This window comes from Bradyrhizobium sp. S3.3.6 (assembly GCF_040546905.1).
GTDB classification, from domain to species: Bacteria; Pseudomonadota; Alphaproteobacteria; order Rhizobiales; family Xanthobacteraceae; genus Bradyrhizobium; species Bradyrhizobium cytisi.
On record NZ_JBEPOT010000003.1, the window covers coordinates 115343 to 228448 of the forward strand.

Here is a 113106-nt window from a genome sequence, read left to right on the forward strand (position 1 = left end):
CGTCAGGTCACGCCTCGGGGAAACCCCGTAGGAGGTACGATCGCACGGCGCCCAAAAGGCCGTTGAGGATCAACCCTAGCAGCGAGATCGTGATCAGCGGCACGAACATGTCGACAGCCTGGAAGGTTCGGGCCGCGGTCACGAGCACGTGTCCCAAGCCGTCCGTCGACGTGATCATCTCGGCCAGAAACACCACGATGCAGCAAATGACAAGACCGATCCGGCACCCGGTCAGGATCGACGGCATTGCCGCCGGCAAGACCACCTTGAACAGGATTTCATAGCGCCGCGTTCCCGCTGCCATGGCCGACCAGATCAGCTTTTGCTCCACCGTCGAAGCACCGTAATAGGTCGACAGGAGAATAGGGAAGAGCGCGTCCGCCGCCACCAGCGTGATCTTCGACCCATGTCCAAAGCCGAGCAGCAACAACAGGGCCGGATAGAGCGCAACCTTCGGCAGCGGCGCCAGCACCCGTACGATCGGCCGAACTACGGCGTTGATCGCCGGACTGGCAGCGGCCGCGATGCCGATACTGACGCCGAGGACGACCGCAATTGCGAAGCCGGCAAAGAGCCGGATCAGGGTCGCCGCGATCTCCTGTTGAAACGTCCATGTCACGAGTTGCTTGAGCAGCCGGCCGAAGACGACGCCCGGCGGCGGCAGCAAAACCACGGGCGCGAAGCCGAATGACACCAGGCCCTGCCATACCGCGATCACCAGTACGATTGGCGCGAGCCCAAAGATGACGTTTGCTGAAAGAGAACGCGGCATCATGAGAAGCTCAACGGCATGTCAAACTGAGGCTCGGACCAGCGTACCAGTCTCGCACGGACGCGCTCGAAGACCGCATCGAGACAGATGCCCATCGCGCCGACGATGATGATCATCGCGTACACCGTGTCGTATTGGCCCATATCGAGCGCGTTGAACAGGATATTCCCCGCTCCCGATTGCCGCGCGATCATCTCGCTGGTGATCATCGTGATCAGCGCCAGCACCAGGCCGGTGCGGCACCCGGTCAGGATCTCCGGGAGCGCAGCAGGCAACACAATGCGGACCAGGCGCTGCAAGGGCGAAAGTCCCATCGCTGCGCCTGACCACAGCATCTTCTCCTCGACGGCCTTGGCGCCTTCAAAACTGTGATAGATCACCGGAAGGCTGACGCCGAGGAAGATCACCAGCGTCTTGGTGATGTCGCCCACGCCGAGCCACAGCATGATGATCGGCATCAACGCCGCTTTCGGTACCGGATAGATCACCATCAGCAGCGGATTGAAGAAAGCTGCGACTGCCCGGCTACGGCCCATCAACAGGCCCAGCGGAATCGAAACCAGCACCGCTATGCCGAACCCGATCGCCATGCGGCGGAGCGAGGCCAGGATGTTGATCAGAGATTCCTTGTCGCCGAGGATATCCGGGATCGCGCGGATCGCCTCGATAGCCGTTGGAAAGCTGTCGTTCTTCAGCGCAAGCGACGCGACCTGCCATACCGCAAGCAACCCGATGCAGGCGAACATCGGGGCAGCACGTCTGGCCAAGGCCGACGGCGAGGTCATGACACTGATCCTGTCTCGTCGACCTCGTCAAACATACGCTCGATGTCGACGACGTATTTCTGGTACCGCGGATCGAGCAACAGCTCGTTGCGGCGCCGCGGCCGCGGCAGATCGATATCGATGACCTCCCGGATGCGGCCGGGAGATTTCGACATCATCACGACCTTGTCCGAAAGGAAGACGGCTTCGTCGACCGAGTGGGTGACGAACAGCACCGTCTTGCGGTCACGCTCCCAGATGTTCAGAAGATCGTTCTGCAAGCGCGTCCGGGTATGCGCATCGAGCGCACCGAATGGCTCGTCCATCAACAGGACTTCGGGATGGTAGGCGAGCGTCCGGGCCAGCGCGACGCGCTGCTTCATGCCACCCGACAACTCTTTCGGGTAGAAGCTCTCGTAGCCCTTGAGGCCGACCATTTCGATGAGAGCACGGCTCTGTGCTTCCGCCTCTGCTACTCGCACACCCTGCTGGCGCGGGCCATACATCACGTTGCCCAGCACGGTCTTCCACGGGAACAGCGCGAACTCCTGGAACACCGGCCCGCGATCCGGACCCGGTCCCGTGATCGCCTGTCCTTTCATCTTTGCAGCGCCGCTGGTCGGATTGACGAAGCCACCGACAATGTAAAGCAACGTCGACTTGCCACAGCCGGACGGACCGAGGATCGAGACGAATGCCCCCTCTTCGACCGTTAGCGAGATGTTAGACAGCGCAAGATGATCCTTGCGCGCCGAGGTCTGGAAAACCTGCGAGACGCGATCGATCTCGATGATCGCAGAAGCCGGCTTTTGTGACGTCACCGGTCTCACCCATTCGCTCGATCTCGAAGGCACCACCTTCATCCCGTCTCTCGCTTCACTCATGCGCGAACGTCACGTAACCGACCTGCTGAATGTCCTCCATCAGCGGAACGAGCTTAGCAAGAAACTTGCCAGACGGATCGCTATTTCGCACGTGCGCGATTTTTCAGTCGAACCACGGCCACTCCGCCGGTCCCTCATGAGTGACCGCTCCACCCGGTGCCTGGCCGACCAGACGCGCATATTTCGCCAACGCTCCGGCGCGATGACGCGGCGGGCGTTGCTTCCAATCGCGTCGGCGTGCAGCGAGTTCCTGCTCGTCGACCAGCAAGTCCATGCGGCGGCCGGCAGCATCAATCCGGATCTTGTCGCCATCGCGGACAAGCGCCAGCGGGCCTCCGACGAACGCTTCGGGCGATACATAGCCGATGCACATGCCGCGCGTGGCACCCGAGAACCGGCCATCCGTGATCAGGGCCACCTTCTCACCCATGCCCTGGCCGTAGATCAGCGCGGTGACACCGAGCATCTCGCGCATGCCAGGACCACCGACCGGCCCTTCATTGCGGATCACCAAAACCTCGCCAGCCTTGTAGCTGCGGTCACGAACGGCCGCGACGCAGGCCTCTTCATCCTCGAAGACGCGCGCCACGCCCTCGAAGGACTGGCTCTTCAAGCCCGCGACCTTGATGACGGCGCCATCAGGACAGAGATTGCCCTTCAGAACCGCTACGCCGCCATCAGGCATGATCGGCGCGCGGGCCGCGTAAACCACCTCGCCATCGGGCGCGTTGGCCGCGCCGTACTCTTCCGCGAGCGTACGGCCCGTGATGGTCAGGCAGCTGCCATCGACATGCCCGCTCTCGATCAACTCGTGGATCACGACGGCCGCACCGCCGATGTCGTAAACATCCTTTGCCGTGTACTTGCCGCCCGGCCGCAGGTTTCCGATCAGCGGCGTCCTGGCAAAGACCTCGCCGACATCATCGATCGTGAACGCAATGCCGGCCTCGTTCGCAATCGCCGGCAGATGTAGTGCGGCGTTGGTTGACCCGCCCGTGGCGGCAACAATCGCAGCTCCATTTTCAAGAGACTTCAGCGTCACGACGTCACGCGGAAGCGGCCCGCCTCGTTCGAGCATCTCCATGATCAATCGCCCTGCGCGGCGCGATATCTGCGCGCGCTCGGCATAGACGCCGGGCACCATTGACACATTGGGAATGGTCAGGCCCATCGCCTCCGATACCATCCCCATGGTGTTCGCAGTGAACTGACCGGCGCAGGCGCCAATGGTCGGCAGGCAGACGCGCTCGATCCGCTCGAGCGCCGCGGCGTCGATCTCACCGGTCATGAAGCTGCCGACGGCCTCGTAGGAGTCGAGGACGGTCAGCGTGCGTCCATCCACGCGGCCCGGCAGCGAGCTACCGCCATAGATGAAGATGGAAGGCACGTTGCAACGAACCATGCCCATCATCACGCCCGGAAGCGTCTTGTCGCATCCGCCGTATCCGATCAACGCGTCATATGCGAGGCCGTGGACGACGGCCTCGATGGAGTCGGCGATCAGCTCACGCGAGAACAGAGAGAACTTCATTCCCTCGTGATTCATGCTGATGCCATCGGACACCGAGATGGTTGAGAATTCGCGCGGCGTGCCGCCGGCCTCCTCTACCCCTGTCTTGGCCGCAGCCACCTGAAAGTCGTGGGTCATATTGCAGGGCGTCTGCTCGCCCTTCATGCTGACGATGCCCACCATCGGCTTGGCAATGGCCGCGTCATCCAGTCCCATGGCACGCATGAAGGCACGGTGCGGCGCCCGGTCGAGGCCGTCAGTCGTTATCCGTGATCGCAACTTCTTCATGCCTGCATCATCTTCATGCAATGTCCCGCACACGACGGGACATTGCGACCTCATTGGTCCAGCGAACAGCCCGATCGCCTATTGCAGCGGCGCGACGATCGTCGGATGCTTGAACTGCGCGACATCCAGTTTCGGCAGCATTCCGGTTTCCGCATAGATGTCGAGCATCTTCTGGATCGCCGGGAAATTCGGCGCTGCACCGGGATCGCGCCCGAAATCGTTGTCCTTGAGCAGATAAGTCTCGAGCACCGGGATGGGCGCTTTCAAGACTTCGTTGACCACCTTCAAGGTCTCTTCGCGGTTCGCCAGCGCCTTCTTCATTCCCGACGTAATATCGCGGACGTAGGTTTTCACCAATTCCGGGTTCTTGTCGACGAAATCGGCACGGCAGGCTTCCAGGATGTGCACGATGTTCGGCATGGCCTGCGACAGCGAGAACAGTTTTCTTGTGCCGCCCTTGGCCTCAGCTCGCGCCGCAAACGGCTGGTTCATGTTGACCGCATCGACCCGGCCCTGACGCAGGGCATCCTCGGAGACGGCAAAACCAACCTCAACCAGCTTGATGTCCTTGGCCGGATCGACGCCGTTCTCCTTCAGCAGCAGGTTGAACGGGCCTTGCGTGCCGCCGCCGATCACGGAAATGCCGACCGTCTTGCCCTTGAGATCTGCAATGGTCTTGATCGGCGAGTCATCCATGACCGCCCAGTAGACCGAGAAGCCACCGGGCTTCTCGAAGACGTGCTGCGCCACGATGTAGGCCTTGAGATTGCCGCCGACCACGCCGTTTGCAAGCGAGAGTGGCGCCTGCGTCGCGCAATCCAGTGCGCCGGCCGCCAAGGCCTGCGTCATCGGCGCGGTGCCCTGAAACTGAGTCCATTCGATGTTGTAGCTCTTGCCGATATCGGGAAATTCGGCCGGCCTGCGCATCATCCAGTATTTGGATTCCTCGGCCGGGATGGTCCAGCCCACGCGGATCGTCTGCTGCGCCCGTGAGGGGCTTGCGCCCGCGATCATGGCCGCCACGGCCCCTATTGCCAGCATCCACGTCGAAACAGCCCGCATCGTGCCCACTCCGTTGCTCCGGGCGCCGACCGGCGCCACCCAACCCAACCGGCCCGAATGTTTCATGGTTCAAACAATCAGGCAAGCCATGCAAGCCGGCCGGTTTCGCCGCGGGATGCGTTATGTATGGTGCGCAGCGGTCGCGCGGCGTTGCGACGCTACAGATGGAGGCAACCTATGGCTGATGCGAGCATGACAAACCCGCAAGGCGTCGAGAAGCTCGGCTATCTCGGCCTGGGACTGATGGGGACACCGATGACCCGGCGCTTGCTCAAGGCCGGCTATCACGTCAGCGTCTGGAACCGTTCGGAAGGCAAGGTCGCACCGCTCGTCGACGCCGGCGTCAAGCGCGCGGACACGCCTCGCGACCTGCTGGCGAACTCCGACATCATCTTCATGTGCGTGACGGATGCCGCTGCCGTCGAAGAGGTGATCTTCGGGCCGGAAGGTCTTGCAGTGGCTCCCGGCGCAGGCAAGCTCGTGGTCGATTTTTCATCGATCCATCCCGACGCCGCGCGCGAGCTTGCAGCGCAATTGAAGTCTGCGAACGGTGCAAGCTGGATCGATGCACCGGTGTCCGGCGGCACCAAGGGCGCTGAAGAGGGCACGCTTGCCATCATGGCCGGCGGAGAGGCCTCCGACATCGAGCGGGCCCGGCCCTATGTGCTGGCCATGGCGCGCAGGTTCACCCACATGGGTCCGATCGGCGCTGGCCAGACCACAAAGCTTTGCAACCAAGTGATCGTCGGATGCGCAATGGCCGTGCTCGCAGAGGCAACGCGCCTTGCCTCGAATGCCGGAATTGACGCAAGCCGATTGCCTGAAGCGCTCGCCGGCGGCTTTGCGGATTCGATCCCGCTTCAGCTCTTCGTGCCGCGCATGGTCCAGGGCATTCATTCGCCGCCGCTCGGCCACATCGCGACGATGCTGAAGGACCTCGACACTGTGGCCGATGTCGCCCAGGCAACGTCAACGCCGGTGCCCATGGCAACGCTCGCGGGACAGATCTTCAGGCTGGCCAAGGCTGCACGCGGCGCAGACGCGGACGCCCTGGAAATCTACACGCTCTCGGCTACGGACCGTTGAACCGACGAGCGTCCCTGGATCGCCCTACGGCGATTTCTTACGCTCGTCGTCAGGCAGGAACCGGCCATACGTCCCCCGCGCAAACAGCAGCGCCTCTTTTGCATTGTAGGCATAGGCCTCGACCGCACCGAGAAAGATCACGTGATCGCCGCCGTAATAGCGATTGACTGACCGGCACTGAAAATTGGCAACGCTCTCGGCAAGAACCGGCGCGTTACCGAGGCCTGGCATCCAATCCACGCCGGCGAACTTGTCCTCGGACGGCTTTGCGAATTTATTTGCAAGCGCCTGCTGTGAGGTTCCTAACACGTGGACGGTGAAATGGCTGGCGTTCTGAAACACGCTCAGGCTCGAGGAATAAACTCCGAGGCTCCAGAGCACCAGGGGAGGATTCAAGGAGACCGACGCAAACGAGTTGCAGGTGATGCCATACGGCTTTCCATCAGCGGCCGTGGCTGTGATGATCGTTACGCCTGTTCCGTAGGTGCCGAGCGCGCTGCGGAAATCACGCGGATCAATCTGCGACTTGTCGCTCGCGAACTCGTTGGCCGGATCAGGAACGGCCGGCTGCTTTGGCAGATCATTCATCAGCCGGCCTCACAAGGTGAGATTCTCGGACGGCAGGCCGAGCGCCACACGTCCATAATTGGTTCCGGCCGCATCGAAATTGAACGCGAGGTGCGAGTTGATCGCGTGCGCATCGCGGAACTGCCGCTGCAATACGCCGGTCGTGAACAGGCCGCGCGCGCCGCTCGCCGCGAACAGCATCGAGACGGCATCCGTGCACAAATTGACCGAGAACGCGCCGTCGCGCCGATACCTGGTCTTGATCGCCGTGTCGGGTGTGTGCTTGCTTCGTGCGTGCTCCATCGCCTCGATACAGGCCGAGCGCATGATGAGGCGTGCAGCATCGATCTTCGCGGAAGCCTCCGCGATCTTGATTTGTGTGCTTTGGAAGTCGCTCAGCTTGGCACGGTTGTATGTCGATATGCGGTGACGCGCGACTTCCGTGTAGTCGTCCAGGCAGGCCTGAGCATTCCCGAGCGCGACGCCGGAGAGAACATAAGGAAATAGCGAGAACACCGGCAGCGCATAGAGCGGATTGGGGTTCACCTTGCTTCCGGGCGTTGCGCCTCCTGTCAGATCACCGACAGCGACCGTCATATGCTCGGGCACAAAGGCGTCGCTGACTTCGACATCCGACGACCCGGTGCCGCGCAATCCGGCGACGTTCCAGGTGTCGAGGATCTTGTAGTCGGCCTTGGGCAACAGAAAGATGCGGTATTCGATACCGTCAGCCTCGTCGTCCGACGAAACGACGCTTGCGAGCATGTTCCACGCGCAGGAGCCGACACCCGACGAGAACGGCCAGCTTCCGTGCAACCGGTACCCGCCCTCAACCTTCCTGGCGCGGCCGGCGGGGAAGATGAAGGATGACGCGATCAGCACGTCCGGGTCCCGGCCCCAAACCAGATCCTGCGCGCGCTGCTCGAACATGGCGAGCATCCAGTGGTGGCTCGCTAGATTGGCAAAATTCCACGCCACCGATGCATCGGCCTGTCCGAGCAACTCGGCGCAATCGATAAGGGCGACGTAATCGAACTCGGCGCCGCCAACGCGCTTCGGCTGAAGCATCCGGAACAGACCAGCATCGTGCAGGTCTTGCTCGGTTTCGGGTGGCAGGTGCCGCAGCTCCTCGGTGCGGGCCGCGCGCTCCCGCAATTGCGGCACGAGCGACCGGGCCTTGGCAATCATCGTCGCATAGGCTCGTGCGCCGGAGTCTGTCACCACCGACTGACCCATGCTCGGCTCTTGACCAGGCGCCATTCGTGTCCCTCGCTCACATGCATTTATGCGGCCGGAACCCTGCCAAATCAAGCCGGAGCAGCGTTCAGTCCGACGTCGTGGCCTTGGGCAGCCCAAAGGCCCCTTTTTCCGCCAAAGCCGCAATCCGCTCTTTGTCGTAACCAAGCATCTCGCGCATGACGCCCTCGGTATGCTCGCCCAGCAGGGGCGCAGCCACGGGATCAATCGCCGCAGTCAGGCTCATCTTGATCGGCGGCTCGATGTTCGGCACCCATTGCGCTGTGCGATGCGGGATTCGATTCAGACGCGCGCGTTCGCGTGCTTCGGGCGCATTGAACCCTTCCTCGACGGTCCGGAGATAGCCGACGGGGATATTGGCCAGCTTCATCTTCGCCATCCAGTTCTCGAGCGTGTCGCTCGCGAACACCTCCGCGATCGCTGCGCGCAATAGCTCCTTGTTCTCGGACCGCGCCTTCCGCGTCGCGAACTGTGGCTCGTTGATGAGATCCGGGCGGTTCATCACCTCGATCACCAGCCGTCGATACAACCGGTCATTGGCGCAGGCCATGTAGAGCGGACCGTCGGATGCCTCGTAGACGCCGACGGTGGGAGACCCGTTCGGCGAATTTCCGAACCGTCCGGGGTTCTTGCCGTTGATCAGATAGGCCATCCCATAGAAGCCGGTCATTCCCATGGCGACGTCGAACAGGGCGACCTCGACATGCTGTCCGCGGCCGAGCCGATCCCGCGCCAGTAGCGCCAGCAGGATGGCATTGCAGGCGGACATCCCCGTCGCCATGTCGACAATCGGCGGGCCGGTCCGAACCGGCGGACCATCGGCGAACCCGTTGAGCGACATGAAGCCGCTCTCGGCTTGCGTGATCGGATCGAAGCCGGGGCGCGAGGCGAACGGTCCGTTGCGTCCGTAGGCCGAGATCGAACAATAGACCAGCCGCGGGTTGAGCGGCGCGACAGCCTCGTAATCGAGGCCGAACTTCTTCATGACCCCGCTGGAAAAATTCTCAACGACCACGTCAGCCTGGCGGATGAGATCCAGCGCGACCTCGCGCGCCTCCGGCACCGCGAGATCGAGCGCGATGCCGCTCTTGTTGCGGTTCAGGCTGAGATAAGCCGCGCTTTCGCCGCCAATCTCGGCGTGCTCATACGCGCGCGTGTCGTCGCCACCATCGGGGTTCTCGATCTTGATGACGCGGGCGCCGAAATCGGCAAGCGTCTGTGTGCAGGCGGGACCCGCGACCACCCGCGTGAAATCGACGACCAGCAGACCATCAAGTGCGGTTGGCCCTCCCGCCGCCCGCGACGGACGTTCCGGCAATTGAGGCTTGGTGGACATCCTTGTGGCTCCCCTACATCGGCTTGTGCTCGCCGAATTTCCTGCAAGCGAACTTAAAGCCCGGCGAGGTCGCCTGCGCAAGTGCTTCGGCAGCAACGCTTCAATACGCAAAAAGGACCCGGCAGCGGTCAAGCTGACGGGTCCTCAAGCATTCCAGGCGAGCGCGCGCCGTTTTGACGTTGCGAAAGCCAGCTTCCGTATCACGGGAAACCTGGCTCAACGAAGCGACCTTCGCCAATAGAGCGTATGCGACCAGGCCCAGGGCACCACGGGTTGGTAGAGCCGATAGCCCGCCCGGATGAAATTATTCGCGGAGAAACGATTGTCCGTTGTATCCGAAACGATACTGTCCCATCCGATGCGCCGGCCCCGCGCCTCGACGGCCCGCATCAACCTGCGCTGAAGTCCCCTGCCCCAGTGTCGCTGCAAGACCTGCAGCCCGCGAAAGATGATCAGCCCGTCGCCGGGCGTCTCGATCTTGTCGCTATAGAACTTGAAACCGTGGCCGAGCCCGAGGCTTGCGATCTTGCCCTCGATCAGCCGTTTCGACGATTGCGCCAGCGTCCGCTGCGCCTCGCGGATGCAGACCGCCAGCGTCCCGCGCTCGGCCTGGCAGGTCTCGACCAGCAGCTCGCCGAAGAAATCCGATTTGCCCGAGTCGCGTCCGCCGTACACGCCCTTGTAGCGCGCAGGCTTGAGCAGCGGCGCAAAGATCTTGGCCGTTGGGATTTTCAGGATGGACATCAGGCGCGCGGAGGCACACGGCTTAAAATTCGGATCTGCGAGCGATCGACACGCTCCGGTTTGCTCTCACCGTCTGCCTTGATTGCCGTATCAACGCGCGGCGGAAGCGAAAGCGCATCTTTCATCCAACGAGACCACTCGGGTGCTGCAGGCTCCTGGCTTGTCAAGGATGTCGATTTGGCTGGAATAGTCGGCCTATTGTTGATCATGGCGATTTATTCCCCTCGGTTGTCGCTGGTGAGGTGTTCAAGAGTGCTGCGTCATCGATCCGTTCGGCAGCCTGCCTGGAGAAGTTATCCGGATGCACGATGACGCGCTCGATCCGATGAATCAGCTCAATCGACCCTTCGGCATCGTGTGGCTGCACCGGCTTTCCCCAACCGCGATCGAGGATCGCAATTGCCGCAGCGACGCGCGCCGCTGGCGCAACTTCCTTGCTCGACATGAGGTGAACGAGCACGTCGATCGCGCCCTTGGTAAAGCTTCTCGCCAATGATCGCAGCTCGGTCATCGTTCTTTGCCTGAACTGCCTTTTGGCGACAACGCCGCAAGGGGTTGCGTCGCCCTCTTGCTTCACTTCCATCCAGAGATTCCTTCCCACAACGCGATTGCAACAAGGCCCGCGACCGCGAGCGATATCAGATAGGCGGTCATGCTCTCTCCACAGCAAACAAAATGCGCGGCAGACCGCGTGACGACGCGATCGTTTCGGGCGCGAACCCTATCTCCGTTTGTCCGGAGGCCGCAGCGGCGCGAGCGAACAGCGCTCACACCTCGGGCCGGCACGTTCGCGCGTGCACGGCCAAAATGGTTCGGACGGCGGCGCGCCGATCGGCGCTCCATGAACGCGTTTCAACGAGGGCGAGGCCGCGATGCGCGGGACGCCGTCCGATCTCGAAATCGAAACGAAAAACCCGCGGCGGATGCTTCCGGCGCGGGCGAACCAAACTCGTTTCGATGATGTCATTCTGCCGGTGTTTTGCCCGACGTGTCAAAGCCTATGTTGAAATGAAAAGGCCCGCAGCGGGTGCACCCTGCGAGCCAACTTCGGATTTTCGATGATGCCATTCTGCCAGTGTTTTGCCCGACGTGTCAAATCAGAATAGACCCGACTGTCCGCTTTACTCGAAAGGCGAGGTAGGGTGCCGACCGGATCTATGTCGGCCTTGAGCCACCAGCGGAATTGTCGGCGCCGGATGCAAGCGGGCCCGCCAACTGAGGCGGCCTTACTCCTCGCGGAGTTGGTCCGATTCATTCGTCTTCTCAGGCGCAGGAACCAAATCCTCCACTCGCTTCAGCCCAGCGGCTTTAAAGAGACCGAGAGTAACGACGATCATCATCACTACGGTTCCAGCCAGTACCAACAGCGTCAACATGGCATTTCTCCATGTCTGCCCGCATACAAACTCAAGCAGTCAGGTTGCCGTTCCTAAACGACGGGAACGCTTTGCCGAGTAGTAGGTTTCCCGATGCCCTTCCCCAAGGGCGACCCCGAATGGGCCCCAGCTCCATCGTCCCCCCATTGCCTGGAGCTGGGGTCATTTTCAGATCAAGCCATCGCCAAATTCAAACTAGGCCATCGCGCTCGGAAACAGGTCACTACCCCACGCCGGATGGAAACAGACCAGCGACCTGAACGCATGCGAACGAAGCTCGCGTCGACTCTGGGTCACAAGCGGCGGTAGACGCCAAGCTGGATCGGCGTCCGGTCCGCCTCTGAGAGCCGAAATGACACGTCTTCAAGCGAACTTCGGCTTAGGTCCATATGCACCAGCGGGTTAAGCAATCCGCTGTAGCAGCGCCGATTGAACGTCGTTGCCCCACGAAGCAGCTGTTGTTTCACCCCGGCGTCATACCTTTGCTCTTGATCACCGATATGGCGTCCGGCGTTTTCAGGTAGTCGACGAGCGCCTTCGCGGCTGCGGCTTCCTTCGTACCCGCACCGAGCGCGGCCGTGAATACGACATCCTGCTGCAAGTCAGCAGGGAACGGGCCAACCACATCGAGGCCCGGCACCGTCAAGACGTTCATCAGGAAGAGCGCGAGTTCAGCCTCGCCCTTGGCAACCACAGCGACGACCTCTGCCGGCGTCGGCTGCGCTTTCATCTTGGCTTTCATCTGCTCGGTGATGCCGAGGCGCTCGAATACCCTCGCTATTGAATAGCCGGTTGCGCTTTCCGGAATCGAGGCGACCGATTCCGCCTGGAGCAAGGCAGCTTTTAACGTGTCGGGCGTGGAGATGTTGGGCTTCGGCGCACCGGCGCGAACCGCGACACCGAGGCCGACACGAGCTATGTCCAGCGTCGGCCCAGCTGCGAAATGTGATCGCGCGCCAGCGTCCCTCATCACCTCGACCGGCACGACGCCGACATCAAACGGCTTGCCGGAGGTCGCTTCCTTGATCAGGTTCGGAGTGGTGCCGAAGAAGATATCAAGCTTGTGGCCTGAGGTTTGTTCGAACTTCGGCTTGAGGCCCGCCCACACTGCTGTCATGGCGCCACCGGCCAGAACCCTCAACTCAGCTGCGGTCGCAGTCGATGACAGCATCATCACGGCCAAGATACCCCCTGCCGCTAGAGAAAACGTCCTCATGTGACCCCCACAAGTTAATATAAACTGAGCGTTGATCGCACCTCGACGCTGCGCCATTCTAGGTTAAATGCCTAAAGTCTCAGATGGGCCAAGATCAGAAGTGATCAGCGCATTCGGTCTCGGCGTAGATTCGATGATGCGAGGGCTCTGCGTGCCATCCTCTAACGCAACCGCCAGCTCTACGCGCTAGGCAGCAGATGAGCGATATTTGCGCAGGGTCATTTGGAGGCAACGATATCCTTGAACAGTTCAACCTCGCCGCACGTGTTGTCCGTCACCGCAAAAACCTCGTACAAATCTATCTGCGGTTTCATGCCGTAGCGCTGGATAATGCCCTCGAGCCAAGGCCCGGTGTAGAACGCCTTGGCGTCCTCGATGCGCTCCCACTGGTACACGCCGCCCGCCCAGCCGATTTCGGACCAGATGAAGTGCTTGCTGATCAGCCCGGTCACCTCGCGGAAGTTGGGTGCGATCTTGTGAAAGTGCTCGCGACACGCGGCGTAGTCGATCTGCGGCGGCAGCTTGTATCGTACAACGGCGGTAATCATGCGACCTCCCTGCAAGGATGCTCCGGCGCAACATTGATGGCATTGCCGCGATCAAGCAAGCAAAGCGGGAAGCCGATATGGGAAGGCGCAAAGCTTAAGCAGTAGCTTCCGTTCTGCTGCGACGAGCCGACGACTATTCCAGAGCATGCTGGACTTAGCGTTGGCAGTTAAGCCTTATCCTGCATGATCCCGGGTATAGGCGTCTTTCAATTCGCGCAATGCAAGCTTTATGTAGCTGTGTGCGCACGACCGAAATAGCGATCATCCACCCGCGCTGATCTTGATCAAATGCGACAGACGCTGCCGTGAGTAGGTCAATACGATTGACAAGAGCCTTAATCGCCGCACCAGCTATCTCTTTCCAATTTTTTGCGTTAACGTGAACCGCTTCACACTTGCGTAGCAGACGGGCTCAGATGAAGCCCAATGAGAGAGAGAGGCGAGCAAAGGCTACGCAAAGCGCCACCTGTTCTATTCCATTCACACGCGAGTTTGGGAGCGACACATGGAAAAGCGCGAAATTGGCAACAGCTTTACGGAAGGTCTGTCCGAAGCGAAACGAGGCGCCTTCTCCCGACGCTCGGTGCTGACGTTGGTTTGCACCCTCGGCGCCGCGGCGCCGTTTGGAATGTTTGGAGCGGCTCGCGCGCTGACGGCATCCGGGACTGGATCGCTGTCTTATATTCCTGGCGAGCCTTTTATTTGCCGCGCCGCAACGAACAGTGAAGAGTTGCAGGGCCCACCTCGCCAACTAAAAATCGCCTGGAACGCGAACGCGGCGTGCACGGTCGCTGCAGCAGTCGCAAAGGAACGGGGTATTTTCGCCAAGCACAACCTCGATGTCGATTTCGTCAATTTCGGCGGTTCGACGGACCAGTTGTTGGAGGCGATTGCGACTGGCAAGGCGGATGCCGGTTTGGGATTGGCCCTGCGCTGGCTCAAACCGCTGGAGCAGGGTTTCGATGTTCGGATCACCGCCGGTGTGCACGGCGGCTGCATCCGGCTCCTCGGCTCCAAGGCTGCGAATATTGACAGCCTGGAGTCCCTGCGCGGCAAGGCTATCGCGATTAGCGATCAAGCGAGCCCAGCGAAGAACTTCTTTTCGATCTACCTCGCCAAAAAGGGCATCGATCCGGCCCAAGAGGTAGAGTGGCGCCAGTACCCGGCCAATCTGCTCGCGCTTGCCGTCGACAAGGGCGAAGTGCAGGCGCTGGCCGAGATAGATCCGCTTCCCTATCTTTGGCTCAAGGAAGGCAAACTTAACGAGATCGCGACGAACTTAACGGGTGAATTCGCCGACCGCACTTGCTGCGTTCTCGCGATACGTGGCAGCCTCGCCCGAAGCGAAATGCCGGTGGCAGCCGCTCTGACACGATCGATACTGGAAGCGGCAGACCGAGTTGCCAACGATCCCGCCGATGCCGCAGCAATCTATTCGGGCTACGGCGGGAGAGGGTCCCTAGAGGATCTCGCAACTATGTATCGCAGCCATACTCACCACAGGCATCCCGTTGGGGCGGAGCTCAAGAAGCAACTTCTACTCTACACCGATGAACTCAGGGCAGTGAACGTCATCAAGCGAAGCACTGATCCGGCCAAGTTCGCCGACCGGATTTATCTTGACGTTCTAAGCTGAGCCGATTGGGAATATCCGCAGTGAGCTCGGTCATCGATGAAGTGCCGAGGCCATCAGAGAAATCGGGTTTCGGCTTTTTTGAAAGTTCGACCATTCGATCGTTGATCGGCGGACTGTCTGTTGCCGTGGCATGGTCTATGGTCGCCGCGCTCACTGCGTTCTGGCCGGATAGGCCCGAGAGCGATTGGGCCTACACGGACGGCTTGGCCATTGCCTGCGGCGCATTGGCGCTTGCCCTTGCCTTGGCGGTCTTTGCCGCCGTTCGTTTTGTTGCTTTTCGGAGTTTCCAACGACTTTCTCCGTGGCTATTCGCGCTCGCGTTGTTTTTGGCTGCTTGGGAGGCTGTCACAGCAAAGCTTGGATTGCTGCCGTTGCCGTTTTTCCCGCCGCCGCAGGCCATTGTCGAAGTCGCAATCGACGATTGGGGACGGCTGGCTGAAGGCGTTTTCGCCTCAGCTCGTCTGCTCGCGACCGGCTATTTTCTCGGTGCCGCGATAGGGTTCGTAACCGGGGTGGCGATCGGCTGGTCGCAGCGCGCCGGCTATTGGATCCACCCAGTTTTGCGGTTCATCGGGCCGTTGCCCGCGACAGCTTGGCTGCCGCTCGCATTTTTCGTTTTCCCGTCGAGCTTCAGCGCCAGCATTTTCCTGATTGCGCTCGCCACTGGCTTTCCGGTCACCGTGCTCACCTGGTCGGGCGTCGCCGGCGTGAAGAGCGCCTACTACGATATTGCGCGGACATTGGGAGCAACCCAGCGCTTCCTCGTGTTCAAGGTGGCCATTCCGGCGGCAATGCCACATGTTTTCGTTGGCCTGTTTATGGGTCTCGGCAACTCGTTTGCGGTTCTTGTCGTAGCCGAAATGCTGGGCGTGAAGGCGGGGCTCGGCTGGTATCTGCAATGGGCGCAGGGTTGGGCGGCCTATGCCAACATGTACGCCGCGCTGCTGCTCATGGCGTTTTTGTGCTCCGGTCTGATCACGCTGCTCTTCCGCTTGCGGGACCGCCTGCTATCCTGGCAGAAAGGTCTCGTGCGATGGTAGCGGCGATCGCAAGGGATGACGCGGTCCGTGGATCGACGCTAACGCTCCGCGAAGTGAGCCATCGTTTCGATCTCGAAGGGCAGCCCCTGCCGGTATTGGACCGCATCAGCTTGCAGGTCGGCCGCGGCGAATTTGTTGCTCTCCTGGGGCCGAGTGGGTGCGGAAAATCGACCTTGCTGCGGCTGGTTGCGGGGCTCGACACTCCAACAGCCGGCGCCCTGCTAACGGAGGGAAGGGAGATCGAAGCACCCGATCCGTCGCGCGTCGTCGTTTTTCAAGACCCCACGCTTTATCCATGGCGGACGGTATGGAGCAACGTTGCGCTCGGTCTGGAAGCCCGCGGGTTGCTTCGCACCCATCGCGGACGTATCGAAGACGCGCTGCGCTTGGTGGGACTCACGGGCTTCGCCAATGCCTACCCGCACCAGCTTTCCGGCGGCATGGCGCAACGAGCGGCTCTGGCGCGCGCGCTTGTCAACGACCCGAAGCTGCTCATTCTTGACGAACCTTTGGGGCAACTCGACTCGCTGACTCGTATCGCGATGCAGGCGGAACTTGTATCACTTTGGCAGCGCTCGAGCTTCACGGCGCTGCTGGTCACGCACGATGTCGAGGAGGCGCTCTTGCTCGCCGGCCGCGTCATCGTGCTGAGCGACCGACCTGCACGGATCAAGGCCGAAGTCGTCAACAGCCAGCCCTATCCTCGCCACCGGGGCAATCCGCACTTCGTTGAGCTTCGTCGCGAGCTGTTCGAGCATCTCGGCCTCGATGAGGCATGGTAACCGTCAAAAGGAGCTCGCCGTGATAGATCTTCTTATACGTATCATAAAGCAGCCGCACGGCGTGCTCGCCGCGATTGCAATGCGATTGCTTTAGCGGCTTGGTCACCCCGTTGAGGTCTAAGAATTTGGAGCGCATGGAGACTTCGATGACCTCGGAATTGAACGTCCACGACGCCGCGGGCTATGAGCAGCTCATGGGCCGCTGGAGCCGAAGACTCGCCCGGCTATTCATCGACTTCACAGGGATTGCCTACGGCGAAAGGATTCTCGACGTCGGCTGCGGTACCGGGAGCTTGACCTTCGCGCTCGCTGAAGCCGCCGACCTCGCCGAGATCGCCGCGGTCGACTATTCACCAGTCTTTGTCGAGGAGGCGATCGGCGCAACACAAACCCGCGAATAAAGGTCCGACAGGCGGATGCCTGCGCGTTGCCCTTCGAGGGCGGCACGTTCAACCGCGCTATGGCGCTTCTCGTGCTCCACTTCGTTCCCGAAGCGGGCAACGCAGTAGGCGAGATGCGCCGCGTCGTTCGGTCGGGCGGCGTGGTCGCGGCAGCAGTGTGGGATCATCTCGGCGGCATGCCCGGCATGCGCATGATGGTCGACACGGTGGCGGCACTCGGTGAAAGCGGGCGCCAGCTGCGCAGTCGCTATTGCTTTCAACCGATGATGCAGCCGGGCGAACTGAGACGGACTTTTGCCGAACAGCGTCTGGTGGATATTGCGGAAATGGAGCTGACGATCCGCATGGACTACCAAAGCTTTGCTGACTATTGGGCGCCGATTGCCGCTGGCGAAGAGCCGCTCGGCAAGTATGTGGTAGCCCTCGACGCTGCGGAGCGAGCGCGCACCGACGCCGCCGTGCGCGATGCCTACGAGGCCGGCCGGCCCGATGGCCCGAGGTCCTTTGCAAACGTCGCGTGGGCCTGCCGAGGCATCGTTCCCTAACTCGACGGTCGGAGCCGTCGCTTCCGAGGTCCTGAACCCGAAATCGTTCACCCAACCGCGCAGCGGTCTTCTGGGCGAGGTCAGCTCCGGGTCAACAGGCGACATAAAAGCTTTGGACGAATAAAAGCCCGCGGCGGATTGCTCCGCGCGGGCCGAACCGAACACCTTTTCGATGATGCCATTCTGGCAGTGTTTTGCCCGACGGGTCAAGCTCTTTATGAGGATAAACCGAATCGACTCCGGCGCGCGACGGGGGGACTCGCGCGCCAGAGCCGCCATTACAGCCGGCTATCGGCAGACGCGCCGTTCCGCATCCGCGGTGAAGATAGTCGACTTCGTACTTTTGCCCACCCGCCACGCGCGCGCGGTCTTGATCGCGACCGCGAGCGGTCTGCTTCTTTGCTGCCAGGTCGGCTCTTCTTCGCTCCCCGATTTTTTCCACAGCCACCAAACCGAGTACGACCTTCGCGGCCGACACCACTAGGGATCGATAATTTGCCAAGGCCTCGCGGCTTGGCTTTGATGCCGTATGTCCACGAAATCGCGCCATTATCTCTACGGAACCCAGATCAAGATGTCGGCTGAACAAGCCGCGAGCGCGCGCAAGGAAGCCGATAAGCTCGCCTGCGTTGCGTGGAATTACTGGATGCTCGGCTACAGGGGTCCAGCTCAGCCATCACCCACGATCGGCGACGCCATCAACGCCGGCTTCCTCTATCTTGAGATTCGATGCCTCGGATGCGATACCAATCAGACTGTGGCCCTCGATATTATTCGACGTCCAAAGACAACGCCCGTTCACGAGCTTGAACGCTATATGCGGTGCAAGGACTGCTCGCAGGTGCGGCGCTACCCGTACAAGCGAAGCGCGCTGGTGGCGCTAAGGCCTACGAAGATTTCAGCCGATCATCCGGCGTCATATTGGTGGCCCGGCGAGCGTTAGGGACTGATTTGCAACATGTGCAATCTCTATTCGATCACCACCAACCAGGCGGCGATCGCCGATCTCTTCCGCGTTGTCCGGCGCTATGAAGGCAACCTCGCGCCGATGCCGGGCGTTTTTCCGGATTATCCGGCGCCGGTCATCCGCGATGCCGGCAACGGCGAACGCGAGATGGTGATGATGCGCTGGGGCATGCCGCCTCCGCCGCGCACCGGCGGCCCGCCCGTGACCAACATTCGCAATACCTCCTCCCCGCACTGGCGCGCCTGCCTCAAGCCGGAGCACCGCTGCCTCGTGCCGGTCAACAGCTTTGCCGAATACGCGCCGGAGCCGAACCCGGAGACGAAGAAGAAAGATGTTGTGTGGTTCGCGCTCGCGGAGTCACGACCGCTGTTCGCGTTTGCCGGCATCTGGACTACCTTCAATGGTGATCGCGGTACGAAGTCAAAGCCCGTTCCGGGGCCGCATCAGGTCTATGGATTTCTCACGACGACGCCGAATGCGGTCGTCGAGCCGATTCATCCGAAGGCCATGCCGGTGATACTGACGACGGCGGAAGAGGGAGACAGGTGGCTGCGAGCGCCGTGGGATGAGGCGAAAATCCTTCAACGGCCTTTACCGGATGAGCAACTCAAGATCGTAGCTCGCGGAGCCGAAAAGGAAGATCGGCAGCCGCAAGGCTAGAGCGCAAAAGACTTCTGGCGCTTGACTTTGAAACGGTCGAAAATCTCTTTCGAGATTATTCCCTCCAACCGCGAACCCCCGGAGTACCATCATGCGCGCGCTTCCCACTCTCCTCCTGGTCGGGATCACAATGGCTGTGGCCACTCCGGCCTCAGCTCAACGGTTCGCCGGAAATGCTCCGGTGTGCATGCAGAAATGGCAGTGGGGTGGCTCCAGCTATATCACCTGCCAGTTTGCTTCGTGGGACGAATGCAGAGCGACCGCTGCGGGCCTTTCCGCCATGTGCCTGTCGAACCCCTATGTGCAACGGCCGGCTCATCCGGACCGCAGTCCGCGATTCAGATAGGGCTGCGGCGGCCCCCAGGCAAATTCCGGCGGATACGGACACTCACGATGGGTTTCGCGAACCTGAGGAAGCATAGGTGCAAGAAACCGGGTTCCTTTGGAACGCTGCATCACGGCAATCATTGAGCCGGCGGGGCGAAACTCCCTCAGGAAAAAGGCGATGCGTTCGATTCTGGCCTTGAGCGTTTTGATAAGCCTGTGCGGGGTCGCGAACGCGGCAAGTGTGCATCATGGGCACCGGCACGCGGTGCTTCGTCCCCATCACCACATGTACCCATCAGGTCGAGCCTCGGGCTTTGCCTATGCGCCGCGTCAATACGACCGGTCCGCCGACCCCTGTAGCAGGCCGGAAGCGTATTACGGCTCCTGTCAGGGTTATGCGCCTGGCGAAAAGGAGCAATTTCTCGAGAGTGTGCTCAACCCTTATTAGTTGGAAAGCGCACAACCGGGAGCCCTGGTAGGGCCGCCGTCTCCAAGGGCCATTTCCGCGGAGGATCGGCCATGACACAAAAACCCATGACACAATAAAACCTCGCGCAATCTGCCGGAGCCCGAGCCGCGCAAGGACAGCGAACGCGACACGCGAGAGGCGATCATCGCCGACGCCGACAAGACCAAGGCAGAGACCTTCGTTCACGGCGACGGCGGCACGCTCGACATGCCGACGAAGCGCGGCGATCTGTCGGGAGATGATTGAGGGCGGCGCGGTCTGCCGGCGAACCAAGACGGGAAAGCCCGCTGCGGATTGCTCCGCGTGGGCTGAACCGGACTTTTCCGATGATGCCATTCTGCCAGTGTTTTGCCCGACGCGTCAAACGCCTTAGCGATTGCTAAGCGACCAAACCGCCATCACGGCCTCGTTCAATCCGGCACGGTGATCCACCACGGCCCCCTCTCCCTTGGCGGTGAGCTCGCAGGTGTCGCCGACCTTTTGCACGTAGCCGGCGGTGATGAGCTCGAGCAGCTCTTCCCTGTTCTCATCGCTGAAGGCGATGGACTGGCCGATGTCGCAGAGCAGTGCGATCTGCGCTTCTGTCAGCATGGACTCCTCCGACCGTACAAGTGCCTGGGCCCCAGGCTGTTCCTCCGGGACGCCATGTCAGGCTGCCCGCCGGAATCAAGAAAGCCCGCCGCGGATCGCTCCGCGCGGGCTGAACCAAACTTTTTGATGATGCCATCATGTCGGTGTTTTGCCCGACGTGTCAAATACGGAAAACGGCCCCGGCGCTGACGGGGGGCTTGGGCGCCGGAGCCGCCATTCCAGGCCGGTCAATCGGCGGCGAGACCGGCCACCCGCTCAATTCGGGGTCGGACCCGGAAGTTCCTAACGGAGCCACCATGGTCGTGCGGCCGCCGGCGTAAGCCGCCTCGCGGGGACGGATCGCGGACGCGCGGCGGGGATATCCGGTCGCTTTCGTTCGACTTGAAGGACGCGAAAGTCGCTCACGCAGCGCGCGACAATTCGGCCGCGCGCGCCTCGCGCCCCTGCAGCATGGCGATCGAGGCCCGCAGATTGTCCCTGCGCGACCGCAAGGCCAGAGCCAGCATCGAATAGGTGGGACTGCCGGGGTCAGCATTGCCGGCCTTGCGCTCCTCCTCGGCAATGTCGCTGTCCAGCATCTGGATTCGCCAGCGCAGGTCGGAGATCAGAGCGCGGAGCGCGTTCGCTTCGTAACGGGACGTTGTCTGCATGTGATCGCCTCAATCTGAAACGGCCCGATTGGCCGGGCCGGGATCAAGACCTCATGCAGCAAGAGCGATGCCAGCGTTTGGCGGGAACCGGAGCCAGAGCCTCTCACTCCTCCGCCAGCTTCCGCTCGATATAAGCGTCCACCGTCTCGGCAAACGAGCGCTGCACGCCGACCGACGTGACATGCAGCTCGAGCGCATCCTGCTGGAGCACGCGCAGGCCGCGGCTGCGTGCGCTGACCGGCGCCATCGCCAGATAATCGTCGATGGCGCCCGTCGCCAGCGCGATGCCTTTCGGATCTCCTCTCGCGATCAGCAAACGCAGAAAGCTCAGGCAATCGGCCAGACCCGGCATGGGTTCGCGTGGAATTATCTGCTGCGCTCCGGGCGGATCGACAACAACCTTCAGTCGGCGGTGAGGCTCAAAGATGGCGGCTGACCAGATCGTTCGGGGCCGATACGAACATGGTCGAACCAGAGGAGTGGGTACGTGGCTAAAGATCCAATCAATGACCGCGAGCCAGAACTCTGGACATCCAGCGCGAGCAGCTCGGACCCCGCGGCGTGCCGGGCAGGGAAAATCCGACCAAAATGACGCCGCAACGAGAGAAGAAAACGCCGAAGAACGTTGACCCTGGCCACACAGGATAACGCAATCCTGCATCGAGGAACCGGCAGGCTTCAGCGTTTCGGTGTCATGATCAAACGCATCCTCAGCATTTTTCGCCCTCAGCCGACGCCGGAGCAGATCGCACAAGAGATCCTGCAGGACCTTCTCCGTGATCTCAATCGGCTGAGGTGAGGCGCTTCACAGCCGGCAATTCCGGATGCCTCGCCCAAGGTCCGCCGACCAGGTTTTCCTCTGTGGCACGAGGCGCACGAGTCCCGTTCACGCTGCAAAGCCGCACATGCTCAGGATCGCGGCTGCGAAAGCATCTGGTGCTTCACGCGGTACGAAGTGGCCGACGCCCGTGAGCACGCGACGTTCGTAGCGGTTCTTGAAATATCGCTCCTTGTGATCGGAGGTGATTGGCAGATTATCGCGGTCATCGGCGCCCTGAAGCATGATGGTCGGCACACCTATTGCGGGCGGCTCGGCCAGACGGAGCTCGACGTCTTCGTGCGCGCCTGCGCCCGGCGCGTCGTGCCAGCGTTGGCGATAGGCATGGATGCTGATCGCAGTCCAGTCGGGATTGTCGAGCGAGCCTGCCATGGCTTCAAACTCGGAGTCTCGGCCTGGCCACCCCGGGGGACCAGGTCTCCCAAAGATAGCGGCAAAGCCTTCTGCGGTCTTCGTGGTAGGCCTTCTCGCCTTGCGACGTCGCAACATACCATTCGTACCAACAAGACTTCGCAAGCTCGTACGGCATGTTGCGCGGCGGAATGGCGGTTGCGTAACCTGCCGCCGCGGTCACAAGAGCGGCCAGTCTTTGCGGAAACAGCGCGGCCACTCCGTATGCGGCACGTGCTCCCCAGTCATAGTCGGCGAGCACGACGTCGTTCAGATTCAACGTCCAGGAATTGCGACAGGTCGAGCGTGAGGGCCGCAATTGCGCCGCTGCGCATGATGGAGTCGTGCAGGAATCGGTCGGCCCCGATCCACGAAGGTAGGGTGCGTAGATACAGAACTTGTGCCCGCCGAGCCTCGCGATCGTCTTGTCCCAGCATCGAACGTTGTCCGGTCAGCCATGCACAAGAACAAGCGGTCGGCCGTCGATCGGCCCCGTCCTCTCATAGGCAATGTCCAGCTCGTTGGTTCGGCAAACGAGCTGCTCGGGCTCCAGCACGCGCCCGGATGTGGGAGGACCAGGCTGTCGCCGACCGTGCAGCTTCGCAATGTTGTCGAGACCCGCTTTCAAAAAATTTCTGACATTCTCGACCGTCCTTGCCTCGTCCGACGTTGGCTCGAATTCCGCTGACCATACGACGGTGCTGGAGCCGTCGTGGTTATCGTTCGCCCGCAATTCGGCGGTGTAGTCGCGAACCGGCATGGCCGTCTTTTCCATTCGGTAGCGGTAAGAATGCCGTGCCGGCGTAGCCTCGAGCAGACGCTCGATCTGTCGATCTCCGTCCGTGCCTTCGGCCGTGCGGAGAGCACCCGCACGTTCGTCCTCACTCTCGACCTTGGACAATAATGGGTGCCATTGCCCGACGGCGCCGAACCTGCCGATATCCGTCCAAAGCGCATCCGGCCTTTCGGTAATCCGCGTGGTCTCAACGACCCTGGTCATCGCGCGCTCCTCCCTATTTCAATATGACGGTTCGAGATCAATCATGCTGGTCCGTCTGTGCTCCCAGGCGCTCGCCGCTGCCGTGATCGCGCAAAAAGGCGAGAAGTTGCCGTGAAAGATAGTCGGGATTTTCATCGGGCAACAATGTCCTGTCTTCGGCGCAACACCGCCATGCACGTCCTGCGCGACCTCCTTCGCCATCGCGGTTTCCGTCCAACCATTGCTCTTCTCTGAGAAAAGTCAGGCCGTCGACGGTTAGCCGGTCCTCGCTGGTCTCGCCGTCCGCGACGAGGCCTTCCAGGTAAATCTCAAGTTCCGGCAGTCTTTGCTCGAAATCCGGACCAAGACCCACCAGATCGCAGGCTCTCATTCCTCCGCATAACACAGTCGGCTCGATCGTGAGCACATAGAACCGCGCCATTGTGCCATTGTTGCGAGCCCGATCTCCGCGTTCGAGGATGCGACCCTGAAGGTGCGGCTGTTCGGCGGCTGGGATTTGCGTCCCGACCTGCTGAACCAGAAGGACTGGGTCAAGGCCGCCTACGCCAACGGCGTACCGATGGGGGGCGACCTGCCCCCGCCGAAGGGCAACGCGCCGAGCTTCATCGTCTGGGCGGTCAAGGACCCTGACGGGGCCAACCTGGACCGCATCCAGATGGTCAAGGGATGGATCAGGAGCGGCCAGATCTTCGAGAAGATCTATGACGTCGCGTGGTCCGGAAATCGGGTGCTCACGCGCACGCCGATTCAGAATGTCCTCTATGGCGGCAACGACATGAAACTGCCTCCGGTCGGCGATACCGTGGACGTCAAGAACGCCAGCTACACCAACACGATCGGCGGCGTGGAATTGGAGACCGTATGGATGGACCCGGACTTCGATCCGAGCCTGCACGCCTTCTACTACGCGCGGGTGCTGGAGATTCCGACGCCGCGCTGGACCACGTTCGACGCCAAGACCTTGGGCGTATCGCCGCCTAGCGACGTGCCGACGAGCCTTCAGGAGCGCGCCTGGACCTCCCCTATCTGGTACGCGCCGACCGCGGACATGCACGCCAAGGCGCTTCACAGCCCGACGGTGGCCGATCTCAGGCAGCGGGGCGCGACAGCACTCGACGACACGCAACTGCGCGATCTCGTTGTGGGCAAGACCGTCTCGGTCCACAACACGGCAACCGATCAGCGGTTCGAGATCACCTACGGCGTCGATGGCCGGCGCATGATCTCGAGCATCGACGGCAAGATGCCGGATTCGGAGCAGATCGGCGACCTGCTGCACCCCGGTGGCGCCGCCGGCGCGCAGTACGACATCCGCGACGGCCGCCTCATCACCACCATCGAGGGGTCCCCCTTCGAGGTGACGGTCTATCGTCACGGCGACAAGCTCATCGCCGCGCGGAGCAACGAGTTCGGCTATGCGAACTATGAGGTGGAAGCGGTGAAGCCGTGAGTCGGTCGCCGGGGCGCCGCGATGAGCTTGGATGAGCGACAGTCGCCTCTCGGGCGTTGGCTGCATGAGCCCCTGCTGCACGTGCTGGCGATCGGAGCGGCGCTGTTCGCCGTCTACAGGGTGTTCCATCCCGCCGCGGGCGAACTCCAGAATCCAAATCGCATCGCCATCACGGCGGACGACATGGCCCAGATCCGGATCGCCTGGATGGCGCAGTGGCATCGGCCGCCCACGCCAGAGGAGACGCAGAACCTCCTGGACGGCAAGATCCGCGAGGAGGTTCTCTCCCGCGAGGCGCTGGCCCTCGGGCTGGACAAGGACGACACCATCATCAAGCGCCGCCTGGCGCAGAAGATGGAGTTCGTCATGGAGGACGCATCCTCGCTGCGCGAGCCGGCGGGAGACGAGTTGAGGCGCTGGTTCGCGCAGAATGCGCAGCGCTTTGCCACGCCGAGCCCCGTCACGTTCCGCCACCTCTATTTCTCGCCCGACGGGCGCGCCGCCCACGCCCGCGACGATGCCGCCGACGCGCTACGGAAGCTCGCTGGAAAGCCGGAAGCGACGCCAGAGTGTCAATCGGCTTGCAAATTTGACCCCCGCATTGCCTCACCCAGAATGTTACTGGACAACTTCTCGCCGATGAATGCAGCGGCGCCACCAAATTGGTTCGGTGGCCTCCATGGCGGGAAAGATCAGCATGGGCGCGCGGCGCGAGGTGGTGTCGGCGGTGATGGAACGTTACCGATCGGCCAAACGAGCGGAGAAGGGGCGGATCCTTGACGAGCTGTGCGCGACGACGGGCTGGCATCGCAAGCATGCGCTGCGCGCACTCCGGCGACGCGCAACGGTTGGGCCCGGCGCAGTTGAGGCACCGCGAGAGCGCAAGCGTAGATATGGTGCGACGATCAACGACGCGATGACGGCGCTGTGGGAGGCGTCGGATCGGGTGTGCGGCAAGCGGCTCAAGGTGATGATCCCGACCTTGCTGCCGGCCCTCGAGCAACATGGCCGATTGCGACTTGGCCAGGCGGATCGTGACTGTGTTCTCTCGATCAGCCCCGCAACCATCGACCGCCTGCTCGTGGACGTGAAGGTCGCGGCGAGCGGTGGCAGGCGACGCCGTGCCGGATTTTATTCGGCAATCCGGCGCGAGGTCCCGATCCGCACGTTCAATGACTGGAACAGCCCGCCACCTGGCTTCTGCGAGGTCGACATGGTCGCCCATGGCGGCACGTCGGTGGCAGGTTCGTTCATCCAGACCCTGACGATGGTCGATGTCGCCACGGGCTGGACGGAGTGCCTGCCGTTGGTGACGCGGGAAGGTTCGCTGGTCGTCGAGGCGATCAACCGCGCACAGAGCCTGTTCCCCTGGCTGTTGCGCGGTGTGGACTTCGACAACGACAGCGCCTTCATGAACGATGTCGTAGTGCCATGGTGTCGCGAACAGAAGCTCGAAGTCACACGCTCGCGCGCCTACAAGAAGAACGATCAGGCGTTCGTCGAGCAGAAGAATGGTGCCGTCGTCCGCCGCCTCATGGGTTATGGCCGCTTCGATGGCGTCGAGACGGCGCGCGTGATGGGTCGCCTCTATGCGGCGGCAAGGCTCTACGTCAACTTCTTCCAGCCGTCATTCAAGCTGAAGGAGAAGCGCCGCGAAGGGGCTAAAGTGATCAAGCGCTATCATCTCCCATCAACACCCTATGAGCGTGCATTGGCGCATCCCAAGGTCACCGCAGCCGTAAAGAAGCGGCTGCGCGACCAGTATCGCTCGCTCGATCCGGTCGGGCTGTTGGCCGAGATTCGCGCGACCCAGGACGAACTCGGCAATCGCGTCGATCGTCGTGCCGGACAAGTGCGCGGCCTGCAAGCCGCCAGCACGAGCACCGCGCCAGCCACCACAGCCACCTTTGCGAAGACGCTCGGCAAGACGACGACCTCCGGCGAGCCACGTGCCACACACCGGCGCACCCGTCGGCCCTATAAAACCAGGGTTCGCATGCCGTCCAAGCTCGATCCGCATATTGCTGTGATCGAGGGTTGGCTCGCCGAGCAGCCGCAGCTAACTGCGCTCGCCATTGTCTGCCGGCTGAGCGAGAAATACCCCGAGGATTTCGGGCCGACGCAGCATTCTATTGTGCAGCGTCTGCTGAGGGTGCTTCGACGGAAGACTGTTAAGCAGTTGCTCGCGAAGGAGCCGCTTGCGGACGTCACGACCGCAGCCCCATTGCCCGGGGTTGTGGACGGCTCGGGCTATGTAGGGCCCGACCCGCCCACAGCCCCTCTCATCGAGCAAGCCGGGAAAGCTACCTGGCGCGACCCATCAGGCGACCTCGGATCGTCATCGGCCACGGCGCCGCCAGGGTAACATCTGCAAGTGAGGCAATACGGGGGGTCAATATTGCAGGCCGAATGACAGCAAAAATCCCGGATACTCATGAGTATGGGCGTGGAGTGTGAACGTTCAGTTCGCTTGATTAAAAATGAGGCCCGCCGGTTCACGCTGGCGGGCTTTCCCTATCCGATCAGCTTCAGCGACGTCACTGAAAAAACGCCATGTTCTTGTTTCCATGGCGGCTTGTCCTGAACGAACCAGTCGCACCAAGCGCTCTGGTAATCATCGGAGATGCTGGTCAGCTCGTGCTTCAGCAAAAGTGCACCGCGACCAATCAAGTGGCCCAGATACCTGCGGCTGCTTCGGCATTCCGTGCCGAGACGGCTAGCCGGAGCACCGCGGGACACGCCCAAGCACTTGCGTTCGCCCTCCGGTTGCGGTTGGATCATGGTTTAGGACTATTGATCCAATGGCCATCCATTTGATTGTGGCGAAGATTCTCAGAGACGAGCTTGCTTTGCTGGGCATTCGATCCTTGACCGCGGAAGAGTCGGAGGCGATTGCTGCTCGCATCTTTGAGCGGATCACTGAGCTCGAGCTGGAGCTTGCAGCGAGAGATTTCAATATTCCTGCGAGCGGCGACGACGGAACGACGTGACGAGCCGGCCGTTACGTCCGGTTGCGATCCACTGCGAGCGAGGCTGGACAACGTACGGAGCGCCTTACGCGGCTCGCGGCATCTCGCCCCGCTGCTGCCCGTGGTCCGTTCAAGTCCTCCTCGTCTCTAATCAGGCGAAGAGATTCACGCCACTGAATCGCCTGCACGCACACGCGATGTTGACGCTGCTTCGCAGTGCTTCAGGCTCTAGCACTGCTCGCCGATCCTCGTGATGCGTTGCAGCGGGCTATCTGCTTGTTGCACTGCCTCTACGTTCCGCCATGCAACACATTCAAGCAACATCGGTATTAAATCACCTCTTTACGAATGAATCCCGGATGTGCCGGAACGCGCCTTATGAGTTTGCATTGTTTCTCTGTTTTGTGATTTGTAGTGAGATCGATCATGCGTCCGCTTTCTGGAATGATCGTGATTGCAGTGGTCTCAATTTGGACGGGGCTTCACGCGACCCCTGCTGTTGGGCAAACATTCAATGACAGATGGTCCATCGTTCCAGATGCTCACGCGGAGCCCGCTCCTGAAGGACTCGATCAGACAAAGAAGGAAGAGCCGCAAGCGCAGCCTCCGAACGGACAAGAGCCCTTGAAAGATCGTTCAGACGCTCAATCTTTCAATCGAGTTATTTCCGGAAAAGCCTCCTACTATTCGTATGCCAAAGGGAAGACAGCGAGCGGTTCATCGTTTGATCGGAATCTACTAACCGCGGCGCACCGCCGTCTGCCGTTCGGCACGAGAGTCCGCGTCATTGACCTTGAGACTAATAAGTCCGTGGTGGTTCGTATTACCGACCGCGGACCCTGGGTCCGTGGCCGCGTCCTCGACCTCTCGCTGGCCGCCGCGCGCAGCTTGGGGATTACGAAACGTGGCGTGGCTCAGGTTCGTGCTGAGGTGTTATAGACGTCCATTGCCCTGCGAAAACACGCAACCGCCGCCCACGCCCCCTTGCGTCAACAGTCCGGCTTTTGGCCTGAAACGAATCTGCCGTGTCTCTAAAGAACCCTGACGCTATCGCGGCCCTCGTATCGGCCCTCAGGCTCGTCCACCGAGACGGAGTCGCGCGAACCATGCTCCAGGAAGGTATGAGCCTTGCCACGCTGATGGACACGATGTTCGCCGCGCCGATAGCACATCGCGATGCCGTTCGATACGTCGTTACTGCCTTAGATGACTTCGCCATTACACCAGAACTTGGCCCTGTCTGGCATCTTCGCTACCTGTATGATGACCAGCCCGGCTCATTCCGCGTCGTCGATATGGAGATAGCCACGCCGGCCGGTACGCTGTCTAGCAACGACCTTTGGCTTCGGTTGCCCGTCTAACTAGCTCGCAACCTCTGCAATGTGGACCGCGTTGTTGACGACATGACCGCCAGAAACGGCGCGCTCTTCCGAAGAGCGACAATATTTTGCATGCTCACGGCACCTAAATACCCGCGAGTAAAGCTAATTTTAACAACTATCCCGCGCAATACGTCTGATTGAACGTGACGCTTTTTAAAACGATTTAGGCCAGCCAATGAGGGCAATTTCTGCGGCCGATCTCATTACTGAGTTGGACGACACCATTGCAAGGAGCTCATCCGAACGCTGCGCGCGCATGCTCTGGCGCACGGCCGAGCTGCTCGTTGGCGCCAATGACCGACTGCAAGAGCCGCAGGTCGACCTGCTTGACGACGTTCTAATCCGCCTGACCGGGCGGATTGCGCCCGGCACGCTCGCCGAGCTCAGCACGACGCTTGCCGAGCTGGATACTGCTCCGATGAAGACCCTGCGACGTCTCGCCTCGTGCGACGATCCGGCGGTCGCAGTCCCGATCCTGAGGAAATCTCCCGCACTATCGCCGGCTGATCTCGTAGCGATCGCGACGTCCGGCAGCGAGGATCACCTTCTCGCAATTGCTGACCGACGCACGATCGAAAAACCGGTGACTGAGGCGATGTTGCAACGCGGCAGCAGCAGGATTTGCCTGGCCGTCATCGGCAATCCGGGCGCGGAATTCTCCGGCGCAGCCTACGCCGCCTTGCTCGTCAGGGCTGAGCAGGACGACGAGATCACGAAAGCGCTGACGCTGCGGCCAGACACCCCGGACATGGTCGTTCGGGAGCTGCTGTCGGCCTCGCCACGGCCGGCCAACAAGGCCGATGCCCGTCCGCGTGTTTCTTCCAATGCAACCGCATCCTCCGAAGTATCGGCGACAGCGAAGCGTCCTTGCGAGGCTGAGTACGCCGCTGTGAGGTCGGAGATCGTATCGCTCAACCGTAGCGGCAAGCTGAGCGACTCGACTGTCAATCGGTTCGCGATCCGGGGTGAGACCGCCAACCTGTTCACGGCCTTGTCGGTGCTGTCGGGAGCACCCATGGAGGCCATCGAGCAGTTGATGGCGGAGTCCGATTGCGAAGGTCTGGTGATGGCGTGCCGGGCATCGCGCTTGAATTGGCAGACCACGTTGGCCATCCTCAACACTCGCCGCGCGCGGCTTTCATTCGGCGAACGCGCACGAGCTCAGGAGCGGTTTGAAACCCTTCATCTCTCAACCAGCCAATGGTCCATTCGTTGGGGAGAAATCTCCGGCGCTAAAGATCGCACTGCAAAGTCGGGAGGGAGCCGATGAAATTCGACGGTCGCAAGGCGCCTCGGGTGCGGATGGACCACAGGCAGGTCGTCAATCTCATGGGCTCCGACGGCACCTGGCGGCGGAGCTGCGTGCTGCTCGATGTCTCGGACACCGGCGCCAAGATCGAGGTCGAGGGATCGCTCGACGTTCTCAAGGCCAAGGAGTTCTTCATGCTTCTGTCGTTGACGGGACTGGCCTATCGGCGCTGCGAGTTGGTCTGGATCGACGGAACCACGGCCGGCATCCACTTCATTCACGCAAATGGCAAGAAAAGCCAAAAAACCGCGAGCGACAGAACCGCATTAAAGCCGATTTGAGCCGAGCAGTATCACCGAGCTCCAATCTGATCCAATGATCATGCAGAACGTTAGCGATACGGCCAATTCAGACCGGCACCCGACAAACGAAGGCATCAGTCATGTTCGTGCACGTCCTGGCCGATACTTCCGACAAGCTCTTCGGGCTCTGCTCGCTGCTTGAAAGGATGTTCACTGTCGCGGGCGAGCGGCTCGATGTACAAGCAAAACTTCCGTACGCTCCTGCTGCCGTCGTCGTCAGTGCCGACCTGCGGGCCCTCGAAAACATTGCCGCACTGAAAAGGAGAGCTGCGCGCTTCGCCAAGGCCAACAAGCGCATCTTCCTCGTCGAGCAAGCCTCCCACCTCTGCATCTCGCAGGCTTATGCGCTGGGCGCGACGCTGGTATTGCCCGGCAAGCTCGAGCCGATCAAGCTCGTCGCCGCGTTGGCCGATCCGGCCGGGACCGAAGCCGGCTCGACGAGCGGGATCTCGCAGCCCGACGATGCGGTTGAGGCCGCAGCCAACGTCGTCGCGTCGATGTTCACCTCGATCACACTCGGAGAGCGGATCGACGTTGACGGTCCTAAAGAGGCCGGCCGCAAGATCACCAACCGGATTTCCGAGCATGGGCTATCGCAATGGCTGACCACGGTGCGGCGCCATCATGAGGGAACCTTCCAGCACTGCCTGCTTGTGACCGGCGTCGCGGTCGATTTCGGTCTCAGTCTCGGTTTCCGTAAAAGTGACCTTGAACGGCTCTCCACTGCTGCCATGTTCCACGACATAGGGAAGGCGAGGATTCCCGTGGCGATCCTGGACAAGCCAGGACGCCTCGACGACAACGAGCGCGCGCTGGTCGAAACCCACCCGTCGACGGGTTATGACGTGCTGAAGGAGCACGGCAACATCTCACCCGAAATCCTCGATGCCGTCCGGCACCATCACGAATATCTCGATGGCAGCGGCTATCCCGACGGCCTCTGCGCCGAGAACATCACCGACATCGTTCGCATTCTCACCATCTCGGATATCTTTGCGGCGCTGATCGAACACCGCCAGTACAAGGCGGCCATGTCGCGCGAGGCGGCGTATGGGATTCTCTGCGGCATGAGGGGAAAGCTGGAGAAGGCGCTGGTCGCCTCGTTCAAGGATGTTGCGCTCACCAGATGAATTGCGCTGCGACCGCAGAGCCGCGCAGCTCCCAACTCTCGACCGGCCTTCTTGGCGAGGCGAAGAGGAACATCCGTCTGTCTAAGGTCACAACGCTGCCGCCAACAATCAGGTTTTTCTTTATCGACAACGAAATAGTTGTGGTCGCAGCTGTGAATCAAAATCGGAGCACGCACTTCCTTGTGCGTAGTTTGCAACTTGTGTCGCAACACGCGACTTAGAGCCCCCTGCTGTCCCCTGCTCGAGCTCACAGCTCAGCCTGGGCCAACACTGGTTGCACACAACCGAGGACCGAGCCCAAGCGGCCGACCTATTTTGATGAGTCTCGTCCCTTCGGCCCGGAGGTCTCGTATGCGCGCTGCTCACGCGATATCGCGGTTGAACGAGCCGTAGGCTGTTGCGCCTGATCACAAAGCGTAGCTCACAACCGTAGCTAAAGCGTGGGAAATGCCGCCATGTCTGAAGAACACGCTGCAAGATCAGATCGATAGTAAAATAAGGTTGGAGGAGTGGATATCCTCCAGCCAGTTAACCCTCCACCGCGACTGATCTCGAAAACTAGCAGCCGCCCTTGATCTCCCGCGCGAGTTGCGTTTGGATATTCACCTTTTTGGGAGGAGAAATGCGTTGGCTAGGGATAGCAGTACTCTGTGTGGCACTGGGGGATGTTACGCAACAGGCGCAGATGACCGCGCCAGGCTGGGCCAAGATTACATCGGAAAAAATGTTGACGCTCTAGTCGTTCGATGGGGACCGCCGGCAAGTAGTTTTAAGATGAACAGCGGCGAGACCGCCTTTAGTTGGCAACTGGCCAGCGGGAGTTCGTTTTCGGTCTCTCGTGACAGTCAAACGAGCGCATCGGGAAGTTCGCGGGGGTACGCTTGCAAGGTCAACGTCGTTGCATTGCCGAACGGAACGATCAAAAGTCTCGATACTGAAGACAAGGATAGCAGCCTCTATTACGGGCCCATTCCCGTCCAGGCTGGCAGCGTTTGCGCAGAGCGACTTGGAATGCAGCAGCAATAGAGGCTGCGCGCGGCGAGCTCGACCGAAGGCGTTGCAGCAGCACCTGATGACGATGGACTGATGATCTTTGCTAAGCGCCGAACATCGTGGCTCGTTCAAATTGGTCTGTTTGCGCTCGTCGCGCCAGCCACTGCGGCAATCGAGCCCAGGGCCGACTCCATGCACATGGGTCGCGCCTCCGGCGACCTTTATCAGTGGCAGAGGATCGATTTCCGCTCGTCGGGCTTTTCTCGGCGAAACACGGCGCAGATCAAAGTCGCCATCCGAACTAACGGCCCGAGCATGCAGGGCCTCATCCGGATTCCCGGCGCACCTGCTTCAAACTTTGACACAGGCAAGGGCCTGACCGTGGTTGACCTGATCAATGCTGGGGACGACTCGACCGGCTACGCGGAAGTCATCTCGCCGGAGATATTGTTCACTTGGACAATGCCAAACCAGTCTTTCCAAGTCTTTGCTGTCGATTAAGGTGGCCCCTTGTTCTTGCCCACTTAGCCCGCCCGGTATCGATCTAGGCCATGTACCTATAAAACCGGCGGCGTCATGTGACTGGTGACTACGTCCGGTTTGCTCCTATAGCGACCAAGTTCGTGCGGCAGCGCAGTATGTAGCGAACGGCCCAATTGCAGACCTCGGCGGCACTTCCGTAGTGCGGCCACATGATGTAGTGTGATTGGAGAGCCGCCAGCGGGACGTGCCGAGGTCCCAGTCTTGCAATGGCAGCGTCGAGGCCGTCGACAGGCATTGCACCTAGAAAGACCGATGCGTTTTTTGCCGGTGCAACGAGCACCCCGCACGGTCGTGTGCGCCAAATGTGGCGATTGGGGCAATCGCGTGCTCTAGTTCTCGGTGGCTGCCACTCCAGGGAGCTGGGCCGATCCCTCAGAGTGCTCCGCCGGTCTCGATGACAGAACGGTCGCGCTTACAACTTGGCACACTGCGTAATGCTACTTGGGACACTCGGGTTCAATACGGCACGACCCGATTGTATCCGTCCGGTGAAGTCCGGTGAAGGCGGCCTTGCCGAGCAGGCATGTTGTTGGGAACTGTCCTTATGGAGAGTGATAGGCGCACTGCCCAAGTCGAGCGGCTCGTCGAAGATCCGCCATCGTGTCCACAGATCAAAAGATAGGTCGCTCGCCCATCCTGCGCCGCGGCGAGTAACCATCATCGAAGAGAGTGCTAAAATCGCGAACGTCAAACCGCGGGATGGATAGGGAATGTCCCAGCCAACGTCGGTTACCGAATGGTTGATGGCCGTCGGGCTGGTCGGATACGCGGCGTGTTTCGCCCAGAATGACGTCGACGTCTCGGTGCTGCCTCATCTGACCGACCTGGACCTGAAGGAGATCGGGGTCGCCTCGCTCGGTCACCGCCGCAGGCTATTGGCGGGCATCGCCGAGCTTCCGCGCGCCGATGCGCGTCCTGGTCCCAAACCACAGACCGAGGCCGAACGCCGTCATCTGTCCATCATGTTCTGCGACCTCGTCGGGTCGACCGCGCTGTCGACCAGGCTCGACGTCGAGGACCTGCGCGCCGTCGTCACCGCCTATCACAAGTGCTGCGCGGAAGCCATCGAGCGCGAGGGAGGCTTCGTCGCCAAATACATGGGCGACGGCGTGCTGGCCTATTTCGGTTATCCGCTGGCGAGCGAGCACGACGCCGAACGCGCGGTGCGCGCAGGCCTCGCCCTCGTCGAGGCCGTGCCCCTCCTCGACACCTCCGCCGGCGCGCCGCTGGGCGTCCGGGTCGGGATCGCCACCGGGCTCGTGGTCGTCGGCGACCTGCTCGGAACAGGCGCGGCCAAGGAGCAGGCGGTCGTCGGAGAAACCCCCAACCTCGCTGCCAGGCTGCAGGCTCTGGCCTCACCCGGAGCCGTCGTCATCGCATCCGGCACGCGCGACCTGACGGGCGGACTGTTCGAGTACCGCGACCTCGGCACGGTCGCGCTCAAGGGCTTCGACCGCGAGGTGCGGACCTGGCAGGTACTGGGAAGCGACGCGACCGAAAGCCGTTTCGAGGCGCTACGCGCCGCCGGCACACCGCTCGTCGGCCGGGACGACGAGACCTCACTGCTCCTGCGCCGCTGGGAGCAGGCGAAGGCGGGAGAGGGACACGTCGTGCTGCTGTCGGGAGAAGCCGGAGTCGGCAAGTCGCGCATGACGCAAGTCCTTCTGGAGCGCTCCGCCCGGGAGTCGCATGCGCGCTTGCGCTATTTCTGCTCCCCGCATCATCAGGACAGCGCGCTTCACCCGCTGATCGCGCAGTTGAACCACGCCGCCGGCATCCGCCGCGCCGACGCCGACGCCGCGCGCCTCGCCAAGCTGGAGGCCGTGATCGCGCAGGCGACCGACAGCCCGGGCGAGGCCCTGCCGCTGCTGGCCGACCTCCTGGGCATCCCACCGGGCGACCGCCATCCGGTCATCGACTTGCCGCCGCCGATGCGCAAGGCGAGAACGCTCGAAGCACCGCTTACGCTGATCGAGGGCCTGGCCACGCGACGGCCCGTGCTGATGATATTCGAGGACGTGCACTGGAGCGATCCGACCACGCGTGCCCTGCTCGACCTTCTCGTCGACCGGCTGACGGCCTTGCGGGTTCTTCTCGTCGTAACGTTCCGCCCGGAATTCGCGCCGCCCTGGCGCGACCGCCCCCACGTGGATTTGATCGGTCTCGGCAGGCTACCACCCGACCAATGCGCGGCCATCATCTCCCACCTCACGGGCGGTCGGGTTCTGCCGAGGGAGATCGCCGGCCAGATCCTAGATCGCACCGACGGGGTTCCGCTGTTCGTCGAGGAACTGACCAAGACCGTCCTCGAGAGCGGACTGGTCAGAAAGGCTGGCAACAACGCCTATCTCGCGACCGCCTTTGTCGGACGGACCGCGATCCCAGAGACGCTGCTTGCCTCGCTGCTCGCCCGCCTCGACCGGATGCCCGAAACGCGCGATCTCGCGCAGCTCGGCGCGGCGCTCGGCCGCCAATTCTCCTACGAGCTCATCGCCGCCGTCGCGGAGCTTCCGCCGCCACTGCTGGAGCGCTCCCTGGAACGGCTCGAGAGCGCCGAACTGATCTTTCGGCGCGGCGTCCCGCCCGACGCCGAATACACGTTCAAGCATGCGCTGGTGCAGGACGCCGCCTACGGCACCATGCTGCGCGAGAAGCGGCAGCGGCTGCACGCGCGCATCGCCGCGACGCTCGAATCCGACTTCCCGGAGATCCGGGCTCGCCAACCGGAGACGCTCGCCCGTCACTGCGCCGACGCGGGCCAGACCGAGAAGGCGGCCGAACTCTACATCGCGGCGTCCGTTCGCGCCACCGCGGCCACCAACAATGTCGAGGCGACCGCGCATCTCAAGCGAGCGATGGCGCTGGTTAAGACGCTTCCGCTGCGCGCCCCGCGCACGACGGAGCTGCGCAACCGGATCATGACGAGTGGATGGTGGTGGTGGTCCGCCTGACTTACCGACGAACCGCCGGCCAAACAAGGGAGGAAGGAAGATGATCGAAAGTTTCGACGGAAGAACCGCCTTCGTGACCGGCGCGGCCAGTGGCATCGGCCTCGCCTTGGCCCGCGCCCTCGCGGCGGAGGGGGCGAAGGTGATGCTCGCGGACATCGAGCGGGGCGCGCTCGACGCTGCCTTGCGCGACCTGCAGGATTCAGGCGCCGACGCGCGGGCGGTCGCCTGCGACGTCTCGGACCGCGCCTCAGTTGTCCGCGCCGCCGAGGAGACCTTCGCGGCCTTCGGCAAGGTCCACGTCGTCTGCAACAACGCCGGCGTCGGGATCGGAGGACCCGTCGAGGCCATCACGGAAACGGACTGGGATTGGCTGATCGGCGTCAATTTCATGGGCGCCGTCCACGGCATCCAGGCATTCCTGCCGCACATCAAGGCGCACGGCGAGGGCGGACACGTCGTCAACACCGCGTCGCTGGCCGGCCTGGCGGGACCGGCCGGAATTGCGCCCTACAATGCCACCAAGGCCGCCGTGATCTCGCTGACGGAAACCCTCGCCGCCGAGCTCGCCGGCACTGACATCGGGGTCAGCGTGCTGTGCACCGCCTTCGTGCGCACGCGCATCGCGACCAGCGCCAGGAACCGGCCGGCCCGCTTCGGCGGCGCCGACGACGCGCCCGCCAACCCGCAGATGGCCGCCCTCGTCGAGGTCGGACTGGATCCCGACTTCGTGGCCGACCGCGTGCTCGCTGCTATCAGGAGCAACGATCTCTACATCCTGACCCATCCGGAGATGCACGACGTCGTCGCCGGCCGCTTCGATCAGATCCTGGCCGCCTTCGACAAGGCCTCGCTCCACGAGGCCTCAACGCCTCCGGAAGCAGTCTCCGCGCGTCCCTCATCAGCTTAAAATCTTATCTCACGGAGTCCACTATGAGTATTTCCCAACAATTTTCCGACTTGAACTCCAAGTTTGTCGAGACGGTCAACAGCCACGACGCCCATCGCTGGGCAGCCCTATTTTCCGACGATGCCGTTCTCATCCCGGCCGGACAACCCAGCGTAACCGGGCGCGCCGGCATCGAGGCATGGGGCGAGGTCGCGGTGAAAATTTGGAATCATTTGGAGATTCAAGAGGGAAGCTGCACGACCGAGGGAGATGTGGTTTGGGAGCAAGGCACCTGGACCGGCAATATCAACGTGGCCGACGCGAAAACGATGGACGTGAGCGGAAACTTCCTGCTCGTCGCCGAGAAGGACGGTGCTGCGCTGCGCATCAAGGCGCATACGTGGAGCGTCAACTCGACGACGTAACTGCCCTGAACAGGATCAGCGCGTCACCGCGGACGACCAGTGACTTCCCAACCCTGCGTCCTTGGCAGACGGCGATGATCGAATCGTCCGGACGTGGAAGCGCTCCGGTGCTTTCACACCGGGCCCAAGCTCGAGCGGCCTCGGAGCGCGAACACGTCCTCCGGGTCACGAGCCCCGTGACTGAGCTGACCAGGCCCATACGGAAAAACCACCTGAAAATGCCCAGCACGCATCCCCGTAAGCGCCCCACCGGGCCGGGAGCGTTGCGTTTGGCCAGCCTCCTGTGATTCAAGCTTCCAAACTGGGAGCTCGAATCATGCGCTACGAACTCGCCGATTATGAATGGATTGCCATCAAGCCCATGCTGCCGTACAAGCCGCGTGGCGTTCCTCGGGTTAACGACCGTCGTGTCCTCAATGGCATCTTCTGGGTCTTGCGCTCTGGAGCACCTTGGCGCGATCTGCCCGAGATGTTTGGTCCGTACACCACATGCTACAACCGCTTCGTCCGTTGGCGGCGGGCTGGTGTCTGGGGCCGCATCATAGACACACTCGCTGCTGCCCACGATGCCGCTGTCCAAATGATCGACACCTCGGTTGTCCGCGTGCATCAGCATGGAGCCTGCATCACTAGGAATCGGCGCCAGTCGATGGGAAGGTCACGCGGCGGCTTGACGAGTAAAATCCACGCGGTGGTCGATAGCAATGGTTTGCCGGTACGGTTGGCGTTGAGCCCCGGCGAGGCCCACGACGTTCGACTTGCCGGAAAACTGCTCTCTCGCCTGAAGCCCGGGTCAATGCTGCTTGCCGACCGTGGCTATGACGCCGACTGGATAAGAGAGCTGGCCATGAAAAAGGGGGCGTGGGCCAACATCCCCCCGAAAAGCAATCGCAGCGATCCAATCTGCTTCAGTCCGTACCTTTATCGCGCTCGCAACCAGGTCGAACGGTTCTTCAACAGGATCAAACAATGTCGTCGTGTGGCGACGCGCTACGACAGGCTTGCGGGAAGCTACCTCGCCTTCGTCCAACTCGCATCTATCCGGTTATGGCTGGCCGCGCGTTATGAGTCCACGCCCTAAGATGCTGAGGCTACGATGTCCCGCTGTATCTCGGCGGCTTGCGCGGACGCTCTTTTGTTCAGTTGCTCTTCGGAAAAAAGAGGCGCTACTCGATGACGCAGATAGATGTTTGTGTAGAATGCGGCTGGCATATCGCGTCGCGGATCCAGGCTGCTCCCTAGCCTGATCCGCGCTTCCTGCACCGAAAGCGTGAACTGAATGTCACCTTCCCCTACCAACAAGATCGCGCTCTTCATCGACGGGGCCAATCTTTACGCAACTGCGAAAACTCTGGGCTTCGACATCGACTACAAGCGCCTTCTGAAGGAATTTCAGAGCCGCGGGACGTTGTTGCGTGCGTTCTATTACACAGCGATCATCGAGGATCAGGAATATTCCTCGATCCGTCCCCTGATCGACTGGCTCGACTACAACGGCTACACGGTCGTCACCAAGGCGACCAAGGAATTCATCGACGCCTCTGGCCGCCGCAAGGTCAAGGGCAACATGGACATCGAGCTCGCGGTCGACGCCATGGAACTCGCAGAGCACATCGACCAGATGGTGCTGTTCTCGGGTGACGGCGACTTCCGCTCGCTGGTCGAGGCCGTGCAGCGCCGCGGCGTGCGGGTCACGGTGATCTCCACCATCGCCAGCCAGCCGCCGATGATCGCCGATGAGCTGCGCCGCCAGGCCGACGTCTTCACCGACCTCGTCGAGTTGCAGTCCAAGCTTGGCCGCGATCCGTCCGAACGCCCCGCCCCGCGTGATCGCGAAGCGCGTGGACACGCGCCTAAATTCTTGCAAGAGCCGAAGGGAACCGACCCCCACGACTAAACTGTGAAGGCCGCGTCGGCATCGGTGAACTCGGGCGGACTGAGTTCAATAAAACAACATCACCGACATCCACGCCGCCAGCGACGCGCAGAGACCAATTCCCAGATAAGGCAATACAAGGCGCATCGGGTTTCTCCTTCCGAGACGCGAATATGTCTTAGCGTCGCACATCGGCCAGCCGATGACTACGAATCTCCGGTTGTGCCGTGGGCATCGCCGGGCGGTGACTTGCCGGTGCACTCGGAAGCCGGCGTATTCTCGACCACGGCACCGGTTTGCTGCTTGTGAACCTGCTCCTCAACGTACAAGAGCACCATACGCCGCGTGTCCGGGTCGATCAGCTTCTGGAACGCCCTGATCAACCGCAGCATCTGAAGATCTTCAATGCCCTTCGTCATGCCAAAATCTCATTGAAAAAATGACAAGCTCAATCGGGAAATTATGCCGCGATTCTGCCGGTTTAGAAATGTGGAAGTTCGTCGAAGGTAAAGGCCTGCCGGCCATCGCCGCCGATGCCGGCGGAGCGGCTCCGGTCCGCCTGCCACCCAAGCCCCCAAACCGGGGCCGTCTCTCCGGCGAGAGCTACTTCCACGACATGGATCGCGCATGGGACGGTCCGCGCGCTTGCCCTTGTGGCGCCGCTGACGCGCCCTGCCCGGCTGCCCAGCCGGGGGTCAGATGGGAACGCGACCTCCGGCGTCGCCGACGCCGTCGCTCAACACGCCATTGATGTGGGCGCCGAGGTCTCTGCAGCCTTGCTGGCCTTCATTGCACAAAACTCGACCAAGGCGTTCAACCTTCAGCTCTCACTGCCCTGCGCGGCGCTGCATGACCGATTCCCCTTGCGGAACGACGATTTGCTTGGCGACGAAATACTCTTGAAACAAACCGCTGCTTTAATTCAAACCAGCCGGGCACGGCATTTGTATCCATAGCTGTTTTCATTCCCGGGGCGGGTTTGTCACACGTATTTTTTGACTGGAATGTTCAGACTTCGGACGGCCGCCGCAAGGCGGCCCTTGCTTATGAGGACGCCGACTACGCATGCACTGTGCTTGAATTCTGCCTGCTGACCGTCGCCAAGGTGGCGCCCGAAGGCCGCGACTGTATCCAGTCTCGAACTCAAGCTTGCCGCGCGCGGGACTTCATCTCCCCGAGCCGCAGCCCCGACTAGCCCTTGCGCTCGCCCTCCGGTTGCGGTTGGATACGGTTTTCATCAACGTCTTTTTACCTTTGGCTTTTTAGATGTCGCAGCGCACCAAGCTGCCTGCCGTTCATACCGGCTTCCACCGCGAAGTTTTTTATCGCGTCGAACAAGCCGAGAGCTTTGATCGCTGGCGGTACTGCTTTTCAATCTGCGGGCAGGAGCGCATCGGTACGATCGAAGCGAGACTCGGACTGTTAGCCGCCCGGAGGGTACGCGGGCTTATCGATAGGACTCTGCGGGTCTCCGAGACTGGCACGGAGTAGATCGACTTGCGGACCTATTGTTCGCGTGCCGCGTCCGCCCAGTGGCGATTCTCCGGCGCGCCGCAGCGTAATGATCTCCGCGTCCATGGTGGTTGCGTTGGTCGCGCAGTCCTAACGCATCCACGAACACATCTACCGCGCGAATAGAATTGCTCTCGTCCACCAAATCATCGAGGCATTCCGGCAACAGCGTCGTCTGCTGGTGATCCGAACCTTGAACGAAACCCGCATCAATTCCCCCGGCGATTCAGAAAGAGAATCATAGCATCGACGGGGTTTTCGGCGATCTCCCCATCCGAGGTGGGTGACATAAAGTCTCTGTGCAGGCAAGTTGATCTTCGGGCGCCATCAAAACAGCACGGTGATGCCCGTGGTATGAAGGCTCACCTCGATGACTACGCCACTCCGGCCAGCCAGCTCTGAGCGGTTCCAGCCTCAGTCATCCTAAAGCAGCTACCGACAACAATTCTGTCGATCTTCTGCTAAATCATGGCGCTATCCGGTCAGCGGAAAATGGATTTTGAGAAACCAAAGACTCGAAATCGAGCATCCGCCTCATACCGGCGGGACTCCCCCACATTTCGTTAGGTGCCGAAATTTTGCTGACCTGCCACATGACACCTCGCATGGGAGTGCCTGCTGTATTCAGGGCGAGCTTGCTCAAACATTCCAGCTCTACTTCTCTCGGTTGGCTAACGTGAGGTCGGTGGCCTACAAACTACCAGTCTGCCCTCCGCTGTCGGAAATGTCGCCCGGCGGCATGGAGCTTGAGTGCCAAAAATGTAGCTGATGTCGCCGGATGTCGTGGGGAATGGCCGCAAAGTTAACTGGCCCGCTTTTGCAGCGTGCCTGGAGATGGTTTGTTCACGATTGGTTGTTAATCGGCCCGCAGCTTCGATCCACGCTTCCTCCCTAATTCGGTCGCCCTCATGCAGTTGCGCTTCACTTCGCTCGCCGTGATCAGCTTGCGATGGGACTCTCGTCAACAAGAGTCCCTATGCCGGGGGCACAACGAAAAGAGCGCCCCCCATTTCTGGGAAGGGTTCGATCCGGTTAGAACAGTCGTGTTAGCAAGGCTATCATCGAAGCCAGATGCAAATTGCATCCAAGGCCTAGGCGATACGTCTTATCACTCCGCTTGCTGGCTTCGAGAGTGAACAACACCATCATGGTGGTCCTCTTTCTCTTGTCTGCGAGGGTCAGTCGCTTTCGGTGCGTGAATTAGGGCCACGGCGCGCGCGGATCCTGACTTCTGATAATAGATACTATTGAGGGTCGGATGAGGCCTCGACTTGCTTAGCCAAGTAGCCCCCTCAATCCCGCGTAGGCCGATCCGGCTGCGGTCACAGCAACCCCGACCAATGGGCCAAAGGTCTGCATCAGACCCTGAATTAGCCGCGCGCGTCGGCGGAGTTGTTCTTCTCCGACGTGGTGGCCAAGGAATCGCGCCACCCCGAAAGCAATCGCATTCGGCTTGCCACCTCGTGCCAACAGGCGGGGCAGGACTTGGAAAATCAGCACGCCCAGAATGTTTCCGGAGAGGAAGGCCAACAGAATGCTTGCGCCGTATTCAAGCACCTCCCGCCATTCGACCCAGACTTCGGGCAGGATTGGGATACGATCATGCACCCCGGTGACGGTGAGCATAGCCTGGATGCTGAGGCTTGCGGCCGCTATACCCAATAGAAATGCGCTCAGCGCGGAGACCCGGTGCAGCGGAAACGCGATCAGGCCGAACAGCAGCGGGATGGCGATCGAGGCAAGCCGGAGCGGTATCGGCGATAGATTGAAGGTGATGGTGACGAGGACATGCGCAATCACCAGCAGCGCCGACGGAATTAAGACATAGAGAACGGCATGCGTTCCGTAGAAACGCAGCGGATTGTTGTAACACTCCAATCTGACATTGACCCGATCGAGATCACGTCTCAGACGGTCGAGGTCGGCAACGATGTCGTCGATCTCGAGCAGCGTCGGCCGCACGACGCGCAGATCGCGTGAGCAGTGCCTACACGCGATGGCCTCGTCCTTGATCGTCTCGGCACAGAATGGACATTCCATTGTTAGCCCGGTTTCCTGGACCGTATTATGGATTCAACCTCGTTCCTTGCCCGCTTCAATTCTTCACGCAGTGCGTCCCGTTTGCGCAGGAGTTCGTCGCGCTCGGCGATCAGCGTCGCTGGCACGGCGATGTCGCGAGCGCAGGAAGCACAGACCAACGCACCCTCCATGTTGTCGGACTGGCAGTAAGGACACCTCACTTGGGCGTGACCTTCAGGGTGAAAATGCTGGTCCCCGGCCGGCCATCACTGTCCTTGATGTCTACGCGAACCGTATATTCGCCGGGCGGCAATTCAGCGTCCTGCATGTTGATGCCGTCAGCTTGGATGAAAGGTTTCACCCGCGCCGTGAGGTCGACGTTGGGCGACCGAAGAAGCGTGACCTTGATCGATTCCAGATTTATCTTGGCGCCACCGAACGATTCGAACTTCAACTGTAATCGCAGCGGCGAGCTGACGGCATCAGTAGGCGAGACGAACTCCACCTTCGGTCCGCGGAAGATACCGCGCTGGTCCGCCGCGATGGCGCCTTTCGGGGGCGGCAGCTTGGCTTCCTCTTCCGTGATCAATGGCGTCGCCCGGGCGCCTCCCGAAAACAAGAGACCTGCCGCGACGAGTCCCAGAAAAACAGTCCGATTCATCGTCCGTGCAATCTTTTATGACCTCAACGCACGCCGCCGTCGCCGATGATCGCGTAAGGCGCCCAGAATAGCGGATGAGCATAGGCAAACTGCGTCTTGCCGTCGCTGTCGAAATAGCCGGGGCCATCGACCAGCGCCATCATTGCCTGCCGCAGTGCTTCGGCGCGCGACAGTTTCGGATCGTCGGCCTCCCGCTTGAACAGATCAGTCACGAGCTGCCGCGCCGATTGCGAATGCACCGACCAGTTTGTCACAAGCAGAGCGCGCGTCCCGGCGTAGAAAAACGCGCGGCCGAGCCCGGAAGCTGCCTCCGCCCCTGCACCGGCCCCAGCACCGGTATTGCAGGCGGACAAAATCACCCAGTCCGCATCGAGCTTGAGCCCCAAAATCTCCTCCATGGTGAGCAGGCCATCGCCTTCCTCGCCCGTCACTGCCGGAGACGACAGAGCGAGCGCCGGCTGCGTCAATCCGTTGAGCTCACCGGGGACGAGACCATGAGTAGCGAACGCGAGAATCCTGATTCCGGAGAGATTCATTGTCTTGACGGCGCTTTCGGTCGCGCTCTTGCCCAGAAACAGCACCTTGGACGGATCCGCTTGCAAGGTCAGCGCAATCGACTTTAACTCGTCGGCCGTATCGGGAAGCCGAGGCAACAGGCCGAGCTCGGCACTGTCAACGCCTTCGAGCTTCGGGCTGCTCCGACGCTTCAGCGGCATGCCGCGCGTAACGTTGCCGCCGGAATCGGCCGCCTGGACCTTCGCGTTGGCGGCTTCGGCCTCGGCCTCGGCCTCCTGATCCTTGTTGAAATAAGGATCGCCGAACGCGACGAGGGCGGCGCGGCCAGGCTTCCCCGACGGCAACTGCCGGAGCGTGCGCAACGCGGCGGCAGAGGGGACCGTCGACACAGCATGGGTGCGGGCAAGCCAAGGCACGTTGCGATAGCCGATGAACAGTGGGTCTTCGTCCTGGGCCACATCCGCCGGAGCGGTCGGCAGCAGGGACAGCGGCAAGAGGCCCAACGCGCCGTTGGTAACCACAATGAGGCTGTTGGCCGGCTTCCATCCGCTTTCGACGGGCTTTAGAAGCAGCTCATAGAGTTCATAGCCGAGCTTCAGATCGAACGGCGGAATATCCGAGATCATCACTGCCTGCGGCTCGAGCGCCTCGCGCATTTTGCGAAGCTTGGTTTCGATGTCGCCGATCTTGGCTTTAATGGAGGCGAAGGCCACCGGCCCCGATTTCGGCACCGCCCAGACGAAGCTGCCGGCCTGACCGACATAAAACGACAGCATCGCTTCGTTGTCGGCTAGCGTCGCTCGGATTTCGGCGACACTCGGTGGCTTGGGCGACACGAGATCGGCATAGGACGGAAACTTCTGCTTAACATCCAGGCGAGCCCTGTCGCGCTCGCTCTGCAGCGTCGCGATCGACCTCTGGATTTGCAGTACGACCTTCTCTTCGCGATCGGCCGAGGATGTCGCAAGCAAATTGTTGAGCATGCCGAGCTGAGCGTTGACCTGCTTGGTCAGGTCCTGCTCCTTTCGGACAAGCTCGGCCAGCGCGGGATTCTTGGCCGCGGCGCGCGCACTGGACGCGGCAAGCGCCTGCTGCACGGAATGACCGCGGATGGCGTCAGCGAGGCCAAAGGTCTCCTCGCCGACAGTGCTGCGGTCACCCTCGGACCGCCCGAGCAGCAATAGATAGCTCTCGACGATCGTCTGCAGTCGCTGGCTGCGCGCGACCACCACCGTGGTGTTCTCGTCGTCGGCATTGTCGTTGGCGTTCGCCATCATGATGGGGATGGCGGTCTTGAACTCCCGAATCGCGTCGGTATCGCGCCGCGCACGCATCAGGCCGATTGCCAAGGTACCGCGGGCCGAGGCGGTGTCGAAATGATGTTCGCCGAGCCGTGCGACCAGATTCTTCACGAGCTGCTCGGCCGCGACAATGCCCGCGTCGAGCTGTCCGGACCCGTAGAGCGATAGAATGCGGGATGGATTGAGCTCGAACACCTGACGGCGCTTCGGATCCCAGTTTGCTACTGCCTTGTCGATCGTCGCATAAATCTCGTTCGCGTCGGACGTTTTGCGCTGCAGCGTAAGGATGCTCGCGAGTTGCGAAAGCAACTGCACGGTGACCTGCGAGTCGTCGGGTACGCCCACTGTCTTGCTAATCTCCAGAGCAACGCGGCCCAACCGCTCGGCTTCCGCGTAGCGGCCTTGTTCGATCAGGATGCCAGCCAAGCCCATGACGAAACGTGGCGTAACGGGATTGTATTTGCCGGTATCCCTCAAACGCGACAGCAGCGCCCGTCGGGCATCGACTTCCGCTTCGGCCAATCGGCCCTGCCGAGCCTTTACGCGTGCCTGATTCAGTACGGCGCTGTCGATCGCCTGAAGCACCAGAGTTTCCGCGGGCGGCTTGTCCGAAGAGAGCACACCTTTCACGCTGGCGCGCTTGCGTTGCTCGGACAGCCGATAGGCAGCTTCGGCGTCGCTGAACTGTCCGCGGGACTCAAATATCATAGCGCGGGTGGTATCAAGCTCCGACTCCCAGCTCTGTCCGACCCTCGCGTATGTGGCGCGCCATCCCGGCAAACCAGTCGTTCGCGCTTCCTGGATTCCGGTCACGATGCGCCGCAGATAGGCCTCGGCCTGCGCGACGTCCCCCATTTGAATGAGTATGCTAGCGATGGCGCGGTTGGCACCGAATTGATACCCCTTAGCGCCCGGCATGTTAGCGACCTCACGCAATTGCCGTTGCGAGACTTCCAGAGCTCGCTTCAGATCGCCGGCGGCGGAATACTGCGTGGCCGCAAGCTGCATCAGTCGACCCATCATATTTGCGCCGATAGCGCCTCGCCCGACTTCCATGGCCTTGTTAGCATCACCGATGGAGTCGGCGAGCCGTCCAAGCTGCGCACGCGCATTCGCGCGATCGAAATAGAACTGTGCCAGATCCTCCCGAGACTCCTTCGCGGTCGGCGCCGAGTCGGCGTCCGATTTCAGCTTCTCGATCAGCTTCATGTCAGGCTTCTCGCTGACGAGAATTGCTGTGATGTCGGCAATCGTGCGGGGTGGCGCGACAAACCCCCTGGAGAGGGCTATCCCCGGCTCAAGCGTGGGCGCCTCCTCCTTTGGTACCTCGACGGCGACGTTGGCGCGTCCATTCGCCGCGTTGAGCGCGGCGATTACGCAAGCCTTGACCTGCGGCGACGCCTTGGCGCGGCAGGCTTCCAGATTGGCGCCGCCTGCACGGCCTCCAGACGCCTGCATGCAGGCATGGACGACCGGCTTGCCCACCCTCATTCTGCAGTTTTCAACCGCAGCTTGCTGCGAAAGCGCGAATGTCGCGCCCGTCGTCGATCCGAGTAGAAGACCAGTCGCGAGCACGTTACGGATGGCTTGCAGCTGAAGGGGATTCAAATCACTCGCGAACATGGCTGCCCCCGGGATCGCCTTTCAAAAAACCTCGCCAAAAAACGACATAGCTACGTGAGTAATTTATCGACACAGGCGCTTACACGACAAGCGCAAATCCAACCAGCAAGGTCAAAGCCAGGCTCCCAGTTCCCGGCTGGCGGTAGTCAGTATCGAAGAAGTCGACTTATCGGGCGCGTGAATCGCTCCAGCGCCCAGCGACAAATGAGACCCGCTGCGCCGACGACAGATACATCTTCGTGTTTCAATCGTAAGCCGATCGACAGGAGCCAGCAAACCTTATTTTTGATCTTTGGCGCCGCGTGTCTACGAGTAGGCCGAGATTTCTCAATTCAGCAAGCATTTCGCTGCAAGCAATTGAGCACAACCGAGTTTCGTCGCTGCGTAAGAGACGACAACAAAGGCATAGACCGCCTTTCGAATCAGTGCGCTATTTCATCGTCGTAGCCAGCTTTTGCGACGCATCGATGCGTTATGTCGGCAGCGACAACGTCGGCCAGATATTCGTGTGAAGCGTACTGCGCCGCGATCCGAATGATGGATCAACCCGGCACTGGGCCGCTACTGTCGCACCACCATTGTCAGCGCGGCGGAGCCGAATCCGATCCGCATAGAGCCCGCCTCGTCCAACCGACTATCTTCCGGCTGAAGGGTCCATGACGTCATCCAAACACATGGCTGCTCCGACCAACGCCGCAAGTGAAGATTCTCCTTGCGAACCCGGAGCCGTCCACACATGGCCCTCAGCTGTCCCTCGGTTTCCACGTCCTGAGGTCGGCTTTCGGGTACGAACGAACGAAGGATGAATATAGCCTCGGCGCCCCCCGAACGTATCGTCGGCAAAGGCGCCGCCTTGTCCTTAATCCGCGCGTATTGCAGCGCGCCCGTGACCGTCCTGCTGGTGATCATATATTTGCATGTGGCCTGTGGCGGACGCCGTTCGTGCCAAAAGTTGGAGCGGCGCGAGTGCTTCGCGAATGTATATAATCGGCAACGGCGGACGTAACCGACAGGGTCATCTTGAAGGCCCCGACTTGCAAACGCGTCGGGGCCTTTCGCCCTCATGGAAAATGCGTGGCTTACCCCTTGCAGCAGCCGAACGGTTGGTCCCCGATTGCGCGGTCGCTTGAGTACCTCTTAATAGTACACGCCAGCTCGATCTCTACCGCTTGTACGCGACGATTTCGGCATCATGCTAACTGTGAACGCTGCGAGAGATCAGGTGCCCCATGATTCGAACACTGATAGGCGCTTCGATACTTCTTGTCAGCCTTGCAATCGCTGCCGAAGCGCAAAACTGCAGGCAATATCCGCCAGGACCTTTCCGCTTTCAGTGCAAGGCGGCGAGACATCCGGAAATAGTCGAGAAAAAAGAGATGTGTCGCGACGAGGCCCGTGCGATGGGTTTCTTCAAAGCTAAGAAAGACCCGGCATTCAAGGATTACGTCCACGCCTGCATGCACCGTCATTAGACTCATCCGAGAGCCAGCAGCCGTAGGCTAGTCGCGGCCTTTCAAGAGCCGGACATAGGTCCCGCTCTCGTGCAGTTCGAGCCAGCCGCGCTCGACGGCACACTTGATGTCCACGCCAAACTCGACCCTGCTGGCTTCAGGATCTTTCGGAAGATGCGCTGATCTACTACGGCCTCGCATCTGCGGCCGATCCAATGGCAGCATGTCAATCGGCTTGCAAATTTTGACCCCGCATTGCCTCATCCAGAATGCTACTGGACAACTTCTCACCGATGATTGGGTCGGTGCCATCGAATCGGTTCGGTGGCGTCTATGGCGAGAAAGATCAACATGGGCGCGCGGCGGGAGGTGGTGTCGGCCGTAACGGATCGTTACCAGGCGGCCAGACGGGCGGAGAAGGGGCGCATCCTCGATGCGCTGTGCGCGACGACGGGTTGGCATCGCAAGCATGCGGTGCGCACGCTTCGGCGGAGCGCAACGGTCGGACCGGGGAAGATGGAGGCGCCCGGAGAGCGCAAGCGTAGATATGGTGCGACAATCAAGGACGCGATGACGGCGCTGTGGGAGGCGTCGGATCGGGTCTGCGGCAAGCGGCTCAAGGTGATGATCCCGACCTTGCTGCCGGCTCTGGAGCAACATGGCCGATTGCAGCTTGGCCAGGCGGACCGTGAGCATGTTCTGGCGATCAGCGCTGCTACCATTGACCGCCTGCTCGTCGATGTGAAGATCGCGGCGAGCGGCGGCAGGCGACGCCGTGCCGGATTCTATTCGGCAATTCGGCGCGAAGTCCCGATCCGAACGTTCAATGACTGGAACAGCCCGGTGCCCGGCTTCTGCGAGGTCGACATGGTAGTCGCCACCGGCTGGACGGAGTGCCTGCCGTTGTTGACGCGGGAAGGTTGGCTCGTCGTCGAGGCGATCAATCGGGCACAGAGCCTGTTCCCCTGGTTGTTGCGCGGGGTGGACTTCGACAACGACAGCGCCTTCATGAACGACGTCGTCGTGCCATGGTGTCGCGAACAGAAGCTCGAAGCCACACGCTCGCGCGCCTATAAAAAGAACGATCAACCGTTCGTCGAGCAGAAGAATGGTGCCGTCGTCCGTCGCCTCATGGGCTACGGTCGCTTCGATGGCATCGAGACGGTGCGCGCGATGGGCCGCGCCTCTATGCGGCGGCACGGCTTTACATCAACTTCTTCCAGCCGTTATTCAAGCTGAAGGAGAAGCGTCGCGAAGGGGTTAAAGTAATCAAACGCTATCGTCTCCCATCGACCCCCTATGAATGTGCACTGGCGCATCCCAAGGTGACCGCGGACTTGAAGAAACGGCTGCGCGATCAGTATCGCTCGCTCGATCCGGTCGTGCTGTTGGCCGAGATTCGCGCCCCAGGACGAACTCGGCAATCGCGTTGATCGTCGTGCCGGACACGCGGGCGGCCTGCAGCGCGCCTCCACGAGCACCACGCCAACAAGCGCAGCCACTTTCGCCAAGACGCTCGGCAAGAGGCTGACGGCCGGCGAGACGTGGCACCCACCGGCGAACTTGTCGGCCCTACAAAACCAGGATTCGCATGCCGTCCAAGCTCGACCCACGTATTGCTGCGATCGAGGGCTGGCTGGCAGAGCAGCCGCAGCTGACGGCGCTCGCAATCGTCGGCCGGCCGAGCGAGAATCACCCCAAGGAGTTCGGGACGAGACAGCATTCGATCGTGCAGCGCCTGCTGAGGGCGCTTAGACGGAAGACGGCCGAGCAATTGGTCGCGCAGGAGCCGCTTGCGGACGCCACGACCGCTGCCCCACTGCCCGGGGTTGTGGACGGCTCGGGCTATATAGGGCCCGACCCGCCCGCAGCCCCTCTCGTCGAGCAAGCCGGGAAAGCCACCTGGCGCGGCCGATCAGTCGAGGTCGCATCGACCTGTGCAATGGCGCCATCAGGGTAACATTCGCTCATGCGGCAATGCGCGGGCTCCTTATTCCTGCCGAAACACAACAGGTGTCCGCTCATTCGGAGGAGGTTCATGCGTATCGCCCATGAGAGCTAGTTTGGTGAAGGGGGAGGAAGCCGGCGTAACCTCCGCAAGAGATTTAGCGACGTGGCGCTACCAACTCGGCTGTGCCGTAGCATCTTGATCCATTTGTTTTAGATCTTTCCGTCGCCGAACAATCTCGGCCCTGCTCTGCGCCGTCCTGTACTCACGCAGCGCATCCGCGCCTGGGTCGCCGACTCGAAAGGCCTGACTGAGACCAGCCCCGGCCAGTGCAGGGGAGCAGGCAGTATTGCTTCCATCCCGCATACTTGTCGCGTAGGTGTGTGTTGCGCTTGAGAGTTGACCAAGAACGATGATCCGACACAGTAGCTACTTGAGGAATATTTCGACCTATCTCGAATAGCATTGAAATGCCTTCATGACGGCGATCCTGGAGATGCAAGTCGACTGAAGTGAGATGGCAATCAAGCTTACAGGCTATGTCGCCGGCGCAGGTTTTCTGACGCGCGAGAGCCGTCAATCGCTGCGCCTCGTGCTTGGACCATTCGCATGGTTTTGAAGACTTATGCATCTTCATTCGTCTGAAGCGATAGGCGGTGCGGCGATCTCCCGACCCGAGATGGGTGATATAAATTCTCTGTGCAGGCAGGTTGGTCTTTGGGCGCCATCGAACAGCACCGTGATGCCCGTGGTGCGAGGGCTTTCCTCGATGACGATGCCACTCCGGTTAGCCAGCTCTGGGCATCGGGCGGCTCCGACCTCGCTCATTCTAAAGCGGGTACCGACAGCAATTCTGTCGACGTTCTGGTAAATCATTACCGCTCTCCGGTAAGTTGAAAAACTCTTTGGTCAAAAAGCAAAAACTCAAAATCGCAAGCATAAAGCTATATCGGATCAATCACGTATGCAATCTCTGGACGACGAGGTGCCCCAAACGTACCCAAGCGGGCGTCCTGGTGGCAGCCTCCTCTGAGAATCGCGCCGCGCTTCCGCTCGCCTTGCAGATAAACCGCGGCTCGAACTCGGACAACGGGATCTCGTCCGGCCATTCGATCCACGTAGTCAGCCGACGGCTTGACGCTGCACCAATAGTCCGCGCAGAAGACGAGCAGATCGCGAACGACGCTCGAGTGATTTTGGGCCTCTGAACGCGCACGGGCTACTGCGCGTCACGGCTGTGGAAAAGGCTCCGCGCCAGAGGTCGGCGACACTCGTGATCGGCGGTGATCATCTACCAGCGCGCCGCAATGGTGCTGGCGCGGGGGCCAACAATCCCAACGGGCTCGACGCGCCCTGAAATGCTGCAAGACTCGCATATTCGCGGGGCGACACCTGGTCGAATGTTGTGCGTATGGCGAGCTCTGGCTGGCGGCCGCGGCAAACAGGCCTTCAGGACCGGAGTGGATCCACGAGGAGAAGTACGACCAGCCAGGTGTTGGTCATCGAAAGAGCTGAGCCGTTGTCGTGCAGCAATGCAGGAAATCATCGACGCCGACTGCAACACGTCGGCTGTCGAGGCAGACCGGACAAACGGTCGCGCTCGCCCCGACCGATTCTCTTGACCCATGTGCGACATCAGCCCGCTCCCATCGGAGCTTGCTTTGCGTCTTAGTTCTCATTCTATTAAGCGTCTGTTAACCGGGTGAAGACATCGTTGTGCATGTTCAAGTTGTTGAGTTGCGCAAGTGATTTTACGGCGGAAGCGGCCCTGCCAGTCCGCTAAGTGGTCGAGATTTTCGCCTTTCCAGAGCTGCCTTCCGCAGGTACCGCACGCGATCTAACCGGGTGCAGCAGCAGCAATCGCCGGCTTTCTTGCTTGGAACGGGCTCAGATGCGCTTCGGTAATCGCAAAAACCGCAGAGTAAGTTTTGAGCAAAAGCGGCCGTTTATCTTGATGGGCACCGGGAGGACTTGGCGCAGGAGCTGCGTGCTAGTCGATGTGTCTGAGACAGGGGCGAAGCTCCACATCGGCTGATCGCCCGACCTGCTCCGGGCAAGAGAGTTCTTTATGCTCGCATCCTCGACAGGCTCAGCCTTCCGACTTTGCGAGCTCGTTTGGGTGGAGGGATCAAACGTCGGCGTGCACTACGTCAATAATGCCTCTCGAAAGAGGGAGCTGAAGCCCCAAGTTGAGGAGCAATCGGAGAGGACCATCTGAATGCAGATGCTTCATTCGAGGACAATTGACTCAATCGATGCTGACACTCTGACCGAGTGCAGTGAACGCGAGATTTTATTCCGAATTGAGGCCGGATTTGTTCTTTACCTCACCCACGCACGCTCGATCTCTGCCACGCAGGATCAGGTTATTTTTTTGGGAACGCGCGAGGCGCTGCTCTGGCTGAACGAGAACGCACCATTGGCGGAGGCGAGAGGTGTGTCCTGAACATCATCCTGTCTCGATCTCCGACCGCACCGGCCTCACAGATGCAGATTGGCTGCAAGTCAACAAACTCCGTAAGGCGTATGCCACTGGCGGAAGATCTGCTCTCAGCGAAGCCCTTGAGGATTTCTGCAGTCAGAATGTGACCAGCTATATACGAGTGCTGAACTCCATACTTCCAAATAAGATACGAGAGACGATCAAAGCGGACATCGGAACATCCACTGGCCGCTACCGAGACATGATCACACGGCTGGATCTGATAGTTCAAGATCTGCCATCCCTACATTGTTACAGCAACGACTTGGCTCGGCGCCTCGGAACGTCCGTTCGGACCTTGCAGGTCGCGTCACGGCGTGTGAACGGCATGAGCTTGCACGCCTACCTGCGCCTCAAAAGGCTTTTAGCGGTTCGCGACCAACTCTCAACGGGACTATTAACCGTGAAAGCTGCTGCACTTGGCAATGGCTTCTGGCACCTGGGCGACTTTTCCCGCCTATACGCCAAGACATTTGGAGAGATGCCATCTGAAACCCTCGCGCGTGCTAAACGCGTAACCCAGCCATAATCAGCGACCGATCTTTACGTTCCAGATTTGTGCTACCCGTGTGGCTCGCCCCGGTGCTGCCTTCGGTCAATGCTGGTCGTTCCTTCGCTCGATCGTGCGCCGAGGACTCTCTGTCGTGCGCTGGGGGTGAGACATCGGACAGCTTTCATCTGCGTCAATGAGCATCGAACAGTGCAAGGCCGTTTGCTCACATGCAAACTCCCGCCGACCTGGAAGCCGGCGGGAGGAAAAAGACACAGTGCTCGCGGTGCGCGATACGAGGCCCACGATACACCCAGTACACCCCATGCTTGGTTTACGCGCGGTTACCGAGCGCGCGCCGCAGCTCGCTGGCCGTTGGGGAGGCTGTTATTGGCGGGTCACTCCCATGTGCCCCTCAATAGAGGAGTGCGTGTGACGGTACTCATCCCGCAGCTGGCTATTGTCCTTGTGCATGAGAGCGCACGCGCAAAAAGGGACGCATCCGCTCGCGCCGAACCGCGACAGCCATCTAACATTTGGGCGTGGCGGTTGACTGGATATTAAGCCAAGCCCGAAGCTGGCCGTGAGCTTTACCTGTTGTTCAGCGCTGAATGGTGTCATCGCCTCCTTGACTTGAATCCTATTTCTTCTTGACTCTTGAATTCGCGAGCCGCTTGCATGGCTGTCACCGCATCATTCTTGGTTGATCTGGAAGAGGCTGTTTCACGGGGAAGTCCCGAAAACTGTTTACGGGCGCTGTGGCACGCGACAGATATGCTGATCGCGGGCACATACTCCGAGGATCAAATTTGGACCTTTGGGGAGATCATCGGCCGTCTCGCCGGGGAGATTGAAACCACGGCACGGGTTCGGCTGGCGGGAACGTTAGCCGCCACAAACAACGCGCCGTTCAAGCTGACGCGCCAATTGGCTTTTGACGACTGTATCGACGTCGCCCGACCCGTTCTTAGCCAATCGGAGCGCCTCGACGCCGAGACATTGATGTTTTGTGCAAAGAACATGAGTCAGCAGCATTTGCTCGCGATCTCAAAGCGAAGATCAGTTCCGGAGCCTTTGACTGACGTCCTTGTGGTCCGTGGCTCAAACGAGGTTGTGCAGTCTGCCGCAGCCAACAACGGAGCCAATTTTTCGAACGTTGGCTTCCTGCACCTGATGCGGCGGTCGGAAACCGACACAATCCTCGCGGAATCGGTGGGGCTGCGAAAAGATATTCCCCGACATCTGTTCCACCAGCTGATCGCCAAAGCTTCTGAAGAAGTGCGGCAGAAACTCGAACGGGAACGACCTGACTTCGGAACCCAGATCCATCGGGCCGTCGTTGATGTCACTGGCGCAATTCATGCCAGATTTGGTCCGGCCTCGAAGGACTATTTCACCGCCAAACGCACCGTCGCAAAGCTGCGCGAGCGGGGCGAACTCAACGAAGACAAGATCTTCGAATTCGCCCACTTTCTCAAATTCAACGAAACGGCGGTCGCCTTGTCGTTGCTGTGCCCTCTACCTGTCGAGATCGTGGAGCGTGCCTTGATTGACAAGAACCGCGAACCTGTGTTGATCTTGGCCAAATCCTTGGATCTTTCATGGCCCACCGCAATGGCGCTCCTGTTTCTGGGGGCGCCTAACTATCGAATCATGGCCGGCGACCTTGAGAGATTGAAGCTCGATTTTCATCGACTGAATGTGAAGACCTGCCGTGAGGTAATCACCCTCTATCGATCGCGAAGGGAGGAGATTAGCGGGGCACCTTTCCAGCGGACGCTCGCGACGTCGCTTTGACGATCGAATTAGCGTCCGAGCTGCAGTAAAAGTTGCCGCCGTGTTTCGGCGCGTGGTACCTGAATGGCGATCATCACGCTACAATGTTGATCCGCGCCGCGTTTCTACATATCTTCCTACAAGTGAAGCCTTAGCAGGTTGTTCCTGGTTAGGGCGAGCCTGCTGATGGCCGGCATCGAGCCAAATACTTCATATTATGACGGGCGCCAATTGCACCGGTGGCGTAGCCTCTTCCAGCCGACCGATGCCCGCATGGCCAAAGCTGAGCTTGCCGCTCATTCCGGCGATGTCAACACATGACCCAAGAGCGGACGATTTCGGTCTGTCGTCGAGGAACCGTCGGCCTTCGCCTCGCGGCGGCACCGCGGTCATTTATATGTCTGCGTCGGCGTGATTGCTATGCGATGGACTTCCATCTTCTGACCGATGCCCTTCAGGTTCTCGTAGTTGCGCGACACTGAGCGTGAATTGACGATGTCACCGACGCCCGGCGCCTCCATCGCCATTGCACTGATGCAAACCTCGTTGACATCGGCGAGGCCTTGCACGCGTGCGGCGATATTCACATCCTGTCCGAAATAGTCGATCCGGTCGTTGAGCGTCACCGCAATCGCCCGACCTTTGTGGACACCGACCTTGAGGCCCAGCGGCCTCGAAGCGGTCCGGTTGAATCGCAACAACTCTTCGATCATCTCGATTGAGGCGCAAACAGCGTCCTGCGGACGCTCGAACCCGGCCATGACCGCGTCGCCAATCGTCTTGATAATCGTGCCGGATCGCTCCCTGACGATCCTGTTCAAGATCTCGAAGTGTTGACGAACCAAAAAATACGCATTCACATCACCAACGCTTTCGTACAGCGGCGTCGATTGCTTCAGATCGGTGAACAGGAAAGTCATGTCTGAGACTTTGATGCTCTCGCCCTCATCCACCAGCTGCGCCTTGTAGAGTTCGCGGAAGCTCGGGGTGAGTAGCAACCGCTTGCCGGAAAGATACGGTTCATATTCGACCAGATGGGGCGCGAAACCAAAGGGATACTGGACGAACCAGAAGCGACCGCGATCGCCGGTGCGGTTCTCGACCGCGATGGTGTGCTTGCCTGGGCTGAGATCGGCCGTCTGCCGGAACGAAAAGCGTCCGTCGCCAAGGACGATGTCTCTCGGTGCCGTGGGCCGGTCCGGCAGCAGAAAGCGGCCCGACTCTAGCTGGACCAGCGTCCCTTGCGGTTCTGCCGGCTCTCCGTTCACGAAGAAGACCAGAAGGAGTTTGTGGCTCAAATCCAGCACCTCGAAACGGCCAGCTGTGACCTCGAAGTCGAAGCTGCGGTGCTCATGGCCCTCGATATCGGCGAAGCCCCGTGAGAGCGCGGCAACGAGCTGCTGGTGCGTCATCCCGTGCGGAGCGATGAAGCCCTTGGAGAAGTTGTAACGCAGGTAGAAATCTTCGACAGACAGCCTTTCGGGATGGCGGAATATGATGTCGCGCACGCCGCTCGAGACCGTAAAGGTGACCTGAATGTAGTCGTCCAGCGACGCATCATTGATCGCGTTGCAGAACGCGCACTGAAAGCGTGGATGGACTTGGTCGAGCTCGCGAAAGCTGCCGGCGACCTGCGGGCAATAGGCACAAATGAGAAGCCAATCCATCTCGAACAGGCCCATCTTGGCTGCGTGTACGAACAGGTCTGTTGCGTCCGCCTCGGACAGGCCGACGAGGTGGCCGTATTCGATCGGATTGACGCGAAAGAGGTCGTAGTCGTCGGCGGTACGGATGAAGCGTTCGAGATCCGAGAGGACATTCGGCGCCCAGCTTCTTGCCGATCTGAGCGCACCGAGGCGCTGATTCAGAAGACTCTCGTTGACCGGAGACGGGACATCCATCTCATGCCTCCTACCTGACGGGCGGACTACGCTATCGGTCCGTAGCCGACCTCCGCGTCGGACGCACCATCGCCTCGTCCGGGTCGATGGCCCCCAGATTCTGGACGATCTCGAAACGGCCGTTCTTCGCCTGAGCGATGTACATGTTCATGCTGACGTGGTGCTGGCCGGGAACCATTTCCGCCGGACCGCCCGGACCCTCGGCGATCCTTGCGTGGTCGAGCGCCGCAATGACGTCCTCCTGGCGCAGCGAGCCGGCCTCGTTCACGGCCGCCGCCCACAGCTTGATCCCACGGTAGAGGCCGGAGCAGGCGCTGCCGCCCGTAAACTGCTCTCTGCCGGGATAGCGCTTGTCGTACGCGCCGAGCAGCTTCTTGCTGAAGGGATCGCTGACGTTCTGGTAGAAGTCGAGGCAGCCGTAGAGGCCTTCCACATGCGGCGCGGGCAGCAGGCCGAGCAGGTTCTCGTCGAAATAGGTGCAGATCAGCTGCCCGCCGCGGCTCTGAAAACCGGCGTTATGGAGCTGCGCGAAGAAGGGCACGACCCCAGGCGGAACGATGGTGCTGAACACCACTTCCGCGCCGCTGGACATGATCCTCCCAACTGTCGCGTCGTACTCCATGTGATCGAGGGGACAGTATTCCTCACCGACGATGCTGCCGCCATTGGCGGTGACGAGCTGGCGGACCCTCTCGTTCATCACGCGCGGCCAGATGTAGTCTGCGGACGGTAGGTAGAATGTCTTGGCACCGGTCTTGCGCATCAGCCAGGGAATGAGCGGGTCGAGCTGTTGCGCCGGCACCGGACCGGTGCAGAAGATCAGCGGGTCGCACTCCTGCCCTTCGTATTGCTCGGGGTAGATGTAGAGCGTCCTGCCCTTCACGACGGCGGGGCCCTTGATCGCTTGCCGCGTGGAGCTGTAGATACCGCCGAAGATCACATCCACCTTGTCCTGCGAAACAAGCTTGGCCGCCTTGGCCTCCGCGACGGCTTCGGTCGTTGCACCGTCCTCGAGATAGAGCTCGATCTTCCGCCCCAGCAGGCCGCCGTTGGCGTTGATCTCGTCAACCACCATCCTTGCTACGTTGGCGTTGGCGCGGCCCATGAACGAAAGTGCCCCCGTCTCTTCCGCGATCATGCCGACTTTGATGGACGGTTGTGTCATGGCAGACACCTCTCATGAGCCTTGTGCCCACTTGGCGCGTTTCGGGCGAAAAAAGCCGTCCGCTCATCGAGAAGCGGTATCGGCAACCTGCATCGCCGGCACGTAAGAGCGCAGCGCATTGAACAGTGATCAATTCAGCCGCAACGGCAAGCACGATAAAAAATCTGGTGCGTCGAGGCCGCCCGTGCGAGCACTCAATTCCATATTCTGCGACAACGCGCCCAATGTATCCTCGATACCGCCTTGTATGCAAGCAAGCAAAGTATGCGCCCGAACGATTTGCCGCAAGAAACAGTCTTGAGCACTTTCCCGCTCCTGGCTCAAGTGGCAACTGATCAGCCGGTCCAGGCGAGCTCGCGCTTGTGCGGGAAAGCGCTTTACCTCGGCATTTATCAGGTTCGATGTCGCAGTTGGGTCAAAGGCTGCGGTCGAGCAAACTCCAGCTCGGCATCCGGTTTACCCGCGACAGCGGAGATCACGACGGCTGAAGCGCTCTTCCGCGTAGGGCACCACAGGAGAGCGTGACAGTCCCAAAAGACAGTGCGATCTTTGGCCCTATCCCGGAGACGACGATGAGCTTCAATCCCGCCAATGGACACCTCAGAACCCAGCGGCGGGGCGCAATGCAACGTTACCGCCCTACTAATTCACGAACTCTATGGCGGTGACCTACTCAAGATGCCCCTGCCGGCCGGCGACCATTTTCATAACCGGATCGAAGGTCACAGACATGAATTCACAGCAAGCCAGTTCGATGAGCCGATTTCCTACCTGGATGTGCCGACCAGTCGGGCCGAAGCAGAGCGAGGCGCGACCAAGGGCGAACTAGCAGAACTCCGAACCTTTCAGGAGCGCCATGCCAAGTTGGGTTAGGCTCAAAGCCGGCAGCCGGAAGCGGCACCGCCGATTCCGGTTTGCCAGTGCTTCTTTGGAGAAGTAGGTCTGGTTGTATGTCGCGTTCCGACTGGTCATGCTCATGTTCACTTTGAATGCGCTTCATTGACGAGCAGTACGTTTGGAGCCCGGCGGATCCGCTCATGACTACAGGCGTGGTAGGTCCGTGATGTACCAGAGACCTAAGCTCTTATCGCGCCAGCCGCCGTGGCCCTTCGTCGCATTGCTCGTTAATCAGCTCGGCTGGGTGGGCCAGGCAAACGGCGCGCGCTGCATGTTCAAGGCTCGCCAGTCGCCGTCCTCGCAAGTCGCATTATGCTCCCAATCGGGAAATGTCGTAGTCAGAAGCCATCGCGCTCCGCTCTCACGGAATCGAGCTGAAGCGCGATGAATGTTCTCAAAGCTGAGATGAACGAGACAGTCGCGGCAAAGAACTACATCGAACTGCGGTAGTGCGTCACTGCAGATATCGGCGATCCAGGAAGCGACCAATGATCTCACCTCGCTGCGCCCGCTTGCTATTGGTGGCAATGAGCGACGGCACGATATCCACGCCCGTGTAATCTAGATTCATGATGCAATCCATGATCCAACCCGCGTCCCACAAGGCGCATCAAGCAACGAGCGCGCTCCCAGTCGCGGTTATCTCGGAGCCAAGGCCGGACGCAGAGGTGGCCGCACCCCACAGGTTCATATGCACAATACGCTCGAATCGTGCGGCGAGATGCAGGCCCGGCAAAGTTGGCACGGTCCACCAAAAATCGTTCATGTGCCAGAACAGCGGTATGATCGGGCTTCATCACGACGCCTGCTCAACGAGCGCTAACCTGGCAATCACAGTATTTGGTGCAATGAGCGAGCCCGGTGCTATCACAGAATTTGCACCGATTTTACATCCGTCGCCAATCAACGCGCCGAATTTGCTCACGCCAGTATCTACAATTCTTCCTTGGTAACGGATCTTTATAGTGGGGTCCGGCAGCTCATTGCGATAATTGGCAACGATAGATCCTGCCTCGAGGTTCACGTTTGATCCGAGAATGCTGTCACCAACGAAATTGAAATGCGCCAATTTGGACTTTCGAAAGATGAACGAGGACTTCAGTTCGCAGCCAGGCCCCACGATGCAACTCTCGTCTACCCAACAACCGCCGCGGATTAGTGAGTTGGCAGCAACAAAGCAGTGCGGCCCAATGATAGCTGGCCCCTTAATCGAAGCTCGATCTTCCACGGTTGCGGTATGATGTACGGCGACAGTGCCAACGACCCGATATGAGCTATCGATCTCCGCAACCAGTTCTTCAATCACGTCGCGTGCATCGGACGTAAGTTTCCACGGTGCTCGTTTGCTGAATCTGTTGAGAGGGGATGTGGCAAAGGACGCGACGTAGTCGATAGCAAGCTGCATTGTTTCCTTCCGAAATTCCTCTCTGCGATACTAACTGCAGCACCACACTTTCGTCGAATCCGACAATAGCCGGATTCCATGATCGCAATAAGGGTTCAATTATCTACCACACCTCAAACTATGCGAAGAACTCAACGTGAGCAACTCTAGTCCTCGATGCCTCGGTGAGCGGACCTCGTTGGAGGCGCGCCGCCACTTCGCGGATCGGCCAGCAAGCGACATAGACATTCGCTGGTGGAGCTTTTTTCCAATCATCCCGGGTTTTGTTGTCCGCTTCCCTTTAGAGCGCGTGTCAATTCGCGGATATCCTTCAGTTCTTCAAGGCCATCAACAAGTGACAAGACATGCTCCGCGCCTGCCTTTCCAACGACAGGGACCGCAAAATTCGTGAATTTGTGTTCGAGCGACGATCGCGATAGCGGGCGTACCGCGTCGCCTTCGGGAACCTCCACAATCTCGCGCAGAGACTGACCATCTGTGAAGACGATCTTTATGCTTGCGCCACGCCCCTTGGGGAGTTTGGCAATGAGTGCCTCACCGGGCTTCACAGAAATCTTTTCCACCAACGCCAAGACGTCCTGGGCTCGCCAGCGGTCTTTCTCGAATTGCGCCACCGTCACGTCGCCATCGAGAAGAGCCATGGCGAGGCAAACGGGAAGACTGTGATCGGCGGTACCCTTTGTCTGAGGCCGAAATTTCGCAGCATCCGCGACGCGCTCGATTATCCCGGGATAGGTCTCGACGGTGATCGCCCGTATATCTTGTGCTCGACCCTTGATCTTCGCCGAGAGTGATGCGCCGGCTTCTGCCACGGCTTGCAACTCGATTTGGATCGCAAAGCGCTTAAATGCCACCCGCGGCAGACGATATCGCGCAAGCTCAAGGTCGACGGTAAATCCCTCCTTGGCCGGCTTCATCTTCGACGCCAGCCACTCCAGCGTGCCGGACGGGCCGGTGAAGCCTTGCGCGGCAAGCCGTGTTGCGAAAACGCCATCGGCCGCAGTGGCGGCGAGCCCCATGGCTTTCATCATGCTGATCGCGCCACTATTGACGACAAAGCTTGTGAAGCCACGGGCGCCCGAAATTCCAACCGCGTTGGCGATGACTTCCTTGGGAAGTCCCCAGATCTTGCCCGCAATCACAGGGATCCCGTAGGAGGCCGCACACAAGGGATGAAATCCACGCTCAATGAACGAAATGGCGTCATTGACGCGCATGCTGGCCTCATATCCGGCGACCATCGCCTCGATGAGATCACGGCCGCTTCGTCCGTTCTCCTCGCAAACCGCAATGGCCGTCGGAAGCATCTCGCTCGGATGCAGTGGCTCAGTGCCGATATAGGTATCGTTCAGGTCGAGGGAGCGGACGAGGACGCCGTTAACGAACAGTGCGCCTTCTACGGTAGCGGGTCGCGCATAGCCGATCACTGTGGCTGTATTGCCGTCTCCGAAAGTCTTGCGAATTGTCGCCTCGGCGATATTTGCGGGTTCGGACCCTACTGATCCAAACGCGCAGCCGAGCGTGTCGAGAAGAACGCGCTTGGCCGACGCGAACACGTCTGTCGGAAGGGCTTCATATCTGATGGAGATTGCAAAATCGGCAAACTTCTGTTCGAGGGTTGCCTTCTGGTCATCGCCGTCGCCGGCAGCAAATGCTGAACCGATAAAACTATAACCGTCGGACCGAACGCTGCCGAGAAGGAGACTAGCGGAACCAGCAATTGCGGTTCGTTTCAGAAATTCACGACGTTTCATGAATGTCTCCATCCCGAAATTGCAGTCGCGGTAACGTTCAGTCAAACAACGATTGTCCTACCCCGGGGGAGACACCTCCGATAGGCGGCCAGTATGGGCAAGGGCGCCGATTTTAGAAAGCCAAAGATGCGGCTTTGGGTCATTCTCGTCGTTTGTGCAGTGTGACAGGCGCTTACGGTCTCCCCCAATGAGCGGACAATCTCCGAGCCGATGGGGAGATCTGAAGCGGGCCAACAGCAGAAATAAGGCTTAGTCAGAAGTAGCCACTCGTGATGATCTTCCTGTTCAATCACGTCAGGCGCGGGCGATCGTCCTGGCAGGGGAAAGCCGCCAGCGCCACATCGTCGGCGGGTTGACTCTCCGCTTCGGCCGGCCAGTTCGCACGATCTGCGTTAACCCTGTCTTTGATCTTCTCCCCTAGCCGGGCTCCCTGGTTCAGCTCTGCCGCTAAGCGGCCTTATTGGACCTTTGCAATCGTTCTCCGATTTCTGGAGCTCATTTCTATGAGGATTTGAGCGAGGTTTCTCGTTCGGAGAGCGTGAAATCAGATGAGAGTGGCTCTCTTACTCGTTGGCCTCGGTACGCTCGCCGTGATGGAGCTCGAGGCACCGCCGCGCTTGACAGAGCCTGTGAACGAGCCGCCTGCTCAGGCAACCACCGGATTGCGCCCCTCACATGATACACTGACCAAGGCAGACCGGCTCGACATTCCGCAATTCAGAGCGCCGCCGCAGCCGCTTTCCTCTAGCCAACTGATGCATCCGCCGGACCACACTGCGATCGTTGCGCAAGCCCCTTCGAAGATCATCGAGCAGCAGAAGGGCAACGCAAGCGGAAAATCCGCGATCGTGCTGCCCAGACCTCGGCCCCGGCACGGAACTTCCAAGGCAAGCGCAGGCGCCAGTGGCCCCAAGCCCGTCGCGGAGGCCAAGCCGTGCCGGTCAGGTGCCTTCGATGGCCTTTTCAAAGCATTGAACCTGCAGACGCGATGTCAGACCTAGCGCAAGGATTCCACTGCGTCGGGACGAGAGCCGACGGCAACCCGCGGCTCCCCGCGCATGTGTCAGAGCAAAGACGCCGTGCCGAGGAAATCCGACCGCCTCGCCCCCACGACCGTGGATCTGTTGTCGCCGCGCGGAATTGGCTGTCGGCGGAATCCATCACGCTCGTTCTTGGAGTGGCAATCGGCCTAGCTTTCGTCGCAAGTTTCGTCCTGTTCCGCGATGCTCAACTGAACGGGAAATCGATCGACAGAGCGGCTGCCAAGGCGTGGGCCGTGCGCATTATCATAGCCGAATCCGACGGTGAACCGAATGCAAAGAACAAGCGGTCGAGCGCCACTGGCGCCGCCCAGTTTCTCGATGATACGTGGCTCGAAGCCGTTCGAAGGCACCGACGCGATCTGATCCAGGGCCGCAGCGACAAGGAAGTCTTGGACTTGCGGGGAGATGCCGAGCTTTCGCGCGACATTGCCGCACGCCTGGTCGAGGAACATGCCGCGATGCTGACTAAACGCGGTTTGCCGGTCACGCCCGGTTCTCTCTACCTTGCCCATTTCGCGGGACCTGCGGGCGCCATGGCGCTATTTTCCAGCGCAGAAAGTGACGATGCTGCTTCAGTTATGGCCGCCGCTGACATGACGGGTCGGACCACACGCGAAAAGCTGGTCAACGCCAACACGTTCCTCAAGCCGATGACGGTCGGCGATATCAAGAGCTGGGCCGATCGCAAAATGGCAGTAGGCACTCGGCGGGGCGCTCGTGACGGTTACGTCTCAAGCATCCCATACGTTCCGGTAAGGGGCAACGGCCTCCTGAACCGTGAGGCAGCTCTGGCGGATTGTGTTGAAAGTCGGAAATAGCCACGGAAGACCACCGAATGAATTCGGCGCATATCAAAACGTTTCCCCACGTCGCAGATCGCCAAGATTAGCAGCGGCTCCGTTTCGATCGTCTGGTTACCCAGCTCTAGTTCGCCGACGAACCCGAAAACCAGACCGATCGCTGGCTCAATGCCGCTCGCCGTCCGGAACGGCTGGTCGTCGCGCTACAAGCGCCTGCACCGCACCTCGAAAGCCACGCCCTTGTCGCGCATTCGATCGTCTTGGCCGGCGGATGAACATGACCATTTCCGACATACAGATGACGGGCTACGTACTCCATATCGGGCCGCGGAGTTCAACGTTTCTGGTACGGGTGGAAGATGTGGTCCTTCGCCTTTACCGCCACATGACATGCGTGTCCGCAATCTGAGGGGCTTGGATCAGCCGCGAAACTGTCGGATCCAGCTTCGGAGTTGAACAGCGCGTATCCCCATCCGCCGCTTTTCGGGAATCTCTGGCTGTCCTATTCTATGACGAAAGCCTGCGTGAAGACGTCGGGTACATCCACGACGAAAGGCGCCTCCGTACTCTTCTTCGGTTTCCATTGGAGCTTCACGATCTTGGAGCCGTCCGGAAGGGCTGGCCGTTGCCTGGAACTCCGGCCTCGTACGCCTCGATCATGGTCGGATTGGCGAAGACACTTTGAGTACTTCATCGGTCCGCGCGGAGGAGACCACCGACCAGTCCTCGTATCCTTTGAAGTCGGAGAAGGCGATTCCGTCCGGCGATTTCAGGGAGTATTTGTCCTCGGCGTAAGCGGCCGCGCAGCCCAGCGCTGCCGCCGCCATTGCAGTCGAAAGCTTGATGCGCCTCATGGGTTGTCCTGTTTGTTGGTCGGTGAGCTTATTTGGCTCACGTTTTGAGCGTCCAGGTCGGGCGTACCTTCCTCGGGCAAGAGGCCCAAGTTCTCCGCTCTTCTCCTACTTGCAGCCGCGGCAAATCGTTAGCTTGTGTTTCAAGGCCTCGTCTCCTTGATCGATCGATTCCTGCCTGGTGACGCCACTTGTCTCCACATTGGGCTTGGAGGCTTTTGCTGCGCGTGACCTCGTGGGGCGCACCGCCTGGCCTGACGTGTCACTGTCATCGACGGTGCCGACACTAAATCCATCGTAGTCGATGGCTGGTTGGGCCGACGGCCGAGGCCTGCTTATCACCGGTGTAGATGAAACTGAGAGGGATCTTCAAATCCCGGAATTCGCCTGCGGGAGGCATGGTGCTTTGCACGATCACCGATCTTGGTTGGGGACCCATTCCTCCGCGGTTGAGTCCCAATGATGGGTTTCGTCGAACTGTCTCCAGAGCGGGCGGATTGGCCTGCTTTCAAGTTTCTGTCGTTTTGCATTCAGTGCGCTGAGTTGAACGACAACTGCGCCAGCCATCATCGCCCATTCGCGAGCGTTATATCGGGAATTCCATTTGACTATCGCGAGCATCGGATGCCTCCTTCAACGTAAGAAGCCGTCGCCACCATAGCCCGCGCCAAGAACACAGGGATGTAAAGTACTTCACAGTCGGCAACATCTTAGACATAGCCGCACGCAATCCAATCAGGGGGCATGCGTCGGGATCGGCTCGACGTCTCTTTCCGCACGAATGGACCCTAAGGATTCGCGCGAGGTCATTTCGGCGTATCAAAATGCGTCCGGGTCCGAGAACATCACGGTGACCTGGGGCTCGGCGGTTCCTTTCTCAGCTTCGTGGCATACTGAAGAACCCGGTGGCTCCGGTGTGCCGAACTGAGCACTCAAGCAGGCGATGCCGTCGAGCAGCTTGCGGCGATGCCCAACGATTCCGACGCCAAGGTCCTTCAAGTCCTCCGCCATCAAGTCGACAGGACCGCATCATTGATCTCGTTCTGGCGGAATGCCGCCTCATATTGTTCGAGGCCGAGCCTCCTCAGCCATCATCCGAGATCCATGACAGTGCCCCAGTTCGCCTAGCGCCGCATGCTCTCCTAGGCGATATCGCCTGTCTAGGGGAATGTCCGCTTGAAGTCAAAACGGCGGTAGACGCCGAGCTGAATCGCGTCCGGTTCTCCCCTGACAGCCGACATGACGCGCGTTCAAGCCACCTTCGGTTAGGGGCCAACGGACTAAACCGCTCGCGCGGTAGGACTCCGCGGCTGCCGACGGAGCCAAGAGGATAGCGCGGCGGGACGTCCTGTCTTGAGATCGAGGGTTTCGACAACCTCACTCAAGACAGGAGCATCCCCATGACCGACGAGGCCATGAGCCCATTGCGGCGGCGCATGATCGAAGACATGACGATCCGCAAGTTAGCGCCGAAGACCCAACAAGGCCATATCCGCACTATCAAGGATTTTGCTGCTTTATTTGCGCATCGTGTGACCGTTCAGCTCGCTCAGTGCGGCCCGAGCTTGTGCCCAGGTTGACTCCGGACCCGATCAAGCAAAAATATGCTCAGACCGTAGTGTCGATGCGGATTTGTTCAAGCAAGTCTACTTGACGTCGATCTTGGAGTTCCCGAGATCACCACCGGCGAGGTTTTGGTGAACATAGAGCCGAATGAGTCCTCGGGCATAAAGTAGCCGAAACGCTGCCATTTGCGTGGCGGATGCTACCCCTTGCTCGTGGTTTTCGAGGAGTAGCAGCAACATGAAGCAACACACCTCCGAAGCTTTTTCCACCACAGCGATCTACTCGACACCGCTCGTGCTGATGGGCACCGCGATGCCGCCAAGAGATCCCGATGAAGACGAGGAGGACGAAGACGACGAAGAGGAAGATGACACTGAAGAACCGCCGGTCGTGCGCGAGCCGGACGAAGACCAGGCTAGCGTGTTCGGCAGTCAGCGCTATAATATCTCCCATGGGCTGGGATGCGAAAGACATAGCGCTCCTCAATAGGCTCTGGTCCGCAGGACAGAGCGCGGCGCAGATAGCACGTCGTCTCGGGTGCAGTCGTAACGCGGTCTGCGGTATGCTGACCCGTCTGGGCCTGAAGCGCGGCCACAAGCCGCCCACAGCAACGCCCAAGATAAGGCCGCCCCGAAAGCTGAGCCCGACGTCGTCGACAGCCTGCGTCCGTCCAGTCGCACGGAAGGTGTCGCGGAACACAGCGGAGAGGCGGCAGCCCAAGGAATTCAGCAAGCAGCAGCTCTACTCCATGCTGGCTGAGGCGGTCAGAAATACTGGGTAAGAACTCACCACGAACGTCGTTGCGCTCCCGTCAGTGCCTGGCCCAGTTCGACGGGTTCGGCTGTCGTATACCTTCCCAAGGCTTCGTCTGCTTCGGATCAGAAGCGGCGATCAACGCGAGTGCTACGCCGCATCCGGTCTACCGCCAACAGCCGACGTGAGAACGGCGGCAGCTATGGTCGGCTGGTTTGATCTACTTGTTAGCCTTACCGGACGGCCCAGGGACGTTTTTTGTGACGCGTTCCTCGATATCCGCCATCGTTCTGGCGAACGCTTCGCGCAGTTGCTCCGCGTGAGCTGCACTCTCCGGTTCACTGAGATATGCAATCTTAATCAGCAGCCTGTTCAACAAATGTGTGATCCGTAGATTTTCCGAGTGCCGCGATCGCAGGGCCGTGATTTGCCGGCGCATCTCAGCAAGATCGAGAGTTTCGTGTTTCGATGACCTCTTCAAAATAACACTCGCACGTGGCCAGCAAACGAAGCCGACGCGCCGAGTATGATGGCGCGAGGGCTTCGCCTGGGTAGGGCCGGACGGGGCAATGTCCGGTGCGCAAAAGCTAACCCTTCAATGCGCCGCCGCAATCAAAGCCTCAAATTAAGATTGATGTCCGCGCTGCGGGTTAATTCTGGAACTGATCAGGTTTAGTCTGCTCACGATGCTCCTGCGAGGTGAGGTTAATTCTCTTTCGCCGCGATGCTCGCAGGTTCATCCAAAAGGCACCAAGCCTGCAACGATGAAAAAGACTGTCAGACAATTCAGCAAAAAGCGGGATCATGAAAACCGATCTCGATCCTCATGGGGGCCGATGCATGGCGCCTGTGGCCCATTGAAAATCTAGCGTGTGTTGTAGCCTAGCAATATCCAACAGCACATTCTGCCTTCATGATGGCCTTCATCCGGTCAGTAATTTGACCAGCGAGACCGGCTAGGCTCGGCACATTGTTTCGGCGGGGCGGTGTGCCGAGCCGCCGTCGCGCGTCATAACCACCGCGGGACGGTGATTCTCGATTCCGTTCTGAGGGGATCCGACCTGGACGACCAATTTTATAGTAGCGCGATGGAAGTGGGCTTCAGAAGCCACAAGCCCGTCCTTGCTCGCCGGAGCGATGCCTCCCGGGACGTCGTGTCGATAGGTGCCTGAGATCCGATCGAGCTCGAAGAATACCTGATCCTCCGGGTCCAATTATCGTGTCCGCTCATCGTCTCGCTTGTGACCGCGCAGGTCGGCATTGCCCCCCTGCTCTTTGCCGCGGCGCCGGGAATTCGCAAGCTCCAAAAGCTCGTTCTTCAACACACGCCGGCGGGTTTCGACAGCGGGCATGTCTTTGACGAATTGCCGAACTTGGCGAGCTAACTCGTGATCTGCTGCCGCTCCAGAGCGCTGCAGCTCCGCGGCATAGTCGAGATATCGCCGCCGGATCGCGTCCTGACGTGACTTGATCTTTTCGTCCCAAGGATGTTTAGCAGGCTTGCCGCCGTTCACCTCCGAAAGCACCTCCTTTCGCGCGAGCCGATCAACATCGGGCGTGATCCTTCGCTTGCGTAAAGCGAGCACGGCACCGCGATCGGCCTTTCCAACCCGTCCGCGGGTTCGCCGCGGCGTTGCCTCCGCCGCGATCCCTCGAAGCCGGAGCTCGCCAGCAAACCGCTCCCGCCAGGCCTGAAGATCCGCCTTACGGGGGTTGAGGCGCTTGCCGTCATGGCCCAGCGACCGAACGGTCAAGTGCACATGGGGGTGCTTGTCATCGAGGTGCTGGACGAAGACGTCGTCGTGATTGTAACCGAACGTTTCGATAGCAAATGCCCGGGCTGAATCCTTGACCGCGACGGCATCGGTGCCAGCCGGCATCGACAGAATGATGTTGACCGAAAGCGATCCGTCACGGCGGCGCCTGTCGTCGAGGCCGGCATCATCGTCCCAGCGTTGCTGCAGATCTTTCAATCCGGAACGACCCGCCAGCGTCGCGCCCTGCTCTGTTTCCGCATCAAGCTCGCCGTTTCGCGTAATGTACGCCAGGTGCGACTTGAGATGGGCCACGCCCTTTGTGCGACCAGTGATCTTGACCATCACTTCTGGTGCTCGGCGCACGATGCGTTCGAGCTTTGCACGCATCGCCGGCGTAAGGCGGCCGGGAGCGGTCGGATCGGGGATATCCCACTCGGCCCGCCGTGGACGCCGATTGGGCGTCTCCCAGACATACGAGATCGGCGGAAGTTCGGAGGCGAGGTCGATCGGCCGAGGGGAGGAGCGCCGGCTCATCGCCACCCATCCCAATAATCCGCGTTGCCGTTCAGCGCATTACGTAATTGCGCGAGCTCTCTTTCAATGACCAATTTGGCCTCCTGAATTACGGATAGATCCGGCTCAACCGCCCTGCCCTGCAGCACACTCGTGTTTGCGGCGCGCGCGATCTGGTTGATGTTGCCACCGATGCGGTTGAGCTCGCGAACAATGGCGCGAAGCGCCGCATGCTCGTCCGGGGAATGCTGCACCGGCGATCCCAATCGCGAGCGCACCAGCGCAACGATCCAGCCGGTGCGGGTCATGCCACGCTGATGCGAGACTTCAGCGAGCTGCCGTATCTCGCTCTCACGAAATCGCACCGTCACCTTCTCCGGCCGTCCAACCGGCAACGCCAAGACGCGCGGCGCTGGCGCAGCCAGTGCGTCAGCAATGAGACGCCGCAGCAGCGCGGATTTGCCGCCCTGGGTAGCTGCAAGGATTGAGAACTCCGCAGCGACTTCGTCGGAGACGCGAAGCGAGATCAGAGCCATGTGCTCCAATCCCAATCGCACTGTAATACATCGCTGGCGCGAAGCCCATCCTGCACTAGAAAAAGCGAATCCTTCCACCCCCTCCATGTTGGTTCAGACCAACGGGCTCGGCATTCAAAGCTCGCGCGTTGCTGCCAGTTGGATCCACCCCAGCCGGCGATCGACGCGGAGAATTCCTCCGGGAATGAGCAGCCGTCACCCCTACTCCTTGTGCTTCACGAACCCCGCGCGTGCAGATCGGCGAAATCGGTACCGAATATGTGGACCGCGGCTTTCCAGCAGCCTTCGGATGGGAAATCCGCTCCGCCGGCGCACCAACCGCAGCACTGTTTATGAGGAGGCAGTCTAAGACAAGCTTCATGCGAACAGGATCTCTTCGATTGTGACCGTCGATGCCGGAACCTCTTCCGCCTCTTCTGCACCATCGATCAGCAGCACGGCATGGCGTGAACCTTGAGACGCGAGTCGATCGACCAGAAGACAGCCAGAGCGATCTTGGTGACGCACTCTGATCGACAGTGATGTGCTCATTCGCTCGTTCCGATCGACCGAAGAGTTTGGGAGCTTTTCCGCGATCACCGTGACGCGGTCTCTCTCCATGGGTCGCAATGCCACTTGCGGTGCGATCGGTCTTCGTCCGGGTTGAGACCCAGGCAGCCCTTTGCCATCAGCAGGGGAGCCGCGGGTTTCCGTCCGAACTTGGCGAGCCAGTCGACGGGCGTGGACGTCGGTGAAGCTCTCGTGTGCTGCGCATAACGCCTCGATGGCGGTGGGCTGCTCACGCCAAGCCTGGTAGAGTTCATAGACAGCACGGATTGATGAGCCCGCAAGCTTCGACCGGAGGAACTCCGGCATGCTCTGGACCGTCTCAGCTCTGCTGCGACTTCGGCTTCGCCTTCCTGACGGGCTGGGTATGGCTCCCGAACAGCGCCAGCAAAAATGCGACTTCTTCCTTCGAACCGACCGCGATCATGACTTTCTCCTTTTCGCTCCGTTGGTCGGGGTGAGCGGCGGAGGCGTTCAGGACGATCTGGTTTCAGGAGCGTTTCAAACCTGTTTCGTGCGCCGACGGCATGCGCAACGGAGCATCGGGCGGTTCGCGCCGGACGCCATGCGGATGCTCAGCCCTGCGGCTGCCACCCGATGATCGCACCGGCGAGGAACAGCAGCGCGCCGAACGCGGTGCCGACCATCTGCATCCAGTACCGGATCGGCATGGTGTCGCGATCAAACACCTGCCGCGACCACCGCGACCAGTCCAGCCAGTCGTCACTGACGAACAGGATTCTTTCGCTCGACATAGCCATACCAGGCCTTGCGGGCGCAATAGATGCTGATCCCGATCGCAGCGACGCGATAGAGCAGATCGAGAGCGGCGTTCATGCCAACATCCGTTTTCGGGGCGGGCGTTGTGATGACCGGGCCGTATGTCCTCTCGGCCGGCAAGGTCGCAAGAGCTCTGCCTGTCTTGGTGTCGCCGGAGAGGATGCAGGTTCAATCGCGGTCGCGATCGGGATATATTTTGCCCAACGGGTCAAACTTTAATCGAATGCAACATAGCGGATTCGGCGGAACGAAATCTCTCCGCGCCATGCTGGCACACACGCGTTCCGAGGAGAGATGCGCGATGTACTACGTCGCCGCCGCATTGCTGGGACTGTCAGGACTGTTCTATTCCGCGAGCCATCACGAGCTCGGCCAGTTCGGCTCGAACGTGTGCAGCTACGGCAGCACCTTCTGCGAGAATCCGGTGGTCGTCTTCACCGGCGCTGCGCTCGCCGCCGTCTGGGGCATGTTCGTCAGCATCAAATAAAACGAAAGTCCGGCGCCGACGGCAGGCTGGCTTGATGATCGAACGTGCCGCCTGACCGACGCGCCTAGCGGGCCGGCTACGTCGTCGGCTCCTTGCGGACGGCGGCGGCAGCGGCCGCATGGTACCACGCTACAACACCACGCGTCGGCCGGGGAACTTTCCGGCTATGATGGCGCTTAAGCCTTGGATTCGTAATTTCCGGAAGGTGAGCCCTGTCGAACCGATCGCCACATCGCCCCACCAGGCACGGCCGCGCCGGGGCGCCGACCAAGTCCGCTCCGATGCTGCTGCGCCGGCTCGGTCCCGGCCTGATCACCGGCGCGGCCGACGACGATCCGTCCGGCATCGCCACCTATTCGCAGGCCGGCGCGCAATTCGGCTACGGGCTGCTGTGGACCGTCTTTCTCACCACCCCGTTCATGATCGCGATCCAGCTCGTCAGCGCGCAGATCGGTCGCGTCACCGGCAAGGGTCTTGCAGCCAACGTGATGCAGCTCGCGCCGCGCTGGATGGTGATGGGGCTCGTGGCGCTGCTCGTCGTCGCCAACACCTTCAACATCGCCGCCGACATCGCGGCGATGGCGGAGGCGCTCTCACTGGTCATCGGCGGACTCAACCACGAGCACGCGCTGATCTTCGCGGCCGGATCGACCCTGCTCCAGGTGTTCGTGCCCTATCGACGCTACTCGCCGGTGCTGAAATTTTTGACGCTGACGTTGTTCGCCTATGTCGCTACCGCCTTCACCGTCAAGATCCCGTGGAGCACGGCGCTGCTTGCCACGGTGTGGCCGAAGGCGACCGTCAACGCCGATTATTTCATGATGGTGGTCGCGGTCCTCGGCACCACCATCAGTCCCTATCTGTTCTTCTGGCAGGCCTCCCAGGAGGTCGAGGAGATGAACCAGGGCAAGCGCGACCGGCCGCTACGCGAGGAGACGCAGCGCGGCGGCGATCCCGAGATCGCGCGCATCAAGGCCGACACCACCGTCGGCATGCTGCTATCGAACGGCATCGCCTTTTTCATCATCCTGACCACGGCCTCGGTGTTGAACGCGAACGGCGTCACCAACATCAATTCCGCGACGGAGGCGGCCGAGGCGCTGCGGCCGCTCGCCGGCGACTTCGCCTTTGCACTGTTCGCGCTCGGCATCATCGGCACAGGCCTGCTGGCGATCCCGGTGCTGGCCGGCTCGGCGGCCTATGGCGTTGCGGAAATTTTCGGCTGGCGTGCCACGCTGGAGGCAAAGCCGGAGAAGGCAGTCGGCTTCTACACTATCATCGCGGCCGCGACCGTGATCGGCTTCGGCCTCGGCTTCACCGGCATCAGCGCGATCCACATGCTGGTGTGGAGCGCCGTGCTCAACGGCATCGTCGCCGTTCCCATCATGGCGATGATGATGTTGATCGTCTCGAACGAGAAGATCATGGGACGCTTCAAGGCCCGGTCATGGCTCGTCTTGCTGGGCTGGCTCGGCACCGCGCTGATGGCGCTGGCCGTCCTCGCTCTGCTCGGCTCGTTCGTGATCGGCTAGAGCGGCGCCTGGCAAAGTGCTTGCGGGCTTCACGGCAGGCGGTCGTTAGCCTAATAATTGTGGCTGGGCTCGGGTTTGCGACCGGGACACAAAACCAATAACGCCCGGCCGGGCGACAGGGAGCGACATGACAACATCATCAAAAACAACAAGTCTCGAGATCCTCGCCTGCGATGCCGGCTGGAGAAACTACCACTTCGTCAAGGTGACGACGGAAGACGGCGTCGTCGGCTGGAGCGAGTTCGACGAAGGCTTCGGCTCGCCCGGCGTCGGCGCCGCGATCCAGCGCCTCTCGGCCCGCGTCATCGGCCGGAACGTCTTCCAGCACGAGCGCATCCATGCCGAGCTGTTCGCCGCCACGCGTCCCGCCGCCGGCGGCGTTGTCGCGCAGGCGCTCGGCGCGATCGAGAATGCGTTGCTCGATGCCAAGGCGAAATGCCTGGGCGTGCCCTGCTACGAACTGCTCGGCGGCAAGATCCGCGACCGTGTCCGGGTCTACTGGTCGCATTGCGCGACATGGCGGATCAATCATCCGTCCTGGTACAAGCCGCCGATCGAAAATCTCGACGGCGTCAAGGCGATGGGCCGCGAGGTGCGCGAGAAGGACTTCACCGCGCTCAAGACCAACATCTTTTCCTATGACGACGGCAAGCCGACTGGCTGGCGGCCCGGCTTCGGCTCGCCCTTTGCGCCCGAGATCAATGTCGACCGCAAGATCCTACGCGACCTGCGCATGCATCTGGAAGCGATCCGCGACGGCGCGGGTCCCGACGTCGATATCCTGCTCGACTGCAACTTCAACGCCAAGACCGAAGGCTATTTGAACATCCTGCGCACGATTGCCGATCTCGACATGTTCTGGATCGAGATTGACAGCTTCAACCCGCAAGCCCTCGGCTATATCCGCAGGCAGAGCCCGCATCCGATCTCGTCCTGCGAGACACTACTCGGCCTGCGCGAATTCCTGCCCTATTTCCACGAGCAGGCGATGGACGTGGCGATCATCGACACACCCTGGAATGGCGTGTGGCAATCGATGAAGATCGCTTCAGCTGCGGAAGTCTTCGAGGTCAACGTCGCGCCGCATAATTTCTACGGCCATCTCTGCTCGATGATGAACTCTCATTTCTGCGCGGCGGTACCGAACCTGCGCATCATGGAGATCGACATCGATCGTCTCGCCTGGGACCGCGAGCTGTTCACGCACGAGCCGGAAATCCAGAATGGCCATCTGATCATTCCGGACCGTCCGGGCTGGGGCACCGAGCCGAACGAGGAGGCCCTTCGCGCCCATCCACCGAAGACCACAGGCGGGCTCCTCAATTACGGCCGCAAAAGCTGAGAGTTACGGCGTCACCGGATTGATGATCGGGGACGTCTTCGGACCCGGCCGCTCCGGCTCAACCGGCGATTTTGGTTCGGTCGGAAGCACCTTGGCGCCCGCCGCGCGGGCGGCTTCGCCCGTGGTCGCATACATTGCAACGTGGGCCGGCTGGGTCTTGGCACGATTCCACGGCCCGTGATCGACGAGTAACATCGCAGCAATCGTCACGCCGGCCACAATCAGAGCGATGACGCCGGGATGGCGAAGCGCTGAGGACATGGAGTTTGCGAAGCGGCCGGTTGTCATCGAAAAATCCATCATTTTTCCTGTCGCAGGTTAATTCAAATGCGGCCCGCGAGTTCCGTACCTCACTTAAGCAAGTTCCGAGCCAATGCCCGGAACTTCACTATTCCGCTTCGTTCACTTTACGTCGGGGCGCGCGTCACCGACGAACTTGTCGCGGTTCGGCATTTTGATCGCCGCGAGCGATTTGGCATCGACCGTCGCATCCGCTCCGATCAATCCATTCAAGTTCAGGATGTAAGCTGACACCGCGTACACGTCTTCATTGCTGAGTGACTGCGGCGCGTTCTGCGGCATGGCGCGACGGATGTAGTCGAACAACGTCGGCGCATAAGGCCAGTAGCTTCCGACGGTGCGGATCGGCTTGGCGGTCCCGATCGTGCCCTGCCCGCCGACAAGGCGATCACCTAATCCGCCCTCGCCGTTGTCGCCATGACATGACGCGCATTGCTGGGCGAACACCTCGCGTCCATGACTGACCGACCCGCTTCCTTTCGGCAGATTGCTGCCATCGTGCCCGACATCGATATTCCAGCCCGCGATCTCGGCCGCCGTCGCGGGCCGCCCGATTCCATAAGGACTTTGCGCCCGCGCGGTGCTCGCTGAAGCGCAGAGCAGGATCGCGAGGACGACGCCGCCGATCTCACGCCAGCGCATTGGTGACCTCCCCGTCGGCGGCGACACGCCAGGGCCAGATCGCGTTGTTATGGTAGAAATAATTCTCGCCTCGTACCGCGAGCAGCTCGGCGAGCGTCGGCTGCACATACCCTGTTTCGTCGATGGCCCGGCTCTGGATCACCGCGGGCTTGCCGTCCCATTGCCAGGGCAGACGGAAGCGCGTGAGGGCACGAGTCAGCACCGGCTGCTGCAATTGCGCATCCTGCCAGCTCTTACCGTCATCGACGGACACCTCCACCCGCTTGATCTTGCCATGACCGCTCCAGGCGATGCCGGTGATTTCGTGGAACCCGGGTGCATGGAGATGCTGGCCGCCCGAGGGACGCGTGATGATCGACTTCGCCTCCATGTAGAAAGAGAACTCTCGTGCCGTGCCGTCCGGCAGGAGGTCGGTGTATTTCGAGGTCTCCTCGCGCGAATAGGCGGGCTCTGCGGTGACGTGCAGGCGCCGCAGCCACTTCACGTTCATATTGCCTTCGAACCCCGGCAGGAGCAGCCGCAACGGATAACCCTGCTGCGGACGAAGCCGCTCGCCGTTCTGGCTATAGACGAGCATGGCATCCTCGAGGCATTTCTCGATGGGGATACTTCGGGTCAGCGCTGCCGCGTCGGCGCCTTCAGCGATGATCCATTTGGCTTCCGGCTTCAGCACGGCCTCCCGAAGCACCCGCTTGAGGCTGACGCCGGTCCATTCGGCGCAGCTCAGCAGACCGACGAGGTCCGACGCAGTCTTGCCATAGGGCTTGGTGTAACCGGGATTACCGGAACATTCGAGAAAGTGAATGCGCGACTCCGAAGGGAAGCGTCGCAGATCGTCCATGGTGAAGATCAGAGGCCGTTCGACAAGGCCGTGAAGCATCAGCCGGTGCTGCGCCGGGTCGATCGTCGGAACGCCGCCGTGATGCCGCTCGTAGAACAGGCCATTCGGCGTGATGATGCCGTCAAGCTCCTGCAATGGCGTCCGGCCGGACGCGGAGATGTACTGTTTGAGGTTCTTCGAGATGTTCTTGACGACGCCCTTCTCGAACGGCGACGGCGCGCCGTAGGGCTGGCTTCCCATCGGATCGCCCGGCGCTTTCATCCAATCCGGAATGTTGGGCGGAAGATTTTCGGTCTCCGCGGCGGCTGAGGCACCGGCTGATAGGACAACGCCACCGGCCACGGCGCCGCTCCCTTTCAGGAAGCGACGACGCGTTGTCGTTGCGGATTTGTCGGGGGCGTCGATCATGCTGCTCATAGCGGACCCTCGGATGAAGCTCGGCCCGCATGAAACCTTCCGCGAAGCAGATTTGCAATCCGCGTGCGTTTCAAACGCAGCCGATTTCAATCAGGATTGACCTAAATCCGCCGGCAGCGGCAGCAGTTCCATGCTTTGCGATGCACAAATGGCTCGCGTGTCACTCACCCGGCGCGATTGCATTGCTGGGTGTCGGCCGATCTGTGATCTGCTGGCCGAACAGGCTGCCGACCAGTTCGACCGCGGTGCGTGCAGTGCGGCCGCGCTCGTCCAGAAACGGATTCAGCTCGACAATGTCGACCGATCCCACCACGCCGGAATCGTGCAGCAACTCCATGATCAAATGTGCCTCGCGATAGGTCGCCCCTCCTGGGACCGTGGTGCCGACACCCGGCGCTACGCAAGGATCAAGAAAATCGACATCGAAGCTGACATGCAGCACGCCGTTGCTCGCCTTGACACGTTCGATGACGCGCCGGATCAGCACCGCGACGCCGAACTCGTCGATCTGGCGCATGTCGACAACTCTGATCCGGCGTGCGCGCATCAGCTCCTTTTCGAGCTTGTCGATTGAACGCGCACCGAACAGGTCGAGTCTATCAGGATCAATCGAGGCGCGCGGATCATTACCCAGGAGGCCATCAAGGCCAGCCTCGCCGCACAAGAATGCCGCCGACATGCCATGCATATTGGCTGTGATCGTCGTCTCCGGCGTATTGTAGTCGGCATGGGCGTCGAGCCAGAGCACGAACAGCTCGCGTCCGCGCTCCTGCCAGTGCCGCGCCATCGCATTGACCGAACCCATCGACAGCGTGTGATCGCCCCCGAGGAAGATCGGCAGGGCACCGGTTTGCGCGATCTCATAGCCGCGGCGGCTGAGCATGCGCGTCCAGCGCTGGATTTCGCGGTAATGATTGGCCTTCGCCGGCGGCCTGTCGGCGAGATCCCTGACCTCGGCCACAGAGAGATCGCCGTAGTCGACGACTTCGAAATCCAGGCTTTCAAGCAGCATTGCAAGGCCGGCGGTCCGCAGCGCCGCGGGGCCCATCAAGGTGCCGCGCTGGGAAGCGCCCATATCGATGGGCGCGCCCAGCAACGCGATGCGCCGGGCTCGATCCTCGATGGTTCGATCGGTCACGGCAATCTCCTGAGGTCAGCAAGGCTGCACCAGCGTAACAGAGATTCGCATCCGTCGTTTCACGGGGGGCCGGAACTAAATCCCGGACGCCGCATTTTCTTTGGCAAGGCCGGTACCCGCCGTTCAAAACGGCGCCTGTCGCGGATAGCCAAAGGCGCCGGCCTCAATTTCTTCGTCAGGTCTGGAGGTCGCGCTTGAGCACGGACATACCGCAGCCCCATCCCCAGCCGGGCATGGCCGAGCGCGCCATCGATGCGGCGACCGACGTGTCCCACACCATCGGCGAGGTCGCAGGCGGCTTGCGTGCAGCCGTCGATCGCCTCACCTACGCGATCGATGAAGCGCGAAAACCCGGACGGCCGCTCTCGACAGTGGCGGCGATCACGCGCGAAGCGCCCTTGGCCAGCCTGTTCGTCGCCTTCCTCTTTGGCGTAGCGGTTGGGCGCCGGCGCTAGCACCAGAACAGGCGCGCTTAGGCGGCGCTGACGGCTTTCAGCTCGGCCGCCAAAAACTGCTTCTCGAACGCGTCGGCAGGCATCGGACGGCCGAAGAAGTAGCCCTGCCCTTCCTCGCAGCCTATGCTGACCAGGAAATCCGCGGTGGCGCGATTCTCAATACCTTCGGCAACGACCGTAAGACCGAGCTGTTTGCTGAGGCCTATGGTTGAGCCGACGATCGCCGCGTCGTCGGAATCTGCGAGCAGATCGAGCACGAACGAGCGATCGATCTTGAGCCCGTCGAGTGGAAACTTCTTCAGGTAGCTCAGGCTTGCATAGCCCGTTCCGAAATCGTCGAACAGGATACGCACGCCGAGCTGCTGGATCCGCTTGAACATGTCGAGCACGCGGCCCTCGTCGTGCAGCAGGATGTCCTCGGTGACTTCGATCTCGAGCAGCGAGGGGGTTAGCCCCGTCGTTCTCAGCAACTCCGCAACTGAATGCGCGAGATCGCCGGAGTGGAGCTGCGAGGGCGAGAGGTTGATTGCGACGCGGACAGCGTTGCCCGACAGCTCCCACGCGCGCGCCTGCCGGCCGGCGGTCTCCATCACCCAGTTCGCGATCCGCTCGGACAGGGCCGAGGTGTTGACCACCGGCATGAACTCTCCGGGCGAGACATAGCCGCGCACCGGGTGCCGCCAGCGAATCAGCGCTTCGGCCCCAATCAGGCCGCCGTCGATCAGGCGAACCTGAGGTTGGTAGAACAGCTCGAACTCGCCGCGGTCGGCGGCAAGCGCCAGTTCACTCTCCAGCGTCAGCCGGTTCTCCAGCTCCTGCCTGATCGCGCTCTCGAAGATCACATGGCTACCACGCCGGGTCGCCTTGGCGCGGCTCAGCGCCAGATGACCGTTGCTCAGGAGATCATCCGCGCTCTGTCCGCCCTCCGGATAGGCGGCGACGCCGATGCTGATCCTGACGCGGTGCTGTCGCGCGCCGGTCACCAGCGGCGCCTCGAACGCGCGCGCAATCCGCTCAGCGAACGCGGCAATCAGCTCATGGCTCTCCACACAATCCAGCGCAATCGCAAATTCGTCGCCGCTGAGCCGCGCCACCACCGCCTTGCCATCGACCTCGGTCCGCAGGCGTTCAGCGACCGCCCGCAGCACGAGATCGCCGATCGAGTGTCCAAGCATGTTGTTGATCTGCTGAAAACCATCGAGTCCCAGCACGAGCAGCGCGACTTCGGAGGACCGCCGCTCCGCCGCAACAATCAGGGTGGCGAGTCCCGCATGCAGCGTGTTGCGGTTAACGAGACCAGTCAGCGCATCATACTCGGCGAGATATCTGACGCGTTCGGCCTCGCGCTTGCGTACGGAGATATCGCGCAGGATCGCGCCGTATTGGAAACCTTCCGTTCCTTGCCAACCCGAGAAACTCGCCTCGACCGCGAACGTTTCGCCATTCTTGCGCCGGCCCTCGAACTCGACGACCACGGCTCCGCCGGGGACCAGCAGCGCCTGGCGCGCAGCGTCGCGCATGGCGAAGGTCCTTGTGCCTGCCTCCACCGGTACTGCGCAAAGCGTTTCGAACGGGCGACCGATGATCTCGGTCGGCATGTAGCCAAAGACCGCGCTCGCGCCGGGATTCCAGACCGTGATCCGGTGATCTTCGTCGGTGCAGACCAGACCGTCGCCGAGCGACATCGCGATGCGATGAAATCGGCTTTCGGCGATGCGACCCAGCAGACTGCGGAAATCGATCTCGTCCAGCGCGATCGCCGTCAGATAGGCGACGATCGCGATGTGGAACAGCGACGTGTCGATGACAAGCGGCCAGCGCTCCTGTACAAGCACCGCAGTCAGTTCGATCCCTGCTCCGGCTGCGACCAGGATCGCGACGCGGAAACCCGGTGCGACGCGGCGCCATGAATACATCATCAGCAGGCAGATCGCGCCAAGACCAGCAATCATGCCGGCATCGGACGTCCAGCGCAGCATGCGGCTCTGCAGGACCGATTCTGTCGCCAACGCCTGGAGCACGGGTCCCGGGACGATACGGCCATTTGGAACGCTGAACCGGTCCCCCAGCTCGAGTGCCGTAGCACCGACGATGACCTTCTTGTCCCTCAGCCTGTCGAGGGTCGCGGCATCGCCCCGCAGCACATCGGCATAGGAAACACTCGGGATAGACGTCGCACGAATGCTGAAGTCGATCAGAAAAGGCGGCCGCCGATTGGCGTCCTGCCCGGCCAACACGATGGCCATCGACGGCATCTGCGCATCGCCGAGCTTCTCCCCGACCGGATAGCGGCGAACGAGCCCATCGGATTCGACGGCGACATTGACGACGGCCGGCCACGACTGGTTGCCGAACAGCTTCAGCGGACGATTGATGTGAGCCGCGCCACCATTTGGTGTCGGCTGCTTGAAGGACGGCAGAATCGTCGAGCCGCCAACCTCTCGAAGCGCTGTGAGGAAGGCCTCGTCGGAGCCCGGATCCGACGGCGTGCTGAAATCGATGTCGAAAGCCACTTCCTGCGCACCGGCGGCCTCGAGCCTGTGCAGGAGGTCAGCGTGCAGGCTGCGCGGCCAGGGCCACACGCCGATCCGATCGATCGAAGGCGCGTCGATAGCCACGACGACCACGTTGCAGCTGGCCGCCCGCGACTCCCAGGCAAAGCGCAGATCAGTCAGCGCATTGCGAAGCGAGCCGTGCCATCCCGTGGACAGCACGACTGCCAGAGCGATCACGACGAGGATATGTGGCCGATAGTGTTTCACCTTGCTTCCCCCGCACCGACGGCGCTCGCCGCCAGGTGCCCCTTTACGTGCCCCTTTACGTGCGCCCCTTTACGACGGCACGGCCCTAGTGATGCTTGTACCAACCGTAGTGGTTGCCATTATTGCCGCTATTTCCATTTCCGTTGCCGCTGTTGCCGTTCCCGTTATTGCCGTTGCCGCTGTTGCCGTTGCCGGTCGCGCTTGTCCCGCCGGTTCCGCTTCCAGAGCTGCCACCAAGCGCATCACTGGTGGACCCGGCGGTGGTCGCAACGGTTGTCGTCGCACTCGACGGAGTCGATGTTCCGCTGGCTGCAGAAGCGCTGCTGCTCACGGTGACCGCCGTGACGGTGGAGCTATTCGCGGCAGTGGTCGTCTTGCTCGACTTGCTATCGCTCCACACCGTGTCGGTGCCGGCATGCGCGTTACGCACCCGCCTCGGCGCGACGGCGTCGTGGGCCAGCCCGTGCGTGACCTTGTGAAAGTTCAGCTTGACCTCGCCGAGCGAGCTCGAGATACGCACGACGCCGGCCTTCGGTGCGTGAGTCTCGCTCACCTGACGCGACTGCGTCGGCGCGCCGGCTGTCTTGGTGCCCTTGTCGATCGTACCAAGCGCATGGATCGCATGGCCGCCTCCCGCATCGCGCGGCGCCGACAGGCCCGACTTCGGCACGGGCACACGCTCGATCATCGACGCGCGCGGCTTGCCTTGCTCGATCGGATTGAACGTGCCGGCACCGCTCAGGCTGAGACCGGGCTTGCCGTGCTCGAAGGCAGTGGCCACCTGCCCCGGCATGACCTGGGCAAGCTGCCCCGTCCTGAAATCGGAAACTTCGACCTGGCCGCGGAGCACGCCGACTTTGGTGCTGCCTGCGCCCACCGTGACGCTGAAATGCGTGCCCTTGACCACGGCGGCGAGATAGGGCGTCTCGACCTCGAAATGCCTGACGTTACGCTTCTCGACCTCGAGCAGGATCGAACCCGCCTGCTGGATGATGGTGGTCGAAAGTCCCTCCTTCTTCTCGGTCGGCACACCGACCACCGAGTTGGGGGAGATCAAAATGGTCTCTTCGCCGCGAACGAGCAGCACGCGCCCGTTCCGCCCGGTGCGGATGGTATCGCCCGGCTTCAGAGTCTCCTGCTGATTCAACGACACCTGCTGGGCGCCATTGGTGGCGAGCCAGACCTCGCCCGATGACTTGCTGACCGACCAGACGCCGTCATCCGCAGCGGATGCACCCGATGCCGTTCCCAGGATCAGCGCTGCCATCACGGCGCACCGCATTCCAATTCGAACAAGCATGATGACCCTCAGTCTGAGTTGCTGCGAGCCTGATGCGTATCCGAAATCACTCAAGATTGGCTTAGCAGGACGCCTGGAGTCCGGCGGCCGCATTAACCAATAGTTGACCATAAAAAACTATGAAAAATCATGTGGCTACTGAGTCCTTACCGGCGCCAGGAGACCTCTCCGTCAAACTACGGAGAATGGTCCGCGCGTGGCGCGGTTGGACGGTATCTTGCTGCCACGCTGGTGCTACTCGGAGCGACGTTTGCGGGAACTCCGCAGGCGTTCGCGCAGCAGGCGAACCAGCCGGGGTTCGATCCACGCCAGCAGGAGAAGTATTTTGAAAACCAAACTGAGCAGGAATCTCTGAACCGCCCTCCGGTGAAGTTACCCTCGGTTGGCCAGCCGAACATTGGCGGCGACACCAAGCCACAATTTGTCCTGCGCGGCATCAACATCAGCGGCGCCCACGTCATCTCCCGGGATCGCATCGCCGTCCTCTATCAGCCCTATCTCGGCAAGAAGGTCTCGCAAGCCGATCTCGCTGCGATCGCCGGCGCGATCAGCGATCTCTACCGCGGTGACGGCTTCCATCTCAGCCGCGCGATCGTGCCGCCGCAGGACATCGCCGACGGTCGTGTCCGGATCCAGGTGATCGAAGGCGCGATCGTCCAAGCCGATCTGAAGGGCGACGGCGCCGAGCAGTTCGGCGTGAGGCCGATGCTCGGGCCGGTCCTGGCCGAGCAGCCGTCACGTCTGGCAACGCTCGAACGCCAGCTCTTCCTCATCAACGGCAGGCCGGGCGTTCGGATCACCGATACCGCGCTGGAGGAGATCAGCGGCGCAACCGGTCGCTTCCGCCTCACCGTCTTTCTGAAGACCTGGCACGTCTTCACGTCGTTTGGCCTGGATAATCTCGGCTCGTCGTCGGTCGGACCATGGCAGACCTACGCGACGGGCGCCTTTAACTCATACCTCACACCCGGCGACACGCTCGCGGTGAACCTGTCGACCATTGCCAACGATCCGCGCGAGCTCGGCTTCGCGCGGTTGTCGTATGACGCGCCGGTCGGCGTCGACGGGGTACGCCTCGGCGCCTCCGTCCTCTATAGTGCAGTCCGGCCAGGTGACGCGCGCCGTCTCGACGGCGACATCACCACAACGGAGGCTTTCGAGGTGCGGGCAAGCACCGTTCCCTTCATGTCGCAATCGTCCGGACTGACGCTCACCATGGCCGGGACCTTCAGCAACGTGTCGGAGCACGACCTGTTCGGCCCGTACTACAACGACCACATCAGGACCGCGAGCCTCACCGCCGACTACCGGCTTCAGGATCGCTTCGGCGGCACCAACTACGCAACGCTGACCTATCGCCAGGGCCTCGACGTCTTCGGCGCCTCGCATTTCGACGATGATCTGTTGTCGCGCGATGGCGCGTCCTCGAATTTCTCAGTGCTGAATTTTTGGTTCACGCGCTACCAGACCCTCAATGACGACTGGTCGCTCAAGCTCTCGGCGGCAAGCCAGACCGCGTCGCGGCCGCTGTTCACCTCGCAGCAATTTTATCTCGGGGGCGCAGCCTTCGGCCGCGGCTTTGGTGCGGCCGAGATCAGCGGCGATAACGGTCTTGCCGGCTCGCTCGAGCTGCGCTTCGACCAGAAGCTCAATTTCCGTTACTGGAGCGGCTACCAGCTCTACGCTTTCGGCGACGCCGGCGCAGTCTGGAACGATGGCTACCGTCTGAGCGACGGCTTGGCGCTGACGTCGGCCGGTGCTGGCGTGCGGTTCTTTCTGCCGCAGGATTTCCAGGCGGATTTCGGCGTCGCCGTGCCCTTGAGCTACCGGGCGCCGGACAATGAGCGCCGCAGCCCTCGGTTCCTGTTCACCCTGTCGAGCGCGTTCCGGCTTTGCCCCGAACGCGGCAGGGGCGGCTGTCTCTAGCCGCGCGGTCTTCGCCTCGATGCGGCCCTTTTGGGGCCCTTCTCACAGCCTTGCTCACAGACTTGCCTAAATTTAATCCCGTAACGTGCTCACGATCGCTCGATCCGGGGGTTTTCGATAGCCATGTTCAGTCAAAAGTGATTGAGACGGAACCATGAAGAGGGTGTTTGCAATCCTGGCCTTTCTCTGCGTCCTCGCGGCGGGCGAATATTTCGTCGTCAGCAAATTCGCGATCCGTCACGAGATGCTGTCCTTGTTCGACGCCGCGCGCCAGCGGCCGATCTCGGTCGACATTGCGGTGCGGCGCGACTACGAGACCAAGGCCAATCTTGGCCTGTGGAAGCTTCCGGTCGCCATCATCAGCAATGGCAACACGGTCAAGGCAACCGAGTATTCCTTCCTCGCCAACATACTTGCGGCGCGCGGCTATCTCGTTGCAAGCATTCAGCAGGATCTGCCGAGCGATCCGCCCCTGATGACCCATGTCGGCCAGAAATATGTCGGCCGGCGCGGGGTCTATATGCGTTGCGAAGCCAACATCCTCTACGTGCTGAACACGTTGAAGGGGCGCCAGGAGAACGCAGACTACGATCACATCACGCTGGTCGGTCATTCCAATGGCGGCGACGTCTCGATGTATGTCGCCCAGCAGCATCCCGAGCTGGTGTCGAAGGTGATCACGCTCGACAATCTCAGGGTGCCCTTCGTGCACAACGACCGAATGAAGATCCTGTCGTTCCGCTCCAAGGATCCGCATTTTCAGACCGACCCCGGCGTGCTGCCGACGCCCGAGGAAGCCAAGGCACGCGGCATCGACATCATCCATACCGCTGCGCAGCATACCGAGATGAGCGATCGCGGACCCGACTCGGTCAAGGAGAAGATCCAGGCAACACTTGACCGCTTCCTGCGCGACAGCGCCAGCAGCGCACTCGCGCCGGCCGATACGACCACCCCGATGATCATGAATCCCGGTGACTACTAGCCGGGATCCTTTGCGGCAGATCAAGCTTTGCGCCAAGCGCGCAAACAAGCCCTCAAAATGCAAATCCCTGCCGGGTGAACCGACAGGGATCAGCAGAAAGGATGACAGACGGCGAATGAGGTTCACCCGGTGGCCCGTCATGGACCTGCACCGGAATTGAAAGGCGCAACGCGTCAGTACGCAAGATCAATTTGTAAGCACACGGCCGTGGTGCGGGACATCCGAACTTTCCCTGGTCAGGATTTGTCCTTGCCCGGCTGCATGAAATTGCCGGTCATCTGGCGCATGTGATCGCCGGCATTGGTGAACTGGCTGCGCAGGAACTCGGACTGGATTCGCATCGCTTCCTGAAGGTCGGTTGCGTGAACCAGCTTGCGAGCGTGTTCGAACGCCGCCTTCATGTTCTGCTCGGTAAAGGCGAGCGCCTGCTTGGATACGTCCGCACTCGCTCCGGGAACGGACGACATCGATTTGGTGGCGGCATCGAAAAACATGCCGAAGGCCCTTTCGGCCTGGTCAATGGTTTTCTCAGCCAGGTCGCGCAGTTCGGCCGGAACTTCGAGCTTCGGTTCGATCATGGTCGCACTCCTCCCTCTTTTTCCTAACTGATTAGCACATTTGTCGCGCCGCCTTCCAGCGGCCAGGCGCCAGCAACGGACGCCACCTGGCGGTCCGCTTGCCGGTCTGAAGGGTGGCAAAGCGTAATATCGGCCCGTGGCCGGGCTCAAGACAGCGGGTGTTCGGGGATGGTCTCGTCGGTGACGAGGTCTTCGACGAGCTTGATGACCTCAAAGCGCTGCCGGGGAGCGAGCTTGAGAAAGGCGCGCAGCAGGCGGAGACTTTCGACGGTACCGTTCGCGGGCGCGCCGAGCTTAAGATGCAGTTCAGCCGCGAAATTGAGGTTTTTCATCTCGCACCTATGACAGGACTCGGCTCTTCGTGGTCGGGCGTCAGCAGCCCGATGGAGAACCGCACGCCGTCACCGAACGCCACGGCGACGCCGAACTCTAGGTCGGAGCACCCGAGCAGGTCGGCACGCCGAGCTGCAGATCTGAAGAGACTCGGCACGACCCGAGAAGTTGCAATTATGGCAAGGAACAACCCCTCGATCAAGCCAAACCGTAAGGCTAGCGATGCTTCGTCGGCATCGTGCTACGGCAATTCCGGATAACAGGAATACGCGCCGCCGTCACCCACCTGCGTCAAGAAGCAGCAATCGATCACGACGTGGCCCCGATCGCCGTCAATTAGACCTGAGTTTCCGCTTATTTCCCGTGTGGACGGAGATTGGCAGCAGCGAACTAACGCTTCTTCAGCGTATACACGTAATCATTGAGTCCGGTTTCGGCGGTTGCATCGTCCACGAACGTCGGGGTCCATCCGATATTTCCCGCTCCGTGAACCGTTGTTCAAGATCGCACGACCAAGCGGTTGCGAAACGGCCACGCAGATCACGGGCGCCATGGCTGATGGACTGTCTGATTCGGGCGCGCGTCAGCACCAAAGGACGACGGCATGCTTTCTCGCTGCGATCTCATCAAGGGCGCCGCAGTTGCGCTTCTTGCACTCTCGGCACAAGGCGCATGGGCGCAGGGGACCAAAATGAACCTTTTCAAGATCGTCACCATCAAGGACGAGATCATCATCGGGCTATCGCCCGAGGAGCTTCAGGCGCTCGGCGGCAATGACGCGAGTGCGGTCGCGCACGCATTGGCGCAGAAGGGCGACCTCACCGTCTGGCAATACAATGTGCATCGTGGACAGAACGGTGAGATGCAGCAGGCGCCAACTGCCAAGATCGGGCTGCTGGCCAACGCCTCGCTCCGCGTCGAGCCCTACACCACGCCCTACCAGATCATGCCGCATCCGTGACAGGCGACGGAAGACGTGCCGACGGTGAAAGCCGCAGGCACGTCCCGTTCAGCGGCGCCGCGCCGGCGCATCCGTCGCAAAGCCGTAGACCAGCGCCAGCCGGTCGAGGCATTCGCGAAAACGCCGCGCAAAATAGTCGTTCCAGCGCTGGGTGCGCACGGCGCGTCGCTCGCCGATCTGGTCCATCGTCAAACCAAGCACCAGCACGTCATGCACCAGCGCGGCGCCGTCGGTGCCAAGCTCGCGCTCGACCCGGTTCAGCCGCAATACGGCCTGGCGTTGGCTCTCGGTAATGGGCTCGCGCGAGCGCGCGCCGTCGACATATTCGCGGGTCGGATCCATGGCCTGAGGGCCCCGCTCCGCCCGCTCCCAGTCGCTCTGGTAGGCGCGGCCACCCCGATATTGCGCCTCGTCGATCTGGTGATGCGAATGCAGCCGGCCGAGCGGATCGTTGCGAATCGAGCGCATCGCCACGATCTTCTCGTCCAGGTCGAGCGCCAGGGGATTGTCGACCTCGACCTCCGCCAATTCTGCGTTGAACGGCAGATCGCGCAATCGGCGGTCGTGAAGCCCGGTCAATTTGTAGGACATGTTGCGTCTGGCACGTGCCACTCGAAAACTCCTTGCAAACTGAATTGAGAAGGGGGGCCGGTCAGGCGGCGGAGACCAGCCTCAGCACGGCGGCACCGGCGCTACGGCCAGACACCGCTCCGGGACCGCGGGTCAGATGCGCATGCGGCGCGCAATAGCTCGAGCCGGGCTGACGCGGGTGACCGCAGAAGCGGATCTCCTCTCCCTCCCTGTCACCGCCATAGGGATAGCGGCAATCGCCTCGCTCGAGCTCGAGCAGCGGGATCAGGCGCGGCCGGACACCGACGCAGCGCAATTTGACTGGATTCGCCGGCCTCAGTGCCGATGGCGGCGGCAGGTTCAGGCCGGGTATTGCAACACGAGGCGGCGCGAGCGGACCGGGCTCGCCCGGCAAGGACGGCACGATCGATGGGCTCGTCATCCGTTCGGGCTCGGCCAGCCCGAGCCGCTTGGCGCGGCCGACCACCGCATTGCGCGTGTAAGCCGTTCCAAACCTTGCGTTAATCTCCCTTCCGATCTCCGCATATGACAATCCCTTGAAAAAATAGTCGCGAAGCACGTCGGAATGCTCCGACGACCAATGGCCCGGTTCCATGCTGCTGTCCTGTGATGCGCCCCGATGCACGATCCGGAGGCGGAACACACATTCCGTTATTCCGAATACGAAGTCAAGCAATAATTCTGATATTCATAATTGCATCAATTCCGAATTTCGGATTACAAGAGGCAGAGCCAATGGGCAATCGAGGGAATCACCATGTTAGACGTTGCGATGATCGAGCGAGGCCTGGAAAAGACAGGCAAGAGCAAGGGCGGGCTGGCCGCGGCGATGGGCGTTCGACCGGGCGCGGTATCGGAGATCCTCGGCGGCGAACGCCTGGTGAAGGCCTCGGAAATCATCCCGATCATGGAATATCTTGAGCTGAACCTCGCGCCGATCATGGGCCGCGTGGGTGCCGGCGCCGTGATCGAGCCGGATTTCGAGCAGGTTCCGCCGGAGGGGCTCGGCGACATCGCGCTGCCCTTCCCGATCATGGAAGAGACCGTTGCCTTTGAGATCGTCGGCGATTCGATGCTGCCCAAATACGAAAGCGGCGACGTGATCGTGGTCTACAAGGACCAGCGTCATCCGCTGTCGAGCTTCTACGGCGAAGAGGCCGTAGTCCGGCTCAAGACCGGTGAACGCTATTTGAAGACGATCGAACGCGGCAAAACGCCCTCCGTCGTCAATCTCAACAGCTTCAACGCCAAGCCGATCGTCGGCGTCAAGCTCGACTGGGTCGGAGAGATCTGCCTCTCCATGCCCAAGGGCCAGCTCGAGCGATTGCGCGCAAAGTCGGCCCGGCCCCGCAAAAAGGGCAGATAGCGCCAATTTCCGATTTCTGGAAATCCACCTTGACTTAATTCCGTTTTTCAGAAATACTCTGCCGCGCACCCAGCCTTGGGGCGCGGCAGGATCGTTTCATGCAGTATTTCGTCGTGATGATCGACTACGGGCGGCGCGGCCGCGAGGCGATCGTCGACCCCGAGATCACAAGGCGCGGGGTTGTCTCCCGCGTCACCTCAGGCGAGTACCAGAACATCTCATTCATCCACGAAATCGTGGAGAATTCGGTCGAGGACGTGACCGAGGCGATCCTGGCCGAGGCCGCGCTTCCGCAAGTTCCGCCTGAAGAGGTCGACCTCCAGGCGATCCGCCTCGATCACGCCCGCGACCTGCGCAAGCACGAGAAAGCTTGACGCAAGCTCAGGCAACCTGCGCCATTGCTCAATCCGGGATCACACCGTCAGAACGGTCGATCCCGTGGTCTTGCGGGCGGCGAGATCGGCATGCGCCTTCGCAGCATCCTTCAGCGCGTAGGTCTGGTGAACCTCGATCTTGACCGCGCCGGACTTGACGACGTCGAACAGCTCGTTCGCCATCGCGACCAGATTCTCGCGCTTGGCAGCGTAAGTAAACAGCGTCGGGCGGGTGACGTAGAGCGAGCCCTTCTGGGCGAGCAGGCCGAGATTGAGCGGCTCGACCGCCCCGGAGGACGCACCGAACAGCGCGGCGACGCCGAGCGGCGCGAGGCAGTCCAGCGACTTCAGGAACGTGTCCTTGCCGACGGAATCATAGACCACCGGCACCTTCTTGCCGCCGGTAATCTCGTCGACGCGCTTCACGAAATCCTCGCGCGTGTAGATGATGACATGGTCGCAGCCATGCGCCCTGGCGAGTTTTGCCTTCTCGTCGCTGCTGACCGTGCCGATCACGGTCGCGCCGAGATGTTTTGCCCACTGGCTCAGGATCAGGCCGACGCCGCCGGCCGCCGCATGCAGCAGAATGGTATCGCCGGCCTTCACGCGATAGGTCTGCCGGATCAGGTACTGCGTGGTCAGCCCCTTCAGCATCATTGCTGCCGCAGTCTTGTCGTCGACACCGTCAGGCAGCTTCAACAGCCGGTCGGCCGGGATCAGCCGCGCCTCGGAATAGGCGCCGAGCGGTGATGCACCATAGGCGACGCGATCGCCCGGCTTCAGATCGGTGACGCCCGGCCCGACTTCCTCGACAACACCCGCCGCCTCGCTGCCGAGACCGCTCGGCAATGGCGCGGGATACACACCCGAGCGGTTGTAAATGTCGACGAAATTGAGACCGACGGCAGTGTGGCGAATGCGCGCCTCGCCCTGCCCCGGCTTGCCAACATTGACCTCCTCCCAGACCAGGACTTCCGGACCGCCGGTCTTGTGAAAACGAATGGCATGGGTCATGGGCGTTGCTCCCTTATTGTTGCGTTGATCGTCCGAGAAAAGCGGATCGGCCGGAGAAATAGGCATTCGGCCCGCCCGTTACAGTCCAAAGACGTAACAAGAATGTCACAGCGAACGACAAACCCTCGCCGTTCCGCCTCTGTTCGAAAGAGTTGATGACGACATCGACGCGGCCGGCAGTAGCTTTTGCGCGGGGTTTGGTGGTCGCCTGCGAAGGAGAGCCGAGATGCCAGCTTATGTACAGCATCATCAGGATGTCGAGATCGCGCCAGTGATTTGCCCGACATGCATGGGGTTCCTGCCGATGTATGTGCGCGAGGTCGAGCCGCACTGGAGCCTTGCCAAGATCGACTTCGTCTATGAATGCGCCGATTGCGGCGCCGAGGTCAGGCAGACCATCCGCAAACCGGAGCTGCAGCGGCACTGACCGCACCGCCTCCTAAGTATTTGCGCTGAGCGGAAAAACCGGCCGCAAGCGCGGATCAGGCCCGTCCCAAACGAGGCTTGTTCTTTGCCGGGAACGCAGGCAGAACAAGCCTCAAGCAAGACCTTTGGGAGCGCCCTTTCGTGGCTGAACAGAAGGCCTCGACCTGGATCGAGGCAGTGGAGAGCGGCCTCGCCGCGCAAGGCTATATCGCGAGCCGCCAGATCGCGACCGCCGTTTATTTGTCGCAGCAGATCGAAAAGCCGATCCTGGTCGAGGGCCCTGCCGGCGTCGGCAAGACCGAGCTTGCCAAGGCGATTGCCGCCTGGCGCGGCCTGAAGATGATCCGCCTGCAGTGCTACGAAGGCCTTGACGAGGCGAAGGCGCTCTATGAGTGGAAATACGCCAAGCAGCTGCTCTACACGCAAATCCTCAAGGATAAGCTCGGCGAAGTTCTTGGCGGCGCGCAGACACTGCACGCTGCGCTCGAACAGCTTCATGATTTCGGCGACGTGTTCTTCTCCAAGGAATTTGTCGAGCCGCGCCCCCTTCTCCAGGCGCTGGAGCAGCCGGGCGGCTGCGTGCTCCTGATCGACGAGATCGACAAGTCCGATGCCGAATTCGAATCGCTGCTGCTGGAAATCCTCTCCGACTTCCAGGTCACGATCCCGGAGCTCGGCACCGTCTCGGCGATCACGCCGCCGACGGTGATCCTCACCTCCAACAGCGAGCGCGATCTCGGCGACGCCTTGAAGCGGCGCTGCCTGCATCTGCATATCGGCTTCCCCGAGCAGCGGCTGGAGGAGCGCATCGTCGAGAGCCGCGTCCCCGGCATCTCGCAGACCCTGCGCCAGCAGATGGTCGGTTTCATCCACGAGATCCGCTCGCTGGATTTGAAGAAGCTGCCCTCAGTGAGCGAGACGATCGACTGGGCGCGCGTGCTGGTGCTGCTGCAGGCCACCGAGCTCGACACCGAGATGGTCAAGGACACGCTCAACGTGCTCCTGAAATACGAGGCCGATATCGAGGCAGCTCACCCGCAAATCACCACCTTCATTGCCAAGGCGGCCCGGTCCAACGTCTTCGGTTGACGTCCGATGCGCGAGAACCTTCATCGTTTCTTTCGGGCGGCGCGCGGGGCCGGTGTCCACGTCTCGCCCGCCGAAAGCATCGACGCGATGCGCGCCGTCGCGCAGGTCGGTTTCACCGATCGCGCCGTCCTGCGCGACGCGCTGCTTCTGACGCTCGCCAAGTCGCAGGACGAGAAGCTCGCGCTCGGCGACTGCTTTGATCTGTTCTTCAGCCAGCCCGAGCCGCGACAGGATCAGCCTGAAGCCGACAACGCAGACGACGCCTCTCAGGACGCGGATCAGTCGTCCTCCTCAAGCTCGGCCAGCGAAGCGGGCGAAGGACATCCTTCCGAAGCATTGGGTCCACTTGCACAAATGCTGATGTCGCAGGATCGCAATGCGATCTCGGCCGCCATCGCCAGCGCCTCCGGCGCAGCTTCGCTCTCCGACATTCGCTACTCCACCCAGCGCGGCATCTTCTCCAGCCGCATCCTCGACGCCATGGGCCTTCAGCGCCTGCGCGACGATCTCGATGAATTGACGGCAACCAATCCGGCGCTGGCCGAACGCCTGCGGGCCGCGCTCGATGGCCTGCGCGAGGCCGTGCGCGACACCGTCTCACAAGGGCTTGCGCTCTATGCGCGCGAAGAGGCCGAGACCCTTCGCAACGAGATCCTGCGCAATGCGCCACTCGCGCGCATCGAGCGGCGTCAGGTTGCGGAGATGCGCGCGCTGATCCGCCAGATCGCGCGGAGGCTGCGCGAGCGCTATTCGAAACCGCGCAAGCGTCAGCGCCGCGGCCATCTCGACGTCCGCCGTACGCTTCGCCGCAACGCTGCCTGGGGTGGCGTGCCCTTCCTCACCGCGTGGAAGCGCAAGCACCGCGACCGGCCGAAGATCGTGGCGATCTGCGACGTCTCCGGCTCGGTCGCACAGGTCTCCGACTTCTTCCTGCTCCTGATCCACTCGCTGCACGAGGTGGTCGACGACGTCCGCTCCTTCGCATTCTCGTCGCATCTGATCGAGGTCAGCGAGATCCTGGAGAAGAAGTCGCCCGAAGAGGCGATGGCCGAGATCATGTCCAAGGTCGGTTTCGGCTCGTCCGATTACGGCTCTTCGCTGGTCGATTTCGAAAAAGACTTCATGAGCACGCTGACGCCGCAGACCACGGTGATCGTGCTCGGCGATGCCCGCAGCAACAATCTCGACCCACGTGCGGACATTCTGCGTCGCGTCTCCGAACGATCGAAGCGACTGGTCTGGCTCAATCCCGAGGGACGGCTCGCCTGGGGCTTCGGCGATTCCGAGATGCCGCGTTATGCGACCTTTTGCAGCGTGGTGCGGCAATGCGCCACCGCGCAGCAGCTCGAGCGCGCGGTCGCCGATATCGTTGCGACTTACCAGTAAGTCCTTAGCTCACGCCAACGTCAGCTTCGCGCAAGCTCCGCATGAACGACATTGCACTCGCGAAAGTGATAGGCAATTTCGTCGAGCGCGCGCTGTTCCCATTCCCGGGCCTGTGTAAGCCAGAAAACCCGACGCTCAAAATCGCGCGCCGCACGCTCGCGACACAGGGATTCCTGACTGCGAATCTCCACCAGCCTGTTCATGCACTCACACTCCTTGTCGTGTGAAGCCATTTCCCGCGAATCAGCGTAGCAGAATCACGAACCCGGCGTCTCACCGTTTCCATGCCTATCGCGACGCAGAATGAGACAGTAGCGCTTCCCATGCACTGCGGCCGCCGCGGCGCAACATCAAGTGAAGATCATCAATTAGTGATCAATGATCGGGACAATCATCGTGTCCGGGCGATCTTAACTATTGTGGCGCAATAGACTGCGGCAATTCGTGAAGAGAAATTCTAAACAGCTCACCGAATTCCCGACTCATTGTCGTCGCACGGTCTTCATGCAGCGCCGCTAACAGGGGCGCGCGAACGTGACTATCGCTTGAGGCAACATGAACGACGATTTCGACTTCGATCTTTCGCCGGATCAATGGGCAGCCCTGCGCACACTTCGTAATCCCGTAGCGAACAATCGCCTCGCGAAGGCCTATCTCGTCGACAGCCTGGTCAAGCTTGGTCTCGTTGTCATTGATGATGGCGTGCCCGCGATGACCCCCATCGGACGCAAGGTGCTCGTGCGCGGATCGTGTCGACTGCTGGACCTCGCGGCTTGACGCACGCGTCAAAAGATCTGTGCGATCACGATCGCGTATGCGACGAACACGACCCCGAGTCCCCACACCATCGCCGGAATCCGCGACCGCCGGCCGACCGCCACTTCGAGAGCGATGTAGCTCAGCGTGCCCAGCGCCATTCCGTTGATGAGGTTGTTGGTCAGGACGGTGACGAGCAGCGTTAGCACGATCGGAACCGCGTTGGCGAGATCGGTCATGTCGATGCGGGCAAGTCCTTGCATCATGAGCACGCCGACGAGCACCAGTGCGGGCGCGGTCGCTTGCGGCGGGATGATGACGAAGATCGGCCAGAAGAACAGTGCAAGGAAGAAGAATCCCGCAACTGTCAGCGAGGTCAGGCCGGTGCGACCGCCGGCCTGCACGCCGGTGATGGATTCGATGTAGGCCGTGACGACGGAGGTCCCTAGCAACGGTCCGACGATTGAAGCCGTCGCGTCGGTCGCAAAGGCGGCGGTAGCATTCGGGATCGAGCCATCGGGCTTGCGCAAATTGGCGGCCCCCGTCACGCCGATCAGCGTGCCCAGCGTCGAGAAGAATTCGGCGCACAGGAAATAGAACAGCAGCGGCAGGGCCACGACGAAATGGCTGAAGAGATAGCCGATGTCGAGCGCCATGAAGGTGCTGGTCGGCCAGCGCGGCCAAGCCATGATGGCTGATGGCACTGACGTCACCATCTTGCCGTTGGCGCCTGGGACGAAGAAGCCGATCAGCGTGAGCACCGCGATCGACAGGATCAGCGCCGCCGGCACCCGGCGAGCCACCAGCACCGGCGTGAGCAGGAGGCCGAACAGCGTCAGCAGCACCGGCGGGCTGCGCAAGGAGCCCATGGCGACATAGGTCGACGGGTTCTGGACCACGAATCCGGCGCCCCGTAGCGCAATGAAGACGATGAGAGTGCCGACCGCCGCCTGGATGCCGATCTTCAGCGCTTCCGGCACGTCCTTTGCGACTTTCTCGCGCAGCTTCGACAGGCTGAGGATCAGGAACAGCACGCCGGTGAAGGCGACCATGGCGAGTGCGCCCTGCCAGGGCATCCCCATCTGCTTGACGATGACATAGGTGAAGATGACGTTCGAGCCCATCGCGGGTGCTACCGCAAGTGGCAGATTGGCCCACAGCCCCATCATCACCGAGCCGACGATAGCCGCGAGCGCCGTGGCGCTGACGAGATCGGCACGGTCCATCCCAGCGTTGGACATGATCGCAGGATTGACGGCGATGATATAGGCCATCGCCGCGAACGTCGTCGCGCCGGCCATCACCTCGCGACCGACGCTCGTGCCACGCCCGGTGAGGTCAAAGGTACGATCAAGCAGTCCCGAGGCTGCGCGCGGTGCCGGCTCGGCAGGAGCGGCTTGCGGCTTCGTCATCTCGTTCATCCCAGTTCTCCCCTACCAGACCACCGGGTGCGCTTCGCCGGTCTGCACATTGATGAAGCCGAGCGGCGCCTGCTCGCACGGCGCCACCAGCACCCAGCTCCAGGGCGCACAGGTCAGCGTCGCAAACATGAGCCTCTCCGGAAATCCCGGATACCAGCGCGGCCGGAACGTCGGCTCGTACATCCAGTCGACCTTCCGACCTTCCGCATAAAGCGCCTGCATCTCGTCATCGAGCGCCTGCGCCGAACGGCAGCTCATCAGCCCGCCGACCTCGAAACGGACGGTGGCAACGAGCTCGCCCTCGCGCACCAGCGCCCAGCCGCCCTGAAGCTCGATCAGCGCGTTGACCGCCTTCGCCATCGCCGCGTCGGACGAGCCGACCACCCAGATGTTGTGCTTGTCGTGAGCCACCGAGCAGGCAACAGCTGTCTCCGGCGTGCGCGGACCACAGCCGCGCCAGAACATCTTTGCGACGCGCCCATCGCCGGAAAAGCGATCGACGATGGCGAATTTGGTGATGGCCTCGCTCTCGTCGCGCTGCACGGCACCGTCACGTACCGGCAGCTCGAGGGTGTAGAATTCGGGATGCCAATGGAAGGGACGGATCACCGCCGCCTTCATCGTGGAACGGCCAGGCTCGGCCGGCAGTTCGAAATCCTGAGGCTTGATCGAACGCTTGATGTTGATCGTCTGCGTTGCCCAATCCGGCCACTGGATTTCGGGCACCTGACCAAGATAGCGCTTGCCCTCGGAGACCTGCGCGCCATCGGCCCACACCTCGGCGATCGCGAGCTTGGCGACGTCCGAGAGCAGCACGACGTCGCCGAAACGCCCCGGGGCCAGACTGCCGACGAACGGCGTGATGCGCATATGCCGCGCCGGGTTGATGGTGAGACACTGGATTGCGATTTCCGGCGCAAGACCGGCCTCGATCGCAACCCGCGCATTGTGATCACTGGCACCGAGCTCGAGCGTGTGGCTGGCACTGCGGTCATCGGTGGTGAACGCGATCTGCGACCAGTCCTGCAGACCCTTCGCGAGCAGCCATTTCACGATCTCATCCATCGCGTAGACACGCAGCTCGATGAACAAGCCGCGGGTGAGCTTGTCCCAGGTCTCTTCCGGAGTCTGCACTTCGTGGTCGGAGGCGAGCCCCGCCGCGGCGAAGGCGTTGATGGAAGGCAGGTCCCGCAGGCCGGAGGCGTGGCCTTCGACGACGCCGCGCGCTGCGAACGTCGCCTCGATCATGCCCCAGAGCCGCTTGTAGGAGGGATTGTCGGGATTCCACACCGCCGGCCAATCCATGACCTCGTCGAGCCCGGTAACCATCAGGCTCTCACCCATGAAGCGAGCCTGCTCGTCGTGGCCATACCAGCCGCCACCCCATTCGTAGGCCGTCGGCGGCACCGCCGATCCAGGCTGCGGAAAGATCTTGAGCGGCGAGCCGCGGCGCCGTGCCTCGAACCAGAATTCGAGATTACGCGCGCCGTCGACGTTGGAGAACTCGTGGCTCGCCTCGCAGGTCCAGGTATTGCCATGTGGCAGCACCAGTGCGGCCTCCCATTCCGGCGTCAGATGCGAGCTTTCGATGTGCTTGTGCACCTCGCCGAAGCCGGGGACAGCCGCAAGATCCGGCCGATGCACGCGCTCGCCGACCTCGCCGGGATAGCTGCCGGCCGGCCCGACCCAGGCAATGCGCCGGCCCTTGAAGACGATCTCCTGATCCTCGCTCCAGGTGCGGCTGTGCACATCGAGCAATCTGCCGACCCGCAAGGAGCGATCGGCCGGGCGCCGGCCGAGCGCCGTCAGCACCAGGTCCTGGCGGATGCGAACCTCGTCGGGCGCGTTGATCAGGAGGTCGTCGGGGATTGCATTCATGGCCTGCCTCACTCCACGCCGGTGGTTTCGCGCGCAGTGGTTCGCCTGCGCGGCGATCTGCCGGCCTTGCCGTTGCGCGCCGCAGCGGCATCGCGCTGACGGACATCGTTCAAAAGGGTCGTGAGCGCCCACTCGACCGTGTCGGCGATCTCGACGCTGGACATGCCAAAGTCCTCACGCATCGCATTCCAGGCCAGCACGTTGTTGAGATAGGACGCGACCGCCTCCGCCTGGCGGACCTCCTTTGCGGGGAGATGCCGCGCCAGCGGCGCCATCGCCTTGCGATGCTGCTCGATCAGGTGCCGCCGGAAGCCGGCACGCACCCGGCGGCCGGCCCGCGTCATCGCGATGGCACGCGCCAGATGCGGATGACGGTCGAACCGCTTGCACAGCTTGCGGAAAATCTCCGGCAGCTCGTCGGGCGAGGTGAAGGGAATATAGCTGAAGACGTTGTCCTCGATCCACTCGCCGGCCGCCGCAAACAGCTCAGCGCGGGTCTTGAAGTGCCGATAGATGGTTCGCTCGGCCACTTTTGCGCGCTTGGCGACCGCGGCCATGGAAATGTCGTCGGCCGCCTCGTCCTCCAGCGTCTCGACAAAAGCCGCGACGATGCGCTGCCGCGTCATCTCGGCATATTCGTCGCGAAGGCTGGCGACATGTCGCTTTGCTGTACTCATGTCATAAGTCTGACATCAGGCGGATTGGAGGGTCAAGCCGAGACTTGAGGCACACCCCGCCGCGACAATGGGCGTCGGCATGCTCTGGGGCCGGGCGGCCCATGCGGGCACGGCTATGCCTGCCGCCTGAAAAATGGACTTTTGCGCGCTGCCAAAATCGGATTTGCTCTGCCGAGAACTGCGCGCAACGGCATCGCGCGGACGGCAAGGAAGCCGACGGAGGGAGCTGATCATGAACGGGCTTGGCGGGTTGAACAAATCGCCTGAGGGCGTGGTCATCGGACTGGTTCAATTGCAATTGCCGGTCGTCGTGACCAAGGCCGATCTCGCCAAGCAGACCGAGCGCATCGTCTGGATGGTCGGCAAGGCGCGCCGCAATCTCTCCGCCATGGATCTGGTGGTGTTCCCCGAATACTCGCTGCACGGCCTCTCGATGGACACCAATCCCGAGATCATGTGCCGGCTCGACGGGCCCGAGGTCGCGGCATTCAAGAAGGCCTGCATCGACAACAAGATCTGGGGCTGCTTCTCCATCATGGAGTTCAACCCACACGGCAATCCCTACAATTCGGGCCTGGTCATCGACGATCACGGCGAGATCAAGCTCTATTACCGCAAGCTTCATCCCTGGATTCCGGTCGAGCCGTGGGAGCCGGGCGATATCGGCATTCCCGTGATCAAAGGCCCGAACGGCGCGAAGATCGCGCTCATCATCTGCCACGACGGCATGTTCCCGGAGATGGCGCGCGAATGCGCCTATAAGGGCGCTGAGATCATGATCCGGACCGCTGGCTACACTGCGCCGATTCGCGACGCATGGCGCTTCACCAACCAGGCCAATTCGTTCCAGAACCTGATGGTGACGGCCAACGTCTGCATGTGCGGCAGCGACGGCTCGTTCGATTCCATGGGCGAAGGCATGATCGTCAATTTCGACGGCACCGTGCTGGCGCACGGCACCAACGGCCGGGCCGACGAGATCATCACAGCAGAAGTGCGGCCCGATCTCGTGCGCGAGGCCCGCATCAACTGGGGCGTCGAAAACAACATCTACCAGCTCTGGCACCGCGGCTATGTCGCGGTGAAGGGCGGCGCGATGGACTGCCCCTACACCTTCATGCAGGACATGGTCGCGGGCACCTACCGGCTGCCATGGGAAGATCAGGTGAAGATCACCGACGGCAGCTCCTGCGGGTTCCCGACCCCGAGCCGGATGTACGGCAAGACGGCGAAAGCGGCCGAATAGCCCGCTTTCTGCAAAAGACGCGACATTCTGGCACGGTTGTTGCTCCTATTAACGATCAAGACGTCGTTGAAACGGGGGATTTGTCATGTCGACCATTGCCGCGGCCCCGGCCGCAGAGCGCAAGCCACTTTACGCCTCGCTGTTCGTCCAGGTTCTGGCGGCGCTGATCCTGGGCGTCATCCTCGGCGTGGTCGCCCCGGACTTCGCCATCAGCCTCAAGATCCTCAGCGACGCCTTCCTGAAGCTGATCTCGATGATCGTGGCGCCGATCGTGTTCTGCGTCGTCGTGCACGGCATTGCCGGCGCCGGCGATCTCAAGAAGGTCGGGCGGGTCGGCGTCAAGGCGTTGCTCTATTTCGAGGTGATGACCACCGTGGCGCTCGTTGTCGGGCTCATCCTCGCCTACCTCTTCGGTCCCGGCCATGGCATGAACATCGATCCCTCGACGCTCGATGCCAAGGCGCTCAACACCTATGCCGACAACGCCCACAAGCTGCAAGGCGCCGGCATCGGCTCCTTCCTGCTCAACGTGATTCCCAGCACTTCGTTCGACGCGCTGTCACGCAACGACGTGCTTCAGGTGCTGTTCTTCGCGGTGCTGTTTGGCGTCGGCCTCGCGCTGGTCGGTGGAGAAAAGGGCAAGCTCGTCACGTCGATTATCGACGCGGCGTCAACCGTGCTGTTCCGCGTCATGGGGCTGATCGTCCGCGTCGCCCCGCTCGGCGTGCTGGGCGCGGTCGCCTACACGGTCGGCAAATATGGCGTCGGCTCGCTGAAGCAGCTGGTCTCGCTGGTGATGCTGTTCTACGTCTCGGTCGGCATCTTCGTCCTCGGCGTGCTCGGCAGCGTGATGGCACTCGCCGGCATCAACATCCTCAAGTTCCTCTCCTACCTGCGCGAGGAGCTGACCATCGTGCTCGCGACCGCCTCCTCCGACGCGGTGCTTCCTCAGATCATGAAGAAGCTGGAGCGGATGGGGGTGAAGGATTCCGTCGTCGGCCTCGTCATTCCGACCGGCTATTCCTTCAACCTCGACGCCTTCTCGATCTACCTGACGCTTGCCGTCGTCTTCATCGCGCAGGCCACCAACACGCCACTGTCGTTCGGCGATCTTCTGCTGGTGTTGGGCGTCTCCCTGATCACGTCAAAGGGCGCGCATGGCGTACCGGGCTCGGCGATCGTGATCCTGGCCGCGACGCTGAACGCAGTGCCGAGCATTCCGGCGATCGGCCTCGTGCTGGTGCTGTCGGTCGACTGGTTCATCGGCATGGCCCGCGCAGTCGGCAACCTCATCGGCAATTGCGTGGCGACGGTTGTCGTGGCCGCCTGGGAAGGCGACCTCGACCGCGCCAAGGCAACCAAGGTTCTCGGGGGCGGCGAGCTCGTCGACGTGACCGAGGGCTAGGCCGCGGCGCTTAGCGCAGGTGCCCACGCTCAAAATGGCTGCGCTCCGCTGCTGTTAGCGGGGGCCTGGCCGCATTCGCCGGCGTCACCGCAGCGACCACGGCGGTGCTGGATCGCTGCGGCGCCAGCACCAGCACGTCGACGCCCTCAGCGGTGACCTGCATCGCATAATCATGGCCGCTGAGGAGTCGAGCCACCACCCGCCGCAGTGGTCCATCGAAGACCCCCGTGGTCTGCGTATCGAGCGCATCGATAGTGCGATAACGCAGATTGAAGTGCTCTTGCAGCGCAGCCAGCACATCCTGGAGCGAAGCGTCGTGGACTTCGAGGTGCACGGCCTCCGGCCTACCTCCGACCTTCACTTCGGCCGACGCAGCTTGACCGAAGGCCAGGAGAACGGCAGACGCGGTCACGAGGAGCAGCGATGGTCGCAGCGTGGTCATGCCAGCTCCGCCTCCGGAATCTCGCGCGCCAGGCGCTCGCGCAGCGGTTTCAGCCGATCGGCATGGTGACGCCATTTGCCAACCGAGGAGGCGTAGACCGGGCGGCGCACCTGTACGGCGCTGGCTGTTGCCGATGGCGCCGGGCTTTCATGAAAGCGCATCACCCCATCTTCCCAGGGCAGCCCGAGAAAGCGGATGATGTGCTGGCTGGCGGCCGTCTGATGCCGCACAATATCCTCGTAGTTGATTTCCATGAGCACATCCGGCGGCAGCACAGCGCGCCAGTGCCGCGACAGACGGCGATACGCCAGATAATACTCCGCAAGCTCGGTCTGCTGATATGAGAACGAGAACTTGCCGCGGAAGTGCGCCTTGTAGATCGCCCAGCACGAATCAATCGGATGCCGTTGCACGAGGATGATCTTCGCGGACGGAAGCGCCGCGTGAATGAGGCCACAATAAAGGTAGTTCTCCAGCGTTTTGTCGATGAAACGCACATTGACCGGCACGCGAAGCGCCGCGGCTGAATCCAGATAGCGCCTGCCGATGCCTTCGGGGTCGCGGCCGCCCGGACGCTTCGTAATCGCGCGGCGCATCTCAGCCGCGAACGCGCCGGTCTCGCCTGCGGAATCCATCGCCGAGTGGCTCGCGATGATTCGCTCCACCAGCGTCGTGCCGGTGCGCGGCAGGCCGGTGACGAAGACTGGCGCGGCGTCGGCATAGCCGCTCGGCGCTGCATCGATCCAGCATCGCGTGTGCGCCTGGATGATGGCATCGATCTCGGCAATTTCGGCGGCCGGATCACGGGGAAGCGATCGACGCTGCAAATCGCAGCCCGCCTTGACATGATCGAAGGCGCGCCCCCAGAGCTCGACGTCCTCGTATTCCTTGCCGAGCGCAAAACGGAGCATGATTTCGCTCGAGGCGGACAAACCTCCCTCACCGATCAGCGCTTCCATCTCGTCGATATGATTGTGATTGGAGCTCTGAGTACGCAGGTCCGATCGCAAATAGTGCGCAAGGCCGTAATGGCGGTCGCAGGCAACGGCCGCATCGCAATGCGCTTCGGCATCGCCGAGTGCGCCGATCATCCGCTCGGCAGCAGCCAGGTTGAAAAGATATTGCGGCACGCCCGGCCGCCCGAGGACGGCGCGACGAAAGAGCTCTCTCGCCCGCTGCTGTAGCCCGAGCAGACCAAACATCGCGCCAACCGCATCGAGCGCATCCGGCGTATCGTCGAGATGCCGTGCCGCGACGTCCGTCGCCGCACAGGCCTGACGTGTCTCGCCGGTCATGAACAGGCATTTCGCGCGCAATACCAGCGCAATCGGATTCGTCGGCGCCAGTGCGACGGTACGATCGGCGCTGACGGCTGCTGCATCGTGCCGGCCTCGCAGCAGCGCAGTTTCTGTCAGCAATGCCCAGGCACGCCACTCGGAAGGATTCCGTCCGAGAATGCCCGCGCAAATCTGCTCGGCGACATCCAGATTGCCTCCGGCAAACGCATCGCGCGCCGCATCGATCGAAGCGGCGCTTCCTGAGGGCGCAACATTCACGCAAAGTGCTCCATGCAACGACGAGTGATGAAATCGACCCGGTGGCAAGTCAGCCTCCGGGTCGACAAGTCTAAGATTATGAGTTGTGATCACTCATCGTCACGATCATCGTCGCGACGATCGGCGAAATTGAAATTGCCGAAGAGATCGCCGATCGCAGGCCGGTTGACGGGAACGTAGGGATTGTCATCCGAGGCTACAGGGTTGGGCAACGTGTCGCGCGTCTTGGGCCCGAGCGGCTTGAGATGCCAGTTGCGCTCAACGAACTTGGTGATGGAGACGTGATCGCCATATTCATGCGACACGTGTCCGCCGCGCGAATATTTCGACACGACCAGCAACGGAATCCGTGTGCCGTCGCCGAAGAAGTCGACCGGCTGGATATAGCCGGAATCGTAGTAGCCGCCGCCTTCGTCCATGGTGATGACGACGGCGGTCGACTTCCAAAGTTCCTTGTTGGACTTCACCTTGTCGACGATGTTCTTGGTGAACGCCTCGAAAATATCCACACGCGACGACGACGGATGACCGTCGTTGAAAGTGCTCGGCTTGACGAACGACACGGCCGGAAGATTACCGTCCGCGATGGCGTCGTAGAAATCGAGTGTGTCCTTCATATGCGCATTGCGCTGTGCCGCATTGGTCATGACCGAGGCGGAGAACAGGAACGGATTGCAGATGTTGCAATAGAGATAGGCGACCGGGTCCAGCGCGCCGAAATTGGTGCCTTCTCCGGGGGCGGTCTTGAAGTCATTCCAACGCTCGCCGAAATAGGCCCAGGAGACATCGGCCTGGGTCAGCGCATCGCCGATATGCCGCTGCTTGATGACAGGCGGCAAGGTGAACGGACCGTTGTTGATCGGGTCGGTGGCACCGCTGCCGATATAGGCCGGAACGTAGTTGTTCAGGAGATAATAAGCGTTAGGCGCACAACGCGGCGACACATGGATGGCGTTGAGGTAGGTGACGACGGCGCCAACGCCGGGCTGGCTCGGATCGGCGCAGTTCGAATAGCTGCCACCGCCATAGCCGTCGTTGAGATACCAGTTGTTCGTGCCAGGCGCCGGGTTGGGATTCTCGACCTCGTTGACATATTGCGGCGGATTGGAACCGGGGACCAGGACGTGGTCGGGCTTAGCGGGATCGCCCTTGTCGTCGGCATAATAGAGAGCATCGGCGTAGCCGATCATCATGTGATTGGCGAACGTGCCACCCATTACGCTCTGATGGAAATTGTCGTTGAGCGTGTACTTGCGCGCAAGCTCGGTCAGATAAGGCGCGTCGCCCCTGGCGACGTTGTAGAAGCCGAGCGCGATCGCACCTTCCTTCAGCGCGTGCGGGGTCGGATTGCCGTTGCTCCCCGAGGAGACGCTCGATTCCACAAAGGTGAAGAGATCGGCCTGGCAGCCGCTCGGATTATGGTGCGTGGCCTTGGTGACGTCGCAGTCTAGCTCTTGCCACATCTGGTAGAACCGGTGCACCGGGCTGCCGCCGTAGGTCTTGTAAAGGCTGGTGGGAGTTTCGCCGGCCTGTGCCAGTGTCACCAGCGGATAGGCACCATTCGGCAGATTGTCGAAATCCAGGACGCGCGCGTCCGGCGAATTGCCGGGCAGACCGGTCGCGCCAGTCGTCAGCAGCGGCAGGTCCTGCTTACTGAGGCCATAGTCGGCCTGCGCCGCGACTTGCAGAGTGGCGAGACATCCCGGACCATTGAGCGCGGCCTGATCGACGGATGTGTAGCAGGATTGCGGCGCGTAGGAGGTTCCCGGCGCCTGCACTTTGTTGGTCGTGTTGTTGTAAGGGGCCTTCTGGCCGGGGTTGATGGAGTAGGTGTTGTTGACCACGGCGGAGAATTGCGCCGACTTGGCGTAGTTCGGTCCGGGCAAGCCATCCTTGGTGATGATGCCCTTGGAAAGGAGGTTGTCGACACGCTCGCCCGGGCGGTGCGGTTCATAGGTCGCGAAGACGTGGTCGAAGGTACGGTTTTCGCCGAGGATGACGATCACATGCTTGATCGGCGACTCGGTCCGATCGCCGTTCCTGTTGCTCCCCCCGAGCGAATTGGCGTCGGCCGCATAAACGTCATAACCCATCAGCGACAGGATCGCGGCGGTGACCACCGTGCGATCGCGTAGACGTCGTGTCATTCTCGAAAGCATTGCACACCCCTTTGTTCTTTTCTGAAGGCTGAAAGATTGTTTCAGTGCACTTCAAGCTAGGGGGCGCACTTGTCAGAAGTGCTGCGCGAGAATGTCAGTTGGATTACGCGATTGTGACAACGTGCAGAGACACGTTGTCGCAACTGGCCGGCGCATATGAATTGCTGCCAATGGCTTGCCGACGATCTCACCCGAGGTTCCATCGCATGAAGGGCCCGGAGCGAGCGGGAAGCAGCAAACTCGTTGAGGTGCCTTCAGTCATTCCAATGGAGCAAGGGCGTCCCGAAGGCCCTGCTCCAGACCGACAGGAAGCGCGGAAACCAGGAATGGGCCACCGCGCCTTTGTAGGCCCAGGTGCGATATTTCAGGCCCTGCTCGGAGATCAGCTCCTGATAGCCGCCGTGGACTTCGGTCGCAGTGCGAATGTCCTTCAATATCCCTTGCGCGCAGGCGCGGTAGGTGTCGCTCCCCGCGAACTCGTCAAAGTCCAGCATGCGGTCCGCGAACTCGACGTTGAACGTCGGCCAGGACGAGCGCCCCTGATAGGCCGGCGCCGCGATCTTGTGGATCATCTTGTTCCGCGGATTATCCGCCGACACCAGGAAGTGGAACGTGCTGGGGATGCGGAAACGCGGCTCGGCAATGATCAAATCCGTCGTGGCCGCAAACAACGCGCGTTCGCTGGCATCGCTCATGTCCCAGAAGCCGCGATGCACGCTGACGAAATCCAGCGCGACCAGGGACACCGGCGTGCCAGCCGGTCCATCCAGCGAATGCCTGATATAGCCGTCCTTGCCGAACAGCCGGAGCAGGTCCCGCTTATACTGCCCGAGGTCGCGCCCAAGCAGCCGCTTCAGCTCGCTCTCGTCGACCACACCGAGCTGCACGCCCCACATGAAGGTCGTGTAGACGCAGGCATTGGTGACAAAACGCCGGCGCTCGGCGCGGGTGTCCGTTGCCGCAGAGCGAGGCCCGCTGGCATCGCACAGCAAATATCCGGCGCCGTCAGCCTCGAACGGCTCGAGCTCGCTTGCGAGCTTCAGGATCGCGCGCTTCAGATCGCCGCCGTGTTCGGCCAGCAACAGTCCACCGGCATGCGCGCATTGCGACATCGCCAGATAGGACGACGCCCGCTCCTCGGCGGAGAGCATCTGCCGGAGGCCAGCGAGAATGCCGAGCAGCGTGTCCGAAGGACGCGAGAAATAGTTCACGCCGAGATACCGGCCGCGTCCCGCCGGAACGATGGTCGTGGTGACGACGTCGGCGCGAACGGCCTCCAGCAGCAGGCGCACGCTCTTTTCGAGCAGGCGCGCCCGGCGCACGGCGTCCTGCGCATCCATGATGGTCTCGGGGTCGAGAACGTCGGGATAAAACCAGGCAAAGTCGCGCGGGTAATAGGCTGAGGCGTGCGGTGCGCCCGTGACGAGGAACGCCTCGGTCACCGAGAAGGCGCTGTCCATCGAGTGCCGGTAAAGGTCCTCGATGACTGACAAGGAATGATGCGACTGTCTCAGGAAGCGATCACCGAGAAAATTGACCGCCTGGAGCGCATTCGCGACAAAGGTCGCGGCCATGCCCTGGTAAAACCGGTTCTCTCGATGGGATGAAAGGGAAATATCGCTGTTCATCTGTGTAGGTCGGCCGATGACTGGTGATCCCGGAGCTGGGCAGTCGCTATTCTAGCCCTGCCTGATTCGTATCTCTACCCGGTGACTTGCGGGGGGCTTAGCCCACTCGCGGCCTGAAATTCTCGACCACCCGCAGCAGCACCCGTGCGCCGGCGTCGGCGTCGGCGAGCTCGACATGCTCGTCCGGATGATGGCTGATGCCGCCGCGGCAGCGGACGAAGATCATGCCGACATCAGCGATATCGATCATCGCCATGCCGTCGTGCCCTGCTCCACTCGGCAGCTCGAATGCGGAAAAACCTTCGGCGGCGATCGCCTGTGCGATCTGATCCTTCAGCCATGGCGCGCAAGGTGCGGTGCGGTTCTCATGGGTGACGTCGAGCTGAAGCGCCAGCTGCCGGCGCCTTGCGATCGCTTCGATCTGGCGGACGACGTCGGCGACCGCGCGGTTGCGATGCATGTCAGTCGGCGCGCGCATGTCGATGGTGAAGGATACTTCGCCCGGAATGACATTGGTCGCGCCTGGCCTCGCCTGGATATAGCCGACGGTACCAACCAGGCCCCCCTCGTCGGTCCGGCAAAACTGCTCGATCGCGCCAATGCATTCGGCAGCACCACTGAGCGCGTCACGGCGCAGCGCCATTGGCACGGTGCCGGCATGCCCAGCCATGCCGGTGAGCCGGGCCGCCAGCCGCGTCGCACCCGCGATCGCGGTCACGACGCCGACAGGGAGATTGCGGGCTTCGAGCACCGGCCCCTGCTCGATGTGCAATTCAAGATAGGCCAGCAGCTCGCGCCGCGCGCGCGCGGCCGCGCCGATATGGTCAGGGTCGAGGCCGAACCTGATAAGCGCATCGCGCATCGACACGCCGTCGCGGTCGCGCGTGTTCAAGACGCTCTCGTCGAACGTGCCGGCGACCGCACGGCTGCCGAGCAGGGTCGAGGCGAAGCGCACGCCTTCCTCGTCGGCAAAGCCGACCACCTCGATCGCAAACGGAAGGCGCGTGCCGCGCCGGTTGAGCTCGGCGACGCAGGCGATCGCCGTGATCACGCCCAGCGGCCCATCCCATTTGCCGGCGTCACGTACCGTGTCGTAATGCGAGCCGAGCATCAGGCAGGGCGCCCCCGGCCGCTCGCCGTCGTAGCGGCCGCAGACATTGCCGATCGCATCGAGATGCGCGCTCATGCCGGCCTCACGCATCCAGCCAAGGATGAGGTCCGACGCCGTGCGCAGTTCCTTCGTGAGATAGATGCGGGTGAGCTTGCCGTCTTCTTCCGAGATCGCCGCGAGCTCGTTGATCCGGCGCACGATCTCCTCGCCGAGCGATGCATGTTCAACGGCAGTCACGGCAGCCATCTCGGTCAAGCTTTCCATTCTGGAGACCGCGCCGCGGTCGCAACCCCAATCGATACAAGTTCGGTGCCAGCGAATTCAGGCCGCCGGCGCCGCTTCAAGTCAGCGCGTGGTTAGCATGAATGCGGGTGGTCGGCCGACCGCCCCGGTGCCCTCATGTACATGCGAGTGCGAGTTAAGACTGCTTAACTACCTTGCATACAATCGGACAATACTGCTCATAATTTAATCTGCCGGTTTCCTGATCAGGATTTCAGCAGCAGATATATCTTATAGTTTTCAATTGCCTATACCGAAATGCCCGCTCCAGAGTCTCTGGCACGAAGCTTGCGACATCCGGTTCCGGGCTACGCCAGACCGGCGCAGCCGCGAGATTGAGGCGGTCCAGCCGCCAAGGGGAGCAAGCAATGGATTTTGGCAGGATTTCACGACGTCACTTGTTGCAGGGCGGTGCCGCCCTGACCCTCGGTGCGGCGGCCGGCGCTCGCCCGGCCTTCGCGGCCGACACGACCATCGGCTTCATCTATGTCGGCTCGCGCGACGACTACGGCTACAACCAGGCCCACGCGCAGGGCGCGGCGGCGCTGAAGAAGCTTCCCGGACTGAAGGTTGTCGAGGAAGAGAAGGTGCCGGAGACCGACGCGGTCGAGAAGACGATCGAGTCCATGATCAATCTCGATGGCGCCACCCTGCTCTTCCCGACATCGTTCGGTTACTACAATCCGCACATGATCAAGATGGCCAACAAGTTCCCGAAGCTGCGCTTCGAGCATTGCGGCGGCCTCTGGACCGACAAGGACCCGAAGAACGCCGGCAGCTATTTCGGCTATATCGACGAAGCCCAGTACATCTCCGGCATCGTCGCCGGCTACACCTCCAAGAGCGGCAAGCTCGGCTTCGTCGCTGCGAAACCGATCCCGCAGGTGCTGCGCAACATCAACGCCTTCGCTCTCGGTGCAAAACTCGCCAATCCGAAGGCCACGACGCAGGTGATCTTCACCGGTGACTGGTCGATGCCGGTCAAGGAAGCCGAGGCCACCAACAGCCTGATCGACCAGGGCGTCGATGTTCTCACCTGCCACGTCGACGGCCCCAAGACCATGGTCGAGAACGCCGCCCGCCGCGGCGCCTTCGTCTGCGGCTATCACACCAACCAGTCGCCGCTTGCGCCGAAGGCGTATCTGACCGGCGCGGAATGGAATTGGGAAGCGCTCTATCCGAAGTTTGTGAAGATGATCGCCGCCGGCGAAAGCATTGCGAACTTCTACCGCGGCGGCCTCAAGGAGGAGATCGTCAAGACCTCGCCCTATGGCGAAGCAGTCTCTGCCGAGGCGCGCAAGCACGCCGACGAGGTCAAGGCAAAATTCCTCTCGGCCGAAGGCTACGCCATCTTCAAGGGTGGGCTGGTCGACAACAAGGGCAAGACGGTGATCGCGGCCGGCACCGATCGCGGCCAGAAGGATCCCGAGCTCGAGAAGATGGACTACCTCGTCGAGGGCGTGATCGGAGCGACTTCGTGACAGCAGAAGCGGCAGATTCTGCCGAGGCGGTCGGGACAATTGCCCCGGCCGCCAACCCGGGGTTTCTCCAACGCCACGGCCGCACGATCGAATATATCCTGATCCCGGGCGCGGCGCTTGCCGGCGCGCTCGTGGTCTTCGGCATCTTCGTCATGCTGTTCGGCAAGAACCCGCTCGACCTCTATTTCTACATGTACTACGGCGCCTTCGGCACCTGGTTCTCCTGGCAGAACACGCTGACGCGTGCTGCGCCCCTGATCCTCACCGCGCTCTGCACGGCGCTGCCGGCGCAACTCGGCATGGTCATCATCGGCGGCGAAGGCGCATTGCTGATCGGCGCGCTGTCGGCGACGAGCGCGGCGCTCGCACTCCAGGGCATGCCGCCACTCGTCATCCAGATCGCCATGGTCTGCGCCGGCGTCATCGGCGGCGGCTTGTGGATCATGTTGGCGGGCGCGCTACGCCAATATCGCGGCGTCAACGAAACGATCTCGAGCCTGCTGCTGGTCTACATCGCGCTCGCGATCCTCAACCATCTCGTCGAAGGCGCGATGCGCGACCCCGCGAGCCTCAACAAGCCGTCAACCCGCGAGATCGGCGCCGCCAACATGATCGGCTCGATCCCCGGCACCGACGTGCATTGGGGCCTGGTCTTCGGCCTGATCGCCGCGATCGCGGCTTACATCCTGATCTACCACACCGTGTTCGGCTTCGCCGCGCGCGTGGCAGGCGGCAATATCCGCGCCGCCAAGATCGTCGGCCTCGGCGTCAGCAAGCTCATCCTGACCATCTGCTTCCTCGCCGGCGGTGCCGCTGGACTTGCCGGCATGGTCGAGGTTGCGGCCGTGCAGGGCCGTACCAACGCCAATCTCGCCGCCGGCTATGGCTTCACCGGGATTCTGGTTGCCTTCCTGGCGCGGCAAAATCCGCTTGCGATCATTCCTGTCGCGATCCTGCTCGGCGGCATCAGCGCCAGCGGCGGCCTGCTGCAACGCCGCCTCGGACTGCCCGACGCGTCCGTCCAGGTACTCCAGGGCATTATCTTCGTCTTCGTGCTCGCCAGCGATGCGCTCTACGGCCGCATCGGTTTCCTGAAGGGAAAATCCTGAGATGGCAGACGGATCGATCGGACTCTGGACCGTCCCGCTCGCCGTGCTTGGCGGCGCCATCCGCGTCTCCACGCCCTTCCTGTTCGTGAGCCTGGGCGAATGCATCACCGAGCGTTCGGGGCGCATCAATCTCGGCCTTGAAGGCACGCTGGTGATGGGCGCAATGAGCGCCTATGGCATTTCCTACCTCACCGGCTCGCCCTGGTTGGGCGTACTCGCCGCCGGCATCACCGGCGCGCTTCTTGGCGCGCTGCATGCCGGCATCTGCTCACTGCCGCGCGTCAATGACGTCGCCGTCGGCATCGCGCTAATGCTGTTCGGCACCGGGCTCGCTTTCTATCTCGGCAAGCCGCTGATCGAGCCTACCGCGCCGCGGCTACCCGCAATCGATTTCGGCTGGTGGAGCGACATCCCGCAGCTCCGCGCCGCGCTGCGCGTCAATGTCCTGTTCCTGATCGGCGTCGCGCTGGCACCGATCCTCTATTGGACCTTCCGCACCACGCGCTGGGGCTTGCTCATCCGCACCGCGGGCGAGAGCTCAGACGCCGCGCGTGCAATGGGCCACTCCGTGCTCCTGATCCGCCTGCGCGCGACCATGGTCGGCGGCTTCCTCGCCGGCATCGGCGGCTCCTTCCTATCGCTGTTCTATCCCGGGAGCTGGAACGAGGGCCTCTCCTCGGGCCAAGGCATCACCGCGGTGGCGCTCGTGATCTTCGCGCGCTGGGATCCTCTGCTCTGTCTGTGGGCCTCGCTCGCCTTCGGCGGCGCCGCGGCGCTCGGACCGGCACTGCAATCGGTCGGCGTTACCTCCGGCTATCACCTCTTCAACGCCGCGCCCTACATCCTGACGCTGGCGATCATGATCATCACCTGCTCGCCGAAACGCACGCTGACCGGAGCCCCGGCCGAATTGTCGATCACCCGCTAGAGAGCAAAACCATGCCCGAGCGTTATATTAAGTCGGAGCCCTACGCCTGGCCTTACAATGGTGATCTCCGTCCCGAGAACACGGCGCTCATTATCATCGACATGCAGACCGATTTCTGTGGCATCGGCGGCTATGTCGACAAAATGGGCTATGATCTGTCGCTGACGCGAGCGCCGATCGAGCCGATAAAGAAGCTGCTCGCCGCCATGCGGAGCCAAGGCTTTCACATCATCCATACCCGCGAAGGCCATCGCCCAGATCTCTCCGATCTTCCCGCCAACAAGCGCTGGCGCTCGCGCCAGATCGGCGCCGGCATCGGTGATCCCGGCCCCTGCGGTCGCATCCTGGTGCGCGGTGAGCCCGGCTGGGACATCATCGAAGAGCTCGCGCCGTTGCCGGGCGAGCCGATCATCGACAAGCCCGGCAAGGGCTCGTTCTGCGCCACCGACCTGGAGCTGATCCTGCGCGTGCGCGGCATCGAGAACATCGTCCTCACAGGCATCACCACCGATGTCTGCGTCCACACCACCATGCGCGAGGCCAACGACCGCGGCTTCGAATGCGTGCTGCTGCATGATTGCTGCGGCGCGACCGACAAGAGCAACCACGACCATGCGCTGAAGATGATCAAGATGCAGGGCGGCGTGTTCGGCGCCGTCTCAACATCGGATGCTTTCATCGGAGCGATTTCGTGATCATCGGCGAACCGCCTCCGCCCTCCGGCGCCTTCGGCGTCGACGCCATCGCCATGACCATGCGCTTTGGCGATTTCGTTGCGCTGGACAATGTCGAGCTGAAGGTGCGGCCCGGCTCG

110 protein-coding genes and 4 pseudogenes (1 of these 114 running past the window's edge) are annotated in these 113106 nt (G+C 61.5%); 54 read left to right on the forward strand and 60 right to left on the reverse strand.

The annotated features are described in order from the left end of the window. Window positions 1–7 precede the first annotated feature (7 nt). The 5 genes from ABID59_RS09375 to ABID59_RS09395 all read right to left on the reverse strand — a co-directional run bounded on the left by ABID59_RS09375 (window position 8) and on the right by ABID59_RS09395 (window position 5280). Window positions 8–775, reverse strand: a complete 768-nt coding sequence (locus ABID59_RS09375; protein WP_354083203.1) for an ABC transporter permease — start codon at window positions 773–775, stop codon at window positions 8–10. Beyond that, window positions 772–1557: an ABC transporter permease gene (locus ABID59_RS09380; RefSeq protein WP_148752681.1), complete on the reverse strand. Its 786-nt coding sequence runs from the start codon at window positions 1555–1557 to the stop codon at window positions 772–774. The genes ABID59_RS09375 and ABID59_RS09380 overlap by 4 nt, the downstream gene beginning before the upstream one ends. Then, the gene (locus tag ABID59_RS09385; RefSeq protein ID WP_354083591.1) at window positions 1554–2399 is read right to left on the reverse strand and encodes an ABC transporter ATP-binding protein; all 846 of its coding nucleotides are present in this window, start codon (window positions 2397–2399) and stop codon (window positions 1554–1556) included. The genes ABID59_RS09380 and ABID59_RS09385 overlap by 4 nt, the downstream gene beginning before the upstream one ends. 124 nt (window positions 2400–2523) lie before the next feature. Continuing rightward, window positions 2524–4218, reverse strand: coding sequence for a dihydroxy-acid dehydratase (ilvD, locus tag ABID59_RS09390; protein WP_354083205.1), 1695 nt, complete (start codon window positions 4216–4218; stop codon window positions 2524–2526). A 78-nt stretch (window positions 4219–4296) separates the two neighbouring features. Further along, a complete protein-coding gene (locus ABID59_RS09395; protein WP_148752684.1) occupies window positions 4297–5280 on the reverse strand; it encodes an ABC transporter substrate-binding protein in 984 nt (327 codons plus the stop codon). A gap of 126 nt (window positions 5281–5406) precedes the next feature. Here ABID59_RS09395 and ABID59_RS09400 point away from each other — a divergent pair, with 126 nt between their 5' ends. Continuing rightward, window positions 5407–6366 (forward strand): NAD(P)-dependent oxidoreductase, encoded by a 960-nt coding sequence (locus ABID59_RS09400; RefSeq protein WP_354083207.1) that lies wholly within the window; start codon window positions 5407–5409, stop codon window positions 6364–6366. Window positions 6367–6390: 24 nt separating this feature from the next. Here ABID59_RS09400 and ABID59_RS09405 read toward each other — a convergent pair whose 3' ends face one another. The 8 genes from ABID59_RS09405 to ABID59_RS09440 all read right to left on the reverse strand — a co-directional run bounded on the left by ABID59_RS09405 (window position 6391) and on the right by ABID59_RS09440 (window position 13410). Beyond that, the gene (locus tag ABID59_RS09405) at window positions 6391–6954 is read right to left on the reverse strand and encodes a flavin reductase family protein (protein WP_354037429.1); all 564 of its coding nucleotides are present in this window, start codon (window positions 6952–6954) and stop codon (window positions 6391–6393) included. Window positions 6955–6963: 9 nt separating this feature from the next. Continuing rightward, the gene (locus ABID59_RS09410; protein ID WP_354037485.1) at window positions 6964–8193 is read right to left on the reverse strand and encodes an acyl-CoA dehydrogenase family protein; all 1230 of its coding nucleotides are present in this window, start codon (window positions 8191–8193) and stop codon (window positions 6964–6966) included. A 64-nt stretch (window positions 8194–8257) separates the two neighbouring features. After that, complete coding sequence (locus ABID59_RS09415; protein ID WP_354083208.1) at window positions 8258–9526, reverse strand: CaiB/BaiF CoA transferase family protein; 1269 nt, start codon at window positions 9524–9526, stop codon at window positions 8258–8260. 216 nt (window positions 9527–9742) lie between these two features. After that, window positions 9743–10270, reverse strand: coding sequence for a phage terminase large subunit (locus tag ABID59_RS09420; protein ID WP_354083209.1), 528 nt, complete (start codon window positions 10268–10270; stop codon window positions 9743–9745). Between the two features lie 205 nt (window positions 10271–10475). Then, window positions 10476–10853, reverse strand: a complete 378-nt coding sequence (locus tag ABID59_RS09425; RefSeq protein ID WP_354037428.1) for a hypothetical protein — start codon at window positions 10851–10853, stop codon at window positions 10476–10478. Between the two features lie 643 nt (window positions 10854–11496). After that, complete coding sequence (locus ABID59_RS09430; RefSeq protein WP_354037427.1) at window positions 11497–11646, reverse strand: hypothetical protein; 150 nt, start codon at window positions 11644–11646, stop codon at window positions 11497–11499. A 463-nt stretch (window positions 11647–12109) separates the two neighbouring features. Beyond that, window positions 12110–12919, reverse strand: coding sequence for a molybdate ABC transporter substrate-binding protein (locus tag ABID59_RS09435; RefSeq protein ID WP_246230002.1), 810 nt, complete (start codon window positions 12917–12919; stop codon window positions 12110–12112). Window positions 12920–13080: 161 nt separating this feature from the next. After that, window positions 13081–13410, reverse strand: a complete 330-nt coding sequence (locus tag ABID59_RS09440; RefSeq protein ID WP_354083210.1) for a hypothetical protein — start codon at window positions 13408–13410, stop codon at window positions 13081–13083. A 505-nt stretch (window positions 13411–13915) separates the two neighbouring features. Between ABID59_RS09440 and ABID59_RS09445 the strand changes: the two genes are divergently transcribed. The 4 genes and pseudogenes from ABID59_RS09445 to ABID59_RS09460 all read left to right on the forward strand — a co-directional run bounded on the left by ABID59_RS09445 (window position 13916) and on the right by ABID59_RS09460 (window position 17814). Next, the gene (locus ABID59_RS09445; protein WP_246230567.1) at window positions 13916–15046 is read left to right on the forward strand and encodes an ABC transporter substrate-binding protein; all 1131 of its coding nucleotides are present in this window, start codon (window positions 13916–13918) and stop codon (window positions 15044–15046) included. A gap of 92 nt (window positions 15047–15138) precedes the next feature. Next, complete coding sequence (locus tag ABID59_RS09450) at window positions 15139–16086, forward strand: ABC transporter permease (protein ID WP_354083592.1); 948 nt, start codon at window positions 15139–15141, stop codon at window positions 16084–16086. Continuing rightward, on the forward strand, window positions 16080–16868 hold the full coding sequence (locus tag ABID59_RS09455; RefSeq protein WP_148756346.1) for an ABC transporter ATP-binding protein: 789 nt from the start codon (window positions 16080–16082) through the stop codon (window positions 16866–16868). Before ABID59_RS09450 ends, ABID59_RS09455 begins: the two co-directional genes overlap by 7 nt. A 146-nt stretch (window positions 16869–17014) precedes the next feature. Beyond that, a pseudogene (locus ABID59_RS09460) lies at window positions 17015–17814 on the forward strand (class I SAM-dependent methyltransferase). Between the two features lie 325 nt (window positions 17815–18139). On the opposite strand, the pseudogene ABID59_RS09465 reads toward ABID59_RS09460, so the two are convergent. After that, window positions 18140–18223: pseudogene (locus tag ABID59_RS09465) on the reverse strand (DUF3606 domain-containing protein); the annotation flags it as partial. Between the two features lie 120 nt (window positions 18224–18343). Between ABID59_RS09465 and ABID59_RS09470 the strand changes: the two are divergent. The 3 genes from ABID59_RS09470 (at window position 18344) to ABID59_RS09480 (ending at window position 19787) form a co-directional block, all read left to right on the forward strand. Then, a complete protein-coding gene (locus tag ABID59_RS09470) occupies window positions 18344–18757 on the forward strand; it encodes a hypothetical protein (protein WP_148752690.1) in 414 nt (137 codons plus the stop codon). Window positions 18758–18772: 15 nt separating this feature from the next. Then, complete coding sequence (locus ABID59_RS09475) at window positions 18773–19441, forward strand: SOS response-associated peptidase (protein ID WP_354083211.1); 669 nt, start codon at window positions 18773–18775, stop codon at window positions 19439–19441. A 91-nt stretch (window positions 19442–19532) separates the two neighbouring features. After that, window positions 19533–19787 carry a DUF3551 domain-containing protein gene (locus ABID59_RS09480; protein WP_148749741.1) on the forward strand — a complete coding sequence of 85 codons (255 nt, stop codon included), beginning with the start codon at window positions 19533–19535 and terminating at the stop codon, window positions 19785–19787. A gap of 819 nt (window positions 19788–20606) precedes the next feature. Here the strand turns inward: ABID59_RS09480 and ABID59_RS09485 are convergent. The 6 genes from ABID59_RS09485 to ABID59_RS09510 form a co-directional block, all read right to left on the reverse strand. Then, on the reverse strand, window positions 20607–20828 hold the full coding sequence (locus ABID59_RS09485; RefSeq protein WP_148749740.1) for a hypothetical protein: 222 nt from the start codon (window positions 20826–20828) through the stop codon (window positions 20607–20609). A gap of 401 nt (window positions 20829–21229) precedes the next feature. Beyond that, window positions 21230–21478, reverse strand: coding sequence for a hypothetical protein (locus ABID59_RS09490; RefSeq protein WP_354083213.1), 249 nt, complete (start codon window positions 21476–21478; stop codon window positions 21230–21232). 103 nt (window positions 21479–21581) lie between these two features. Further along, complete coding sequence (locus ABID59_RS09495) at window positions 21582–21830, reverse strand: hypothetical protein (RefSeq protein WP_148749738.1); 249 nt, start codon at window positions 21828–21830, stop codon at window positions 21582–21584. Window positions 21831–22364: 534 nt separating this feature from the next. Further along, window positions 22365–22805 (reverse strand): alpha/beta fold hydrolase, encoded by a 441-nt coding sequence (locus ABID59_RS09500; RefSeq protein WP_347340218.1) that lies wholly within the window; start codon window positions 22803–22805, stop codon window positions 22365–22367. Between the two features lie 352 nt (window positions 22806–23157). Beyond that, window positions 23158–23706: an SRPBCC family protein gene (locus tag ABID59_RS09505; RefSeq protein WP_354083215.1), complete on the reverse strand. Its 549-nt coding sequence runs from the start codon at window positions 23704–23706 to the stop codon at window positions 23158–23160. Between the two features lie 37 nt (window positions 23707–23743). Further along, window positions 23744–24127 carry a hypothetical protein gene (locus ABID59_RS09510; RefSeq protein ID WP_354083216.1) on the reverse strand — a complete coding sequence of 128 codons (384 nt, stop codon included), beginning with the start codon at window positions 24125–24127 and terminating at the stop codon, window positions 23744–23746. Window positions 24128–24178: 51 nt separating this feature from the next. On the opposite strand from ABID59_RS09510, the gene ABID59_RS09515 reads away from it, so the two are divergent. The 3 genes from ABID59_RS09515 to ABID59_RS09525 are packed head-to-tail and all read left to right on the forward strand — an operon-like array spanning window position 24179 to window position 27521. After that, window positions 24179–25156, forward strand: a complete 978-nt coding sequence (locus ABID59_RS09515; protein WP_354083217.1) for a DUF3604 domain-containing protein — start codon at window positions 24179–24181, stop codon at window positions 25154–25156. 21 nt (window positions 25157–25177) lie between these two features. Next, the gene (locus tag ABID59_RS09520; RefSeq protein ID WP_354083218.1) at window positions 25178–25936 is read left to right on the forward strand and encodes a hypothetical protein; all 759 of its coding nucleotides are present in this window, start codon (window positions 25178–25180) and stop codon (window positions 25934–25936) included. Further along, entirely contained in the window at window positions 25836–27521 is a 1686-nt protein-coding gene (locus ABID59_RS09525) for an integrase catalytic domain-containing protein (protein ID WP_354083219.1), read from the forward strand. The genes ABID59_RS09520 and ABID59_RS09525 overlap by 101 nt, the downstream gene beginning before the upstream one ends. 149 nt (window positions 27522–27670) lie before the next feature. Here the strand turns inward: ABID59_RS09525 and ABID59_RS09530 are convergent, their stop codons facing one another. Next, on the reverse strand, window positions 27671–27937 hold the full coding sequence (locus tag ABID59_RS09530) for a hypothetical protein (RefSeq protein ID WP_354083220.1): 267 nt from the start codon (window positions 27935–27937) through the stop codon (window positions 27671–27673). 20 nt (window positions 27938–27957) lie between these two features. On the opposite strand from ABID59_RS09530, the gene ABID59_RS09535 reads away from it, so the two are divergent. The 12 genes from ABID59_RS09535 to ABID59_RS09590 all read left to right on the forward strand — a co-directional run bounded on the left by ABID59_RS09535 (window position 27958) and on the right by ABID59_RS09590 (window position 39943). Beyond that, the gene (locus ABID59_RS09535) at window positions 27958–28146 is read left to right on the forward strand and encodes a hypothetical protein (RefSeq protein ID WP_148749727.1); all 189 of its coding nucleotides are present in this window, start codon (window positions 27958–27960) and stop codon (window positions 28144–28146) included. A gap of 405 nt (window positions 28147–28551) precedes the next feature. After that, the gene (locus ABID59_RS09540; RefSeq protein WP_148749726.1) at window positions 28552–29064 is read left to right on the forward strand and encodes a septal ring lytic transglycosylase RlpA family protein; all 513 of its coding nucleotides are present in this window, start codon (window positions 28552–28554) and stop codon (window positions 29062–29064) included. A 167-nt stretch (window positions 29065–29231) separates the two neighbouring features. Next, window positions 29232–29486: a hypothetical protein gene (locus ABID59_RS09545; protein WP_354083221.1), complete on the forward strand. Its 255-nt coding sequence runs from the start codon at window positions 29232–29234 to the stop codon at window positions 29484–29486. 196 nt (window positions 29487–29682) lie between these two features. Continuing rightward, window positions 29683–30777, forward strand: coding sequence for a DUF2336 domain-containing protein (locus tag ABID59_RS09550; RefSeq protein WP_354083222.1), 1095 nt, complete (start codon window positions 29683–29685; stop codon window positions 30775–30777). Further along, a complete protein-coding gene (locus tag ABID59_RS09555; protein ID WP_279684449.1) occupies window positions 30774–31097 on the forward strand; it encodes a PilZ domain-containing protein in 324 nt (107 codons plus the stop codon). Before ABID59_RS09550 ends, ABID59_RS09555 begins: the two co-directional genes overlap by 4 nt. A 101-nt stretch (window positions 31098–31198) precedes the next feature. Continuing rightward, a complete protein-coding gene (locus ABID59_RS09560; RefSeq protein ID WP_148749722.1) occupies window positions 31199–32248 on the forward strand; it encodes an HD-GYP domain-containing protein in 1050 nt (349 codons plus the stop codon). A 1086-nt stretch (window positions 32249–33334) separates the two neighbouring features. Beyond that, entirely contained in the window at window positions 33335–33742 is a 408-nt protein-coding gene (locus ABID59_RS09565) for a hypothetical protein (protein ID WP_354083223.1), read from the forward strand. Between the two features lie 752 nt (window positions 33743–34494). Continuing rightward, window positions 34495–36735 carry an adenylate/guanylate cyclase domain-containing protein gene (locus tag ABID59_RS09570; RefSeq protein ID WP_354083224.1) on the forward strand — a complete coding sequence of 747 codons (2241 nt, stop codon included), beginning with the start codon at window positions 34495–34497 and terminating at the stop codon, window positions 36733–36735. Between the two features lie 40 nt (window positions 36736–36775). Then, on the forward strand, window positions 36776–37642 hold the full coding sequence (locus ABID59_RS09575; RefSeq protein ID WP_354083225.1) for an SDR family NAD(P)-dependent oxidoreductase: 867 nt from the start codon (window positions 36776–36778) through the stop codon (window positions 37640–37642). A 23-nt stretch (window positions 37643–37665) separates the two neighbouring features. Next, on the forward strand, window positions 37666–38046 hold the full coding sequence (locus tag ABID59_RS09580) for a YybH family protein (RefSeq protein ID WP_148749718.1): 381 nt from the start codon (window positions 37666–37668) through the stop codon (window positions 38044–38046). 316 nt (window positions 38047–38362) lie between these two features. Beyond that, window positions 38363–39127: an IS5 family transposase gene (locus ABID59_RS09585; RefSeq protein WP_354083226.1), complete on the forward strand. Its 765-nt coding sequence runs from the start codon at window positions 38363–38365 to the stop codon at window positions 39125–39127. A gap of 198 nt (window positions 39128–39325) precedes the next feature. Next, complete coding sequence (locus tag ABID59_RS09590) at window positions 39326–39943, forward strand: LabA-like NYN domain-containing protein (RefSeq protein ID WP_354083227.1); 618 nt, start codon at window positions 39326–39328, stop codon at window positions 39941–39943. Window positions 39944–40128: 185 nt separating this feature from the next. Here ABID59_RS09590 and ABID59_RS09595 read toward each other — a convergent pair whose 3' ends face one another. Continuing rightward, window positions 40129–40341, reverse strand: coding sequence for a hypothetical protein (locus ABID59_RS09595; protein WP_148756740.1), 213 nt, complete (start codon window positions 40339–40341; stop codon window positions 40129–40131). Between the two features lie 234 nt (window positions 40342–40575). Here ABID59_RS09595 and ABID59_RS09600 point away from each other — a divergent pair, with 234 nt between their 5' ends. Then, window positions 40576–40878 carry a hypothetical protein gene (locus ABID59_RS09600; protein WP_148756739.1) on the forward strand — a complete coding sequence of 101 codons (303 nt, stop codon included), beginning with the start codon at window positions 40576–40578 and terminating at the stop codon, window positions 40876–40878. Window positions 40879–42709: 1831 nt separating this feature from the next. Here ABID59_RS09600 and ABID59_RS09605 read toward each other — a convergent pair. From ABID59_RS09605 to ABID59_RS09620, 4 genes are all read right to left on the reverse strand, one after another. Beyond that, window positions 42710–43474: a hypothetical protein gene (locus ABID59_RS09605; protein ID WP_354083228.1), complete on the reverse strand. Its 765-nt coding sequence runs from the start codon at window positions 43472–43474 to the stop codon at window positions 42710–42712. Between the two features lie 196 nt (window positions 43475–43670). Then, entirely contained in the window at window positions 43671–44042 is a 372-nt protein-coding gene (locus ABID59_RS09610) for a hypothetical protein (protein ID WP_354083229.1), read from the reverse strand. Window positions 44043–44137: 95 nt separating this feature from the next. Next, a complete protein-coding gene (locus ABID59_RS09615; RefSeq protein WP_354083230.1) occupies window positions 44138–47554 on the reverse strand; it encodes a CHAT domain-containing tetratricopeptide repeat protein in 3417 nt (1138 codons plus the stop codon). Between the two features lie 1190 nt (window positions 47555–48744). Further along, a complete protein-coding gene (locus ABID59_RS09620) occupies window positions 48745–49023 on the reverse strand; it encodes a hypothetical protein (RefSeq protein ID WP_354083231.1) in 279 nt (92 codons plus the stop codon). A 315-nt stretch (window positions 49024–49338) separates the two neighbouring features. On the opposite strand from ABID59_RS09620, the gene ABID59_RS09625 reads away from it, so the two are divergent. The 5 genes from ABID59_RS09625 (at window position 49339) to ABID59_RS09650 (ending at window position 55722) form a co-directional block, all read left to right on the forward strand. Beyond that, window positions 49339–50244: a hypothetical protein gene (locus ABID59_RS09625; RefSeq protein WP_354083232.1), complete on the forward strand. Its 906-nt coding sequence runs from the start codon at window positions 49339–49341 to the stop codon at window positions 50242–50244. Between the two features lie 352 nt (window positions 50245–50596). Continuing rightward, a complete protein-coding gene (locus tag ABID59_RS09630; protein ID WP_354083233.1) occupies window positions 50597–50965 on the forward strand; it encodes a hypothetical protein in 369 nt (122 codons plus the stop codon). Between the two features lie 2206 nt (window positions 50966–53171). Next, the gene (locus ABID59_RS09640; RefSeq protein WP_148756348.1) at window positions 53172–53399 is read left to right on the forward strand and encodes a hypothetical protein; all 228 of its coding nucleotides are present in this window, start codon (window positions 53172–53174) and stop codon (window positions 53397–53399) included. Between the two features lie 238 nt (window positions 53400–53637). Continuing rightward, window positions 53638–53964 carry a helix-turn-helix domain-containing protein gene (locus ABID59_RS09645; RefSeq protein WP_354083593.1) on the forward strand — a complete coding sequence of 109 codons (327 nt, stop codon included), beginning with the start codon at window positions 53638–53640 and terminating at the stop codon, window positions 53962–53964. 639 nt (window positions 53965–54603) lie between these two features. Further along, window positions 54604–55722, forward strand: coding sequence for a DUF2336 domain-containing protein (locus tag ABID59_RS09650; RefSeq protein WP_354083234.1), 1119 nt, complete (start codon window positions 54604–54606; stop codon window positions 55720–55722). Window positions 55723–56090: 368 nt separating this feature from the next. Here the strand turns inward: ABID59_RS09650 and ABID59_RS09655 are convergent, their stop codons facing one another. Both ABID59_RS09655 and ABID59_RS09660 read right to left on the reverse strand, forming a co-directional pair. After that, the gene (locus ABID59_RS09655) at window positions 56091–57602 is read right to left on the reverse strand and encodes an adenylate/guanylate cyclase domain-containing protein (RefSeq protein ID WP_354083235.1); all 1512 of its coding nucleotides are present in this window, start codon (window positions 57600–57602) and stop codon (window positions 56091–56093) included. 31 nt (window positions 57603–57633) lie between these two features. Further along, complete coding sequence (locus tag ABID59_RS09660; RefSeq protein WP_354083236.1) at window positions 57634–58767, reverse strand: substrate-binding protein; 1134 nt, start codon at window positions 58765–58767, stop codon at window positions 57634–57636. Window positions 58768–59358: 591 nt separating this feature from the next. On the opposite strand from ABID59_RS09660, the gene ABID59_RS09665 reads away from it, so the two are divergent. Further along, a complete protein-coding gene (locus ABID59_RS09665) occupies window positions 59359–59640 on the forward strand; it encodes a YunG family protein (protein WP_354083237.1) in 282 nt (93 codons plus the stop codon). A 168-nt stretch (window positions 59641–59808) separates the two neighbouring features. On the opposite strand, the pseudogene ABID59_RS37415 reads toward ABID59_RS09665, so the two are convergent. From ABID59_RS37415 to ABID59_RS09675, 3 genes and pseudogenes are all read right to left on the reverse strand, one after another. Further along, window positions 59809–60461 (reverse strand): annotated as a pseudogene (locus ABID59_RS37415) (methyltransferase domain-containing protein). Beyond that, on the reverse strand, window positions 60461–61069 hold the full coding sequence (locus tag ABID59_RS09670) for an LbetaH domain-containing protein (RefSeq protein ID WP_354083238.1): 609 nt from the start codon (window positions 61067–61069) through the stop codon (window positions 60461–60463). Before ABID59_RS09670 ends, ABID59_RS37415 begins: the two are co-directional and overlap by 1 nt. Before the next feature lie 251 nt (window positions 61070–61320). Then, entirely contained in the window at window positions 61321–62868 is a 1548-nt protein-coding gene (locus tag ABID59_RS09675; protein WP_354083239.1) for an MmgE/PrpD family protein, read from the reverse strand. A 1132-nt stretch (window positions 62869–64000) separates the two neighbouring features. On the opposite strand from ABID59_RS09675, the gene ABID59_RS09680 reads away from it, so the two are divergent. After that, on the forward strand, window positions 64001–64684 hold the full coding sequence (locus tag ABID59_RS09680) for a lytic transglycosylase domain-containing protein (RefSeq protein ID WP_354083240.1): 684 nt from the start codon (window positions 64001–64003) through the stop codon (window positions 64682–64684). 316 nt (window positions 64685–65000) lie between these two features. Here ABID59_RS09680 and ABID59_RS09685 read toward each other — a convergent pair whose 3' ends face one another. The 4 genes from ABID59_RS09685 to ABID59_RS09700 form a co-directional block, all read right to left on the reverse strand. After that, complete coding sequence (locus ABID59_RS09685) at window positions 65001–65126, reverse strand: hypothetical protein (protein ID WP_354083594.1); 126 nt, start codon at window positions 65124–65126, stop codon at window positions 65001–65003. A 196-nt stretch (window positions 65127–65322) separates the two neighbouring features. Next, window positions 65323–65520: a hypothetical protein gene (locus ABID59_RS09690; protein ID WP_354083241.1), complete on the reverse strand. Its 198-nt coding sequence runs from the start codon at window positions 65518–65520 to the stop codon at window positions 65323–65325. Window positions 65521–66336: 816 nt separating this feature from the next. Beyond that, on the reverse strand, window positions 66337–66516 hold the full coding sequence (locus ABID59_RS09695; RefSeq protein WP_148753422.1) for an SAM domain-containing protein: 180 nt from the start codon (window positions 66514–66516) through the stop codon (window positions 66337–66339). An 11-nt stretch (window positions 66517–66527) separates the two neighbouring features. Further along, window positions 66528–66605 (reverse strand): SAM domain-containing protein, encoded by a 78-nt coding sequence (locus ABID59_RS09700; RefSeq protein WP_354083595.1) that lies wholly within the window; start codon window positions 66603–66605, stop codon window positions 66528–66530. Between the two features lie 312 nt (window positions 66606–66917). Here ABID59_RS09700 and ABID59_RS09705 point away from each other — a divergent pair, with 312 nt between their 5' ends. From ABID59_RS09705 to ABID59_RS09715, 3 genes are all read left to right on the forward strand, one after another. Continuing rightward, on the forward strand, window positions 66918–67097 hold the full coding sequence (locus ABID59_RS09705; RefSeq protein ID WP_187435106.1) for a hypothetical protein: 180 nt from the start codon (window positions 66918–66920) through the stop codon (window positions 67095–67097). A gap of 223 nt (window positions 67098–67320) precedes the next feature. Further along, entirely contained in the window at window positions 67321–67572 is a 252-nt protein-coding gene (locus tag ABID59_RS09710; protein WP_354083242.1) for a hypothetical protein, read from the forward strand. Next, a complete protein-coding gene (locus tag ABID59_RS09715; RefSeq protein WP_354083243.1) occupies window positions 67535–67864 on the forward strand; it encodes a GcrA family cell cycle regulator in 330 nt (109 codons plus the stop codon). Before ABID59_RS09710 ends, ABID59_RS09715 begins: the two co-directional genes overlap by 38 nt. 1186 nt (window positions 67865–69050) lie before the next feature. Here the strand turns inward: ABID59_RS09715 and ABID59_RS09720 are convergent. From ABID59_RS09720 to ABID59_RS09735, 4 genes are all read right to left on the reverse strand, one after another. Then, window positions 69051–70127 carry a relaxase/mobilization nuclease domain-containing protein gene (locus ABID59_RS09720; protein ID WP_354083244.1) on the reverse strand — a complete coding sequence of 359 codons (1077 nt, stop codon included), beginning with the start codon at window positions 70125–70127 and terminating at the stop codon, window positions 69051–69053. Beyond that, window positions 70124–70642: a MobC family plasmid mobilization relaxosome protein gene (locus ABID59_RS09725; protein ID WP_354083245.1), complete on the reverse strand. Its 519-nt coding sequence runs from the start codon at window positions 70640–70642 to the stop codon at window positions 70124–70126. The genes ABID59_RS09720 and ABID59_RS09725 overlap by 4 nt, the downstream gene beginning before the upstream one ends. A gap of 357 nt (window positions 70643–70999) precedes the next feature. Further along, window positions 71000–71173, reverse strand: coding sequence for a hypothetical protein (locus tag ABID59_RS09730; RefSeq protein WP_354083246.1), 174 nt, complete (start codon window positions 71171–71173; stop codon window positions 71000–71002). Window positions 71174–71763: 590 nt separating this feature from the next. Beyond that, complete coding sequence (locus ABID59_RS09735) at window positions 71764–71943, reverse strand: hypothetical protein (protein ID WP_354083247.1); 180 nt, start codon at window positions 71941–71943, stop codon at window positions 71764–71766. Window positions 71944–72269: 326 nt separating this feature from the next. Here ABID59_RS09735 and ABID59_RS09740 point away from each other — a divergent pair, with 326 nt between their 5' ends. The 3 genes from ABID59_RS09740 to ABID59_RS09750 all read left to right on the forward strand — a co-directional run bounded on the left by ABID59_RS09740 (window position 72270) and on the right by ABID59_RS09750 (window position 75329). Continuing rightward, the gene (locus ABID59_RS09740; RefSeq protein WP_354083248.1) at window positions 72270–72455 is read left to right on the forward strand and encodes a hypothetical protein; all 186 of its coding nucleotides are present in this window, start codon (window positions 72270–72272) and stop codon (window positions 72453–72455) included. A gap of 281 nt (window positions 72456–72736) precedes the next feature. Then, complete coding sequence (locus ABID59_RS09745) at window positions 72737–73987, forward strand: NRAMP family divalent metal transporter (protein ID WP_354083249.1); 1251 nt, start codon at window positions 72737–72739, stop codon at window positions 73985–73987. A 127-nt stretch (window positions 73988–74114) separates the two neighbouring features. Continuing rightward, the gene (locus ABID59_RS09750; RefSeq protein WP_354083250.1) at window positions 74115–75329 is read left to right on the forward strand and encodes a mandelate racemase/muconate lactonizing enzyme family protein; all 1215 of its coding nucleotides are present in this window, start codon (window positions 74115–74117) and stop codon (window positions 75327–75329) included. Window positions 75330–75332: 3 nt separating this feature from the next. Here the strand turns inward: ABID59_RS09750 and ABID59_RS09755 are convergent, their stop codons facing one another. From ABID59_RS09755 to rocF, 4 genes are all read right to left on the reverse strand, one after another. Then, on the reverse strand, window positions 75333–75629 hold the full coding sequence (locus ABID59_RS09755) for a hypothetical protein (protein WP_187435118.1): 297 nt from the start codon (window positions 75627–75629) through the stop codon (window positions 75333–75335). 102 nt (window positions 75630–75731) lie between these two features. After that, window positions 75732–76271, reverse strand: coding sequence for a c-type cytochrome (locus ABID59_RS09760; RefSeq protein ID WP_354083251.1), 540 nt, complete (start codon window positions 76269–76271; stop codon window positions 75732–75734). Next, the gene (gene soxC, locus ABID59_RS09765) at window positions 76258–77529 is read right to left on the reverse strand and encodes a sulfite dehydrogenase (RefSeq protein ID WP_354083252.1); all 1272 of its coding nucleotides are present in this window, start codon (window positions 77527–77529) and stop codon (window positions 76258–76260) included. The genes ABID59_RS09760 and soxC overlap by 14 nt, the downstream gene beginning before the upstream one ends. A 160-nt stretch (window positions 77530–77689) precedes the next feature. After that, a complete protein-coding gene (gene rocF / locus ABID59_RS09770) occupies window positions 77690–78667 on the reverse strand; it encodes an arginase (RefSeq protein WP_354083253.1) in 978 nt (325 codons plus the stop codon). Window positions 78668–78861: 194 nt separating this feature from the next. Between rocF and ABID59_RS09775 the strand changes: the two genes are divergently transcribed. Further along, window positions 78862–79122, forward strand: a complete 261-nt coding sequence (locus tag ABID59_RS09775; protein WP_148753433.1) for a hypothetical protein — start codon at window positions 78862–78864, stop codon at window positions 79120–79122. Window positions 79123–79139: 17 nt separating this feature from the next. Here ABID59_RS09775 and ABID59_RS09780 read toward each other — a convergent pair whose 3' ends face one another. Both ABID59_RS09780 and ABID59_RS09785 read right to left on the reverse strand, forming a co-directional pair. Then, window positions 79140–81884, reverse strand: a complete 2745-nt coding sequence (locus ABID59_RS09780) for an EAL domain-containing protein (RefSeq protein WP_354083254.1) — start codon at window positions 81882–81884, stop codon at window positions 79140–79142. An 85-nt stretch (window positions 81885–81969) separates the two neighbouring features. Beyond that, window positions 81970–83184 carry a FecR family protein gene (locus ABID59_RS09785; protein ID WP_354083255.1) on the reverse strand — a complete coding sequence of 405 codons (1215 nt, stop codon included), beginning with the start codon at window positions 83182–83184 and terminating at the stop codon, window positions 81970–81972. Window positions 83185–83313: 129 nt separating this feature from the next. Between ABID59_RS09785 and ABID59_RS09790 the strand changes: the two genes are divergently transcribed. Both ABID59_RS09790 and ABID59_RS09795 read left to right on the forward strand, forming a co-directional pair. Further along, window positions 83314–85110: a ShlB/FhaC/HecB family hemolysin secretion/activation protein gene (locus tag ABID59_RS09790; protein ID WP_354083257.1), complete on the forward strand. Its 1797-nt coding sequence runs from the start codon at window positions 83314–83316 to the stop codon at window positions 85108–85110. Window positions 85111–85264: 154 nt separating this feature from the next. Next, window positions 85265–86095, forward strand: coding sequence for an alpha/beta fold hydrolase (locus tag ABID59_RS09795; protein WP_148753436.1), 831 nt, complete (start codon window positions 85265–85267; stop codon window positions 86093–86095). Window positions 86096–86331: 236 nt separating this feature from the next. On the opposite strand, the gene ABID59_RS09800 is transcribed toward ABID59_RS09795, so the two are convergent. Both ABID59_RS09800 and ABID59_RS09805 read right to left on the reverse strand, forming a co-directional pair. Beyond that, the gene (locus tag ABID59_RS09800; RefSeq protein ID WP_148753437.1) at window positions 86332–86673 is read right to left on the reverse strand and encodes a phasin; all 342 of its coding nucleotides are present in this window, start codon (window positions 86671–86673) and stop codon (window positions 86332–86334) included. Between the two features lie 146 nt (window positions 86674–86819). Next, complete coding sequence (locus ABID59_RS09805; protein ID WP_027531907.1) at window positions 86820–87005, reverse strand: hypothetical protein; 186 nt, start codon at window positions 87003–87005, stop codon at window positions 86820–86822. A gap of 605 nt (window positions 87006–87610) precedes the next feature. Between ABID59_RS09805 and ABID59_RS09810 the strand changes: the two genes are divergently transcribed. Further along, window positions 87611–87967 carry a hypothetical protein gene (locus tag ABID59_RS09810; protein WP_354083258.1) on the forward strand — a complete coding sequence of 119 codons (357 nt, stop codon included), beginning with the start codon at window positions 87611–87613 and terminating at the stop codon, window positions 87965–87967. 48 nt (window positions 87968–88015) lie between these two features. Here the strand turns inward: ABID59_RS09810 and ABID59_RS09815 are convergent, their stop codons facing one another. Together ABID59_RS09815 and ABID59_RS09820 are read right to left on the reverse strand one after the other, a co-directional pair. Beyond that, the gene (locus ABID59_RS09815; RefSeq protein ID WP_354083259.1) at window positions 88016–88579 is read right to left on the reverse strand and encodes a hypothetical protein; all 564 of its coding nucleotides are present in this window, start codon (window positions 88577–88579) and stop codon (window positions 88016–88018) included. A gap of 40 nt (window positions 88580–88619) precedes the next feature. Continuing rightward, window positions 88620–89153 (reverse strand): GcrA family cell cycle regulator, encoded by a 534-nt coding sequence (locus ABID59_RS09820; RefSeq protein ID WP_354083260.1) that lies wholly within the window; start codon window positions 89151–89153, stop codon window positions 88620–88622. A gap of 162 nt (window positions 89154–89315) precedes the next feature. Here ABID59_RS09820 and ABID59_RS09825 point away from each other — a divergent pair, with 162 nt between their 5' ends. Beyond that, window positions 89316–89924, forward strand: a complete 609-nt coding sequence (locus ABID59_RS09825; protein ID WP_148753441.1) for a S24 family peptidase — start codon at window positions 89316–89318, stop codon at window positions 89922–89924. Between the two features lie 98 nt (window positions 89925–90022). Continuing rightward, window positions 90023–90298, forward strand: a complete 276-nt coding sequence (locus ABID59_RS09830; RefSeq protein ID WP_354035476.1) for a hypothetical protein — start codon at window positions 90023–90025, stop codon at window positions 90296–90298. Between the two features lie 39 nt (window positions 90299–90337). Here ABID59_RS09830 and ABID59_RS09835 read toward each other — a convergent pair whose 3' ends face one another. Further along, window positions 90338–91312 (reverse strand): quinone oxidoreductase family protein, encoded by a 975-nt coding sequence (locus ABID59_RS09835; RefSeq protein ID WP_354035475.1) that lies wholly within the window; start codon window positions 91310–91312, stop codon window positions 90338–90340. Between the two features lie 226 nt (window positions 91313–91538). Here ABID59_RS09835 and ABID59_RS09840 point away from each other — a divergent pair, with 226 nt between their 5' ends. The 3 genes from ABID59_RS09840 (at window position 91539) to ABID59_RS09850 (ending at window position 94213) form a co-directional block, all read left to right on the forward strand. Continuing rightward, window positions 91539–91739 (forward strand): hypothetical protein, encoded by a 201-nt coding sequence (locus tag ABID59_RS09840; protein WP_148753444.1) that lies wholly within the window; start codon window positions 91539–91541, stop codon window positions 91737–91739. Window positions 91740–91879: 140 nt separating this feature from the next. After that, window positions 91880–92827 (forward strand): AAA family ATPase, encoded by a 948-nt coding sequence (locus tag ABID59_RS09845; RefSeq protein WP_354083261.1) that lies wholly within the window; start codon window positions 91880–91882, stop codon window positions 92825–92827. A 6-nt stretch (window positions 92828–92833) separates the two neighbouring features. Continuing rightward, on the forward strand, window positions 92834–94213 hold the full coding sequence (locus ABID59_RS09850) for a vWA domain-containing protein (RefSeq protein ID WP_354083262.1): 1380 nt from the start codon (window positions 92834–92836) through the stop codon (window positions 94211–94213). Between the two features lie 20 nt (window positions 94214–94233). Here ABID59_RS09850 and ABID59_RS09855 read toward each other — a convergent pair whose 3' ends face one another. After that, a complete protein-coding gene (locus tag ABID59_RS09855; protein WP_354035472.1) occupies window positions 94234–94416 on the reverse strand; it encodes a hypothetical protein in 183 nt (60 codons plus the stop codon). A gap of 352 nt (window positions 94417–94768) precedes the next feature. Between ABID59_RS09855 and ABID59_RS09860 the strand changes: the two genes are divergently transcribed. Continuing rightward, the gene (locus tag ABID59_RS09860) at window positions 94769–94990 is read left to right on the forward strand and encodes a hypothetical protein (RefSeq protein WP_148753448.1); all 222 of its coding nucleotides are present in this window, start codon (window positions 94769–94771) and stop codon (window positions 94988–94990) included. 8 nt (window positions 94991–94998) lie between these two features. Here ABID59_RS09860 and ABID59_RS09865 read toward each other — a convergent pair whose 3' ends face one another. Genes ABID59_RS09865 through ABID59_RS09875 form a run of 3 tightly spaced genes read right to left on the reverse strand, consistent with a single transcriptional unit; the run spans window position 94999 to window position 98945 of the window. After that, window positions 94999–96390 carry an NCS2 family permease gene (locus tag ABID59_RS09865; RefSeq protein WP_354083263.1) on the reverse strand — a complete coding sequence of 464 codons (1392 nt, stop codon included), beginning with the start codon at window positions 96388–96390 and terminating at the stop codon, window positions 94999–95001. 12 nt (window positions 96391–96402) lie between these two features. Beyond that, window positions 96403–98268, reverse strand: coding sequence for an adenine deaminase (locus ABID59_RS09870; protein ID WP_354083264.1), 1866 nt, complete (start codon window positions 98266–98268; stop codon window positions 96403–96405). An 8-nt stretch (window positions 98269–98276) separates the two neighbouring features. Then, the gene (locus tag ABID59_RS09875) at window positions 98277–98945 is read right to left on the reverse strand and encodes a TetR/AcrR family transcriptional regulator (RefSeq protein WP_354083265.1); all 669 of its coding nucleotides are present in this window, start codon (window positions 98943–98945) and stop codon (window positions 98277–98279) included. A gap of 232 nt (window positions 98946–99177) precedes the next feature. On the opposite strand from ABID59_RS09875, the gene ABID59_RS09880 reads away from it, so the two are divergent. Both ABID59_RS09880 and ABID59_RS09885 read left to right on the forward strand, forming a co-directional pair. After that, entirely contained in the window at window positions 99178–100191 is a 1014-nt protein-coding gene (locus ABID59_RS09880; protein WP_354083266.1) for a formamidase, read from the forward strand. An 85-nt stretch (window positions 100192–100276) separates the two neighbouring features. Continuing rightward, the gene (locus ABID59_RS09885; protein ID WP_354083267.1) at window positions 100277–101596 is read left to right on the forward strand and encodes a dicarboxylate/amino acid:cation symporter; all 1320 of its coding nucleotides are present in this window, start codon (window positions 100277–100279) and stop codon (window positions 101594–101596) included. Between the two features lie 10 nt (window positions 101597–101606). On the opposite strand, the gene ABID59_RS09890 is transcribed toward ABID59_RS09885, so the two are convergent. From ABID59_RS09890 to ABID59_RS09915, 6 genes and pseudogenes are all read right to left on the reverse strand, one after another. Then, a complete protein-coding gene (locus ABID59_RS09890) occupies window positions 101607–102038 on the reverse strand; it encodes a hypothetical protein (protein WP_354083268.1) in 432 nt (143 codons plus the stop codon). After that, complete coding sequence (locus ABID59_RS09895) at window positions 102035–103240, reverse strand: sulfotransferase family protein (RefSeq protein WP_354083596.1); 1206 nt, start codon at window positions 103238–103240, stop codon at window positions 102035–102037. The genes ABID59_RS09890 and ABID59_RS09895 overlap by 4 nt, the downstream gene beginning before the upstream one ends. A 138-nt stretch (window positions 103241–103378) precedes the next feature. After that, window positions 103379–103687, reverse strand: a pseudogene (locus tag ABID59_RS09900) (hypothetical protein); the annotation flags it as partial. After that, the gene (locus ABID59_RS09905; RefSeq protein ID WP_354083269.1) at window positions 103684–105741 is read right to left on the reverse strand and encodes an alkaline phosphatase family protein; all 2058 of its coding nucleotides are present in this window, start codon (window positions 105739–105741) and stop codon (window positions 103684–103686) included. The pseudogene ABID59_RS09900 and the gene ABID59_RS09905, both read right to left, overlap by 4 nt. Before the next feature lie 266 nt (window positions 105742–106007). Then, entirely contained in the window at window positions 106008–107381 is a 1374-nt protein-coding gene (locus ABID59_RS09910; protein ID WP_354083270.1) for a hypothetical protein, read from the reverse strand. A 97-nt stretch (window positions 107382–107478) separates the two neighbouring features. After that, window positions 107479–108738 (reverse strand): allantoate amidohydrolase, encoded by a 1260-nt coding sequence (locus ABID59_RS09915; protein ID WP_354083271.1) that lies wholly within the window; start codon window positions 108736–108738, stop codon window positions 107479–107481. A gap of 404 nt (window positions 108739–109142) precedes the next feature. On the opposite strand from ABID59_RS09915, the gene ABID59_RS09920 reads away from it, so the two are divergent. The 5 genes in view from ABID59_RS09920 to ABID59_RS09940 are tightly spaced (at most 11 nt apart) and all read left to right on the forward strand, a layout consistent with a single transcriptional unit that may run on beyond the window. Then, entirely contained in the window at window positions 109143–110255 is a 1113-nt protein-coding gene (locus ABID59_RS09920; protein WP_354083272.1) for a BMP family ABC transporter substrate-binding protein, read from the forward strand. Beyond that, window positions 110252–111364: an ABC transporter permease gene (locus ABID59_RS09925; RefSeq protein WP_148753460.1), complete on the forward strand. Its 1113-nt coding sequence runs from the start codon at window positions 110252–110254 to the stop codon at window positions 111362–111364. Before ABID59_RS09920 ends, ABID59_RS09925 begins: the two co-directional genes overlap by 4 nt. A 1-nt stretch (window position 111365) precedes the next feature. Beyond that, window positions 111366–112292: an ABC transporter permease gene (locus ABID59_RS09930; protein WP_354083273.1), complete on the forward strand. Its 927-nt coding sequence runs from the start codon at window positions 111366–111368 to the stop codon at window positions 112290–112292. Between the two features lie 11 nt (window positions 112293–112303). Next, window positions 112304–112987 carry a biuret amidohydrolase gene (gene biuH / locus ABID59_RS09935; RefSeq protein ID WP_354035456.1) on the forward strand — a complete coding sequence of 228 codons (684 nt, stop codon included), beginning with the start codon at window positions 112304–112306 and terminating at the stop codon, window positions 112985–112987. After that, window positions 112984–113106: the beginning of an ABC transporter ATP-binding protein gene (locus ABID59_RS09940; protein ID WP_354035454.1), read on the forward strand. 1410 nt of this gene lie beyond the right edge of the window; the window shows 123 of its 1533 coding nt (coding positions 1–123); its start codon is at window positions 112984–112986; the stop codon falls past the right edge of the window. Before biuH ends, ABID59_RS09940 begins: the two co-directional genes overlap by 4 nt.

Bases quoted from the DNA above. Each gene is read 5' to 3' on its own strand.
- ABID59_RS09570 (WP_354083224.1), top strand. From the start codon at position 34,495: ATGTCCCAGCCAACGTCGGTTACCGAATGGTTGATGGCCGTCGGGCTG.
- ilvD (WP_354083205.1), bottom strand. From the start codon at position 4,218: ATGAAGAAGTTGCGATCACGGATAACGACTGACGGCCTCGACCGGGCG.
- ABID59_RS09605 (WP_354083228.1), bottom strand. From the start codon at position 43,474: ATGGAATGTCCATTCTGTGCCGAGACGATCAAGGACGAGGCCATCGCG.
- ABID59_RS09655 (WP_354083235.1), bottom strand. From the start codon at position 57,602: ATGGATGTCCCGTCTCCGGTCAACGAGAGTCTTCTGAATCAGCGCCTC.
- ABID59_RS09535 (WP_148749727.1), top strand. From the start codon at position 27,958: ATGGCCATCCATTTGATTGTGGCGAAGATTCTCAGAGACGAGCTTGCT.
- ABID59_RS09455 (WP_148756346.1), top strand. From the start codon at position 16,080: ATGGTAGCGGCGATCGCAAGGGATGACGCGGTCCGTGGATCGACGCTA.
- biuH (WP_354035456.1), top strand. From the start codon at position 112,304: ATGCCCGAGCGTTATATTAAGTCGGAGCCCTACGCCTGGCCTTACAAT.
- ABID59_RS09790 (WP_354083257.1), top strand. From the start codon at position 83,314: ATGTGGCTACTGAGTCCTTACCGGCGCCAGGAGACCTCTCCGTCAAAC.
- ABID59_RS09395 (WP_148752684.1), bottom strand. From the start codon at position 5,280: ATGCGGGCTGTTTCGACGTGGATGCTGGCAATAGGGGCCGTGGCGGCC.
- ABID59_RS09480 (WP_148749741.1), top strand. From the start codon at position 19,533: ATGCGCGCGCTTCCCACTCTCCTCCTGGTCGGGATCACAATGGCTGTG.
- ABID59_RS09500 (WP_347340218.1), bottom strand. From the start codon at position 22,805: ATGTTGCGACGTCGCAAGGCGAGAAGGCCTACCACGAAGACCGCAGAA.
- ABID59_RS09710 (WP_354083242.1), top strand. From the start codon at position 67,321: ATGAAGCAACACACCTCCGAAGCTTTTTCCACCACAGCGATCTACTCG.
- ABID59_RS09420 (WP_354083209.1), bottom strand. From the start codon at position 10,270: ATGTCCATCCTGAAAATCCCAACGGCCAAGATCTTTGCGCCGCTGCTC.
- ABID59_RS09905 (WP_354083269.1), bottom strand. From the start codon at position 105,741: ATGACACGACGTCTACGCGATCGCACGGTGGTCACCGCCGCGATCCTG.
- ABID59_RS09650 (WP_354083234.1), top strand. From the start codon at position 54,604: ATGGCTGTCACCGCATCATTCTTGGTTGATCTGGAAGAGGCTGTTTCA.
- ABID59_RS09830 (WP_354035476.1), top strand. From the start codon at position 90,023: ATGCAGTATTTCGTCGTGATGATCGACTACGGGCGGCGCGGCCGCGAG.
- ABID59_RS09910 (WP_354083270.1), bottom strand. From the start codon at position 107,381: ATGAACAGCGATATTTCCCTTTCATCCCATCGAGAGAACCGGTTTTAC.
- ABID59_RS09475 (WP_354083211.1), top strand. From the start codon at position 18,773: ATGTGCAATCTCTATTCGATCACCACCAACCAGGCGGCGATCGCCGAT.
- ABID59_RS09800 (WP_148753437.1), bottom strand. From the start codon at position 86,673: ATGATCGAACCGAAGCTCGAAGTTCCGGCCGAACTGCGCGACCTGGCT.
- ABID59_RS09915 (WP_354083271.1), bottom strand. From the start codon at position 108,738: ATGGCTGCCGTGACTGCCGTTGAACATGCATCGCTCGGCGAGGAGATC.
- ABID59_RS09665 (WP_354083237.1), top strand. From the start codon at position 59,359: ATGGACACCTCAGAACCCAGCGGCGGGGCGCAATGCAACGTTACCGCC.
- ABID59_RS09920 (WP_354083272.1), top strand. From the start codon at position 109,143: ATGGATTTTGGCAGGATTTCACGACGTCACTTGTTGCAGGGCGGTGCC.
- ABID59_RS09485 (WP_148749740.1), bottom strand. From the start codon at position 20,828: ATGCTGACAGAAGCGCAGATCGCACTGCTCTGCGACATCGGCCAGTCC.
- ABID59_RS09715 (WP_354083243.1), top strand. From the start codon at position 67,535: ATGGGCTGGGATGCGAAAGACATAGCGCTCCTCAATAGGCTCTGGTCC.
- ABID59_RS09760 (WP_354083251.1), bottom strand. From the start codon at position 76,271: ATGCGCTGGCGTGAGATCGGCGGCGTCGTCCTCGCGATCCTGCTCTGC.
- ABID59_RS09850 (WP_354083262.1), top strand. From the start codon at position 92,834: ATGCGCGAGAACCTTCATCGTTTCTTTCGGGCGGCGCGCGGGGCCGGT.
- ABID59_RS09750 (WP_354083250.1), top strand. From the start codon at position 74,115: ATGACAACATCATCAAAAACAACAAGTCTCGAGATCCTCGCCTGCGAT.
- ABID59_RS09585 (WP_354083226.1), top strand. From the start codon at position 38,363: ATGCGCTACGAACTCGCCGATTATGAATGGATTGCCATCAAGCCCATG.
- ABID59_RS09805 (WP_027531907.1), bottom strand. From the start codon at position 87,005: ATGAAAAACCTCAATTTCGCGGCTGAACTGCATCTTAAGCTCGGCGCG.
- ABID59_RS09835 (WP_354035475.1), bottom strand. From the start codon at position 91,312: ATGACCCATGCCATTCGTTTTCACAAGACCGGCGGTCCGGAAGTCCTG.
- ABID59_RS09615 (WP_354083230.1), bottom strand. From the start codon at position 47,554: ATGTTCGCGAGTGATTTGAATCCCCTTCAGCTGCAAGCCATCCGTAAC.
- ABID59_RS09740 (WP_354083248.1), top strand. From the start codon at position 72,270: ATGTACTACGTCGCCGCCGCATTGCTGGGACTGTCAGGACTGTTCTAT.
- ABID59_RS09425 (WP_354037428.1), bottom strand. From the start codon at position 10,853: ATGGAAGTGAAGCAAGAGGGCGACGCAACCCCTTGCGGCGTTGTCGCC.
- ABID59_RS09885 (WP_354083267.1), top strand. From the start codon at position 100,277: ATGTCGACCATTGCCGCGGCCCCGGCCGCAGAGCGCAAGCCACTTTAC.
- ABID59_RS09525 (WP_354083219.1), top strand. From the start codon at position 25,836: ATGGCGGGAAAGATCAGCATGGGCGCGCGGCGCGAGGTGGTGTCGGCG.
- ABID59_RS09540 (WP_148749726.1), top strand. From the start codon at position 28,552: ATGCGTCCGCTTTCTGGAATGATCGTGATTGCAGTGGTCTCAATTTGG.
- ABID59_RS09705 (WP_187435106.1), top strand. From the start codon at position 66,918: ATGACCGACGAGGCCATGAGCCCATTGCGGCGGCGCATGATCGAAGAC.
- ABID59_RS09890 (WP_354083268.1), bottom strand. From the start codon at position 102,038: ATGACCACGCTGCGACCATCGCTGCTCCTCGTGACCGCGTCTGCCGTT.
- ABID59_RS09860 (WP_148753448.1), top strand. From the start codon at position 94,769: ATGAACGACGATTTCGACTTCGATCTTTCGCCGGATCAATGGGCAGCC.
- ABID59_RS09545 (WP_354083221.1), top strand. From the start codon at position 29,232: ATGCTCCAGGAAGGTATGAGCCTTGCCACGCTGATGGACACGATGTTC.
- ABID59_RS09385 (WP_354083591.1), bottom strand. From the start codon at position 2,399: ATGAAGGTGGTGCCTTCGAGATCGAGCGAATGGGTGAGACCGGTGACG.
- soxC (WP_354083252.1), bottom strand. From the start codon at position 77,529: ATGAGCAGCATGATCGACGCCCCCGACAAATCCGCAACGACAACGCGT.
- ABID59_RS09400 (WP_354083207.1), top strand. From the start codon at position 5,407: ATGGTGCGCAGCGGTCGCGCGGCGTTGCGACGCTACAGATGGAGGCAA.
- ABID59_RS09795 (WP_148753436.1), top strand. From the start codon at position 85,265: ATGAAGAGGGTGTTTGCAATCCTGGCCTTTCTCTGCGTCCTCGCGGCG.
- ABID59_RS09490 (WP_354083213.1), bottom strand. From the start codon at position 21,478: ATGCAGACAACGTCCCGTTACGAAGCGAACGCGCTCCGCGCTCTGATC.
- ABID59_RS09560 (WP_148749722.1), top strand. From the start codon at position 31,199: ATGTTCGTGCACGTCCTGGCCGATACTTCCGACAAGCTCTTCGGGCTC.
- ABID59_RS09415 (WP_354083208.1), bottom strand. From the start codon at position 9,526: ATGTCCACCAAGCCTCAATTGCCGGAACGTCCGTCGCGGGCGGCGGGA.
- ABID59_RS09855 (WP_354035472.1), bottom strand. From the start codon at position 94,416: ATGAACAGGCTGGTGGAGATTCGCAGTCAGGAATCCCTGTGTCGCGAG.
- ABID59_RS09865 (WP_354083263.1), bottom strand. From the start codon at position 96,390: ATGAACGAGATGACGAAGCCGCAAGCCGCTCCTGCCGAGCCGGCACCG.
- ABID59_RS09735 (WP_354083247.1), bottom strand. From the start codon at position 71,943: ATGTCGAGCGAAAGAATCCTGTTCGTCAGTGACGACTGGCTGGACTGG.
- ABID59_RS09725 (WP_354083245.1), bottom strand. From the start codon at position 70,642: ATGGCTCTGATCTCGCTTCGCGTCTCCGACGAAGTCGCTGCGGAGTTC.
- ABID59_RS09825 (WP_148753441.1), top strand. From the start codon at position 89,316: ATGTTAGACGTTGCGATGATCGAGCGAGGCCTGGAAAAGACAGGCAAG.
- ABID59_RS09730 (WP_354083246.1), bottom strand. From the start codon at position 71,173: ATGAGCACATCACTGTCGATCAGAGTGCGTCACCAAGATCGCTCTGGC.
- ABID59_RS09620 (WP_354083231.1), bottom strand. From the start codon at position 49,023: ATGACGGTGCATGCAGGCGTGGACGTAATCCTTGAATGCCGGGTCTTT.
- ABID59_RS09555 (WP_279684449.1), top strand. From the start codon at position 30,774: ATGAAATTCGACGGTCGCAAGGCGCCTCGGGTGCGGATGGACCACAGG.
- ABID59_RS09720 (WP_354083244.1), bottom strand. From the start codon at position 70,127: ATGAGCCGGCGCTCCTCCCCTCGGCCGATCGACCTCGCCTCCGAACTT.
- ABID59_RS09745 (WP_354083249.1), top strand. From the start codon at position 72,737: ATGCTGCTGCGCCGGCTCGGTCCCGGCCTGATCACCGGCGCGGCCGAC.
- ABID59_RS09575 (WP_354083225.1), top strand. From the start codon at position 36,776: ATGATCGAAAGTTTCGACGGAAGAACCGCCTTCGTGACCGGCGCGGCC.
- ABID59_RS09375 (WP_354083203.1), bottom strand. From the start codon at position 775: ATGATGCCGCGTTCTCTTTCAGCAAACGTCATCTTTGGGCTCGCGCCA.
- ABID59_RS09520 (WP_354083218.1), top strand. From the start codon at position 25,178: ATGAGCTTGGATGAGCGACAGTCGCCTCTCGGGCGTTGGCTGCATGAG.
- ABID59_RS09380 (WP_148752681.1), bottom strand. From the start codon at position 1,557: ATGACCTCGCCGTCGGCCTTGGCCAGACGTGCTGCCCCGATGTTCGCC.
- ABID59_RS09785 (WP_354083255.1), bottom strand. From the start codon at position 83,184: ATGCTTGTTCGAATTGGAATGCGGTGCGCCGTGATGGCAGCGCTGATC.
- ABID59_RS09870 (WP_354083264.1), bottom strand. From the start codon at position 98,268: ATGAATGCAATCCCCGACGACCTCCTGATCAACGCGCCCGACGAGGTT.
- ABID59_RS09550 (WP_354083222.1), top strand. From the start codon at position 29,683: ATGAGGGCAATTTCTGCGGCCGATCTCATTACTGAGTTGGACGACACC.
- ABID59_RS09840 (WP_148753444.1), top strand. From the start codon at position 91,539: ATGCCAGCTTATGTACAGCATCATCAGGATGTCGAGATCGCGCCAGTG.
- ABID59_RS09630 (WP_354083233.1), top strand. From the start codon at position 50,597: ATGCCGTCCAAGCTCGACCCACGTATTGCTGCGATCGAGGGCTGGCTG.
- ABID59_RS09410 (WP_354037485.1), bottom strand. From the start codon at position 8,193: ATGGCGCCTGGTCAAGAGCCGAGCATGGGTCAGTCGGTGGTGACAGAC.
- ABID59_RS09565 (WP_354083223.1), top strand. From the start codon at position 33,335: ATGATCTTTGCTAAGCGCCGAACATCGTGGCTCGTTCAAATTGGTCTG.
- ABID59_RS09430 (WP_354037427.1), bottom strand. From the start codon at position 11,646: ATGTTGACGCTGTTGGTACTGGCTGGAACCGTAGTGATGATGATCGTC.
- ABID59_RS09530 (WP_354083220.1), bottom strand. From the start codon at position 27,937: ATGATCCAACCGCAACCGGAGGGCGAACGCAAGTGCTTGGGCGTGTCC.
- ABID59_RS09595 (WP_148756740.1), bottom strand. From the start codon at position 40,341: ATGACGAAGGGCATTGAAGATCTTCAGATGCTGCGGTTGATCAGGGCG.
- ABID59_RS09875 (WP_354083265.1), bottom strand. From the start codon at position 98,945: ATGAGTACAGCAAAGCGACATGTCGCCAGCCTTCGCGACGAATATGCC.
- ABID59_RS09590 (WP_354083227.1), top strand. From the start codon at position 39,326: ATGTCACCTTCCCCTACCAACAAGATCGCGCTCTTCATCGACGGGGCC.
- ABID59_RS09755 (WP_187435118.1), bottom strand. From the start codon at position 75,629: ATGGATTTTTCGATGACAACCGGCCGCTTCGCAAACTCCATGTCCTCA.
- ABID59_RS09435 (WP_246230002.1), bottom strand. From the start codon at position 12,919: ATGGCGCAGCGTCGAGGTGCGATCAACGCTCAGTTTATATTAACTTGT.
- ABID59_RS09510 (WP_354083216.1), bottom strand. From the start codon at position 24,127: ATGGCGCGGTTCTATGTGCTCACGATCGAGCCGACTGTGTTATGCGGA.
- ABID59_RS09405 (WP_354037429.1), bottom strand. From the start codon at position 6,954: ATGAATGATCTGCCAAAGCAGCCGGCCGTTCCTGATCCGGCCAACGAG.
- ABID59_RS09640 (WP_148756348.1), top strand. From the start codon at position 53,172: ATGCAGATGCTTCATTCGAGGACAATTGACTCAATCGATGCTGACACT.
- ABID59_RS09820 (WP_354083260.1), bottom strand. From the start codon at position 89,153: ATGGAACCGGGCCATTGGTCGTCGGAGCATTCCGACGTGCTTCGCGAC.
- ABID59_RS09445 (WP_246230567.1), top strand. From the start codon at position 13,916: ATGGAAAAGCGCGAAATTGGCAACAGCTTTACGGAAGGTCTGTCCGAA.
- ABID59_RS09440 (WP_354083210.1), bottom strand. From the start codon at position 13,410: ATGATTACCGCCGTTGTACGATACAAGCTGCCGCCGCAGATCGACTAC.
- ABID59_RS09660 (WP_354083236.1), bottom strand. From the start codon at position 58,767: ATGACACAACCGTCCATCAAAGTCGGCATGATCGCGGAAGAGACGGGG.
- ABID59_RS09625 (WP_354083232.1), top strand. From the start codon at position 49,339: ATGGCGAGAAAGATCAACATGGGCGCGCGGCGGGAGGTGGTGTCGGCC.
- ABID59_RS09495 (WP_148749738.1), bottom strand. From the start codon at position 21,830: ATGCCGGGTCTGGCCGATTGCCTGAGCTTTCTGCGTTTGCTGATCGCG.
- ABID59_RS09880 (WP_354083266.1), top strand. From the start codon at position 99,178: ATGAACGGGCTTGGCGGGTTGAACAAATCGCCTGAGGGCGTGGTCATC.
- ABID59_RS09930 (WP_354083273.1), top strand. From the start codon at position 111,366: ATGGCAGACGGATCGATCGGACTCTGGACCGTCCCGCTCGCCGTGCTT.
- ABID59_RS09470 (WP_148752690.1), top strand. From the start codon at position 18,344: ATGTCCACGAAATCGCGCCATTATCTCTACGGAACCCAGATCAAGATG.
- ABID59_RS09810 (WP_354083258.1), top strand. From the start codon at position 87,611: ATGCTTTCTCGCTGCGATCTCATCAAGGGCGCCGCAGTTGCGCTTCTT.
- ABID59_RS09580 (WP_148749718.1), top strand. From the start codon at position 37,666: ATGAGTATTTCCCAACAATTTTCCGACTTGAACTCCAAGTTTGTCGAG.
- ABID59_RS09690 (WP_354083241.1), bottom strand. From the start codon at position 65,520: ATGAGGCGCATCAAGCTTTCGACTGCAATGGCGGCGGCAGCGCTGGGC.
- ABID59_RS09645 (WP_354083593.1), top strand. From the start codon at position 53,638: ATGATCACACGGCTGGATCTGATAGTTCAAGATCTGCCATCCCTACAT.
- ABID59_RS09895 (WP_354083596.1), bottom strand. From the start codon at position 103,240: ATGTTTGGTCTGCTCGGGCTACAGCAGCGGGCGAGAGAGCTCTTTCGT.
- ABID59_RS09670 (WP_354083238.1), bottom strand. From the start codon at position 61,069: ATGCAGCTTGCTATCGACTACGTCGCGTCCTTTGCCACATCCCCTCTC.
- ABID59_RS09505 (WP_354083215.1), bottom strand. From the start codon at position 23,706: ATGACCAGGGTCGTTGAGACCACGCGGATTACCGAAAGGCCGGATGCG.